A 114,567-nucleotide genomic window follows, 5' to 3' on the forward strand; every position below is an offset into this window, starting at 1 on the left:
CAGGAGTCCGCCCTGATATCCAGAACCGCGGCGGCGTGCAGCAGCACCGCACCCCGCTCGTGCATGGGCATGGCGGCCCACCCGGGCTGTGCCACACGAGCCGCCGCGGCCGCCTCATCGAACTCCGCTGCCCCCGCAGCGGGTCCTTCCGCGACAACACGGCTGGGGACAGCAGGGCACACGCTGACGACCGCCTCGCCGGCACCGGTGACCCACTGCCCGGCAACAAAACTCTGAATCTCGTTGGTAACCAACGCCAGCATGTCTATCTCCGTTTCAAATGCGCGAGGGTTCAGCGGAACGCTGCTTGCCCGGTGAGGGCCCGCCCGATCGAGAGCAAATGCATCTCGGAGGTGCCCTCGTAGGTGAGCACCGATTCCAGGTTGTTGGCATGCCGCAGTGGCGAGTACTCGAGCGTTATACCGCTCGCGCCCAGCAGAGTACGACATTCGCGGGCGATGTTGAGCGCCTCACGCACGTTGTTCAATTTGCCCAGGCTGACCTGTTCGGGGCGTAGTCCTTCCGAGTCCTTGATGCGGCCAAGGTGCAGCGCCAACAACATCCCCAGACCCAGTTGGACCGTCATGTTGGCCAGCTTCTCCTGACTGAGCTGATAGCTCGACAGCGAGCGCCCGAATACCTCACGGGTCCGGGTGTAGTCCAATGCCGTGTGCAGGCTGTCACGTGCGGCACCCAGCGCGCCGAAGATGATGCCGAACCGTGCCTCGTTGAGGCAGGACAGTGGGGCCGAAAGCCCCCGGGCACCGGGCAGTTCCGCCGATGCCGGCAGTCGCACACCATCGAGCACCAACTCGGAGGTCACCGATGCCCGCAGCGACAGTTTCTTGTGAATTGCGTGGGCACTGAATCCCTTGGTGTCCGTCGGCACGACAAAACCACGCACGCCCTCGTCGGTCTGCGCCCACACCGTGGCGACATCGGCAAGGTTTCCGTTGGTGATCCACATCTTGGTTCCGTCGAGCACCCAGTCCTTACCGTCGCGGCGCGCACGCGTCCGCATCCCGGCCGGGTTGGAACCAAAGTCGGGCTCGGTCAGCCCAAAGCAACCAATGGCATGACCCGATGCCAACTGCGGCAACCATTCCTGCTTCTGTTGTCCGGAACCGTACCGGTGGATCGAGAACATCGACAAGGAGCCCTGCACCGAGACGAAGCTCCGCAGACCGCTGTCACCGGCTTCCAATTCGAGACATGCCAACCCATAACTCACGGCATTGGTGCCGGCGCACCCGTAGCCGTCTAAGTGCATGCCGAGCACGCCCAGCTCGCCGAATTGACGTGCCAGCTCCCGGGGAAGGGTGGCAGACTCAAACCATTCAGCGATGTTCGGGCGCAGCTTGGTGTCGACGAACTTCCGCACCGTGGCCGCGATGTCGCGCTCGTCCTGGTCCAGTCGGCGATCTGTGTCGAAGAGTTCCAGCGGTGTCGAGCACACCTCTGGCGAGGAAATTACGGAAGCAGACATGTCAAAACTCCTTGGGGTCTGGATAATTCGTATGGTCTTAGAGGGACCGGAATGCGTCGCGCAGTACGGCGAGGGCCTCACACAGCAGCTCATCCGACATGGAGAGCGGCGGCAGGAATCGCAGCACGTTGCCAAACGTTCCGGCCGAAAGTGCCAGCACTCCGTTGTTCTGGCAGTACCTCAAGATCTCCGCCACCGCTTCGCGGTTCGGTTCCTCGGTGCCCGGTAGCACCAACTCGGCGGCGATCATCGCGCCGCGGCCACGGATGTCGCCGACAATGCCGGTCTCCGCCGAGATGATGCCCAACTCCCGTACCAACACCTCGCCGATATCGGCCGCACGCGTGAGTAAGTCGTGGGCCTCAACCTCCTCGAAGACGCCCAGCGCCGCCGCACAGGAAAGTGGGTTGCCACTGAAGGTGCCACCGATGCCACCCGGATGCGCGGCATCCATGATGTCGGCGCGACCCGTCACGGCCGCCAACGGCAGCCCGCCCGCAAGCCCCTTCGCGGTGGTGATGAGGTCCGGTACAACCTGCTCATGCTCGGACGCGAACCACGCACCGGTGCGGGCGATTCCGGTCTGAACCTCGTCGGCAACCAGCAGGATGCCCCGTGCCCGGCAGAAGTCGGCGACCATCGTCAGGAATCCGGGTGCCGGGACGATGAACCCGCCCTCACCCTGGATCGGCTCTACCACGACGCAGGCCACCGCTTCGGCACCTATCTGGTAATCCACGAGGGATGCGAACTGGCGGAACGCATCTGCGGCGCAGTTCTCGGTTCCGGACGGCCAGCGATAGGGGTGTGCCATCGGCGCCCGGTAGACCTCCGGGGCGAACGGCCCGAATCCCCGTCGGTAGGGGGCCTGTTTGGCGGTCATGGTCATCGTCATCAGCGAGCGGCCGTGGAACGCGTGATCGAACACGACCACCGCCGGCCTCGCGGTGGCCACCCGGGCGTACTTCACCGCGTTCTCTACCGCTTCGGCACCGGTGTTGAACAAGGCGGTGCGCTTCTCGTGATCACCAGGGGTGATCCGATTGAGCGTCTCGGCAACCTCGAGGTATTGCTCGTAGGGCGTCGCCAGGAAGCAGGTGTGGGTGAATCGCTGCGCCTGTGCCGTAACGCGGCTGACCACGGCCGGCGCACTGTTGCCCACGGTGGTGACGGCGATGCCGCTGCCCAGATCGATGAAGCTGTTGCCGTCCACGTCGACCAGCACGCCGCCGCCCGCCGCCGCGGCGTAAACACCGGCACCGCTCACCAACCCGGCCGGCAGCGCTTTGGCACGGCGGGCCGTCAGCTCGCGCGAGCGTGGCCCAGGCACTTCCGTCGCCATTCGCCGTACCTGGGCCACTCCCGGCCCTCCCTTGAGGCTAATCATCGAGGTCATCAGGTCTCCTTCCGCTCGATGTCATCCCGACAGTAGGAGCAGGCCGGTAGCCAGCTGAATATCCAAATTGGAGATACGTGATCTTTTCAGTGTCCGGACTGTACATACGTGGTGCACGTCGGAACCGGTCTCCCAGCAATGCCAAGGCGGAGAGCCCGCGGTAGTCGCCCCGACCTGTTACCCGGGCCGAACCCGCCGGGCGCCAGAACCTGTGAATGAGGTGCCTGAAAGCTGTGAGATCCCTGCCGCTAATGTAAATGAAGACCGTTTTCATTATCATTAGCGAGAGGGCATATGTTGACTGCTCCGGTGTGGATGGCGTCACCGCCTGAGGTGCATTCAGCTCTGCTCAGCGGCGGTCCGGGCCCCGGGCCGCTACTCGCGGCCGCTGCCGAGTGGTCATCGTTGGGCGCGCATTACTCCGCGACTGCCGACGAACTGCAGGCAATTCTGACCGCCACCCACGCAGGTACATGGCACGGGCCGAGCGCGGAAATGTATGTGGCAGCGCATGTTCCGTATCTGGAATGGCTCAGCCAGGGCGCCGCCCAGAGCAATACCCGGGCAGCGCAACACGGGGCCGCGGCCGGCGCGTACAGCGCCGCACTGGCGGTGATGCCCACCCTCACCGAGTTGGCCGCCAACCACGCCACCCACGCGGCACTGGTGGCGACAAACTTCTTCGGTATCAACGCAATTCCTATCGTCGTCACGGAGGCCGACTACGTTCGCATGTGGGTGCAGGCGGCCACCACGATGGCCACGTACCAAGCGGCTTCCGAAGTGGCCTTGGCGTCCACGCCGCCTTCCACACCGCCGCCCGTGATCCTGCATGGTCACGATCACGATCATGACCACGAGCACGAACACGAACATGGCCACGACGACGACCACGGTCACGGCGATCTGGATCCCACCGACCCTGAGTGGTGGGTACATGTGGCCGGCGAGATGCTCGAACATTTCGAGTTGTTGCTGAACAACCTGCTGACCGATCCCGCCGCACTGCTCACCAACCTTCCGATGGTGTTGGCGGATGTGGCCTTTCATGCCGCCCAATTGGCCTCGACCATCGGCCAATTCGCCCCGGCACTGATCCAGCCCGCGCTGGCTCTGGCGATCGCCAACCTTGGTTGGGCGGCGGGGTTCGCGGGCCTGGCCGGCATCCAACCGTCGCCGGAAATCCTTGCCGCGGAACCCAGTCCGGCAGCTGACGCTCCTACGGCGGCGTCCGCCGGCACCTCCCCGACCACCAGCCCATCGGCCTCGGCTCCGGCACCGGCTCCCGCGAGCGCCCCCGCACCCACCCCCACCAGCACTGCACCCGCTCCGTCCCCTCCACCGCCCGTCGGCGACCCGGGCTTCTCCTTTCCGTACGCAGTCGGTGGCGGACCACGTATCGGTGCGGGGGTGACGTTGGTGAGTCAGGCTCGCAGGGGAACCACTGCGGCAGTGCGGTCCTCGGCGCGAGAAGAGGCCGCCACCGCAGCGACGGCAGCGGCACGACAGGCACGCCGACGCCGCGACCGGAGCAAGCAAGAAGGACGGGCCGTCGAGTACATGGATATGTATGCCAGCCCAGCATCAGGCAGAGACGAAACCCCTGTAGCGGCCTCACACCGCGGAGCCGGTCCCATGGGTTTCACCGGAACTACACTCCGAACAGGTTCAACGGCAACGGGATTGGCGACACTGAGCCGCGATGATGACTTCAGCGAGGGGGCTCGGGCGCCGATGCTGCCGAATACGTGGGATCCGGAGCGCGGCAGGGAAGACTAACGTCGTCAAAGTCACCGATTTCAAACAGTCCGTTCGCCCTGCTTACGTCGGCGCGTGGAGGCCACGCCCAACAACAGCGCCGTCAGGTCGTTGTCCCCGGACTGCTTGTCACGGTCCTGTTGATCGTCCTTCTTCTTGTCTTTCGACGAGAACTTCGATGACTGATGCTTGTTCTGCTTCTGCTGTTTCAGCTGCCTCGTCATGTCGTCAATGCGCTGACCGTCCTGCGTGGATTGTTTCTGCTGATCCGACGACTGGTCGGACTGCCGTGACTGTTGGGGCCCCTGCTCCTGTTGCTGTGGCGCCTGGTCAACGCCCTGTGATCCTGGGTTGGCTTGCCCACCTGAGTAATCCGGATTAGGAGATCCCTGTCCCTGGGGGTAAGGGCTTGCGTTCTGGTAATCCGGGATCTGTTCGCCATTGGCCGCACGCTGCCACGAGCCATCCGCATTCTGCCCCTGCTGCGCAGAGCCGTTCGGGATCGACGTGTTCTCCCCCTGGCCCGGCTGCTGGTTGTAGATGCTGATCCCGTTGTTCTGATCAAGACTCGGCGTCCCCGAGTTGGACCCCTGATAGTCCGGCATCTGGTTCGGCATCTGAGGCGGTTGAAACTGCGAAGCGTCAGGCCCATAGGCGCCGTCACCCGGGCTGCCGCCGCAGTCCGGCGGGCACGCCGCGTGCGCCTGCGGCACGGTCGCGGGGGTGAACCACCCCAAACCCAGTCCCCCCGCCGAAAACATCAGTACCGCTGCCACACCCGCAAGCGCCGCAGCCTTCTGATTCGCGCCCTCGACCCACACCCACAGGCCGGACAGTCCAGTCCACCAGCCCAGGCTCGCCCCGATGGCCCACACCAACACCGCGACGACGGCTGCGGTGGCGGGCAAGACACCAGCACCCGAGATGGTCGGTGCGAGCTTCGGAGTCAGCCAGGCAGCCAAGATCACCAGGCCCAGTGCACCGGAGATCAGGGCAGCCATCAGCGCCGGGTGCGACGGTTCGTTGTCGCCGCTGCGTCGCGCGCGATCACGCTCCGCCAACAGCCCACTGCTGACCAGCGACTCCTTGACCACACCCGCCAAGTACGTGCCCCCAGCGAACAGCGTGACACTCGCCAACACAGCGATCAGCATCTGGCCAACCCCGAGTAACAGCGACCAGCCACGCTCGCCGGTCACCGATTGCCACCACGTGCCATACCCGCCGCGGAAGACCCACCACATGCCCAGCGCGCCGACAATGACTCCGACCGTCGCGATGAACGCTTGTGCGGGCTCCGAAGACCGGTTCTTCGCGTTGTCGAGTATCGCCGTGATGAGGGCCTGAGCACCCCACGTCGCGAGCTTGATGCCGCCGCCGAGCGCGGTCAGTGTCAACAACAACAGCGCAGACCAGCTGATCAGATCAGCGGCACTGTCTCCGCTGCGGTAGAGGTTGTGCAGTGCGGCGACGCCGCCGGCCACAAGGGCACCGCCCGCAGCGAATGACGCTAGTCGGCGTGCCGCACCACCATCAGCACCGGATTGCGTTTCAAGATCAGATTGAGGCAACTGCTCCGTGGCGACATCAGAACCAGCCAGTTTGCGGCAATTGGTCACTGCTGTTAGGCGTTCTGCCGATGGCAGGTATCCCGGCACAATCGCCTCCGTTGAACCCCCGCAAAGTTCCCAAGGAATGAGACTACGCGCACCACACAGAGATTGTCCACGCAGGTAGCAAACATCACTCTCCTACCGCGGCGAGGGCCCGCAGAGGCCACCCGGAATTGATCCGAAACGGGCGCACAGCCACTGCGCGCCGAGCGCATCCGATGCCGGCGCCGCGGGTGTGTCCACGGCGCGGCCTCCGGCCCGAGCCATCCTTCAGAATCGCGACACAGCAACGTGATTCGTATGCGAACCACATGACGGGGTTCTTCCATCGAGGGCTGCAGCATTACCGAGAAAGGTTCATGATCGGGGTGTAGCTTCGCCTCATGGGCCAGATACTGCGCGTTGTCGCGTACGCACCCCAGCCGTCGCCGTCGACACATCACGGGTGAGGGCGTCCCCGTTCACCGACAGGAGATGCGGACATGACCACGGATCACCAACCGGACGCCACCACCGACGCCCAGGTTCCGGGACTGATGCCAAATGTGCCCCGGCAAGGCGGATTTGGCCCCTCTTCCGAAGGGGCTTGGTCCAGCTCCCCCTACCATCACGCGGCGGCGTCCTGGGGTGCCGCCAAATCGGTGGGCACCATTTTGTTCAAGCAGCGCGAACTGCTGCGCGGCACTCACTCGATGTTCGTGATGAATCACCCCGACGGCTATGACTGCCCGGGCTGCGCCTGGCCCGATGACACCAAGCTCACCCTCGATTTCTGCGAGAACGGCGTCAAACACGTCACCTGGGAAATGACACCCAAGCGCGTCGAGCGGGACTTCTTCGCCCGGCACACCGTCACCGAGTTGGCCGACTGGACCGACTTCGATCTCGAGAACCAGGGCCGCCTGACCGAGCCAATGGCCTACGACGCCGACTCGGATCGGTATGTACCGATCTCGTGGGATGACGCGTTCGCGCTCGTCGGCTCAGAGCTGCGTGCACTGGCATCACCGCACCAGGCCGCCTTCTACACCTCGGGCAGGCTCAACAACGAGGCCACCTTTCTGTACCAGCTGATGGCCCGCGAGTACGGCACCAACAACCTGCCGGACTGCTCCAACATGTGCCACGAAGCCTCCGGGCGGGCGCTGACGGCGTCGATCGGCACCGGCAAGGGCACCTGCGATCTGGCTGACTGGGAGGAAGCCGACGCGCTGTTCGTGATGGGCGTCAACGCTGCCTCGAATGCGCCGCGCATGCTCACCGCGCTGGCGGACGCCACCCGCCGCGGCGCCCAGGTGGTGCATATCAACCCGCTCGTCGAGATCGGCGCCACCAAGACGATCGTTCCGCACGAGATGGTGGACATGGCGCTGTTCAAGTCAACCTCGGTGTCAGACATGAACATTCAGGTGCGCCCGGGCGGTGACCTGGCGCTGCTGCGCGGCATGGCCAAGGTGGTGTTCGAGGCCGCCGAGTCCGATCCCACCGTGCTCGACCACGCATTCCTGACCGACCACACCGCACGGTTCGAGGCCTACCGCGAGCTGGTTGCCGCCACCAGCTGGGCCGAAATCACCCAGCAGGCAGGACTTCCCGAATCGGAGATCCGCCGCGCCGGCGGCATCTACCTTTCCTCCAAACGCACCGTCATCTCGTGGTGTCTGGGGGTTACCCAGCATGAGCACGGTGTCGACTCGGCCCGCGAGATCGTGAATCTTCTTCTGCTGCGAGGCAATATTGGCCGCCCCGGGGCCGGACCGTCACCGGTGCGCGGGCACAGCAACGTGCAGGGCAACCGGACCTGCGGTATCGACCACCGCCCGTCTCCCGACTTCCTGAACAGGCTCGACGCGGCATGCGGCATCACCTCGCCCCGCGAGCATGGGCTCGACACCGTCACCACCATCGAGGGGATGCACGACGGCAGGGTGAAGGTGTTCATCGGGATGGGCGGCAACTTCGTGCTGGCCGCGCCCGATACCGCCTACACCGCAGCGGGTCTGCGCAAGTGTGCGCTGACCGTGCAGGTGAGCACCAAGCTCAACCGCAGCCATCTGGTGCACGGCCGCAAGGCGGTGATCCTGCCGTGCCTCGGTCGCACCGAGAAAGACGTGCAGGCCGCGGGCACCCAGGGCGTCACCGTCGAGGACGCCATGAGCATGGTGCACATCTCATACGGGAAGCGCCGGCCCGCATCATCCGAGCTGCGCTCCGAGCCCGCCGTCATCGCCGGTATCGCGGCCGCGACGCTGCCGGAGAGCCGCACGCCGTGGCATTGGTACGTCGAGGACTACAGCCGGATCCGGGACGTGATGGCGACGGTGCTGCCCGGTTTCGAGGGCTTCAACCAGCTGATCCAGCAGCCGGGCGGTTTTCGCATTCCGCAGCCCGCCCGGCAGCGGGTGTTCCTGACGCCGTCGGGCCGGGCCGAGTTCTCGTTGGCACCGATACCCAACGTCATCCCCGCCGACACCGAGACGCTGGTGTTGCAGACCATGCGCTCGCACGATCAGTGGAACACCACCATCTACTCGAGCAACGACAGGTACCGCGGCATCAAGAACCTGCGGGAGCTGATCTTCCTTAATGCGGCCGACATGGCGGCGCGGGGCCTGGCCGAAGGCGAGTTCGTGGACATCACCTCGACGTCCCGCGACGGTTCAATCCGCACCCTGCGACGGTTCCGGGCGCTGCGCTACGACCTGCCGCCGGGCAGCGCGGCCGGGTACATGCCGGAGATGAATGCGTTGATCGGGATCGCCGACTACAGCACCCAGAGTGATCAACCGCTGATGAAGAACGTGCAGGTACGGGTGATCAAGTCGGGGTAGCGGCCGCCAGGCCATGATGTCCGCCACAACTGAAAAAGCCCGCCGTGACCGGCGGGCTCTCATGGTGGCCAGGGCCGGGATCGAACCGGCGACCTTCCGCTTTTCAGGCGGACGCTCGTACCAACTGAGCTACCTGGCCGGACGGCAGACCCACTACATACTGCCTCGCCGTACTGGCGACCCTGACGGGACTCGAACCCGCGACCTCCGCCGTGACAGGGCGGCGCGCTAACCAACTGCGCCACAGGGCCTTACTCTGCTCCCAGTATGACTGGTTGCGTACCCCCAACGGGATTCGAACCCGTGCTACCGCCGTGAAAGGGCGGCGTCCTAGGCCACTAGACGATGGGGGCCCATTCCGAATCTCTCCGGGGTACCCACAACGCTTGTCGCGTTGGGAGCTTGCACAGCTTAGGACACAACTGCCTCAGAACCCAAACCGGATAACCTCGGTGCTCGCGCGCCCACCCGACCAGTATCCTGTCTCGGCACGCCCCTCTAGCTCAGTTGGTAGAGCTACGGACTTTTAATCCGCAGGTCGTAGGTTCGAGCCCTACGGGGGGCACCAGATCATCCGTTGCAATCAGCGGGAGCAGGAGCCTTACCAGGTCATCGACCGGCTCATACCGTTCGGCCAATGACCTCCACGGCCGAGAACACCGCCACCGGGACGCACCCATCTCAATCCCGTCCCGTGACGTTCAGGCAGGCGTTCTTTGTGGCCGTGACGGCGGGCCTGGGATACGGCTTCGACTCCTATGCGGTGAACATCTACGGCCTGGTGCTGCCCGAGATCAAGAACACACTGCACATCACCGAGACCCAGGCCGGATACATCGGCTCGATCTTCCTGCTCGGGTACACCATTGGCACCGTCGGATTCGGCCTCGCAGCGGACCGGTGGGGCCGCAAGACAACGCTCGGGGCCTCGATCCTGCTGTACGGCATCACCACCGCCCTGGCCGGCCTCACCACGAACGTCGCCGCGTTCACCGGGCTGCGCTTCCTGACCGGTGTCGGCGGCGCCGGCGAGCTCGCTGTCGGCGCGCCCTACACGGCCGAGGTGTGGCCCGCCAAAACCCGGGCCATAGGCGTTGGTGGAGTGATCTTTTCGCTCTTCTCACTGGGGTACGTCCTGGCCGCCGGAGTCGCCTTGCTGTTGGTTCCGCGTTTCGGTTGGCAGGCGGCGTTCATCGTCGCAATCGTCCCCGCAGTCTTGCTTTTCCTTGCCCGCCAAGGCATCAAGGAATCACACCGCTACACCCAGACCAAGGCCAAGGTCGCAGGCGGCGCCGCCAAACCCACACTGTGGCATGTGCCGGGGGTGCGGCGGCGCCTCCTGGTCGGCTGGCTCGTCTACACCGCCAATGCGGTCGGCTACTGGGGCATGACGCTGTTCCTGACCACCTACATCGTCAAGAAGTTCCATGCCACGTCCATAGACGCGATCCGCTACGCACTCGTCTTCTTCCTGCTGCAGGCCGTTTTCGTGTTCATCGGCACCGCATTGGCCGACTGGATCGGGCGACGCCCCTCGGCCATCCTCGGCGCTGTCATCGAAATCGTTTCCACCGCATTGGGAGCCACCTCAGACACACTGCCCGAGTACCTCGTCTTCGGCGCCATCTCCATCGCCACGCTCGGCTGGCTGTGGGGCGTCGGCGATACGTATGTCGCCGAACTCTTCCCTACTGTGCTGCGCGGCACCGGGTTCGGCATCGCGGTCGGCGGTGGGCGCGTTGTGTCCATCGCGGCACCGGCCCTGGTGGGCTGGGCCATCACACACTACGGAATCCAGACGCCGTATCTGGCCCTCAGCGCCCTGTGGATTCTCACGGTCATCGGATACCTGCTGGGACCCGAGACAAGAGGCAAGGAGCTGGAAGATCTTGCCGACGAGGCCTTTACCGAAGACCTGACGTCCTAGCCCACACAACTGGGGGCACCGGCAGCGCCTGCCGATGCCCCCAGTTGCAACACCACTTAGCCGGCGGAATCCGTGGCGGCCTCGATAATGAGATCGGCGATAGCCACCGGCTGAGATGCCAGCGAGGCGTGGCTGGCATCCAATTCGATGATCTTTCGGGGGTTGATCCGCTGCGCCATCCGGCGTTCGTTGTCCGGGTTGATCATCCGGTCTTGCGTAGATACCTGGTACCAGGAGGGCTTGACCTTCCACGCGGGCGCGGTGATGGCGTCACCGAATGTCGATGCCAGCGGCGCTTTTTGGGTGACGGCCATGACAAGCGCGGCATCCTCGGACAGATCCTGAGCGAAGCTCTCACGGAACTTGTCCTGCTTGATCCACAGGTAACCGTCGCTATCCGGCTCCAGATTGGCCGCGGCAGCCGGCGGCAGCTGCTCGGTCAGCTGGCCGGGGCTCTCACCGGCATCGGGAGCGAACGCCGCGACATAGACCAGGCCCGCCACGTTCGGCAGGTCGCCCGCCTCGGTGATCACCGCCCCGCCGTAGGAGTGCCCGACAAGGAGCACCGGCCCGTCGATCTGCGCCACCATCTGCCGCGTGCGGGCAGCGTCGTCGGCCAGCGAGGTCAACGGGTTCTCCACCGCGTGAAGATCCCCATACCCGCGACCGTGCAGCTCGACGATCACGTTTCCCCAATGTGCGGCACCGCCCCAGAATCCGTGGACCAGGACAATAGCTGGTTTGCTGGGCATATCTGCCTCTCAGTAGATGTTGGACGACCTCTACCCCGCCGACTCCGCCATCGTCGGCGTTGTTGACTTTGCGGGGCAACACCAACATATTTGGATAATGAGGCAAGTGACATGACCCGTAGTCCAGATTACTTTGCCGATCATCCAGAATCTCTCAGCGTGTCCTCAGGGTCTCCGGATATCGACGCGTTCTCCGGCGTCCTGTCCACAATCCGGCTGCAGGGTGAATCCGCGGTGCGTTGCTCTGCCGAGTCTCCGTTCGATATCGCCATACCCGCACGTGAACGTGTGCTGCACATCGCTGAGACTCCCGGCCTTCACGTGCATATCGACGGAGATCCGGTGTGCACGCTTGATGCGGGCGACATGGTGCTGCTGGCGCGCGGCACGGCTCATCGCCTCTCTGGAGCCGAGCCGCCCCGCGGGCCCGAAACCCTGAGCGCCACACAGTGGGTGAGCGGGAGGTTCACCGCCGAGAGGACGGCCGCCGACCCTCTGCTGTCGGTGCTGCCGCCCGCCATCGTCATTCATGCCGCCCGGCCCGGTCACGAATGGCTGCCACTGTCTCTTCAGCTCATCCTGGCCGAGATCGTCACACCCAGTCCTGGCTCGTGGGTGATGATTTCGCGAATCCTGGACCTGCTGTTCATCCACGCGCTGCGCGAATGGTCAAGCTCCCATCGCACCGAACCGGGTTGGCTCACCGCCGCCATGGATCCACGGCTTGCACCCGTGCTCACCGCGATACACAACAACCTGGAACACCCATGGTCGATCGCGGAGCTCGCGCAGCATGCGCGGCAGTCACGCTCAGCCTTCACCCAGAGATTCACCGAGCTACTGGGACAGCCGCCCGCCAGTTACATCGCCGAGCGACGACTCGACCGCGCGGCCCATCTCCTGCGCTCCACCACCGACGCGGTGAGCCACATCGGACGAACCGTCGGATACACCTCGGACGCCGCATTCAGCCGCGCGTTCCAACGCCGATTCGGTGAGCCTCCTCTGCGTTGGCGGACACACCAAAGACCCAGATCGCCTCAAGTCAACGACTAGCTCTGCGGCTCAACACGATTCCCGCGATCACGATCGCCCCACCCAAGGGTTCGTGCCAGCCGATGTGCTCACCCAACAGCAATGCACCCAACAGCACCCCGATCACCGGTGTCAGATAGGTGACCGACGATGCCGCGGTGGCACCCCATCCATTGATGATGTGGGTGTTCCAGACATACGCCAACCCCGTGCCCAACACCCCGAGTGCCAGCATGCTCAGCACCACAGCGGGTGTCGCAGACACCGCGTGACGGTCCGCAATCGCGACCACAACGGTCAGTAAGGCCGCCCCCACACCCACTTGGATTCCGGCGACCGCCAGCGCGGGCAGGCCCAGCGGCGTGACGTACTTGCGCATGTAGACAAAGCCAATCCCGTAGCTCATCGTCGCTGCCAAGCACGCGAATTGCGCGAGCACCGGTCCCCCGTGGCCGATCAGTTGCCACGGGGCCAGCACCACACATACGCCCAGAAACCCCAATCCCAATCCGAGCAACTGCATTCGGCTGGGCCGTTCGGCGCGTAGGGCGACGAGCGTGGCCACGGTGGTCATCAGCGGCGTTGCCGCGTTGTAGATGCTCGCCAGTCCGGAATCGATGCTCTGCTCGGCCCACGGGTACAGGACGAACGGAATCACGCAGAGCGTCAGCGAGACCACCGCGATATGTCCCCAGATTTTGAGCTCGCGCGGCAGCGGAACCCGAAGCAACACCATCAGGGAGATGAGGGTGAGGGCACCGAAATCCAGGCGTGCGGCCGCCACCTGCAGTGCCGATAGCCCGTGCAGTCCGACCTTGATGAACAGGAAGCTCCCGCCCCACACCAGGGCAAGGGACGCGAACTGGATCGGAAGCCAGCGGCTGCGGGCCGGGGCGACGGTCGCGGTATCCACTGCGCAATTGCACAGCACCGTCGAGCGCGGGCGCTAGCGGTTTTTCGCCGTCGTCTACACGCCGGTGCTGGAGCCCGGGCGCACGATCATCAGCACCGTCACCACCGCCCACAACAGGTTGAAAATCCCGGTAGACATCGCCAGCCTCGCGAAAACCCGCGCATCAGGCGATTCGCCTTCCCCCAACTGAGCCAACACACGCTGCTGCCGCGGCAACACCACGAATACCAGCACGGCCGCCGCCACCCCCGTGAGCACCAGCGACGCGATCAACCACGCGCTGCCCAGCACGCCCATCAGATCGGCCAACGGCAGTCCGAACATCGGAACCGCGATCCCCACCACCGCATACACCCGGCACACCCGGTGCAATGTGCGCAGACTGCCAAGATCCACACCGCCATCGCCCACCGCCCGGCGTGCGAACGCTGGAAACATGCTGGCCGCCACCGCGATTGGCCCCACCGCGAGAATCACGGCCAGGACGTGGATCGAAAGCAATACCTTGGTCACGCGCAGACGGTATCGGCTCCCACACCGGGCCCGAAAGGCCGCCGCTGGCCATATTTCGACGACTTTTGGCCGTATCGGGCCGCAATCTTGGGAGTATGTGCCGATGGGCCGTCGAATACTGATGTATTTCACCGTGTTCGGGATCGCGATGTGGTTCTTCGGAAACCTGTACGAGGCCATCGTGATCGGGCCCAACATCGCCGGCGACAGCAAGGAGCAACTAAGGGCCTTCCAGCAGTTCACCGAGGTGACCAACCCGGTGTACTACTACGTGCCCCTTACCTTGATTGCCGCGATCACGCTGCTCGTGTGGTTCTTCCGCACACCATGGAAGGCACCCGAGAAGCTCTCGTTGTCGCTATCCGCCGTAGCCCAGATCGCCGGCATCGCCCTTTCCGTCTATATCGTCACCACGCTCAACATGACGCTCTTCTTCGGCTCTCTGGGAGAAACCCCCAAGGAGCTGCACCAACTCGCCCTGCACTGGAACCTGCTCAACCTCGTTCGTCTGGCGCTGGCGGCCACCGCACTGATATTCGCCATGAGGGCCTTACGCCTCGTGTGGCAGGCCGCCGGTCGACACCCGACCACCGCCGTGTGAAACTGCCCCTGTTCCGGATATCTCGACGAGGAGATCAGCATGCCCAGCAGCTCGCGAACGGTGGTCATCACCGGAGCCAACGCCGGAATCGGCCTAGCCACCGCACAGCGGTTGGCCACCGACGGGCACTCCATCGTCATGGCCTGCCGCAATCAACAGAAAGCCCGGGCAGCGCGCGATCAGATCCTGGCCGCGACGCCGGGCGCTCAAGTCGACGTCATGTCGCTGGACCTGTCCTCCTTCGAACACATCCGCCGCTTCGCCGGCGAGCTGGCCGCGCAGCACCCCCAGGTCGATGTGTTGATCAACAACGCCGGCGCCTCACCAATGCGGCAATCCACCACAGAGGACGGCTTCGAACTGCAGTGGGGTGCCAACTATTTGGGCCCCTTCCTGCTGACGCACCTGCTGCTTCCCCAACTACAGGCCGCGCGAAGCGGCGATGCACGCGTCATCCACTTGTCCTCCGTTGCCCACAGCACCGGACGGATCAACGAAAAGACCTGGCAAGGAAGGCGTCTCTACTTCACCTACGCGGCGTATGCGCAGTCCAAGATGGGCAATCTCATGTTCAGCAACGCACTCGCGCGCCGCTTGCCCCGCGGGGTCACGTCGAACGCGCTGCATCCCGGCAACGTCAGATCCGACATCTGGCGTGAGATACCGCGGCCAGTCCGCTCACTGGTGATGTTGGCACTGATCACGCCGGAGCGGCCAAGTCGACTGATCACCGACATGGCGGTGTCGGACGATTACCACGGGCGTAACGGAGAATATCTCGCCGCACAAAGGCCAAGCCCCGTCCGGCGCTACACCAGAAACCAAGCGGCGCAAGATGCCCTGTACGCCAAAAGCTGCGATCTCGTCGGTGTAGACCCGCTGCCGTTGCGCGGCTAGGAGACGTTGAGGCGGCGGTCGGCCTCGATAGCGAGATGGAGTTCAGCGATATCGCGGGGACGGGCGACATCGCGGCCCGTCAATTGCTTCAACCTGCGCAGCCGGTATCGGACGGTGTTCGGATGACAGAACAACGCCCCCGCGGTGGCGGGGATGGAGCCATCGCAAGCCACCCACTGCTGAAAGGTGCTCACAAGCAGCTGCCGGTCCGCGGCACCAACATCGGCAAGGCCGCCCAACACCAGGTCGCGATATCGCTCCATGGTCTGCGGATCGGTAATCGCCGCAATGGCATAGGGATTCACGTCGAATGCGACAACCGCCTCGTCCTCGGTGGTCGCAAGCAGGGCTGCCTTGGCATAGTTGAGGGGCGAGCCGGGCGGCGGGTAACCGTCATACACCGGACTGACGCCGATTCGCCGCACACCTAGACCGCGCAACACTTCGTTCAGCTCGCCGAGCCGCGAACGCGTAACGACCGCAACAACACCCACCTGCATATCGGGCTCAACCCGCCAGGCGGAGGCGAATCCGTGGTCTCGGAGGGCCTTCTCCGTAGCCCCTAGTGCGCGGTAGTCGAGCGGCCCCGAGTCAATGGCGACCACCACGAAGCACCCAGATTCCGGTAACCCGAGCAGATGCGCCGCGTCCCACGCGGTGATGCCCGTCGGCAGGCGTCCGTCGATCAGCCCACCTACCAGTGCAGATCGTTCCTGATCTCGTTGGAGCAGCTGCTCGACGACAACGTCGCGATATCCCTCGGCCATCGCGTCCGTGTACCTGTCTTGGTTCTGCCATGCCTGTGAGGCCGCAGCCCGCAACTCCCGCCGAGACAGGCCTGCTGCGTCAATCGCCTGCGAAAGTTGGTCCCACAGAAACTGACCCCCGGCCCGGTAGGCCGACATCACGTCGGCCAGTGGCACTCCCTGTTCTGCGCGCAACCTGCCGACCCTGCCCGCCGCACTGGTATCGGGGGTACCCGAACCCATCACCTCCAAGACGAACACCATCTGGTCACGGCCGGCCGCGAACAGATCCTCATCGGTAACCAGCCCAGGATCCCGGTATGCCGCGACGCGTTCACGAATGATCCGGCACTGTTCGGCGCTCAGCTCGTCCACCCGGGTGAGCAGTTGGCGTCCGACCGCCCTCAGATTTGCCTCTACTGCGTCCGCCGGCAGCTCACTCATACCACGAGGATACAACTCCCCGGACCCTTCAAATTGTTCAAATGAACAATTTGATGTCTCTCCATCTTGGCTCTGCAGCCATCGACGTGCGGCTCAGATGCGAATAGATTGTTCATATACCCAGAATTGAGTTCTCGGAACACATCGGAGTGACACCGGATCCTGGGGCCACCGACCGAGCGGGTGATCGAACACCGACATTGCTCGCAACCGCAGAGAAGGAAATAGGACAATGAGCGATCGGCAGAAGACCATGGCAGTCGTCGGCGCTGGCGTCATCGGCCTGTCGTGGGCACGGCTGGCCCGCAACCATGGATGGCGAGTCGGCATCACCGATCCCCGCGATGATCTCGACGCGTTGGTCGCAGCGACCTTCGGCGCGGATAACCCCGACGTGTTCGCGAGCCATGCGCTGACCGATGTGGTCGCGGAAGCCGACCTGGTCCAGGAAAACGGCCCAGAGCGTCTGGCCGTCAAACATGAGCTGTTCGGCCAGTTTCTGGACTCGGCGCCCACACACGCGGTATTGGCCACCTCGAGTTCCTCTATTGGGGCGACCGTCATCGCCGACGGTCTGAGCGCCGGTGACCGGGTCATTGTGGGTCATCCGTTCAATCCGCCCGAGCTGATGCCGCTGGTTGAGGTGGTTCCAGGAGCTCAGACGAGTGAATCCACACTGCAGAACGCCCTTGAGCTGTATCGGGCACTAGGCCGAGCACCGATTGTGATCCGTAAGGAGGTTCCCGGCTTCGTTGCCAACCGCCTCCAAGTTGCGCTGACCCGCGAAGCGCAGTATCTCGTGGAGGAGGGAGTAGTCAGCGTCGCGGACCTCGATATCGCTCTGCAGAATTCGCTTGGCTTGCGCTGGGCCGCAACAGGATTGTTCGAAGGAAACGCGCTAGGCGGCGGCCCGGAGGGCGCACGGCATCTCTACGAGGGCGTTGGCGCCGAGGTGGGCAAGATCGCACTCGGGACTCCCTCAGCGGACCCGCAGGTAATCGAGCAACTGATTGAAGACATTGATTCCGCCTACGGAACCGGCCAGGAGAACTACCAACGACTACTCGCCCGGCGCGATGAACGCACTAGCGCTGTCTTGGCAGCACTTCGTCAATTAGACGCCTGAACGAGCACGATACCTCAAGGAGAACAACATGTTTCGATACCTGTTGGCGCTGAACCAGATCAAGAGATCCATCCTGAAGTTTCCCGTTTCCGGCGGACAATTCACGGAACTGGTTACGGGACTGAATGAATTGCCCGACGGCATCATCGTCGATCCCGCCCGGGAGAACATCTACTGGACGAACATGGGCGTGCCCACCCTTGTGCACCCCGCTGAACCGCCAACCGAACACAACCTGGATTTCTACGGGCAAAACGGCTCCATCGAGAGGGCCGCAATCGACGGCAGCGGGCGGGGCTATCTCCTGCCGACAGGAAGTTTCGTTACCGGAAAACAGCTTTCGGCAGCATGGTCACTCGGACGCCTGTATTGGTCCGATCGCGAGGGCGCGGCCATCCGCAGCGTGCGACTGGACGGCAGCGACCTGCGCGACGAGGTCGTGGTCGCCACCACCGACAAAGACCGTCACATTGCCCGCAATCAATGTGTCGGACTGGCGATTGACGAGCGCAACGGCCTCCTGTACTGGACCCAGAAGGGCCCGTCCAAGGGCGGCGACGGACGAATCTTCCGGACTTCCTTGGAGATTCCCGACGGACAGGCCCCGACGCGCCGCGATATCGACGTGCTCTGGTCCGACCTACCCGAGCCGATCGACATCGAACTCGACCTTGATGCCGGAGTGATCTACTGGACCGACCGCGGCGCCGCGCCCTTGGGCAATACGTTGAACAAGGCTCGTATCCCGGCTCCGGGACAAAGCGGCGACGACGTGACCGTTCTCGCGTCCGGGTTCGGAGAAGCCATCGGCCTGGCCGTCGATAAGGAAGCCGGTATCGCCTACGTGAGCGATATGGCGGGCGAGATCCGGGCAGTCAACCTAGACGGCAGCGGTGAACGCACACTCGCGAAGGTCGACGGGAACTTCACCGGAATCGTCGGAATCTGAAGCTAACTCACCAATCGTCACCATGGACAAGGACAGAACATGACGTACTCACCCCCGACAGATATCGCCAATCGCCCGGTCGCCGTGCTGGGCGCGGGCACCCTCGGCCGCCGCATCGCCCTCACCTTCGCCACACGAGGCGGAGTGGTACATCTCTACGACGTCTCCGAGGACTCGCTGAAGTCGGCCAGGGAATTCCTCGACCAACGGATTCCGGAGTTGGTCTCGGCCAGAAGCGATGCGGGGGCCACAGCCGCCACCGTCGAGTACTTCACGGACCTGCCCAGCGCAGTGAAGGATGCCTGGTATGTCGTCGAGTCCGTTCCCGAAGTGCAGGCACTCAAGATCGATATCCTGGGCCAGCTCGACGAAATCGCCTCACCCGACGCGATCATCGGCACCAACTCGTCGTCCTTCAGGAGTGGTGAGCTCATCGGCAAGGTCACACATCCGGAACGATTCCTGAATACCCACTATGGGCAGCCACCCGAAGCCCCACAGGCCGAGTTGATGACCGACGGGAAGACCGACGAACGGATCTTCGACATCCTCAGCGAAGAACTGCCCAAACACGGGTTCGTCACCGCCGTCGCCCGTAAGGAAAGTGTCGGCTTCATCATCAACCGGGTGTGGGCTGCCATCAAGCGCGAAGCCCTGGCGGTTGTCGCCGAGGGAGTCTCGACGCCGCCCGAGTTCGACCGGATCTGGGTCGCATCCGGGATGAGTCCGGTGGGCGTCTTTCGGGCCATTGATCACGTCGGCCTGGACGTCGCGCTGGACATCGAGAAGAACTACATCGACCACTTCCCCTACATCCCCACCACATCGCGGGACCTTCTCCAGCGATATGTGGACGACGGCAAGCTGGGCGTGAAGTCCGGCGAGGGCTTCTACAACGACTACCCGCAGCCGTCACACGACTAGGCGCCTCACCTCAACGCGTGAATCCCGTTGTACAGCACCATCATACCGATCACGACCAGGATTGCCGCCATCAATGCGGCGTTGTTCTTCTCCATCCACTCCTTGAGCCGTCGCATCGCGTCGTCAAGACGGTGACCGGCGGCCGCGTAAGCCAGTATCGGCACGGCCACCGATGACGCGGCCACGACGACGAAGAACACCGCCGCCAGCCAGCGATCCGCGTCGTCAAGCCCGCTGGCACCGATCGCCAAACCGGCTGGGGCGCAAATGAACAGGACATCGGGCCGCACCACCACCAAGGCCGTCCCGGTGATCGCCGCCCGGACCGGTCCGATGGTGGAGAACGATCGCATCCAGCCCGGCGACTCGGTGTGATGATGCCGGGTAAGCCATCGGTAGATGCCGAACACGATCAGCACCGATCCGAGAACCACCCGCACCCAGGAGGCCCAATTCGGCGCCGACCTGTGTAACCCGCCCAGTAAGCCCGTGGCCCCGACACACAACGCCGTCAGCGCGGCCAAGCCCAACAGCCAGCCCGCGAGGAAGGCCAGACCGCTCGGCCGTGGCCGCGGCGCCTGCAGGACCAGCACCGCCGGGATGACGGTGATCGGTGAGAGTGCGACAACCAGTCCGAGTGGAATGAGCCCGGTGAGGACCGAACCCCAACTTCCTGCCATGAGCAGCAATCATGGCACCACGGACACGGCGTGACCGCCGAAATACAAACTGCGGCTAGGTCGCTTTGGGGTTGTAGTGATTGGGGCTGCCCCAGGTGTCGCTGGGCGGCAGGTTGTAATCCGGGGTCTGCGGCAGCGGCGCATCCGCGGGGATGCGCCCGAGCGCGCGATCCCATCCGGCACGAGCGCGCGGATGACGACGCTTACGCTCCGGCACGAACGTGAAGAGCAGGTTGACACCCTGCCCAAACTTGCGGTGTAACCACGCATCACGCGCCGACCACGTGTATCCAAAGCGTTCCCGGACGGCCGGGTGATACAGCCCCACGGTCAGCCACACGAAAAGCGGAGCCACCAGACGGCGCTGGAACCGCCACACGCGCTCAGGAATCCACGGCGCGAACGGCGGCACCGCGAGAGTCGTCAGGTCAAGCACGTCACGTGCCGCCTTCTGATCCTCTAAGACGTTGGTGCACATGTGATCCCAGTACTCCTGGAATTCTTCCCAGCTGGCCGGTACGGGCCGCATGCTCATGCCGTACATCTGGTACCAGACGATGTGCTCGTCGAACAGCTGACGCTTTTCGGCTTCTCCGATTCCGCCGCTCAGCCAGTCCGCCACCACGATCGTGCCCATAAAGAAGGTGGCGTGCGCCCAGTAGAAAACGTCGGGGTTGAGCGCACTGTAGCGACGCCCCTGTTCATCCACGCCCTTGATGTTGACGTGATAGTCGCGCACCTCGGCACCTGTCATGGGTGCGCGGTCTCCGTCGAATACAACCCCGCCGATCGGGTACAGGGAGCGCAAAAGCCGCTGCCAACGCTCCCGGAAGAACAAGGAATGCTGCTCGACGGCCGCACCCAGCTGTGGGTGCATGTTTTGCATGGATCCGGCATACGGCCCCTGCAGTACTCCGCGCCAATCGCCGAAGTACTTCCACGTCAACGACTCCGGCCCCAGTGGGACCGGCGTGGACTTACCCGTTCCGTGACTCACCGGGCAACCCGACATGAAGGCGCCGGATTCGGCGGCAGGCTGCGCCTGGGCGAGCTCGGACATATCGTTGACCATTCGGAACGCTCCGTTGCAGTTCGACGTATAGTGACAATCGCGGTTGTCAACTTTGATATCAGATTAGGAGGCCCGTGCCGAACGGTCAAGCGCAGCGACGTAGCTGGGCAGGTGTCTCACCTGCCGAGCGGGCTGATGAGCGGCGCCGCGAACTCATGGCCGCCGGCGTGCGGCTGCTCGGACTCAGCCCCCGCCCTGCTGTCACCGTCCGCGCCGTCTGCCGTTCAGCGGGCATGACCGAGCGGTACTTCTACGAGAACTTCTCCGACCGCGACGCCTTTGTCCGGGCGGTCTACGACCACGTGGGTTTCCGCGCGATCGAGGCGCTCAGCGGTGCGCGGTCCGCGCATGAGGGCGTCGACGCTTTCGTCCGGCTCATGGTGGACGAACCCACCATGGGGCGCGTCCTGCTGATAGCACCGACCTTTGAGCCGACGCTTTCCGAGTCCGGATATGACTGGCTGCCGCGATTCGTGGCGCTGCTCCAGGGAAAGCTCAGCACTAATCTCACCGACGAGATGCAGCAACAGCTGGTCGCCACCAGCCTGGTGGGCGCGCTGACAAGCCTTTTCCGGGGATACCTCAACGAAGAGCTGAAAGTGGACCGACAGCGATTCGTGGACTACTGCGTGCAGATCCTGCTACAGGGCGTTAACTCGACGGCTGGCGCGACGACTACGTCGAGGCCGACTTCGCCTTCTCCTCAGCAGCCTTCTTAGCCGCCGCGACCTCTGCCTTGTAGCAGCGCAAGGTCACGTGGACCATCTTGCCGCGATCGTCCTGGCCCTTCTTGACGGTGAAGGCTTCCTGATGCGCGACAAGGCAATTGTCCAGGCCAACTTGGTCACCCGAACGCCCGGCAACCACCACGGTGTAGCCCTCACCCTTGAGCGTCGAGGAGGCATCGCTGTAGAACTGCCCAGTGGTGTCGGTGGGACCGCCCGCATGAGCCAGGCCGGCCATCGCCAGTGAGAAACCCACACCCGCAACCGCGACAATGGTCGCGTTCACTACCGACTTCACCGGATACACCTCCACCTTGGCTTGCCAGGAAGCATACTGCGGGTGTAGCGGCCTCGCAGCTCCAGCGAGAAAAGCATCAACCCGCACGTCGGAAGGCACGCGGAAGGGTGGATGTGTGTCGCGGCCCGTCCACTTGTATGCAACCGCCGTTTACAGATATATTGACTGCAACTTCCAGATACAGATAACTCTGTCGAACCGAGGACCGCATCCATGTCGCAGAAGGAATTCACCGACCTTGAGCTCCTACATGAGCTTGAGCCTGTGGTCGAGGAGAATGTCCATCGCCACCTCGGCGTCACCAAGGACTGGAACCCGCACGACTACGTCCCGTGGTCCGAGGGCAAGAACTACAAGGCCCTGGGTGGCCAGGACTGGGATCCGGAGCAGTCCAAGCTCTCCGAGGTCGCCAAGGTCGCGATGATCACCAACCTGTTGACCGAGGACAACCTGCCCTCGTATCACCGTGAGATCGCGATGAACTTCACCATGGACGGACCGTGGGGTACCTGGGTCAACCGTTGGACCGCGGAAGAAAACCGCCACGGCATCGCCATCCGCGACTACCTGGTGGTGACCCGCTCGGTCGATCCGATCGAATTGGAGAAGCTACGCGTGGAGCAGATGACCCGCGGCTTCTCCCCCGGCCAGAACCGGCAGGGCGGCGAGGAACTGTTCGCCGAGAGCCTGTTCGACTCGGTGGTGTACGTGACGTTCCAGGAGCTGGCCACCCGCGTCTCGCACCGCAACACCGGCAAGGCCTGCGCCGAGCCCATCGCCGATGAGCTGCTCAAGCGCATCTCCACCGACGAGAACCTGCACATGATCTTCTACCGCAACATGGTTTCGGCCGGCCTGGAGATCGCCCCCAACCAGGCCATGAAGTCCATTCACCGCGTGCTCGACAACTTCAAGATGCCCGGCTACACGATCCCTGGATTCCGCCGCAACGCCGTCACCATCGCCACCGGTGGCGTGTACGACCCGCAGTCGCACCTCGACGAAGTGGTGCTGCCGGTGCTGCGCAAGTGGCGCATCTTCGATCGCGACGACATCACCGGCGAAGCCGAGTGGTATCGCGAGGACCTGGACCGCATCGTCGGCGATCTGAAGAAGACCTCGTCCGACTTCGAAGAAGTCAAGGCCAAGTACCTGGAGCGCCAAGCCAAGCGCGCCGAGCGCAACGCCGCCAAGGCTGCCCGGGAAGCGGTCAGCGTCTAATCGAAATGACACCATGACTGCATCCGTCGATCTGCCGGAGGCCCGGTCCGCATTGCGGATCGGGTCTTTGGCATTACCAAGCCCTGTCGTGTTGGCGCCCATGGCCGGCGTCACCAACATCGCGTTCCGCACGCTGTGCCGAGAGCTGGAGTTGGCAACCTCCGGCACCGTCAGCGGTCTCTATGTCTGCGAGATGGTGACCGCCCGCGCACTCGCCGAACGGCACCCCACCACCCTGCACATGACGGCCTTCTCCCCCGAGGAGTCTCCGCGGTCCCTGCAGCTGTATTCGGTCGACCCGGAAACGACGTATCGGGCCGCCAAGATGGTGGTCGACGAGAACCTCGCCGACCACATCGACATGAACTTCGGCTGCCCGGTCCCGAAGGTCACCCGCAACGGCGGAGGCGCCGCACTTCCCTATAAGCGACGGCTGTTCGGTCAGATCGTCAACGCTGCCGTGCGCGCCACCGAAGGCACCGAAATCCCGGTGACGGTGAAATTCCGCGTGGGCATCGACGACGACCATCACACCCACCTGGACGCCGGCGCCATCGCCGAGGCCGAAGGGGCCGCGGCCGTCGCATTGCATGCCCGCACCGCCTCACAGCGCTACTCGGGCACCGCCGACTGGAGCCAGATCGCCGCGCTCAAGAATCACGTCACCACCATCCCCGTACTTGGGAACGGCGACATTTTCGATGCCACCGACGCGGTGGCCATGATGGAACAGACCGGCTGCAACGGCGTCGTCATTGGCCGCGGATGTCTTGGACGTCCGTGGCTCTTCGCCGAATTGAGTGCCGTTTTCAACGGTCAGACGATTCCGGAGCCGCCGAATCTCGGTCAGGTAACGGACATCATGCGCCGCCACGCGGAGTTGCTCGTCGATCATTTTGGCGAAGACAAGGCGTTGCGCGATATGCGCAAGCACATCGCCTGGTATCTGCACGGCTTCCCCGCCGGCGGCGATGTCCGGCGGGCACTGGCACTCGTGCGTACCCGCGCCGAGCTGGACACCCTGCTCAAACAGCTCGATCAGACCGCGCCCTTCCCCGACGGCGGAAACGGGCCCCGAGGGCGTCAGGGGTCACCCGCGAAGGTGTCGCTGCCCGATGGCTGGCTCAATGACCCCGACGATTGCACGGTTCCCTCGGCTGCCGATGTCATGCACTCTGGTGGGTGATGTGGGGTCACATCTAGGTCACCGAGCATGGTGATCTGCGGCAATGCTCAGTAGCATGTGACGACGACCGTGCCCCGAGCGCGGCGTTATCTGCTGCCGGTGTGCCGTGTACTTGCAACTGTCCAGACGTTTTAAGCGAGGTTGAACATGGGTGATGGCCCAGACGCCACTCCTGCCCAACCACGCGCGTACGGCTCGGCCCCATGGGAACGCACGATCGAACCCGTTGGCAGTCATCCTGACATTGACGTGGCGCCGGAACCATCCAACACACCGTGGACACCACCACCTGCCCTGAATCACTCGCTGCCCGATCCCACCGACGACGAGTGGACCCGGCGGTTGCAGACCGAACAATCGCTGCGAGAGCCGGAGCGCGCGGCCGCCGAGGTTCCGGTACCCCGGCCCGCCAGGCCGGCGTCCAACGGATCGGCTCCCAGGCCCCCGGAGCCGCTGGTTCCGTCCGCGCACGAGACGGGATCACACTCGCTGTCGGTCGCCGATCTCCTGGCCCGTGAGGGCGCCAGCGGTGGCCGACGGTCACGTCGACACTCGCACACCCAGGAATCCGACGACTACGCAGAGGAGCCTGCTCCAGCGTCGTTCATCGACGAAAGCCACACAGACGTCCTGCCCCAGGTGCAGGAACACGCACCCGATCTTGATCAACACTCCCAGGAGCAGGCCTCCGGGGATCGTGACGAATACGTCGACTACCCGGACGACGCTCCCCTCTATGACAAGGCCGCCGCGCGTCGCGTTCGGGCATCCAACCTGGACGACGACATCGACACTCGCGCCATCCCGATCCGGGTGGGCAATCCCGAAGCCAGGGTCCGGGAGGAAGAAACCAAACGCTCGCGGCGACCTATCTACTTCGGGCGTTCCATCGCCGCGGTCGTCGCGGTGTGCTCCCTCACCCTGACCGGTGGCGCGTGGCAGTGGAGCAACGCCAAGAACAGCAGGCTCAATCACGTCGAGGCGCTCGACCCCAACTCCCGCGACATCCGCGATCCCAACGGTCAGTACGGCGACGAAAACTTCCTCATCATCGGCGTCGATACCCGCGCCGGGGCCAACAGCGCCATGGGCGCCGGTGACACTTCCGATGCCGAAGGCACGCGCTCGGACACCATCATGTTGGTCAACATCCCGGCCAACCGTAAGCGGGTCGCGGTGGTGTCGTTCCCCCGCGATCTGGCGATCCAGCCGACGCTCTGTGACGTGTGGAACGAGGACTCCAAGGCCTACGGACCCGACAAGGCTTACACCGAAACAAAACTCAACTCAGCATTCGCCTTCGGCGGCCCCAAGTGTCTGGTCAAGGTGATCCAGAAGATCTCCGGGTTGAACATCAACCGCTTCCTCGGTGTGGACTTCGCCGGGTTCTCCAAAATAGTCGACGCGCTTGGCGGGGTCGAGGTCTGCTCGCCTACCCCGATCGAGGACTACGAGCTCGGCACCGTGCTGGAAAATGCTGGGCGCCAAACGATTAGCGGCCACACCGCGCTGCAGTACGTGCGCGCGCGCCAGGTCACCACCGAGTACAACGGCGACTACGGACGCATCAAGCGGCAGCAGTTGTTCCTGTCATCGCTGCTGCGTTCGATGATCTCGCACAACACCTTCTTCTCGCTGAGCAAGCTCAACAATGTGGTGAACACCTTCATCGACGACTCCTACGTCGACAACATCAGGACGAAAGACCTTGTGGACCTTGGCCAGTCGCTCCAGGACGTCAAGGCCGGCCGAATCACCTTCCTGACTGTGCCCACCGATGGCACCGACTCCGAAGGCAACGAAACGCCGCGCACCACGGATATCCGAAAGATCTTCGACGCCATCATCAATGATGATCCGCTGCCCGGCGAGCTGCAGCCCGATGGCACCCGCGTTCCGATGCCCGGCACCACCACCCAGGACACCACCCTGGCATCCAGCGAGCACGGATCGGCTCGCGAACTCGGCGAAACATCCACTGCCACACCCACTCCCGAGAACACCCCGGCCACGCCCAGCGAGCAGGTCGACCTGGTGACCACCGAGCCCAGCGAGATCAACGTGCACGTGTCCAACAGCACGGGCCAGACCGGCCTGGCGGCGTCGGCGGCCAGCCAGCTGACCCGATACGGATTCGGCATCACCACCACCGACGATTACCCGTCGGCCTTGCCCGCCACCACGGTCTTCTTCTCACCGGGTCACGAGCAGCAGGCCGCGACGGTTGCCGCCTCGTTCGGCAACGCCCGGCTCCAGCGGATCAATGGCGCTCAAACCACGGTGCGGGTTGTCCTCGGGAGCGACTACACCTCCACCGCAAACCTGCAGGCGCCGCCCGCCGCCGGGTCGACCGTCCCACTGCAGCTGTCGTCTGGCTCGATGGCCCCCGCCGAGCTTCCGATGGACCTGACCGTCGTCAACGCCGGCGACACTAGCTGCGGATAGTCCAGCTATTTAGACACTGCTCGCAGTTTCGTACACGGAACCTGTAGTGGCATTCACTCGCCGTTCACACCAGGTCCATGACTCGACGACGACGGGTCCGTAGTCTTGATCCATGCGTACCGCGTTTCAGGAGCAGCTGTCCTCATTGTCGGCACAGCTGGGGGAGATGTGTGGGTTGGCCGGAGCCGCCATGGAGCGGGCCACTCGCGCATTGCTACAGGCCGATCTGGTTCTCGCCGAACAGGTGATTTCCGACCACGAGCAGATCACCGCGATGAGTGCCGCGGCCGAGGAAAGCGCCTTCGCCATCTTGGCCTTGCAGGCCCCGGTGGCCGGCGATCTGCGTGAGGTCGTCAGCAGCATCCAGATCGTCGCGGACGTAGACCGGATGGGTGCCCTGGCCCTGCACGTCGCCAAGATCGCGCGCCGTCGCCACCCACAGCACGCCCTACCCGAAGAGGTCAACGGATACTTCGCCGAGATGGGCCGTGTCGCAGTTGATTTGGGCAACAGCGCACAAGAGGTGCTGTTGACCCGCGACCCGGAGAAGGCCGCCCGCATCAACGAAGAAGACGATGCCATGGACGACCTGCACCGCCACCTGTTCACGGTGCTGATGGACCGGGAATGGAAGCACGGAGTGGCCGCCGCCGTTGACGTGACCCTACTGGGCCGCTTCTACGAGCGGTTCGCTGATCACGCGGTGGAGGTAGCCCGCCGGGTCATCTTCCAGGTGACCGGAACCCTGCCCCCGGAGGGGCAAGGCCACGACCACCTCACCACGATCTAGCGCATTACGGCACCAGCACGATTTTCCCGCGGGTGTGCTGACGTTCCAGCAGCTCGTACGCATCACGCACGTCAGCGAGCGGGAATGTCTGCGCGACAGTGACTTCCAGCTTTCCCGCGACAATCAACGCGGCCAGCTCGGCGAGCACCTGTGTCGAGGCGCCTTCGGCGTTTCCCACACTTTGCACGCCGAATCGATCGATTGCCGCGAAGTCGATGATGGTGTCGATTCGCCCTAGATCCACCCCGAGCTCATTGAGTGCCAGCTCCACGTAACCGCCGCCGAAGAGATCGAGGAAGGCGTCGACCCGTCCCTGAGGCGCTGCTGCCCTGATGCGGTCGGCCAGTCCGTCGCCGTAGTTGACCGGGATGACACCGTGCCCGGTGAGCCACTCGTCGTTGTCCGGCCCCGCGATGCCGATCACGGTCGCCCCCGCAGCCTTGGCGAGCTGTACCGCGATGGTGCCCACTCCCCCGGCCGCGCCCGAGACGACAACCACGTCGCCGGGAGCCACATCGACCGAGCCGACCGCGGCGTATGCCGTGGTGCCCGCGACAAACAGACTGCCCGCCACCTCCCACGACAAACTCTCGGGCTTGATGACCAGCTGACCGACCGGGACGACCACGAACTCCGCGTGACTGGCCCGGTCATCGGTATAGCCGAACACCTCGTCGCCCACGGCGAATTCCACGGTCCCGGGGCCGGTCTCGACAACCACACCCGCCAGGTCGCTACCTTCTCCGGACGGGAAGGCCGCCGGGAATCTGTCATGCAGCATCCCGGTGCGGATTTTCGCCTCTCCGGGGTTGATCCCCGCGGCCCGCACCTGAACCAATACCTGGTCATCGGCCGGTACCGGCCTTGGCACATCCCTGACTTCGAGAACGTCTATATCGCCGTAGCGATCGAACTGCACTGCCTTTGTCATGCACGTGTCAACCGGGTTGACTCCGGCACTATTCCGTCGATCTGACGGGCTGGATCAGCCGAAGCGGCCCGAGATGTAGTCCTCGGTGGCCTTCTGGGTGGGGTTGGAGAAGATCTTCTCGGTGTCGTCGATCTCCACCAGCATGCCCGGCTTGCCGGCGGCCTCCAGGTTGAAGAACGCGGTCTGATCGCTCACGCGCGCGGCCTGCTGCATGTTGTGCGTGACGATGACGATGGTGAACTCCTGCTTGAGCTCGGAGATCAGATCCTCGATCGCCAATGTCGAGATGGGGTCCAGGGCCGAGCACGGCTCGTCCATCAGCAGCACATCCGGCTGCACGGCAATGGCTCTGGCGATGCACAGACGCTGCTGCTGACCACCGGACAGCCCACCACCTGGGCGGTCAAGACGGTCCTTGACCTCGTTCCACAGGTTGGCGCCCTGCAGGGAGCGCTCGGCGACCTCGTCGAGGGTCTTCTTGCTGCGCACACCCTGCAGCCGTAGACCGGCCACCACGTTGTCGCGAATCGACATGGTGGGGAATGGGTTTGGACGCTGGAACACCATGCCGATGGTCTTACGCACCGATACCGGGTCCACTCCGGCACCGTAGATATCGGCACCGTCGAGCAGCACCGAACCTTCGACGCGGGCGCCCGCGGTCACCTCGTGCATCCGGTTGAGGGTGCGCAGCACGGTGGACTTACCGCAACCGGACGGGCCGATGAAGGCCGTCACACTGCGAGGCGGAACCGACAGCGCGACATCCTGAACGGCGTGGAACTTGCCGTAGAAGATGTTGACGTCCTTGAGATCGAGGCGCTTGGCCATGACTACCTTCCTAGACCTTTTTCGGCGCGAAGAAACGCGAAATGAGCTTGGCGATTACGTTGAGAACCGCGACCAACAAGATGAGGGTGAGGGCGGCGCCCCACAGCCGGGATTCGGCAAGCCCCACTACCGAACCACTGCGCTGATCGAGCATCATGCCGGGCAGCGAGGCCATCTCTCCGCCGAACATGTCGTAGTTGATCAGCTTGCTGTAGCCGACGAGCACCAGCAGCGGCGCGGTCTCACCCATGACGCGGGCCAGTGCCAGCATCACACCGGTGACCACACCGGACAGCGCGGTCGGCAGCACGATGCGCGAGATGGTCTTCCATTTGGGCACGCCCAGGGCATAAGAGGCCTCACGCAGATCATTCGGAACGATCTTGAGCATTTCCTCCGAGGAACGCACCACCACCGGAATCATCAACAGCACCAGGGACAGGGATACCGCAAGACCTGACCGCGGCAGCCCCAGCGTCGCCACCCATAGGGCGTAGATGAACAGCGCCGCGACGATGGACGGCACACCCGTCAGGATGTCGACCATGAAGGTGGTGAGCTTGGCCAGCCGAGAGTTGGCACCGTATTCGACCAGATAAATCGACACGAAGATGCCGATGGGCACCGAGATGACGGCGCAGAACAGGCCTTGGAACAGGGTGCCGATGATGGCGTGATAGGCGCCACCACCCGCGATCCTGTTGGTCATCATGTTTTGCGATGTGAACCACCAGTCGGCGCTGAGGATGGCATCGAATCCGCGATCGAGCACGGTGTACAGCACCCACACCAGGGGAATCAGAGCGATGATCACCGCCGCCGAGACCAGCACGGTGGCAAGCGCATTGGTGAACTTGCGCCTGCCCGAGAGCGGATGGAACGCAGGCTCCTTCACGGGCCTGTCAAGAGTCGTGGTCATGCCCGGCCCTTTCCGCCGACGACGGCACGTGCCGCCGAGTTCACCAAGAACGTGAGCACGAACAGCACCAGCCCGGCCGCGATGTAGGCACCGGCCTCCAATTCGTTGTTGAATTCCGACGCATTGGACGCGATATGGGTCGCGAAGGTGCTGCCACTGTCGAACAGCGACCAGCCGAACGCCACCGACGTACCCGACAAAATCAACATCAGGGCGATGGTCTCGCCCAGCGCGCGGCCGAGACCCAGCATGGAACCACTGATGTACCCGGAGGTGCCGAACGGAATGATGGTGGTGCGCACCACTTCCCACTTGGTGGCGCCCAAGGCGAGCGCCGCCTCGATCTGCCCCTTGGGAGTTTGAATGAACACTTCTCGCGTGACCGCCGCGATGATCGGCAGGATCATCACCGCCAACACGATGCCACCGGTGAACAGGTTGCCGCCGCCCGCGATGTTCACGGGGCTATCGGCGAATAGTGGTATGAACCCGAGATTCCCGTTGAGCCACAGGGCAACCGGTGCGATCGCCGGCGCCAGCACATAAATGCCCCATAGGCCGTAGACGATGGAGGGCACCGCGGCCAACAGGTCGATGACGTAGGCCAGCGGCCCACGAACCCGTGCGGGCGCGTACTCGGTCAGGTAGATCGCGATCCCGAGGGCCACCGGCATGGCGAGCAGTAGCGCGAAGACCGAAACGAAGACGGTGACCGAGAACAGGTCGAGAACGCCGAAGTGCATGTGCGCCGTGTTGTCGGTGCGCCACGGACCGTTGTAGAGGAAGAAGTTCTCGTCGTCGTTGCTCAGCGCGGGGACGGCACGCAGGATCAGAAATATCGCCACCAGCCCGATCAGCGCGACAACGAATACGCCCGATCCCGTCGCGAGTCCGGAGAAGATGCGATCACCGGGACGGGTAACCGCCTTGGTGACCTTGGCGGGTGGCTGATGGTCGCCCTCATCGCTCATGGGTTGTGGCTTCTCCTCGAAGACCGATCCGTCAAGATCCGCCGGACGGGCTACCCCCACGGGATCGATCCCGCTGGTCTGGCTGCTCATTGAACTCGCTGTCTATGTGGTTGATGGTACGTCCCCACCCGGGTTGCCCGAGCTCGCCGGGTGGGGACCTACCGCTGCTAAGCGAGCGCCTTGATGGCCGTCTCGAGGCGGGACTTGAACTGCGTGGGCAGCGGGGCGTAGCCCACATCTGACAGACCCTTCTGTCCCTGGTTCACCGCGACCGTCAGGAACGACTTCACCGCGGCGGCGACGTCGGCGTCCTTGTAGCCCTTGGAGCAGACGATCTCGTAGGTGGCCAGCACGATCGGGTAGGCACCGGCGGTCTTGGTCCCGTAGATCGAGGCCAGGTCCAGTTTGAGGTCGTTACCCTCGCCCGCGAACTTGGCGGTCTCCACCGAGGCCGCGGCGGTCTCCGGGGTCAGCGCAACCGCGCCGGCACCGCTGTCGATCTGCGCGTACTCCATCTTGAGGTCGTCGGCGTAGCCCTTTTCCACGTAGGTGATGGCACCCGGCAGGGCCTTGACCTTCTCGGCCACACCCGAAGACTTCTCGGCGCTCTCACCGGCGCCACCTTCCCAGCTGCCGCTGCTGCCCTTGGTCCAGCTCTCCGGGGCGGCGGTGGTGAGGTACTTGCCGAAGTTCTCGCTGGTGCCCGACTTGTCCTTGCGGTACACCGGGGTGACCTTGGTGTCCGGCAGCGTCGCGCCCGGGTTGAGGGCGGCGATGGCCGGGTCGTTCCAGGTGGTGATGACGCCGGTGAAGATCTTGGCGGCGGTGTCCGCGTTCAGGACCAGCTTGTCGACACCGGGTACGTTGTACGCCAACGCAATTGGGCCGAAGACGACGGGCAGGTTCCACGCCTCGTTGCCACCGCAGCGCTCCTTGGCCTTGCCGGCCTCTTCCTCGGACAGCGCGGAGTCCGAACCACCAAGGTCGACCTGCCCGGCGATGAAGTTGTCGCGTCCCTTGCCCGACCCGGTGGGGTTGTAGTTGATCGACTTTCCGGGGCACGCGGTCGAGTACTCGTTGGCGAAGATGTCGAACGCGTTCTTCTGGGCCGACGAGCCCTCCGCGCTCAGCTTGGCCTTGCCCGCACAGTCGCCCGATGCGGAAGCCGAGCCGGAGGCGCTGGAGGAGGAACCTCCGGTGGTGTTGTCGGTACCGCAGGCGGCAAGGCTTGCGGACAGAGCGACCGCGGCGGCCGCCGCGAAGATCGTGGTGCCGGTGCTCTTAAGATTCACGGCCTTGAGGTTCACGGCTCTCGCTTTCTCGCATATGTGATGGAAGACGATGACGGGGATGGAATCTTCTACGCGCACCCCGGAAACTAAAGGCAGTCGATGGACGGGCACCCGCCCGCAGGTAAACGGAAAGTGAACTCACAGACTTGACGGTCTGGTTGTTATCGCAGGTAAACGCCCTGTCAGGCACGACCGTAGGCGGCGTCGGTCAGCGCCACCTGAAATCCCAGCCGCTGGTATGTCCGCAGCGCCGCTTCGTTGTCCGATTCGACGTACAGCAACACGGTGTCCAAGCCGAGGCCCGCCAGATGATGCAGTCCCACCAGCGTCAACAGCTGGCCCAATCCCCGGCCCTGCGCGGCGGGATCAACCCCGACGACGTACACCTCGCCTACCCCAGGCTTGTCGACATGCCTTTTGGTCCAATGGAATCCGAGAAGTTCCCCGGTGTGCGCGTCGCGCGCCAGGAACAGTCCGTCCGGGTCGAACCATCGCTCGTCGAACCGGCCGGCGAGGTCGTCCTGAGTCCAGCCTCCCTGCTCCGGATGCCAGGCGAACGCAGCGTTGTTGACGCGCAGTAGATCCGAATCATCCTGGGAGCCAAGGTAATGGCCGATGACAACGCTGGGGTCTTGAGAGAGCGCGGGCAGCTCGGCCAACGGGCGGCGCATCTGGTGCAGCCGCCGCAGCGCGACCAGCCCCAGCTTGGCGGCGACCGCCTGTGCGGCAGGCAGGTCACCGTGAGCCCAGATACGGGTGCGCTCGCCCCCTTCGAGGAAGGCTTGCCGAATCATCTCCGAACCGATCCCGCGGCGGCGGGCGACCGGTGTGACCACCAATTCGGCCATCGCCGTGGCATTCTCGTCGGGAGCCTCGTCGGGCAGCACCATATTGAGGTAGGCCGCCACATCATCGCCGTCCTCGGCAACCAGGTGCTTGGCGCCGGTGCCCCGCAGCGCGCGCAACACCTGCTCCCCCACGGGGGCAATACCGTCGACGCGGGTGGCTTCGACAACCAATTCGCGTATCTGTAGCTGGCGTTGACTATCGAGAAGCGGGACCCATTCGGTCATACCGTCACGCTAGTCGGAGATTTACCCCGCGATGGTCGTCCCCGGTTCGGAGGCGATGTCCTCGTCGGTACCGCTGTCATCCACGTCGTCGATATCGGGCTCCGCGGCACCGGGGCTTGCGGACGCGCCGGGGTCGCCCTTGGCGCGCGGCGGGCGCACCGCCTTGTAACCGACGTTGCGCACGGTGCCGATCAGCGACTCGTACTCGCCACCAAGCTTGGCGCGCAAGCGACGCACGTGGACGTCCACGGTGCGGGTGCCGCCGAAGAAGTCGTATCCCCACACCTCTTGAAGCAGCTGAGCCCGGGTGAAAACCCGGCCGGCGTGCTGCGCCAGATACTTCAGCAGCTCGAATTCCTTGTAGGTGAGATCAAGCGGGCGACCGCGCAACCGCGCGGTGTAGGTGCCCTCGTCGATGACCAACTCACCGAGAACGACCTTGCTGGCGTTCTCCACGTTGACCGCACCGGCACGACGGCCCACCAGTAGACGCAACCGGGCGTCGATCTCGGCGGGGCCCGTTCCGGGCAGCAGGATGTCATCCAGACCCCAGTCGACGTTGACCGCGACCAGGCTGCCCTCGTTCACGACGGCGACCACCGGGACCGAGGATCCGGCGGCTCCGAGTAGTCGGCATAGTCCGCGCGCGGACGCTAGATCGGTGCGCGCGTCGACGATGGCCACGTCGGCAGAGCCCGCCTCCAGCAGCGAGGACACCTCACTGGGCACCGGTCGCACGGTATGGGCGAGCAGCGACAGGGACGGCAGCACCGCATCGGGATTTGGGTCAGCGGTCAGCAGCAACAGGTCCAACGAGCCCTCCAACACCCGGGTGCTTCGGTCTCCAGGTGCTCCATAATGTACCGCGCCACCTGCTGATAAGCGCGGACGAGCCGTTCGCGTGACGACGGTGCGCGTTGGATGAGCCGCTTGAGCGCGGCCCGGCGGGGCCTGTCGGGAACGGTGGGCGTGCGGCGGTACGCCAGAATATGCAGATGCGCAAACCCCTGATCGTCACTATCGCGGCGGTATGTGCACTGGCGATCGTGGCCGCCGGTACCGACTTCGGATTTGCGATCTACGCCGAATATCGGCTGTCCCGGACGCTACGCGCCGAGGCGAACCTGAGCTCGGATCCGTCGGTGGCCATCCTGGTGTTTCCCTTCATCCCCCAGGCACTCGCACACCGATACAAGGAAGTAGAGATCAAGGCGCATGGCGTCGATCACGCCGAAACGGGGAAGGCAACACTGGAAGGCACATTGCACGGGATCGACATCTCCCAGGCCTCCTGGCTGATCCGCCCCGACTCCCCGTTGCGGGTGGACCGCGTGGAGAGCCGAATCATCATCGATTCCAACCACCTGGGCCGATTCATGGGAATCAACGACCTCGCCGTCGAACCGCCGCCGAAGGAGCAGAACGACGCCACCGGTGGTACCACCGAATCCGGCATCTCCACAGGAACGGGTCTGTTGTTCACCGGCACGCCCAAGACAGGTGAGTTCCAACACAAGGTGACCGTGTCGGTCGACGTGTCCGTCGGCGGACCGGACAAGACAGATCTGCAGTTCGTCGCTACATCCGTGGTCACGGGACCGGGAACGGCCGACCGCGACGTGCCCGAAGAGCAGCAGGCCGGTGTGTTCGCCGCGTTCACCAAGGTGGTCCCCCGACAGAAGCTTCCCTTCGCCATCGAACCAACAACGGTCGGCGCACGTGGATCAGATGTGATCATCGAAGGTATCGCCGAGGGAGTAACGATCTCCCTGGACGCGTTCAAGCAGTCATGAGGTCAGATCTGTCCGCTCTTCAGGCGAGCGGCTCGTCGCCACTGGTGACCGCGGTCATTGCGATTGCGGTCGCACTGCTGGCGTCGAGCCTCATCGCCGTGGCCATCAAGAGCAAGTCCGGCAAGCTGCGCGAAGGCCCCGGCGGAACAGATGAGGTCCAGGCCCCGCCCGGTATCGAACTCTCAGCGACCGGGCCGACGATCGTGCATTTCAGCGCGGTGTGGTGTGGTCCGTGTGCCTCGGTCCGCCGAGTCGTCGACCAGGTGACCGCTGACCAGCCGGGGGTCGCACATATAGAGGTCGACATCGACGCGAATCCCGACGCCGCACGGGCCCTCTCGGTGCTTTCGCTGCCGACAACCTTCATCTTCGATGCCACCGGACGGCAGGCGTATCGAGTCTCCGGAGTGCCCAAGGCCGCGGACCTGCGCACTGCGCTGCAGGGCATGACGCAGCCGGGGTAAACTCGTCGCCGTGCAAGCCCGCCTTGAGCCGATGCTCACGAAACGACGCGCCGTCGATCTGTGCCGCGTCGCGGGCTGCTGTTGTTGTTGCTGCTAATCGCGGCCACCTTCGAGTGTGCCGTAACAGGTGTAGCCATATCCGCCACCCTTAGGAGCACAACAACCCATGACCACTGCCAACACCACGCCTGTAATCAGTCAGGTTGACGTTCGCGGCCCCCGCTTCTCGGCGTGGGTCACCACCACCGTTCTCATCGTCACCCTTGCCGTGTCTGCCGTGTCACCGGCAACCGCTGCGGTAATCCTGGGACTCCAAGCGGTGGTGTTCGCGATTGGCGCGCTGCTGGGACCGCATCGCGCCCCGTACGGAACGATCTTCCGGACGCTGATCCAGCCGCGGCTGAGCCCGGTGACGGAACGCGAGCCCGTCCCGCCGCTTCAGTTCGCACAGCTGCTGGGCTTCAGCTTCGCCGCCGTCGGCACCGTCGGATTTGCTACCGGCCTCACGCTGCTTGGCGTTGTCGCCACCGCTCTCGCGCTCAGTGCCGCCTTCCTGAACGCCGCCTTCGGCATCTGCCTGGGCTGCCAGCTGTACCCCCTCATCACTCGTTTTCGCCGCACACAACCGTCGGCTCAATAACCCGACAAAACCACTCAGTACCCCGCAAGAAACACGGAAGGAAGTCCTCTTTATGGCACGCTCTGACGTACTGGTCTCCGCCCAATGGGCGCAAGACAACCTTTCCGCCCCCAACACGGTGTTCGTGGAGGTGGACGAGGACACCAGCGCGTACGACGTCGGCCACATCGAAGGCGCCGTCAGGCTGGACTGGAAGACTGATCTACAGGATGCGGTCAAGCGCGACTTCGTTGACCAGCAGCAGTTCTCGAAGCTGCTGTCCGACAAGGGCATCAGCAATGACGACACCGTGGTTCTGTACGGCGGCAACAACAACTGGTTCGCCGCGTACGCCTACTGGTACTTCAAGCTGTATGGGCACCAGGACGTGAAGTTGCTCGACGGCGGCCGCAAGAAGTGGGAGCTGGACGGCCGCGCGCTGTCCACCGACACCGTTTCTCGCCCCGCGACCTCCTACCAGGCCGCTGCCCCGGACAACACCATCCGCGCCTTCCGCGACGAGGTGATCGCCGCGATCGGTGCCAAGAACCTGGTGGATGTGCGTTCGCCCGACGAGTTCTCCGGCAAGATCCTGGCCCCCGCGCACCTGCCGCAGGAGCAGAGCCAGCGTCCCGGGCACGTCCCCGGCGCCATCAACGTCCCGTGGAGCAAGGCAGCCAACGAAGACGGCACCTTCAAGTCGGATGAAGAGCTGGCCAAGCTCTACGCCGACGCGGGGCTGGACGGTGAGAAGGAAACCATCGCGTACTGCCGTATCGGTGAGCGTTCCTCGCACACCTGGTTCGTGTTGCAGGAGCTCCTGGGACACCAGAACGTGACGAACTACGACGGCAGTTGGACCGAATACGGCTCTCTGGTGGGAGCCCCGATCGAGTTGGGAAGCTAGTTATGTGCAGTGCACCGAAGCAGGGCCTGGCCATTCCGGCGGGCGTCGACGTAGAGAAGGAAACCGTGATCACCGGCCGCGTGGTCGATGGCAACGGTCAGACAGTGGGCGGTGCCTTTGTGCGCCTGCTGGATTCCTCGGATGAGTTCACCGCCGAGGTGGTGGCGTCTGCGACCGGCGACTTCCGGTTCTTCGCCGCACCGGGCGATTGGACGCTGCGGGCGTTGTCCTCGGCCGGGAACGGCACCGCGACGGTGAGCCCCACCGGCGCCGGCATCCACGAGGTCGACATCAAGATCGAGGCCTAGCCTCACGCTCTCGTCGAGACCGCGACTGCGCACCTCCCACCCGGAGAACGACGTGTGCAGTTGCGGTCTTGTCGTCTAGCGGCCTTCGCGCCGCTCCTGGCGCAGCCGCACCGGAGGTGTTCCTGTCAGCTTGGTGTAGTCGCGGGTGAGATGGGCCTGGTCGTACCACCCCAGCCGGCTCGCCACCTCTGCGACGTCGAGATCGGTCTCGGAAAGCAGCTGATGGGCATCGATCACTCGCGCCCGCCGCAGCAGCCAGCGTGGCGATACTCCGAGGTGGCTGCGACACAATCGCTGCAGTGACCGCTGTGACAGCGCCACCCTCGCGGCGAGATCCGCCACCGATGCGATGCTCGGATCGGTACGTACCAGCCGTTCGACGCTGCGAGCACGGTGACCGTCGGCGGTCGGCCGCCGACCACCCATCATCTCTTGTGCCGCCCTCTCGATTGCCTCGGCACGAGCCAGCGCATCGCGCGCCTCCCACACCGCCGTCAGATCCCAGCCCGGCCAGGCCTGGTCCCAGGGAACCACTTGGCCCGTCCACGTGCTGGCCTCGGTGCCGGTCAGGTCGAAGATCGCTCCCGGCGTCAGATGTAAGCCGACCACCCAGCCGGGTGCCGGCAGATCGACGGCAAATCGCTCGGTCACCACCCCGTGCAGCAATCCGGCCGGAAGCCGATGTCCGTGCCGAATCTCGCCCGGCGGCCCGCCTTCGAGGGTGAGGTGCACTGTCGGATGGGCGATGACACCGGAGAAGTCCGCCGGTACGGGTTCGGCCCAGGAGAGCGACCAAATCCTTTCCACCCAATCACGCAGTGGTCCGCGGCCCGGCAGCACCACTCGGTCGATTCGCGGTAGCAGCCCTTCGGGACGCACTACCGCGCGCCACGGATCCGCACCCAGACCCTCTCGCGGTTCTGTCGGGTTGGTCCAAGACGGCACCGCCTCAGCTTAGGCAGGGTGAACACATGAGTACTGCTGTTACCGAACTGCTTGCGTTCACCATCGACTGCTCCGACGCCTCCACGCTGGCCCGTTTCTATGCCGAACTCACGGGCGGCACGGTCACGGGTGAATATCCCGAATACGGATACGCATCGGTGGCGATCGGCTCGCAGAACATCAATTTCCAAGGTGTGCAGAACTATTCGCCACCACAGTGGCCCAGCCAGGAGCACCCGCAGCAGTTTCACCTCGACTTCCGCGTGAACGACCTCCGTGCCGCCGTCGACCAAGCCACGGGTCTCGGCGCCACGGTTGCCTCCGAGCAGCCAGGCGGCGACTCCTACCGGGTGATGGTGGACCCGGACGGACATCCGTTCTGTCTGTGCCCACCCAAGGAGTAGGTCATCGGTCACCGACATCCGTTGGCCGCCACCGTCTCGATACGTGGATCAGTTCGCGGTGTCCGGTGCGGCCGCCGCGCTTCGGGACGGCTGCCTGGCCTCTAGGCCGGGCATCGGCCGATCGGGTGCGTTCCCGGTAGGAGACGGATCCTCCAGACCGATGGGCTGTCCGGTGGGGATGTTCTGGCGGCCGGTAGCGGCCGTCGCCCCCGGCGCGGTACCGCCGGCGGCTTCCGGTGCGGCGGTCTGTTGCATGGGTGACGACGGACGCGCCCCAAACACCTGACCGAGCGGACCAGCCTCATGTGGCTTGACTGTGACGTGTTTCAGCTGGACTCCCAGGCGATCGCCGGGCAGGCCGACATGGGCCGACTCCGGATCGGCGTTGGTCATGGCCCGAGTGCCTCCCGCGTCACGGACGCGGGGCGGCGGGGTCAACGACCAAATGGACTGCAACCCATAGACACCCGGGTAGTAGCCGATATAGCCGGGCGGCGAGTAGATCTGCCCGGTCGGGTCACCGGGAACCGAGGGGTCGGCAGCGGCGCTGGGCGCGCCGAGTAGGCCGACGACCATGAACGCCGCGATCACACCGACGTGGCGGATATGTGCTCTCATACTGTGGAGGTCCTTCGTATTGTATTGCGGTGCAAATTCATTCAGTGTGATGCGGCGGGTCCCAGGTCCGGACCGCTGTTGAGTGAGCCGGGTGCGATGGTTCCGTTCGCCTTCGGTTGGACGGACTCGCTGTCGGCGGCCGGTGGTGGCTGATGCGTGCCGGGGACGGGGTCTTCCAGACCTCCGGGGGCGCCGCCCGGCATGCTGGCCCCGGGCACCACGCCAGCGGCCGGATCGGGCGCACCGATCGAATCCATCGGCGATTCCGGGCGCACACCCGGCGCGACCCCCAGCGTCGAGTTGCGCAGCGGTTCGACGCCGAGTTCCGAACCGGGCATTCCGAACTCCGCCGAGTCCGAATCCGTGTTGCTCATCGCGCTGGTGCCCGCGGCGTCGAGTACCCGGCGCGGACGCATCCAGAACCCGAGGATGTAGGTGTAGGCGCCGGGTTGATGACCGATCCGGCCCGGCATGTTGTGGTACGGGAGCCCGTCGTATCCCGGCGGCGGGCCCGGCGGGACCGGAGGCGACGGCGCGGCCAGTGCGCTGGGCGCCAGGAAGAAACCCGCGCTCAGGAGCGCGGCGAGCAGTGCCGCGCCCGTATTGATGCGTGATGCCATTCGGGTGACCGTCCTCGTCTAGATCTTGATCGGTTCGCCGTAGATGGCATACGAGGAATGCGCGCCGGTGGTCGAGATACGCAGGTACGCGTACGACCGGATGGTGACGTCCCCGCCGCAGGCGTCCACTTTGACGTGCAGGTTCGTAATATCCAGCGTCGCTCGGCCCGACGGGTTCAGCGCCATGTTGGACATCGGCAGGTCGACGATGACGCCAGGTTCCAGGTCGGTCTGCACGTAGCCGGTGGCGCCGCCGCCCACGGACCCGCCGATGGAGTTGCTCGACCCCAAAGACCCGGTGCCGCTCACGCCGCCGGAGACCGCGCCGCCCAATTGCAGTCCGCTCGACACATCGGACTGGCAGCCCAGCTGATATCCCATGATGAAGAGGCTGTCCAGGATTGATCCCTGTCCGCCAGTGACTGCCGCCGACGAGTACAGATTGACGAAGGCCTCGCGCGAGTTCGACGCATTGGCGAGGTTCGGGATCGAGTTGACCACCTCGTTATAGCTGTTCAGATGGATATGCCAACCGTCCGGGGTCACCTGATCCAGGTCCTCCGGTTGCATGGTCACCGGTTCCGCGCTGGCGGTGGGAGCTGCCACTGCGGCGAAGCACACGGCCACTGCCGCGAAGCACGCGGTGCGGATACATCGAATGAACGTTCCTGCCATGTCGGCCTTCCAGGTGAGTGCTGAAGAGCCGTAGCAGCGGTTCTGCCCGACCAATTCAGCGCGAACTGAGCGGGTTATTTCTAGCTAGCGCCCAGTTAACGCCGATCCCAGTTCCGGTGAACGACGGCTGAACGGAAATAAGGTGGGGTTTACCTCTACTCGGAGGTAAGGCTGTCCCCCATCGAATCGATTCAGTAGACCCAACTACTGGAGGGCTGCACGACGAATCCGTGTTCGCCGTAGTGCCGATCGGGCGGGTCCTGGGTGTCCGCGGGCCAGGAATCGGGCTTCTTGGCGCGGCAGGCCAGCGCGTCGTCGGCGAGGACTGCGCAAACGGTCCCATTGCCCGGCGCGATCTTCGAGCCGGTCGGCAGCAACGGATACGTGTGGTCGTCTGGGCTCTGCTCGTACTGCGCGATGAGCCCCGGCTTGGTTAGCGACACCACCACGGAATTCATGCCCGCACCGGCACCGACGATCGGCCCGGTACAGGACACCCCCAGGTCGGCGATCATGTTGCTCTGGCATCTGAGACCGCTGGGGGTGCTGAAGACCCATCCCGACATGCTCGGGTGCGCGCCGATCACCTGGTATTCGGCGAGATCGGCGGCCGGGTAGGAGTCGACATCCGGGAACTTCGGCGGCTGCGCATTCGCTGCGGGTGCCGCGAAAAGCGCGGCGAAAACCGCGCTGGACACGAAAAGTGCAGATAACCATCGCCCGGACAAGACCTTCACACCTTTCCATCGCGGTAGCTGTAGTCGACGTTACCCGGCGAGTTGTGGGTCACACCGTTATCCCAGGTAAGCTCCCATCCCGTGGTGCTCTTCTTCGAGATCATGTTGGTGGCCGCGGTGCTCGTCATCACCTGGTTCGCGCTGTACGCGCTGTACCGGCTGATCACCGACGAGTCGTGACGGAACCGGATCCGACCGCCGCCGAGCAGCGGCCATCGGTGGGGAGGAATCTCCCCACCTTCCACGACCTCCCCATCCCAGCCGATACCGCTAACCTGCGCGAAGGCCCGGACCTCAATGGGGCGATGCTGGCCCTTTTGCCCCTGGTTGGGGTGTGGCGCGGTGAGGGCGAGGGTAGGGATGCCGACGGCGACTACCGCTTCGGACAGCAGATTGTCGTCGCACACGACGGCAGCGACTACCTCACGTGGGATTCACGATCGTGGCGGTTGGATGCCGATGGGCAGTTCGACCGGCTGACCCTGCGTGAGAGCGGTTTCTGGCGGTTTGCACCCGATCCCGATGACCTCGCCGAGAGTCAGGCCATCGAATTGGTGCTGGCGCACGCCGCGGGCTTTGTCGAGCTGTTCTACGGCCAGCCGCTCAACGCTTCGTCCTGGGAACTGGTGACCGACGCGCTGGCCCGGAGTAAGTCGGGTGCGCTGATCGGCGGGGCCAAGCGGCTGTACGGCATTGTCGACGGCGGCGACCTGGCCTATGTCGAGGAGCGGGTGGGCGCCGACGGCGGCCTGGAACCGCATCTTTCCGCGCGGTTGTCGCGTTTCGCTGGCTAGTCCTTCTGCCGAGCACGCCCATATGTGCCGAAAATGGCACGAAAAGCGCACATTTCAGCATGCTCGCCCCGGAAAAGGGGGCGGCCCCCGAACCGTTCGGCTCGATCGGACTCATCGAGGGTTCGGGGGCCGGGTGGCTGCTGTGGATTTGCCCACCGCAGCGCATGGCTGCAGCTAGCGAGCAGCCACCTCACATGTCCAATAACCAATCAAAGTGTCGGACCACCTCCTTCCGTGTGTACCGACGACGGTACGACGCAAGAGGGTGTGCCACAACCGATTTATTGCCTGCCTTACCACTGTGTGTCATGGCCTGGCGGACCGATCAGGATCTCGCGCGGGTCCTGCTCGGTGATCGCCACCTCGAATGCCTGATCAAGGTCTACCTCGGCGACATATTCAGCACCATCCCGATCGAAGCGAATCTCGTTGAAACGCAAGGTGGTAATCCATTTCCACTGCGCCATCTCCTCGATCTCTTGCCGAACTGACCCGACACAGTCCTCACATTCGTCGTCACCAGCGTCCTCGACGTGCGCTTCGCACGGCTCAATCGGCGTCGTGTAGACGTGCCCTGGATCCCAGAGTGAGCCCCGTGGTGGCCAATCGAGCTCCAACCAATCGCCCGGCTCGAGCCCGTAGATGCCAACTGCCTTCTCCAGTGCGACCTTGCGGTCGGCCTCCGACCATGCCATCTTGGGCGGCAAAGCGACGTCCTCAATGGGGTCAACTCCGCGATAGTCCCAGGGGTCGCGCGCCGGTTCGGGCGAGTCGACAGTCGCCTCCGCAGCCCTGTCATACCAATGCAGGGTGCTCAGTTCATCGTGCGGTATGGATGTGTCCGTAGGAGGGGTCACCTCGGCTTCGAGGTATGCCCACCGATTCCACACTTCATGCACCAACCGAGGAGGGAGCTTTCCGATGATCTCCCGCTCGATTACCGCGTCCTCGGCGGCCTCCCCCAATTCGGGGGTGAGGCGATCGCACTCCACATTCAGCCAACGTGCGTGCGCGGCAACAGCATCGGCGTCCATCGCGTTATGCGGATAACGCTCCTGCACATGCGTGAATACCCGCAGCAGTCGGTCACTCATCCCTCTCCTCCTTGTCCTGCCGGTCCTGTTCGGCATAGTCCGGTGCGAGCTGCTCCATCTGGTCCAGCACCAGTTTGATTGCACCGGGCTGCTTGTCGGGTGGGTACTTGTACTTGACCAACAAGCGCTTGATCGATGACCGCAGCTTGGCCCTCAGATCATCACGGAATGTCCAGTCGGTCTTGGTGTCTCGCTGCATCACTCGGACCAGCTCTCGGGCGATCTGCGCGAGCACGTCTTCACCTTGAAACTCGACAGCCGATTCGTTATCGGCCACCGCGTCATAGAATGCCAGTTCGTCATGCGACAGGGGTGGCGAGAAACGCTGTCCGCGGTTACCTTCAGCGGCTGCCTCTTTCGCCATCGCGATCAGCTCAGCGATCACCTCAGCCGACGTGAGCTGCTGGTTGGTGTACTTGCGCATGAGTTCGGCGACCCTTTCGGAGAATGCGCGCTGCCGCACCAGGTTGTTCCGCGTCGCTGCGCCCATCTCCCCGGTGATCAGCGCGCGCAGCGCCTCGATCGCGAGATGCGGGTTGTCCGAACGCTTGGCCTTCTGCTCGAACTCCGGTGTCAGTTCGGACAACGACGGTTTTTCCAGCCCGGCCGCCTGATAGATGTCGACGATCTCGCCGGCTCCCGTCGATTCGTCGACCAGCGCCGAGAGCATCCGTCTGATGTCCTCGGGTATCGGCTTGCCCTCGGCCTGGCGCTGCTGTGCGTCGAACTTGCCCATCAGCACACGAACCTGCTCATAGAACTTCACGGTCTTATGCCGATCGGCAAGGTTCTCATTGCCCGAGCACAATGTCCAGGCCCGGGCCAGCTCGCCCGACTTGACGCGGAACTGGTCACCGAGCGGTGGCGTGTCTTGATTTCCGGGTGTCACTGGATCCCGCAGGTACGCAGCAAGATTAATAGCTGTCTTCATCCAGCCCACGACCGAAGTCTTTGGCCGCCAATCAAATCCCGCCGACAGTTGATCCAATTGATCGATCAGAGTCCCGGTTAGCGCGATTGCTTCATCGATATTCTTACCGAGCGGCTGCCCATTGCGGTCGTCTTCTGTGTACTCCGCCAGCGCTGCCGCAAGATTGTCCACCAGCGGGGCATACGCCACCAACTGCCCGTGTAGCTTCCCGCGGAACGTGCGGTTCACCCGGGCCAGCGTCTGCATCAGCAGCGCACCCTTGAGCGGACGGTCGAGGTACAGGGTGTGCAGCGGCGGCGCGTCGAATCCGGTCAGCATCATGTCCTTGACGACGACGATCTGCAGCTCGTCGTCGGAGTCGCGCAACCGGTTCTGAATCGCCTTGGTCTGCCCGCCCGAACGGACATGTTTGGCGACCAGCCCCTTGTCCTTGGCCGACCCGGAATAGACGACCTTGATCACGCCTTCGTTGTCGGAGTCGCTGTGCCACTGCGGCCGTAGCGCGATGATCGCCTCATACAGGCGTGCGCAGATCTCCCGAGTTGCTCCCACGATCAGCGCCTTACCGGGCGATTCGATGAACGGCCTCATGGCTTCTGAGCGGGACTCCCAGTGCGTGACGATGTCCTCGGCCAACTTCGCGATGCGCTCAGGGGCTCCGTAGATGGCATTGATGACGGCTACAGATTTCTCGATCTGCGCGCGTTCTGCATCGTCGAGTCCGAGGGTGGCCTCGTCGACCGCCCTGTCGAGATCATCCTCCTCGAAACCCTTCGTCCAGCCAACCTTCGCGAGCCTGGGCTCGAAATAGACTGGGACTGTTGCCTTGTCGTTGACCGCGCGAGTGAGGTCGTAGATGTCGATATCTGGTCCGAAGACGTCACGGGTGTTGCGTTTGCTCTCCGATATCGGGGTGCCGGTAAAGGCGATGAACACCGCGTTGGGCAGGGCATCACGGATATGCCGGGCGAAACCATCGAGATCGTCGTAGTGGCTGCGGTGGGCCTCGTCAACAATGACGATGATGTTGCGCCGGTCGCTGAGCAGTGGATGATCGGCGCCGGATTCCCTCTCCCCCTTGGTAAGGCCGAATTTCTGGAGGGTTGTGAAGTAGATGCCACCAGTGGTGCGATTGGACAGCTCGTCGCGTAGTTCCGCCCGCTTCGTCACCTTGACGGGCGATTCCGGCAGCAGGAGCGAACGATTGAACGTCTCAAAAAGCTGTGAATCGAGTTCGGTACGGTCGGTTACGAGCACGATGGTCGGGTTTTTCATCTTCGGTTGCTGCGCAACCAGGTGAGCGTACAGCTCCATCTCCATCGACTTGCCCGAACCCTGGGTGTGCCAGACGACGCCGGCCTTGCCGTTGGTCTCGGCCGCCTGCACCGTCGCACCTACGGCTTTAGTGACGGCAAAGTATTGATGCGGCTTAGCAATTCGCTTGATCAAGCCACCATCTTCGTCGAATGCGACAAAGTTGCGCAGCAGCTGTAAGAACCGTTCGGTGTTGAACAGACCTTCGATGAGCGTGTCCGACTCGATGACGACGTTACCGTCCGAGTCGAGCGCTCCGACCGCAATCAGCTTCCCGTCGTCGTCCACATTCCAGGGCGCGAAGTGCTCCAGCGGCGTGAACGGTGTGCCGTAACGGGCGGAGACTCCGTCACTGACCACAGTCAGCACCGCAAACCGGAACGCCATGGGGAATTCGCGCAGATACGTCTGCAATTGCGCATGGGCGTCGGCAACATCCGCGTCCTTGGCGCCAGCCTGTTTCAGTTCGAAGATGACGACCGGCATTCCGTTGAGGTACAGCACGATGTCGAATCGCCGATGGTGCTCGCGGGTACGGATCGTAACCTGTTGCACGGCAAGGAATTCATTTTCCTCAGGGACATGGCTGACGAGTCGAATGGTTGGGGTCTGTTCGATGCCATCCGAGTCGATGTAGGTGACGCCGCGATAGCCCTCGACGAGGTACTTGTGCAGCCGAAAGTTTTCGGCGATGGCGTCCTGCGACTCGGGCTGGGTGATCGTCTTCTGGGCCTGATCGAGGTACTCGCCGGGAACGTCAGGATTGAGTTCACGCATCTTGGCCAGCATTCGCTCCGGGAGCGTGATGTCCGCCCAGGACTCCCGGCCGCCGTCAGCGCCCGGCGCAATCTTGTTGCCGGTGAGCGGTTCCCACCCATGCTCGCCAAGCTTGTCGAGAGCGTCTTGCTCCCAGGCAGCTTCACTGAATTCACTCATCCTTCTCCCCTTCATACGGATCACCCTCGAACTCGGCTTCTATCTCTTCGACGGTGGGCAGGCTCGTTTCTAGTTCGGCAGGAAGGCCCGCGGTGATAGCGGTCTTCCATTCCGCGACGCCGATGGGCGCGGCGTATCCGCGCAGCGCGTATTCGGCGACGACATTATTTTTGGTCTTGCACAAGACGAGTCCGATGGTTGGCTTGTCGTCCGGGTGGCGCAACAGGTCATCGACAGCTGCCATGTAAAGGCCCAGTTGGCCAAGGTAACTCGGGTCGAAGTCGCCAACCTTGAGTTCGATCACCACGAAGCAACGCAGCCTCAAGTGGTAGAAGATCAGGTCGGCATAGAAATCGGTGTCCCCGATCTCCAGGTGCACTTGACGGCCGACGAAGGCGAAGCCCTGGCCGAGTTCAAGTAGAAACTTCTCGACGTGATCGGTCAGCGCGCGTTCCAGCTCGTGTTCACGGCGAACGTCGACGATGCCGATGAAGTCAAAGAGGTACGGATCACGGGTCACCTGTTGGGCCAGGTCCGAATCCGAGGGCGGCAAGGTCCGGGCGAAGTTGGTGATGGCCTTGCCCGCGCGCCGGTGGAGCTGCGTGTCGATCTGGTGGACCAGAATGTCGCGGCTCCACCCCTCCTCGACGGCGGACTGGGCGTACCATAGTCGCAGCTCAGAGGTGTCGAGCTTGTCGAGCAGCACCATGTGCTGGCGCCACGGCAATTGTGCAGCGCTGCGCTGCACAATTGCGATATCCCGCCACGCCGCCGCGAAGGCCCGCATGTACTTCAGATTGCGCGGCGAGAATCCCTTGGCGTCGGGGAACTGCTCTCGCAGGTCGTCCGAGAGCCGGTCGATGACGCGCGCACCCCAGCCCTCCGCGTGCTGACGGGCCAGAATCTCCTTGCCGACTCGCCAATACGTGACAACGAGCTCCTGGTTCGCAGCTGCGACGGCGCGCTGACGGCCGGTCTGCACATGATCGGCAACGGCGTCGAGAAGTTCCGGATACCAGCCGGGGACTGGGGCTTTGGTGGCCGCGGCGGGAAAGCGGGCCTGGCTGTCGTCCTTATCATCGCTGGCCATCACAACACCTCAGCCACAATGGTTTCCGCGTCCTTGACACGGAGCTTGCCGGACATCAGGAGCGGGAGAAGCTCGTCGCGGGTCTGAGCGAGTTTACGTGCTTCAACTCGCGCCGAATGAGCCCGCTCCCTGACGGAGAAAGCGATATCCTCAAACCTGTCCCATTGAGCCGGCGACAGGTCGGGAATTGGCGCTGCGCCAAAACGGTCGCCCCGCACCGCTGGGTATGCGCTACCTTCGGCTACCGACTCCAAATATCTGACAAATTCTTCCGTTCGTGTTGCCTCATACAAGCCTGCGACACGTCTTGAATGGGGAGTCAGAACTGCGAGCCCTGTCGATGCAACCAGCTCATTGCAATCGTCCAAAACCAACGCATGTGATCGCCGGTTTGGCCGAACCGTCGACCAAACCGTGTCGCCTCGTGAGACACCCCGTCGCGCTCTCCCAGGAGCCGTCGCCCAGTTACTCAGATCTGGCATTTCATATCGGCCGCATCCCACGGTGGCGATGTCCATGTAACGGAGCGAGCCGCTCTCGTGAGGCTTCAGCGTACGCAAATTCACATCTGCGATCGCACGCAACTCTCCCCACGAACACCCATTGACCAAACTCGCAAAAGTGGCGGAAACCAGCTGGTCTGTCAGTTCGCAGATCCGCTCGTTGGCGGCGATCTTGTCGTCGAGAGCGCCAAGCACGTCGGCGATGGCGCGCTGCTGACTCATCTCCGGCAGGCTAATCGGTAACGCCTTCAATTGTCCTAGGTTGAATCCAGGAACCGAACTTCCGATTGCCTGACTCCGCACAAGGTCAATCATTCGGCGTTGCGACAAGTAGTAATAGAGAAATAGCGGCACCACCTGTAGCGGGTCTGCCGTCATCTTCATCTGCTTGTTTGAGACGAGATAGCTGTCGAAGCGGCTGGATTTCTGGATCAGGCCTAACTGACCAACAGTGCCCCAACACGTAAATACCAGATCCCCTGGCTCGACGATCGAACGAGAATACGTTCGAGCGAGTTCCTCTGGGACGAATACGATTTCAGATTCGTCAAGCCTGACGCCGACATCGTCGCTCAGATTGCTACCACGTAGCATGGGTATACCATCGGAAGCAAAGTTCTTCGCTGAAACAGCTGATCCGAACGGCCCAGTTGCAAACGCGGATGGCCGCTTTGCGCCAAGGTCACCAAGTAGAACGGTTCGAATCTCACTCATTGATCCGCTCCAGCTGCTTCCGCACAACCTTCTCCAGCCGCGCCGATTCATCAAACGCCGCAAGTAATTCCGTTGTAAGCCGTGTGATCTTCTCATCGATCGGCTCCCCGTCATCCTCGACTTCGGCCGCACCCACATACCGACCCGGGGTCAACGCATAGTCGGCAGCCTTGATCTCTGCCAGCGTCGCCGACTTGCAGAACCCCGGAATATCCTCGTAGGTAATGCCTTTCGCGGATGCCGACGTTGACCCGCGCCACGCATGGTAGGTGTCGCCGATTCGCACGATGCCCCCATCCGGACCATCGCTGAGCGCACGCTCGGCCCGGTCCACCATGTACCCGAGCTCGCGGGCATCGATGAACAGCACTTGCCCCGACCGGTCGATCGAACCCTGCTTCCCTGCCGTCTTGTCTTTGGCAAAGAACCACAGGCACACCGGGATCCCGGTGCTGCGAAACAGCTGGGTCGGCAACGCAATCATGCAGGACACCAGATCAGCCTCAACGATCTGTGCTCGAATATCGCCCTCTCCATTGGAGTTTGACGACATCGACCCGTTGGCCATCACCACACCCGCCTTGCCGCCAGGCTTGAGCTTGGACAGGATGTGCTGAATCCAGGCGTAGTTGGCGTTGTTGGCCGGTGGCACCCCGTAGCGCCACCGTGCATCCTCCTCGTTGCGCGTCCAATCCTTGATGTTGAACGGAGGATTGGCCATCACGTAGTCCATCTGGACATCGGGGTGCTGGTCGCGCGCGAACGTGTCGCCCCAGCGAGCGCTGAGTCCCTTGTGGTCGATTCCGTGAATGGCCAGGTTCATCTTGGCCATCCGCCAGGTCTCCTCGATGCTCTCCTGACCATAGATGGCAATGTCTTTCGCGTCGCCCTTGTGATCGGCGATGAACTTCTCGGTCTGCACAAACATGCCGCCCGAGCCGCAGCACGGGTCATACACGCGCCCCTTCGTCGGCTCCAGCACCTCGACGATCACCTTGACCACGCTGGGCGGGGTGAAGAACTCGCCGCCCCGTTTTCCTTCTGCCCGTGCGAAATTACCGAGGAAATACTCATAGACCTCGCCCATCAGGTCACGAGCCTTGTGCTCGCCCTGACGGCTGAACCGCGCACTGTTGAACAGGTCGATCAGTTCGCCCAACCGGCGCTGATCGATATTGTCGCGGTTGTACAGCCTCGGCAGCGTGCCTTGCAGCGTCGGGTTCTCCTTCATCACGGCATCCATGGCCTCATCGATCAACTGACCGATGTTCTTGAAACGTTCGGCCGTATCCATCCCTTTGGCGTTCTCGGCCAGAAACTTCCAGCGCGCTACCGGCGGCACCACAAACACGTTGTAGCCGTGGTACTCCTCGGGATCGTCGATCAAGACGTCGATCTGATCCTCGTCCATGCCGTCAGCAGCCAACTCGGCACGGATGTCCTCGCGCCGCTCCTCGAACGCATCCGAGACGTACTTGAGAAACACCAGCCCGAGGATCACGTCCTTGTACTGGCTCGCCGACAGCGACCCGCGCAGCTTGTCGGCGGCCTTCCACAGCGTGTCCTTGAGTTCCTTCATGGTCGACGGTGCCTGCGGCTCCGCCTTTTTCCTCGGTGGCATGGTGCGCTTTCCTCTCTTCTCAAATACTGGTCGTGGTGATGTCGAGGGTTAGGGCGCCCGCGGCTACCCCGTCGATCAACGCGGACTTCAAATCTCTGGCCGCTTTGGTTCTGCGAGCCAACTCGCGCTCGTAGTCCTCTGTGCGCCGCAATGCGTCTTCCAGCCGCGCGGCCTCATCAGCCTTGAGTACCGGCACGCTCCAGGTCTTCCATTCGCTTCCAGCACTGGCTCTTTCGTTGATGACGGCGGCAAGCAGGCGCGGGCCGATCTCCGCGGAATCGGCCAGCCGGATGACACGCGCCGGTGAGGCGACCACCGCCCCGCCCCGCGCGTCCACCCAGGCCCGCGGCTTCGGCTTCTCGACAAAGATGACGTCGCCGGGTTCGGTGCGGACCGCTCGCGGATATTTGCGCACGGCATCGAACGGGTCCAGGAAAAGTGACCCCACCAACTCGACGGGCAGTACCTGCACGGTCCCATCGACCGCCCCGGCGGTGCGGTCGATACGCCGTCCCCGCAGCAATCGGAGGCGCTTGAGAACGTGTGCCTCGCCGAGCGAGCGGTGCTGCAGCCGAATATTGCCGTCAGCCGGCCTCGCCAATACATCAAGGGAGCCCAGCGGCGCGGTGGTGGTCAGGGTCGCCCGATGAACGTCATCGAGATACTTGCCGAGGCGATCGCCGCCAACTTTCACTGCCCGCACGCCGCGCGGCACCACCGGCCCCCGGGCAAGAATCGTAGCAATATCGATCACCCGCGCATAGCGGTATGCGCGCTTGTCATTTCGTGACAGCGCCCCAGCGATGTCGGCCGCAAGGTCGGTCAGTTCTATGGTCTCGACCGCACCGAGATCCGCCACCGAAACTTTCGCCGCATCCGCGCCGCCGATACATACCCACACGGCGAGAGCCTGGCGATGCGCCTCGGCCCACAACCCGCGCGGAAGGCGCAGCGCCGCAACGAGGTTGTTGACTCGTAGCACCTCGGCGCGACGATGTTGGAAATCCCCGGCGAGTTCATCGGTGAGCGCGGACGCACTTCCTAGAACCACCGCGATATCGCCGGAGGCCAGCCCCAACACAACGTCGTCCATTGCATCGAGAGTTTGGGATATGTCGCGGCCAACAAGCGATAGCGCTGAAACAGATTTGCCTGCAACAGCTTCCCCAACGAATAGTCCCCGGATCAGCGCCCGGCGTCGTAAGCCGCGGTCGGTGGTGCAGATATCAATTCCGCACGCCTCAGCTACGTCCAGCGCGACTGCGGCATCTTCTGCCGTGAGTATCACCTCGTCCTGGCCAAGGTGCACCGCCGCAGCCTCAATGAGGCAGCGCAGCAACTCGATTCCACGCACACTCAGCCCGCGCAGACCGCCCTCACGGCCGAGGCGCCCTGTCTCAACCCTCGTCAAAGCGTCGCTGGAACCCAGCGAGACTTCGATCAGGTCGTCGATGTAGAGCAGCACCTCCTCGGGCGGGTTCACCTGCCGTATTTCACGGGCGATTGCCAAGTCGTCGGGGTCGTGTTCGTCAGCCAGCGCGACGCGCGTCTGCTCGGATGTTCCGGCCAACTCCTGCCCGGTCAGCACATGCCAGCACAGCAGTGTGACGGCCTCCTCCAGACGGACGCCCGCGGGGACGGCGACCGCGGACGCGTCGTACGCATGCTCGCGGTTGTTACCCCGGCCCGTATCGGTCAGCCATTCGACAATCTGGTTGCGATCGAACCGTTCGATTCCCCCGGCGTTATCGACCGGGGCGGGAAAAGGCACCGAGACGCCTCGAACCACGGGGCGCTTTCGCCACATGCTGACGACAGGGCGTTGTACGTTGGCAAGGTCCGCGACATCCTGCAGGGTCAGCGTGTTCATGGCACCTCCTTTCCGGGCTTCCCCCAAGCTAGACCTGCTGTCTGAAATTGCCAACAGTAGTTACTGATAAGCCCCCTTATCAGTAACTACTGTTGGCAATTTGCACAAGTGGGCGCAGCCTGAATTCATCCGACCCGCATCCGGCGGGCACTCTCAAATTCAGGAGGAGATATGACCGACAACAAGGCACAAGCCCGTTTCGACGACACCCTGACAGGCGTCTACATCGAGCGAATCACCGTGCACGACAAGGATGTTGCCCGCGAGGCGCAGCGCTGGACCACCGGCGAACGCGGCCGCATCGTGGACGATCCAGACGAACTGGCCGCCGCGGACCTCAGCGCATTCGTCACCGAGGCCGTCAAGATCGGCGCGCATGCGCTCTCGGCCGCAGGCCAGGCCCAGGATGCACGGGCGGTGGAGCAGATGATGCGGGACCTCGGCGAGAAGGCCGCCGAGACCAGCACCAAGGCCGTCGAAGTCACCGAGCGTGCTGTGAAGTCCGCATCCGACACCGTCGCGAGGGCCTCAGAGGACGCCAAAAAGGCCATCGGCGACGCCGACAAGACCACGCGCAAGGAGCTGCAGGACTCGACCAAGACCGTCGTCGCGGAAATCCGTCGGCTCTTCGGGGGCGACCATCCCGAAGTCGTCGAGCGCATGGTGCCGCTGCTGGAGAAGTTCGGCACTGATCTGGACGCCAAGGCCAAGGTGACATTCACGGCGCTGCAGGAGAAGACCGCCAAGCAGTTCGATCCGAGTGACCCAATCTCGCCCATCGCCAAACACACCGCGGCGCTCGACGCGCAGCAGCAGAAGCTCACCAAGGCGCTCAACGAGAACCACTCAGACCTGGTCAAGAAGGTCGACGAGGTGATCGTCACGTTGAAGGTGCAGGAGGCGAAGCGCTCCGTGACCAGCCGCACCACCAAGAAGGGATTCGTCTATGAGGAGGCCATCAACGCCCTGGTCGACGATATCGCCGCCGGCTTGGGCGATGAGTACACCGACACCAGCAACTCCGCGGGCACAATCTCGCGCTGCATGATGGGCGACGGCGTGCTCGCCGTGAACGGCGGTCCGACGCAGCTGGTGATCGAGATGACCGACTCGGCCGACCGGAAATGGGGCCCCTATCTCGATAAGGCGGAGCGAAACCGGGAGGCGGTCGCCTCGTTGGGGATCGTCCCGACGGCCGAGCAGAACGGCGGACAGTCGATCCGGGTGCTGGGGCCGCGGAGGATCGTGGTCGCATTCGACCCTCAGTCCGACGATCCCGCACTATTGCGGACCGTCATCATGCTGCTGCGCGCAAGCGCCCTCGCGGTAAGCAGCCGGCGCGGGTCCGAGCAGATCGCTACCGCTGAAGAAAAGATCAGCGAGGCGCTCGCTCAGCTGGGCGATATCGAGAAGGTCAAGAGCATGGCCAGCTCGATCCAGAAGAACGCAACAAAGATCGAAAATGGTTGCACCGGAATCAATGCCGCGATCCAGCGGCTCCTCACCGATGCGCTGGCGGCACTGACCGAGGTGCCCGCCGACGATATCCAAGACCCCGGCGCGGTCGCCTAGTGGTGTGTCGGCGAGCAGACGCTTGGTGCGCGAAAGCCCAGGAACTCTGTGCACTAAGCGTCTGCTCGCGTTATTGCGCGATCGCCTTGTCGACCAGCTCGGGCAGCCGCGCCGCCAGCGGCCCCGCAGGACGGTCTGCACCGTCGAGCGTGCGCACCCGCGCCGCCAGAGTAATGCTGGCCAGCATCCAAACATCCTGGGCAGCAACCAAATCAGCGGGCGTCACGGCCTCATACCGGCACTGAACGCCCTCTGCGGCGGCCACCTCGAAAAGCGCCCGCTGGGTGGTTCCATGCAAGATCCCATGCTCCGGGAAAGGTGTCACCAGGGCGTCACCGGTGTCCACGATGACCGTCGAGCGCGGACCCTCGAGCACGAATCCATCCGAGCTGACGAAGATGACGTCCTGCGCCCCTTGCACTTCGGCGTATCGCAGGGCGGACATGTTGATGGCGTACGAGAGCGTCTTCGCGCCCGATAGCAGCCACGGCAGCGGCTCGGCGGGTTGCGCGGGTAACCCGCGATCCAGGGTAATCACCGAGACACCGTCACGCCGCGCCGTCAACGAGCGCGCGGGAACCGGCGCGATGGTCAGGTATGCCGTTGCACCCCCACCGCTTTCACGCCCTCTCGTGTACACCAGGCGCAGCATCGCGTCCGCACCCGACATCGAATTCCATTGCCGTACACCGATCTGGACCGCAGCCCGCCAGGCGGCACGGTCGGGCTCGGCGAGATCCATCGACGCCGCCGATACGGCCATCCGGTCCAGATGGGCTTCCAGCTTGCAGACGGCGCCGCCACGCACCAGTGCCGTCTCGAACGCTCCGTCACCGCGAACAGCGGCGAGCTCGTCGGCATGCAACAGCGGCACCTCGGGGTCATGCACTTCACCGTCGAGTGTGACCACCACCGCTACCGCCATGGGCAATGAGATTAGCGGTCGTAGAGTTGCACATGTGATGAGCCGCTTGCGTGAAGAACATTAGGCACCGATGACGGCTGTTTACGTACCTGAAGGCAACCCCGACGCCGGTGCGGTGTGGCACTATGGCGATCCCCTAGGTGAGCAGCGTGCGGCCCTCACCGGCGCCGTCCTCGTGGACAGATCGGGTAGACCGACGATTTCGTTGTCCGGTGCCGAACGGCTGAGCTGGCTGCACACCATCTCCAGCCAGCACGTCGCCGACCTACGAGACGGCCAGACACGGGAGAACCTCAGCCTCGACGGGCAGGGGCGTGTCGAAGACCACTGGGTGCAAACCGATCTGGACGGTGTCACGTACCTGGATACCGAACCATGGCGTGGCCAGGCGCTCAAGGACTTCCTCACCAAGATGGTGTTCTGGGCCAAGGTTGAGGTGGCCGCGTCCGAGCTGAAGGTCTTCACCCTGCTCGGACCCGGCACCGCAGAGCTCGCCGGGAAGTTGGGAATCGCGGCCCTGCCCGCGCTCGACAGCGCCGTCGCGCTACCCGGTGGCGGCTTCATCAGGCGCATGCCGTGGCCGCTGCCCGACGCGACCTTCGACCTCCTCATCCCGTCCGGAGCGGGCCTGGCCGAACGTCTGGGCGTGCGTCCTGCCGGCCTGTGGGCGTTCGAGGCGCTCCGGGTCGCTGCCGCGCGCCCCCGGCTGACCCTGGACACCGATGAGCGAACCATTCCCCACGAAGTGGCCTGGATCGGCGGTATCGGCCCGGACGACGATCCGCGGGCCGTGCATCTGGCCAAGGGCTGCTACCGCGGGCAGGAGACGGTGGCCCGGGTACACAACCTGGGCAAGCCGCCGCGAGTGCTGGTGTTGCTACATCTGGATGGTTCCGCCGATCGCCCATCCACTGGTGACGAGGTGGCCGCCGCCGGCCGCGCAGTGGGTCGGGTGGGCTCCGTGGTCGATCATGTCGACCTGGGTCCCATAGCGCTGGCTTTGGTCAAACGATCGGTCGTCGAGGCCCTTTCGAACGGCAATCCGGCGCCCCTGTCGGCGGGTCCGTCACCCGCCGCCATCGACCTAGATCTACTGCCCGACCTGCAGGGTGAGCAGCGCGGGCGGGAGGCCGTGAACCGACTGCGGCAAGGGTCTGTTCAACCGGGTAGTTAGGGCGTGCAGCAGTTGGTGGATCGGCACGCTAAACTATCGTCAGGATCGATAAAAACACTCCACCGGAGCCGCCCTGAAATTGGGCCGCTCCGCTATTGCGCGAGGGGGTTCCCCCATGGGCCGCGGCCGGGCAAAGGCAAAGCAGACCAAGGTTGCTCGCGAGCTGAAATACAGCTCTCCTAACACGGATCTCGAGCAACTCCGCCGTGAACTTTCCGGCGCTCCGGTATCTCAGCCGGATGACGACCGCGCCAGCGACCGCTGGACGGACGACGAGGACGCCTGGCGCCGGTAACGGCCCGTCGGTATTCCCACCCGAGGTTCTTAGAACCTCGGGTGCTGCCCCACGAGTAAGGCACTTTCGCCGCCTGAATCCTTGCCCGACTTCTTCTTGATGGCGCCAAGGGTCCAGCAGTCGATGTGTCGTGCGGTCAGGACCGCGAGTGCCCTGTCGACGTCTTCGGGTGCGACGACGGCGACCATGCCGACGCCCATGTTGAAGGTCTTTTCCATCTCGGCGCGCTCGATGCGGCCGCGCTGGGCGATCATCGCGAAGATCGGACCGGGAGTCCAACTACCCCTGTCGAGTTCGGCGACCAATCCGTCGGGGATCACGCGGGCGAGATTGCCCGCGAGCCCGCCACCGGTGACGTGGCAGAAGGTCCGCACCTCGGTCTCGGCGGCCAGCGCCAGGCAGTCCTTGGCGTAGATGCGGGTGGGCTCCAGGAGCTCCTCGCCGAGAGTGCGGCCGAACTCCTCGACCTGTCCGAACAGGTCCATCCGGTCGATTTCGAGTAGCACGTGCCGTGCCAACGAGTACCCATTGGAATGCAGTCCCGAGGATCGCATCGCGATGACGACATCGCCCGGACGCACCCGGTCCGGTCCCAGCACCCGGTCGGCCTCCACTACGCCCACTCCGGTGGCCGACAGGTCGAAGTCATCGGGGGCCATCAGGCCCGGATGTTCGGCGGTCTCGCCACCGAGCAGCGCGCAGCCTGCGATGGCGCATCCCTCGGCGATACCGGCGACCAGCTCGCTGACGCGTTCGGGCACCACCTTGCCGACGGCGATGTAGTCCTGCAGGAAGAGCGGCTCGGCCCCGCACACGACCAGGTCATCGACGACCATGGCCACCAGATCGAGGCCGACGGTGTCGCGTTTGTCCATGGCCTGGGCGACGGCGATCTTGGTGCCGACGCCATCAGTGGAGGCTGCCAGCACCGGCTCGCGGTATCCGCCCTTGAGGGCGAACAGCCCGGCGAAGCCACCGATACCGCCCAGCACCTCAGGGCGATGCGTCTTGGCGACGGATTTCTTGAACAGCTCGACCGCCCGGTCACCGGCTTCGATATCCACCCCGGCCGCAGCGTACGAATTACTGGGTTTGTCGGCTCGCTCGCTCATAACGGGCCTTAGGCTACCCGTCCCAGCTGTCAGCGGTGTCCGCACAGCCCTACTTGAACCGGCCCGCGAATCCGCGCAGTGGCAGGTCGGCCGAGGTGAGGATGCCCGGCGGGGCATCGATGACGCTCCGGATGGCGTTGAGCGCGGGCAGGCCCGTGACGGTCATCCCGACGGATGCGAAGGCGGCGGGGTCGGAGAAGTCGGTGCCGGGCTTCGGGATGACCATGTGCTTGCTGTAGACGCAGGGATCGCCCTGGATCTTGGTGACGTAGCAGCCCTTGACGTTCCAGTGCGGCTGAGTCTTCGGGGTCATCTGCCATTCGACGTGCACCTCGACCTTGGGCACCCCGTCGACGATCCCTTGGTATTTGAGGTAGTTGGCACCCAAAGAGCCCTTGGGCAGCCGGTACCAACCGAGGTCGACGTCTTCGGTGCAGGCGCCCAGCTCATAGGAAAACGTCACGTCGTCAAGTTTCAGGCCGAAGCAGTCGGCCATCAGGTACACCCCGTCGGCGAAGACGCGGGTGCCCTTCTCCAAGAGCGACGGAATCTCGGGGTCTGTCACTGGCCGCCCGTATCCGACCATCTCCCAGGAGTCCACCGAGTGATGGCAGGACACGTCCACCGATTCGATGACGGTCACGTTCTCGATCTCGGCGACATCGCAGGAGTGGACAACGCCCAGGATCTGCGTCAGCCCCGGGTTCATCCCGGTGCCGTAAAAGGTCGATCCGCCGCGTTCGCATGCCTGCTGCAGCACGTCGGTGGTGGGTCGGCCCGACGGGTGCGGGTGGTTCTGGTCGCGGTGATGCCCGGTGATCCAGTCGGCGGTGGTGACGATGTCGATGCCCGCCTCCAGCACCTTGACGTAGAGATCCTCGTCGGGGAAGACCCCATGAAAGGTCAGTACGTCGGGCTTGGCGGCGATGATCTCGTCGACGGTGCCGGTGGCGATGACTCCGTTGGGTTCCAGCCCCACGAGCTCACCGGCATCCCGGCCGATCTTTTCCGTTGAGTAGCAATGCAATCCGGCCAGCTCCAGATCGGGGTGCCGGGCGATGCGCTTGATCATCTCGGTGCCGACATTTCCGGTGGCAACCTGAAACACCCTGACTGCACTCATGCTCTGATCATCCTTTGGGTAGCTTCCGGGTAGAACTGTGTCGCCCATTTGCGCAGGGCGATGAAGCCTTCGTATTCGGCGCGCACCAACGCGGGCGGGTCCGAGTACCGCTGATGCGACCAGATGTGAACATCGGCGAGAAATTGGTCGATGATGGCTTGCGAGAACGTCTTCGCGGTATGTGGCGGCTCAGCGGATTCGTCACCGGATTGCCTGCCGATGAAGACGGTGAACCGCACATCACAGGTCTCGTCATCGACGGGAGTCACCGCCGAAACGGTGCGGTTGTCGATCATTCCCCAGCTCTTGGTGACGGCGACGCCCAAGCCGCCGTTGATGGCCTGCACACCACTTTTCATGTCCTCGGCGGACATGCCCGGTATCTCGTCGAAGGCGATGGTGAAGTCGACGTAGGAGATCGGCTTCTCGAACTCCTGCCGGGTGAACTTCGGAATGAACGGAGTCCTGTGTACGTATTTGAAATGCGCGAAGTCGACCCCGTTCTCTAGAACATACTGCGGATGCAGTTGCAGCCGTTCGCGATACAGGGTGCTGTGCGGGAATCCTGGGTAGTAGTCCTGGGCACTGCTGCCGTCGTCGAACCCGGTGAACACATCCGGGACGTCGAAAAACGGTTCACGGCCGTCGGTGTCGTGCCAGATGTAGATCGCCTCGTTGCGTTCCACCACTGGATAGCTTCGAATGCGCCGCAACGGGTTTGGTCGCTTCTCGTAGGGGATGCACACGTTCCTGCCATCGCGGTTCCACTCCCAGCCGTGGAACGGGCAGACGATGTGGTCGCCCTCGACATGTCCACCGTGACCCAGGTGCGCACCGAGGTGCTCGCAGTAGGCGTCCATCACCGCCGGCTCCCCCGACTGCGCACGCCAGGCCACCATCTCGCGCCCGAAGTAGGTCAGACGCCGCACGGCGCCGACGGCGATCTCCGCGGACCAGGCAACCTGGAACCACCCGGTGGGCTTCATCGACAACGGCGGCTTCGGCATCGGAACCTCCTCAAGCGGGGACAGTAATCCACCGCACCCCCTTTTCATAGAGACTTCTATGAAAATTCTCCGCCCGCTAGCATCATCCGGATGAGCGAAGTGGTGGCCACGGGGCGGCGGGCGAATCGTCGCGGTCTGGCAACCCGCGAGAGCATGCTCGACGCCGCCCTGCGGGTACTTGCCACCGGCGACCCGGCGGCGGTATCGGCGAACAGGATCGCCAAGGAATGTGGCGCCACCTGGGGTGCCGTGAAGTATCAATTCGGCGATATCGACGGGCTGTGGGCCGCGGTGCTGCAGCGCACCGCCGAACGCCGTGGCGACCAACCCTGGCGCAACGACCCGACGGGCCCGCTGGTTCAACGGGTGAGCGCGATCGTCGAGACCCTGTTTCGGGGTTTGACGTCTCCGGACTCGCGGGCCATCGAGAACCTGCGCCGGGCGCTGCCGCCCGACTCCACGGAGCTCGAACGGATGTACCCCCACACGGCCGCTGAGCTGGCGTCGTGGAAGCATCGTTGGGCGCGGGCGTGCCAGCAGGCGTTCGACGGCCTGGAGGTGGATCCGGTCCGGGTGCGCGAGGTAGCGGCCTTCATCCCGGGCGCCATGCGCGGACTCGTATCGGAAAAACAGCTGGGTACCTATTCGGATCTGGAGGAGGCCCGCCGCGGGCTGACCAACGCGATCGTCGCCTACCTAGGAGGTCATGCATGACCCGCATCCACGCATTCACCGAGGACGCGCTGGGCGACCTGGATGCCACCGGGGTCGCCGAGCGAATCGCTTCCGGCGAGGTCACCGCGGCCGAATGCGCCGAGGCCGCCATCGTCCGGCTGGAGCGGGTCAATCCGGCACTCAATGCTGTGGAATTCAAGGACTTTCCCCGTGCGCGTGAACGCGCGCAGGCCGCGGAGGGTGCCGCCGCTTCCGGCGTCTTCGGCACGTTTCAGGGTGTACCCACCGCGACGAAATGCAATATCCACGTGGCGGGCATGCCGCTGACGGAAGGCTCTGCCGCCATCGCGCCGACGCTGCAGACCGTCGACGGGCCGTTCACACAACAGTTCCTCAGCACCGGGGTGGTGCCCATCGCGTCGACGACCATGCCCGAATACGGCTGGTCGGCCAGCACGGAACGCTCGGGTGGCTCGGTGACCCGCAATCCGTGGCACACGGACTTCTCCGCGGGCGGGTCCTCCGGCGGCTCGGCGGCATTGGTGGCCGCAGGCGTGGTGCCCATCGCGCACGGCAACGACGGCGGCGGCTCCATCCGGATTCCCGCGGCGGCCTGCGGGCTGGTGGGTCTAAAACCCAGCCGCGGAAGACTTTTGGGTGATCCGTCGAGCGGCTCGGCGCCGGTGAAGATCGTCGCCGATGGGGTGCTGGTACGCAGCGTCCGGGACTGTGCCCGGTTCTTCGAGGCCGCAGAATTGCACTACCGCAATCCGAAGCTGACACCGATCGGCCGCGTGGATCGCCCGGTGCAGCGCCGGCTACGCGTCGGCCTGTGCATGGACTCCCCCTTCACCCCGGCAACGGATCCCGCGACCCGGCAGGCGGTGAACTCGGCCGCGGAACTGCTTGAGTCCCTTGGCCACAGCGTCGAGCCCTACGCTCCGGCGGTGCTGCCCTCATTCAAGGTCGACTTCGAGGACTACTGGTCTTTCTTGGCGTTCGCCGTCGCCAAGGGCGGTCCCCGGTTGTTCGACGGGTTCGACGCCTCCCGGCTGGACCCGCTGACGCTCGGCCTCAGCCGCCGGTTTGTCAGGCGGTCGTACCGCACACCACTGTTCTTGGCCCGCCTGGCCGCGTCCGCCCGGGTGTACGAACGCGGATTCGGCACCGGTATCGATGCGGTGCTCACGCCGGTGCTCACCCACACCACGCCGCGCATCGGATATCTCACGCCGGATCAGGATCCGGAGGTGCTGCTGGACAAGCTCAGCACATACGTCGGATTCACCCCGGTACACAATGCCTCCGGCGCCCCGGCGATATCGCTGCCGCTCGGCGAAGATCCCGACGGTCTGCCCATCGGGGTCATGCTCAGCGGCCGGCGTGGCGACGAGCGGACCTTGCTTGAGCTCGCGTTGGAAATCGAGGAAGCGCAGCCGTTCTCGATGCTGGGCTAGCCCACGTCCGTGATGCCAATCACAAATCATCAGTGTTGCAACAAAATTAGGGCGCTCGACATGCGATCCACCGGCTGAGCACCTACCGTTTTGTGCATGCCGACGGCGTCGTACCGCGCACGCGGTGCCTCACGGAATCCCCTATCGCATCACCCCCGCGCAGCCAGGCTGCGAGTTCTCTTGGCCGCATCCCTGGTCACGTCATTGGTGGTCACCGACGGGGCGCCCGCGGCGCTCCACACCATCTCAGAGAGCCCCTTGTCTGCTCCGATCACGTTGACGGTGGACTCCGGGTACATTTCCCTGACCTCGGACTCGACACCGCTCGGGGCCGGGCCCGCCGCCTCTGATTCATCGCCCACCCTCACCATCACCCGGCGGGCCACTATCTCACTGAATCCGGGTGAGAACGGCCACGGTCTGGATGCGGTCATCAAGTCCGAATCCCTCGCCTCCCCTGCCGAAGCCGGCACACCAACACCGGGGAGCATCCCGGTCGTCCTGGTTCACGGAACTGCCGAGAACCAGAAGTACTGGGATGCGATGAAGACGAGTCTGCATGATGCGGGAATGAAGGCTTTCACCTTCGAGTACGGCCAGACGGGATTTCAGGGCCTCGTGGGCTCGATCGGACGACAGATCGGGCTGCGTGGCTTCGGCGATGTCGAGGTGTCCACACAACAGCTCGCCCACGAAGTCGCGACGGTCTTGGATCAAACCGGCGCCGGCAAAGTCGACCTCGTCGGCCATTCGCAGGGCGGCCTGCTGATCAAGAATTTCGTCGCACAGGACAAATCCGACAGGGTGGCCAATGTTGTCCAGTTAGCGCCCTCGAGTCACGGCACCACCTTCAGTGGACTCGCCGACATCATTGGCCCGGTGGGCAATTCGGTCGATATCAACGGCTGGAAACCCGTCAAAGACGTGATCTATTCGGCCGTCAGCACGCTGGGCTGGCCGTCCTTGTCGCAACAGACCGTGGGCAGCCGCTTTCTCGACAAGCTCGACAAGCTGCCGGACACCAAGCCCGGTGTCGACTACCTGGTGGTGAGCACCAAGAATGATGTCGTCGCCACCCCGTACAAGTCTCAATTCATCACAGCGGCACCGGGTTCCACTGCGGTCAACATCGAAGTGCATTCGCTGCCCGGGGTGCCGCGCGACGGGGTGGTCGATCACGGCCTGAACGGCGGGGAAGTCATCTCGGCCGTGACCGACTACCTCAAGTCGAGCCAGTCGGCGCAGCGCTCGGCCGATCAGATCAAGGCCAATCCCGGTACCACCCTCAGCAGGGATGGCAGCACCACGACCGTCTCCGAGGGCACCAAGGTGGTCGCGACCATCGAAGACCGGCCCGAATCTGCAAAGCAGAACGCCACCAAGCAATCTCAAGAGCCAATCGGCAAGGCTGCGACCGGCACCACGGTCACCACGCCTTCGGGAGCGACCCTCGAGGTCGCGGGACGCGATGTCACGTTGAAGCGCAACGGCCAGTCTGTCTCGATCAGCGAGACACACGGCGTGACGGTTGCCAACAACCCGGCCGAGCAGACACCGAGCGGCAAGACCTCCCCGCAGCCGGATCACCTCGCCAAAGCCACCGAGAGCCCGGTCACCAAAGCCTCTCCGGCGGCCGGTGAAACGAAGACAAAAGAGTCACCGGGCAAGCCCGATGTCGACAAGAAGCCCGCGGCACACGAGTCCAACACCATCACGCCGAAGATCGGTATCGGCGCCAACGGCATAGCCCACGACGGGAAAACCGCGGGGAGCAGGCTTTCCGACCATGCGGCCGGTCCGGCGGCCGAGTCGGGATCTACGAAGACCGAGAAGACACCGATGGCGACCAAGAAGAGCGGCGCGGCGGCCACAGACGCCTCGGCCACCGCGCATTCCGGCACCGAGAATTCCACCACGAACGGGAGTGCGAGCACCGGTTCGTCAGCCAGCGTTGGCGGACAACAGGCTTCCACACCGAGCGGGGCAAGCGACCACAAGCCGGGGCATCCGGATACCGGCTCGGCGTCGAGTTCCGGTGATCACAAGAAGGCCGCCGACGGACCGTCGCACGAGCACACCGCGGGTGCCTCCTAGCCGGTCATCTCGGCGTTGAGGAACGACGCGCCCGTTGTTCCACGGGGTCCGGCACGGGCACCGCGGCCACCAACGTCCGGGTGTATTCGGTCGATGGGTTGTGCAGAATCTCGCCCCGCGGACCCAGCTCTTCGAGGACGCCGTGGCGTAACACCGCCACCTCGTCGGCCAGTCGATCCACCACGGCAAGATCGTGACTGATGAACAGACAGGCGAATTGCCACTGGCGTTGCAATTCCTCGAACAAGTCCAGCACCGCCGCCTGCACCGATACATCGAGCGCACTGGTGGGCTCGTCGGCGACCAACAGGTCGGGACCCAACGCCAGCGCGCGCGCCAGGTTGGCCCGCTGCCGCTGCCCTCCCGAAAGCTCATGCGGATAGCGGTTTTCGGTCCCGGCCGGAAGTTGCACCGCGTTGATCAGCTCAGTTACCCGGGCGAAAATCTTGCTGCGGTCACCGTATCGATGCACCCACATGGGTTCGGCGATACAGTCACCCACCCGCATTTTCGGGTTCAGCGAGGTGGCCGGGTCCTGGAACACAAACCCGAACTTGGCGCGCAGCGGGCGCAGCTTACGCTGGCTCATACCCACGAGTTCCTGGCCGAGCACCCGCACTGATCCCGAGGCAGGCAGTTGCAGCGCCGCCACACAGCGGCCGATGGTCGACTTCCCCGAGCCCGACTCCCCCACCAGTCCAAGGGTTTTCCCCTTACCTATGCTGAAGCTCACATCGTCAACCGCGCGGAAGGATGCGCGGCCCAGCGGACCGGGGAATTCCACGACGAGGTCGGACACCTCCAGCACGGGCTCGGACGGCTCGTCACCCGCGGGTGCATGTTCGGGATCGCCCTGGCCCAGGTGCGGGACGGCGGCCAGCAACGCCCGCGTGTAGGGCTCGGCAGGTTCGGCGAAAAGCTGCTCCACCGGCGCGATTTCGACGACCCTGCCCTGTTTCATGACGACAACCCGGTCCGCGATATCGGCGACCACCCCCATGTTGTGGGTAATGAGCACGATCGCGCTGCCGATCCTGTCGCGCAGATCCCGCAGCAGCTCCAGGATTTCGGCTTGAACCGTTACGTCCAGCGCAGTGGTGGGCTCGTCGGCGATGATCACCTTCGGGTCGCATGCGATGGCGATGGCGATGACCACGCGTTGTTTCTGGCCGCCGGAGAGCTGATGCGGATAGCAGTCGTAGCGGCGCTCCGGGTCGGGCAGCTGCACGAGCTTGAGCAGCTCGATGACGCGCGCGCGGACCTGGACGCGGCTCAAGTCCGAATGCGCGCGGACCGCCTCGGCCACCTGGTATCCGATGGTGAACAAGGGATCCAGCGCGGCCCCGGGCTCCTGGAACACCATGGCGATGTCCTTACCGCGCATCGCCGTCAGCTCGCGGCCCGACAGTGTGGTGACATCGCGCCCACCGAGCAGGACCGAACCGGCGATGCGCGCGGTGTCCGGCAGCAGCCGAATCGCGGTACGTGAGGACACCGACTTACCCGAACCCGACTCCCCGACGACCGCCAACACCTCCCCCGGTTTCACATCGAAGGACACGTCTTCCACGGCGGCCACCGGACCGCCGTCTGTACTGAATGTCACCGACAGCGACCGGAACTCCAACGCGGCAGGCGTTTGTGTCTCACTCATGCGTCACCACGCCGGGTCCGCAACAGTGGATTGATGACCTCGTTGAGGCTCTCGCCCATCAGCGTCATACCGAGCACCACCAGGACGATGGCGGTACCGGGAAAGACTCCGGTCCACCAAATACCGTTGGCCACATCCGACAGCGCCTTGTTCAGGTCGTATCCCCATTCGGCGGCCTGGGTGGGCTCGATACCGAAGCCCAGGAAACCCAACCCGGCCAGCGTCAGAATGGCTTCCGCGCCGTTGAGGGTGACGATCACCGGTAGCGACGAGGTGACATTAGAAAGTATGTGCCGGAACAAGATTCGCGAAGTACTGGCGCCAGTGACCCGCGCGGCGTCGACGAATGGCTCCTGTTTGACGCCCACAGTGGCGTTGCGCACCACCCGGAAGTACTGCGGAACGAACACCGCCATGATAGCGACGGCTGCCGCGAAAATTCCTCCGCCGGTGCTGGATTGTCCTCCGGTGACGGCAACCGAGACCACGATGGCCAACAGCAGCGAGGGCATGGCGTACAAGGCGTCCATCACCAACACCAACGCACGGTCCAGCCAGCCGCCCAGGTATCCGGAGGTCAAACCCAGCACCACACCCACCGGCAGGGAAACCACCAGCGAGGTCAGGATGACCAGTAGCGCGGTGCGCGCACCGAACAGCACGCGCGAGAGCACGTCCTCACCGCGCACCGAGGTGCCGAACCAGTGCTCCCAAGAGGGAGCCTGCTGCCGCACAAAGTCGGTTCCGCCCACCCCGGTCTGCGAGAACCCATACGGCGCCAGGACGGGCGCCAGTATCGCCACCAGAATGAATCCCACGACGAGAACCAGACCCGCGACAAGAGTGAACCGCTGCAGTCCATGGGTGGAGCGCAGTAGCTCCGCCCCCGGTAGCCCGCGCAGCCGGCCTCCGAGGGACTGCCTGACCGATGCCGTCATCAAAACCTCACCCTCGGATCGATGAAGGCGACCACCACGTCGATGACAAAACTCATCACCGCGACGATGATCGCGATCACGGTGACGATGCCTTGCACCGCGACGAAGTCGCGCGCCGAAAGATAGTGCGCCAGCTGCGAGCCCAATCCGTTCCATTCGAAGGCCGTCTCGGTCAGCACGGCCCCGGCGAGCAGCATGGCGATCTGCATTCCCATCACCGTCACCACCGGGACCAGTGAGTTGCGAAACGCGTGCCGTCCCACCACAACTCGCTCCGGCAGCCCACGGGCACGGGCCGCGTCCACGTACCCCGCGCGCAGCGTCTGCAGGAGGTTGACGCGTACCAGCCGCAGGAATACGCCTGCCGTCAACAGCCCCAGGGCCAGCACCGGTAACACCAGATGCTTGAGCGCGTCCACGAAGTATCCGCTGTTGCCGTACAACACGGTGTCCACCAACAGCAGATGAGTGCGGTGCGGCATGGCATTCAGCGCGATTTCGGTGCCGACGGTGCTACGCCCCGAGGCCGGCAGCCACCCGAGTTTCACCGAGAAGAACAATTTGAGCAGAATCGCCACAAAGAACACCGGGGCGGCATAGAAGAACACCGCAGCCAGCCGCAGGAATACGTCGGTGAGCTTGTCACGATGCGTTGCGGCCAGCCGTCCCAACGGAATCCCCACCAGAAGCGCCACCAGGATGGCGCCGACCGCAAGCTCCAAGGTCGCCGCACCGTTGACCACGATGATGTCGGTGATCGATCGCTTGTCGGTCAGCGTGCGGCCGAAGTCGCCGCGCAGCACCCCGGTGAGGTACTCCCAATATTGGGTCCAGATCGGACGGTCGAAACCCGCCTCGGCCTTGCGTTTGGCGACCTCGGCGGGGGTCAGTCGACCACCGGCCTGGGCGGTGATGGGGTCGCCGATACCGCGCATGAGCACGAACACCAGCGTCATCAGGATCCACGCCGTCGGGATGATGAGCGCCAGGCGCACCCCGAGATAGCGCAGCAGCGTGGTGCTCATGCGGTACCACCGGCCTTCTTCAGCGGGGTGAACTGAAACTTGAACGAGGGGCCGAGTTTGATGCCGTCGACGTTCTTCACCGACACCGCTATTTGTTTCCCGGTGAGCAGCGGCAGCGTCGAAATGTAGTCGCGCGCCATCAGATCCTGGATCTGCCCGATGATGCGCAGACGCGTCGCGCGGTCCTGCTCGGTGGCTTCGGCGGTGATGAGTCGGGTGATGGTGCTGTTCTCGAAGTGGTTCACCAACATGTTGTCCGGCATGAAGAACGGTGTCAGATAGTTGTCCGGATCGGGGAAATCAGGGAACCAGCCGAACTGATAGACGGGGTACGAGTCCGATGACCGCCGCTCCTGGTAGGCAACCCATTCGGTGGACTGCAAGTCCACCTGGAATAGGCCGGACGACTCGAGCTGGCCTTTCACCGCCGCGTACTCCTCCGATGAGTTACCACCGTAATGATCCGGGTTGTACTGCAGGTTCAGCTGAACGGGGACAGCCACATTGGCATCGGCCAGGAACTTTCGGGCCAGTTCGCTATTGGGTTTGGCTCCATAGAGTGTCTTGAACGACTCCACGGCACCGGGCATCGAATCGGGCACCACCGAATAGGCAGGGGTGAAGGTGCCCTTGTATATGTTGCGAGACAGCGCCTCACGATCCACCAACGACGCGACAGCCTTGCGGATCGCCAGCTTCTGCGCGTCCGTGCCGCCCGGCATGGTCTTGAGATTGAAGACGATGTATCTGAGTTCCCCACCTGGCCCCTCGTGCACAGCCAGACGCGGATTGACTCGCAGGGTCTCGATGTCGTTGGGCGACAGGCTCCGGTAGGCAACATCGATCGCACGGTTCTCGATGTCGATCTTCAGGTTCTCGCCACCGGTGTAGTACTTGATACCGATCAGCTCCCATTGCGGCTTGCCCAGCCCGCCAACGTATGTGGGGTTCGCGCGCAGCCCAATCAGCTGGTTCTTGGAGTGTGAGGTGATGGTGTACGGCCCCGCGAATGGTTCGGCGCGCGCGATGGTGTCATCGTCCAACAAGCGGTCCGCGGGAAAGACCTCTTCATCGATGATGGGCCCGGCGTTGGTGGCCAGCACCTGGGGGAATGTCTGGTCGTTGGGCAGCTTGAGCCGAAAATCGACGGTGAGGTCGTCGGGCGTTTCGACGCGATCGAGGTTGGCCAACAGCGATTGCGGCCCGTTGGGGTCGTTGATCACACGCTCGCGGTCGTACGAGAACTTCACATCCGATGAGGTGAGTTCGTGTCCGTTGGCGAACACCAGACCGGGCTTGAGCATGCAGCTGTAGAGCGCGGGGTTTTTGAACCCACACGATGCGGCCAGGTCGGGTTTGAGTTCACCGGTCCCGGGGGTGAAGTTCATCAGGAAGGGATAGACCTGGTTCTCGACGAGGAAGGACCCGTTGTCGTAGGCACCGGCCGGGTCAAGCGTGGAAACCCGGTCCGTGGTGCCCACCGTGAGGTATTCGCCGTCGGTGGCCCCGGGTGGCCGGCCTATCCCACATCCGGCGACGAGCAGCGCGGATGCCGCCACAGCGAGTTTGCGCCAGCGCGGTTCTCGGTCTTCACGCGAGCGGCCCATCCGGAGAGTATGGCAACACTTGCCCCAACCCGCTGGGGTGCGATGCAATAGATGTCACAAGGCCAACCAAGCGAGCGTTAGGTAGGTTGGACGCGATGCCGTCGTCCGCACCAGCGCCTGACGGCTACGACACCCGAGCCATATAAGGGACAAAGATGAAGACTGCCGTCACCGGAGCCGCCGGCTTCATTGGTACCAACCTAGTCAATCTCCTGGTGGAGCACGGGCACGAAGTCGTCGCCATCGACCGCGCGGTGCCCAGCGCACCGGAGACCCGCGACGCCGTGACCTGGGTGTCCGGTGACGTTCTCGATCTGACCTCCATGACGAAGGCCCTCGAAGGTGTCGAGGTGGTTTATCACCTGGTGGCCGTCATCACCCTCAAGCACGAGGACGAGCTGTGCTGGCGCATCAATACCGAGGGCGCCCGCACTGTCGCGCAGGCCGCCCTCTCCGTCGGCGTGCGCCGCATGGTGCATTGCAGCTCAATCGATTCCTACTCCAACAGCGTGGCGGCTCTCGATGAGACCTCGCCGCGCTCGACGGGTGCCGACCTGCCTGTCTATCAGCGCTCCAAGTGGGGTGGCGAGGTAGCTGTGCGCGAGGTCATCGAGTCCGGCCTGGACGCCGTGATCGGCAACCCCACCGGTGTCTACGGCCCGGTTGATCTGGCCGCCCCCGCACCGCTGTCGCGTATCAACCAGCTGCTGTTCGACAGCGCCCGTGGGCGGCTACCGGCAATGGTCGCCAGCCAGTACGACCTGGTCGATGCTCGCGATGTCGCGCTCGGCCTGTACCTGGCGGGCGAGAAGGGACGCACCGGCGAGAACTATCTGCTCGGCGGGCACATGGGCAGCCTGTTGCACGTGTGTCGTCTGGCCGCGCAGCATGTCGGCAAGCGCGGTCCGCTGTTCGCGCTGCCCATGGGTCTACTCAACGCCGCGATTCCGGTCATCGAACCGGTCGGCAAGCTGCTGAAGAACGATGCGCTGAGTCGCGCCGCATTCAACAAGCTGACCGTGTCACCCACTGCGAACATCACCAAGGCACGCACCGAGCTGGGCTATGACCCGCGGTCCACCGAGACCACGGTCAACGAATTCGTGGACTTTCTCGTCAGCTCGGGCCGGCTCTAGATACCGACCATCGCGGCGCTGTCACTCCACAACTCGTCGGCAGCCTTTTCGTCCCGCGCCAGAGGTGCGGGATCCGGAAAGGTCAGCTGTCCCTTCACCAGTGACGCGTACAGGCGGCCGGCGGGCGGTTTCACCGCACCAATCGACAAATCCGCCAACGCCTTTCCCGCGGTTTCGATTCGGCCGGGATAGAACGCGGGTCGCACCGTCGAGACCAGGCGCAGGATCGGCCGGAATACCCCGGTGATCACGCGCCCCGATAGCGACGCTCCTGCCAGGTTGGTCCCCAGGGTCAGGCCTGGGTTGTAGGCCACCACGTCGATCCGCCGGCGCGCGACCCCATCCGACGCGGCGAAGGATTGCGCGGTCAACAGATTGCACAGCTTTGACGACGCATAGGCCCGAAGTCCCGCGGAGCGTCCGCCCATCTCGGGGTGGGCAAGCAATGCCGGGTCCAGCGAGCGTGGCGCGAACGGGATGATCGCCGGGTCGTGGGTGTCGCTCGTGGTGATCACCAGACGACCTCCGTCGGCAAGGCTGGGCAGGAGCAGCCGCGCCATAAGGTAATGAGCCAGGTGGTTGACCGCGAAGGTCGTCTCGAAACCATCGACGGTCCGATGGTTGGTGTCGCGGAACTGGATTCCCGCATTGAGTACCAACACATCAATCGGAACGTTGCCAAGCTCCCGCTTGGCCTCCTCTGCGAACTCCCTGACGCTGTCCAACGAGGCCAGGTCCAGCGGCAGCACCTGGGCGCCGGGGACATCTCGACCAGACCCTCGCGCACCCACGATCAGGCGCGTATTGGGGCGTTCAGCAAGGAGTTTGGCGGCATACGCGCCAAGTCCGGCGGTTGCACCGGTCATGACGATGGTGGATTCGGTCACGATAACCTTCCGCGAGGTCTAGGATGGTGGGTAACGTACCAACAGTAATATTATCAATTGTTAAGATTGGCTATGTCAAGCACAACAGCACGAGAACTACTCTTCACCCTGCTCAAGGTGTCGAAGGCGGCCACGCAATGGACCAAGTCGAACATCCCCACCAATGGCGGCATGACCGTGCCGCGTGCGGCGGTGCTTGTCGGCCTGTCCACCCGCACCGAGCCCGCCGGAATGAGCGAGCTCGGCGAACATCTCGGCATGTCCCCGCGGAACATGACGGTGCTGATTGACGGCCTGGAGAAGGAAAACCTGGTCCGCAGGGTGCCCCATGAACGGGACCGAAGGATTACTTGCGTCGAAATCACGGACGCAGGAAAGGAAATCACCAAGGTGGAGCTCCGCCCCTCGGAGCTGGTGTCTGCCGCGCTTTTCGACGACCTCCCCGCCAGGGAACAGGCCGAGCTCCTACGTCTACTCACCAAGGTGGCAGAATCCTTGCGCGCACGCGGGATTGACATACCGCATTACCGCGGTAGTTGAAACTGGCAATAATCTATACCAAGATCACCTCTCGAATCTTGATTCAGGAGGTGACGTGGAGCTGCTGTCCATCCCGCCGCATTGGGGTGCCCTGGCGACGGAATTGGCGCAGCGGCAAGGCATGGACGCGGCCAAAATGCTGATGGATGCGCAGGTTTCGCCTCGGTTCCTTGCTGGTGAACCCGTGGCAATCAGCCCCGAACAGGTTCGCGTCGTTACCTGCGAAGTTCTGGCCCGTACGGGTGACCTGTCATTCGGCACCAGCCCGGCGCCCGTCCCACCCGAGACCCTGCAGGTCCTGATGTTCAGCCTCGCGACGTCGGAGACCACCGGTGCGGCTTTTGCCCGCTGGGCAGCGTTCCGCGACGCGATGCCCTTGGTACCGAGCATGACGGCGGTCAGATCTGGTGACTTCGCCACCGTGGCACTGGAGGCCTCGACACTCACGTTGCCCGACGCCACGTTCACGGTGTGGGCTCTGGCCCTCGTCGTCCGCATCTGGAGTTGGTTGACCATGCGGTCAATCCGGGTGGAGCGAATTCTTCTCCCCCAGGCACAGCCGGACGGGCGGGCCGATCACAGCAACGTGTTCAAGGCGCCGATCGAGTTCGGTAATGACTCGGCCGCGATAATTCTGGACGCCAAGCTCCTCGATGTTCCGATTCTTCGCACCGAAGAGGAGATCACCTCCCTTTTGGAACGCCCGGAGCAGATCTGGTTCGACGTGCACGGCTATCACCAGCAGTTGCCCAACCGTGTGGAACGAATCATCGAATCAAGCATTGGGCAGGGGATTCCCACCGTGAGCGATATCGCGAGTGCACTGAACATGGCACCGTCGGCGCTCCAGCGTTCGCTTCGCAGCGAGTTCGGCACCTCCATCCGGCAGATCCGGGACTCGACGCTGCACGCGGAGGCCATCAGAAGTCTTGCCGGCGGATCGGAATCGCTCAATGACCTATCGCTTCGTCTCGGCTTTTCGGAGTTGAGCGCATTCACTCGCGCCTTCCGGCGGTGGACGGGCGCAACGCCGGCTCAGTATCGAGACGGCGCACGTTCGGTCAAGTAATTCGCCCAATTCGGTCATCGCACGTTCACCCTCAATCACATAGCCTCGGGCCAACAACACCTGAGGGGGGAAGTTTGCTATCGGCTGAACGGCGCTTTCAGTTCCCCCGCAGCCTCGAGGAAATCTCTTCTGTAGCCGACTTTGAGCTGCCCTCAGCGGACGACATAGAACCGGGTAATCACGCACCCCGCGTCTTCGCCGACACAGCTCGTCGACTCGATGCGCTCGCCGTCGGCGATACATTCACCACGCAGATCGGAATCGCCGGTCTGATGACGCCGATCGAATGGGTGATCGTCGAAATCACCCACACAACAAGACTTCTCGCCTCCCGACGGGGCCGCTACCAGGTTGCGTCGCACAGATTGCAGGGCGCGAGCGCCACTGTCGTACTCAACGTCTACGAAACGGAGCCGTGGGTCATCGCGGAGCTGTTCGTACTGATCGACGAAGTGATCTTGACCGGAGAACTTCAGCGGTCCTTCATGACCGCGCTCGAGGACACGATCGACACACAAGTAGAACTCATCAAGGCAGACTTCCCGCGACTGCGGGACGTGGTCGTCGACGAGAAGTACCCGCCGCCGGGGCCAGACCGCTAGCGCGTCTGGACGGATTCGGAACTGTCGCTGGAGGTCTCCCGGGCGGTGGCCGCAAGCATGTTCTCGACCACATTCTTGCCGAGCGCCGCTTCCTTGGGCAGCTCGATCGGGTAGTTGCCGTCAAAGCACGCGCAGCACAACCGCGAGCGGGGTTCCGTGGTGGCCGCCACCATTCCTTCCGCCGAGATATAGCCCAGGCTGTCGGCACCGATCGCGGTACGCACGCCGTCGAGCATCTCGTCGTCGGATTCCACCGCGTTCGCGATAAGTTCTGCCGGAGAAGCAAAGTCGATGCCGTAGAAGCATGGCCAGCGCACCGGCGGTGAAGCGATGCGCACGTGCACCTCGGCTGCCCCGGCCTCGCGCAGCATCCGCACCAACGCGCGCTGGGTATTGCCGCGGACGATCGAATCGTCCACCACCACGAGGCGCTTGCCGCGGATGACCTCACGAAGAGGGTTGAGTTTCAAGCGGATACCGAGCTGACGGATGGTCTGCGACGGCTGAATGAAGGTGCGGCCCACGTAGGCGTTCTTCATCAGTCCCTGTCCGTACGGGATGCCCGAGCCCTGTGCGTACCCGACGGCGGCGGGGATGCCGGACTCGGGAACACCGATCACCAAGTCGGCATCCACCGAATGTTCGGCGGCAAGCCGGCGACCGATCTCGACGCGGGTGGAGTGCACAGAGCGGCCGTCCAGCATGCTGTCGGGCCGGGCCAGATACACGTACTCGAAGACGCAGGTCTTGGGCGTGGCATTGGCGAACCGGCTGGAGCGCACCCCGTCGGCGTCGATGGCAAGCAACTCGCCGGGCTCGATGTCCCGAACGAACGAGGCGCCGACGATGTCCAGGGCCGCGGTCTCCGAGGCGACTACCCAACCGGTGTCGAGACGACCCAGGCACAACGGGCGCACCCCGTGCGGATCGCGCGCTGCGTAGAGCGTGTTCTCATCGGCGAAGACCAGGCAAAAAGCGCCGCGGACGGTGGGCAGCAGCGCCATCGCGGCCTGCTCGATGGTGGCGTCGGCGGCGCCGTGCGCCAACAACGCGCCCATGATGTCCGAATCGGTGGTGGCCATGCCCGGGGCCTTCGAGTTGATCAAACCGGCGTCGCGCGCACGCTCGGTGAGCTCGGCAGTGTTGACCAGGTTCCCGTTGTGTCCCAATGCGATTCCGGTACCGGCAGCAGTGGTCCGGAATACCGGCTGAGCGTTCTCCCAGGTGACTGAGCCGGTGGTGGAGTAGCGGCAATGCCCGACAGCCACATGCCCCCGCATGGCCGCCAGAGTCTGCTCATCGAAAACCTGGCTGACCAGTCCCAAATCCTTGAACACCACGATCTGCGAGCCATCCGCGACGGCGATGCCCGCGGCTTCCTGGCCACGATGTTGCAGCGCGTACAGGCCGTAATAGGTGAGTTTTGCTACCTCTTCGCCGGGCGCCCAGACTCCGAACACGCCACATTCTTCGCGAGGGTCATTTTCCAGCTCGATCGGCTGTGCGGTCACGGTGCGGCTCCCTGGCTGCGTCCTGCGTGGGCTTGGGTGACCGCCCCAGTCTACGGGGAAGGTTGCTGATCGCGGAATCGGCCGGGCCGGTCGCATCAGTACCATCACAAAAGTGACCCAGGCCACTACATCATGGCGCCCGCTGACACGCGTCGCATTCCGGTTCTGCGTCGTCTACTTCGGCCTCTTCTGTCTGCTGTTGACGCAGATCCCCTTCGCATTGCTGGGTGTTGTGGGCCGGGTGATCGGTGGCCAGTTCGCCCTGTCGGCGATGTCGCTACTGAACCCGATCACGGGCTGGGTAGGCCGAACCCTGTTCGGGGTGGACGCCGTCCTGCACGAGGACTCTGGGAGCGGGGACCAGGCCGCCATCTGGGTGCTGGTGTTCTGCATTCTGGTCGTCGCGATTGTGGCGACGGCGGTGTGGACGGTGCTCGATCGCCGCACCTCGTACCCGCGGCTGCTGGCCTGGTTCACGCTGTTCCTGCGGATGTGCCTGGGCGGGCAGATGCTCTTCTACGGCTTCGCCAAACTCATCCCCACTCAGATGCCGGAGCCGACGCTGGCTCAGCTGCTACAGCCATACGGCACGTTGAGCCCGGCCTCGGTGCTGTGGCTGCAGGTGGGCAGCTCTCATCCCTATGAGATGGCGTTGGGCGCGGTGGAGGTCATCGCCGGGCTACTGCTGTTCGTGCCCCGGACGGCGGTGCTGGGTTCGGTGCTGAGCCTGGCGAGCATGGCCCAGGTCTTCCTGATGAACATGACGTTCGACGTTCCCGTCAAACTCTTGTCATTACACCTATTACTGCTGAGCGTGGTCCTGCTCACCCCTTACCTGGGACGGCTCCTGAATGTCTTTGTGCGACAACGTGCGAGCGAACCCTTGACGCAACCACCGCTGTTCACCGACAACCGCAGAAATCGCGCCGCGGCCTGGGGCCAGGTGGCCATCGGCATCTGGGTGGCGCTGGGTGGCGTCTACGACGGGTGGGCGACCTGGCATGAGTACGGAGGCGGCAGCCCCAAGTCCGAGCTGTACGGCATCTGGTCGGTGCAGGCATTCTTCGTCGACGGAACGTACGTCCCACCATTGGCTACCGATGAGAATCGCTGGCAAACAATCATTTTCGACAAGCCCGGGACGGCGACATACCAGCACATGAACGGCAACCTTGTGATAGCCCTCGCAGAGTTCCACGATGGCCACCTGCTGCTCATGAATACCTCGGACACCTCCGGCGGAAAGATCGGCGGGAAAGCGCCTTTCGCCGACCTGACCTATAGCCAGCCGAACGTCGACTCTCTGATGCTGGGCGGAACGATGTACCACGCGCCCGTAACGATCATGCTGAAACGGGTGGATCCGAACAGCTTGCCGCTGCGCAGCCGAGGATTCCACTGGGTGCAGGAGTATCCGTTCTTCCGCTAGCCAAGCGGCACCAGCGGCAGCCATTCGGCGATCTCGGCGGCACGCGATCCGGACACGGTGACGGCCCTGTCGGCGACTGCCTGCTCCACGGTCAGCAGCCCCGTCGCAAGCAACAGCCAGGTACGCGGGGTGGTCTCCACCACATTGGGCGGGGTTCCCCGGGTATGTCGCGGACCCGAGATGCACTGCACCGCAACGAACGGCGGCACCCGCACCTCCACGGATGCGCCGGGCGCATCGGCCGCGAGGGTTCGCGCGGTGAACCGGACGGCGTCCGCCAGGGCACCACGCGCCGGCTCCGGCGCCTGCTTGTCACGCAACCATTCGGCCACCGCAAGCACGGCAGCCCGGGTCGAGGCGGCATCCGGTGCGCGAGCTGGCATGTCCGCCAGCCTATCTGGCCGAGTCCGGGGCCCTATGCCCCGCCGCAGATTCCCGAGTCTCGAATGGTGTTGCCGTAGACGGTCGCTGTCGCGATGTTTGCGTTGATCACCCCGGATGGCAACTGCTGCTTGATCTTGTCGCTGATCTGGGTGAACTGGAACCACAGGTGATAGAACGAGTCACCGTTGTAGAGCGGCGAATACTGGCTCTGATCCGGGTAGTTGGTGATGTACAGCGCATGCACCCGCGGATCCAGGAACGCCGCCGATTGATCCAGGTTGGCGGTCACCACATTGCCAACGGTGTCCGAACCCGAGGCCGCCCAGACGTCGTGGTGATCACGCAGATAGTTCTGGAATCCATACACCGAACCCATCAGGGTGTCGTACTGCGCGTTGAACCACTGGCAGGAATCCCGCAGTGCGGTGAACTGCTCATCGTTCGCCCGGTTCTGCCACATGTTGTAGGGGAATACCGAGGTGTCCGGCGCCCAGTCCGATGGGTGCGGCACGAATACAGGCAACGAGGCGCCCTGCCCGGCATCAGCGCCCGCGGGTGCGGCCAGTGCTAGTCCGGCGGCGATGGTCATTCCTGCCAGCGCTGCACCGGCTCTGTTCATCCACTTCGAGGCCATCTGTGCAGTATTCCGTCGAATGTCCACTTTTGGTATCAGTTGCTCGCACTTTCTCGCCCTAGCCGACATTCGGCCGAGCCAGGCACAGGGTTGCCACCGCACCGGCCTCGTTGAGCGCCAGGTGCGCCAGCATCGGCGCAGCCACGCTGCCCGATCGCTCGCGCAGCCAGCCCAACAGCCCACCGAACAACCCGGTGACCAGCACCGTCGCCACGATGGGGTCTTCCACGGCGCGCGCGGGCCGAACATGAGCCAGCCCGAAGGCCAGCGCCTGCACCACACCACCCAGCCTGCCCCCGAAGGCTTCGACGGCGATCGGCTGCAGCACCCCACGGAACGCGAGCTCTTCGGACCACACCGTGCCCACCGGAATGTGCAACCCGAGCCACGCCGCGGGATGAAGCCCGATATCGCGCTCCCGCATCGAGGCGCGCACCGGCTTCAGCACGGGTGAGGCACCGACCGCGACGGCGATGGTCGATGCGACGACGCCACCGAGACGCAGACCCGCCCTCAGCTGGGGCCGCCGAAGCCCGAGAGGGGTGCCGGCCGCCACCGCCAGCGCCGTGCTCGCGCCCGCCCCGATCAGGGGGCGCCAGCGCTGCGGAACCCGCTCCAGTACCGCCGGCCACCCCACCAGCGCGATAGACAGAGCAAGTGCCCGGACGCGAGAGGTCACGTGTCGGGGCCGTCGAGCGACGCGGTGTCGTCGAGTGCCTTCCGGATGCGTTCGGTGTCCTGCGCGGTCCAACCGTCCGGCGGAGCGATCGCGGCCCAGCCGTTGACCGATGAGATGCCGTAGTTGTGGCCGTGCCCGTCGGGCACTCCGACAGCGTTGGCCAGATCGGCGGCCACCTGCCAGAAGGTGACGATGGGATACCAGCGCATGGCGACAGACCGGTCCCCCACCGGCGCCTCCTTGAGCCAATCCGGTTGGCTGAACAGCAGATCGGTGGACCACCAGGTCACCGGGTCCGACGGATGCTGCACAAACAGCACCCGCGGCTTCTGCCACGGCGGTTTGGCAAGGGCGTCGATATCGGGGCCTATCGCGAAACGCGCGGTGAATCCGCTGTCGTACACCGGCAGCGCTTCCAACGTGCCCCGGTCACGCTTGGACACCAGCTCGTTCCAGATATGGCTGAAGTTCGGCGGACCGGTCCACAACACACCGTCGACACCGGCGGCACGTATGTCACCGAGACCATCGAATGCGCCTTGCCCCGCAAAAGATCCCAAGCTTTCGCCGTAGATGAGAAGCTTGGGGCGATGCCCCTCGGGCTGCTGAGCCCAGCGCTTCTGGACGCTGTCGACCAACAGCTTGCCCGAAGCCAGGGCCTTCTCTTTGTCGGCCAGGAACGAGATCCAGCTGGGCAGGAACGAGTACTGAGTGGCCACGATCGCGGTATCGCCGTTGTACATAAGCTCGATACCGCGGGCGGCAGCGGGCGTTACCCAGCCGGTGCCGGTGGTCGGCACGATCACCAATACCTTGCGCTCGAATGCCTTGGTGCGCTCCAATTCCCGCACCAGGATGTCGGCCCGGCCCTCGGCGGTATCGGCAGTCTCCAGCCCCGCGTACACCCGGATGGGCTCCTTGGCCGGGCGACCGTTCACCCTGGAGAGCACATCGGCGTGCAAACCACCGGAGACGAAGTTGCGCCCCTCATATCCGAGGCTCTCCCAGGAGGACAGCGATGCCGGACTGCCGGACCGCTCGGGTTGGATCGGCTGGGTGACTCCGGCGCGTGTGGTGTCGTTGTGCGGGCCGAACGAGGCGTTGGCGGCGGAGAAGAATCCGCGCACCAAAACACCGTTGAACAACATGATCGCCAGCACCGCAACGATGGCAGTGCCGATGAGCAGCGATACTTCCTGGCTCAGCCGCAGGCGGCGGATGAGGAACCGGGCCAGCAACCGAACCAGGTCACGCAATATCCGGGATACCGAAATAAACAGGGCACCAACGGCAATCGAGACGAGAAAGGACTTCGAGTATTCCATCGTCGTCGGCCCCTGGGTGTCCATGAGCGCGGCGATCTGGCGCTGCCACCGAGCAGCGGGCACGATCATCGCCAGCGAGCACACCGCCCCGAGGACCACCACTCCGAGCTTTACGGTCACCATCACCCGGTCGCGCAGCGGCCACCATTTCTGGTGGCCAAGCCAAAAACGCAGCACCAGTTTGGAGAGAGCGACACCGATGCCGTAGCCGATGGCCGCGGTGGCACCACCGATAAGCCCCTGGAACAGCCAGGTGCGGGGCATCAGCGACGGCGTCAGCGACAGGCAGAAGAACAAGGCCCCGAAGGCGATTCCGCAGAAATCCAGCCGCAGCAGATTCCATGCCCAGGCCACCAAGGGGTGCCGGTGCTCGAGTTGCTCCTCTAGTTCCTGGAATGCCAGCCAACTGCGGCCGATCCAATCATCGGGATCGACGGTGCTCGTTGTAACCGGGACTCCAGGAGTCTCGCTCATCCGAACAATCCGGGCAGCACGCCCTCGTGAACCTCACGTAGCTCCGCCAGCGTAACCGAGAATTGTCCCTGCACCTCAACGGAATCCGAACCCTGATCGACGACGCCGATGCGCACGGCGGGGAGTTGCCGCGCCTCACACATCGACATGAATCTGCTCTCTTCGGTACGCGGGACGGCGACCAGCACGCGCCCGGCGGATTCGGAGAACAACGCCACGAACGGATCGGCTCCTTCCGGAAGCAGGATCCGGCAACCAGTTTCACCGGCCAGTGCCGACTCGATGACGGCTTGGATGAGCCCGCCCTCGGACAGATCGTGCGCGGCGGACACCAGCCCGTCCCGCGAGGCGGCGGTGAGAACCTGCGCCAGCAGCTGCTCGCGGGCCAGGTCGACCTTCGGCGGTGTGCCACCGAGATGATCGTGTGCCACCTGGGCCCAGATGGAGCCGTCGAACTCGTCGGCGGTGTCACCCAGCAGAATCAGCGTTTCCCCGGGCTCGGTCCCGAATCCCGTGGGGATGCGCCGATTTACATCGTCGATCACACCCAAGACGCCGACCACCGGAGTGGGCAGAATGGGGGTGGTACCGGTCTGGTTGTAGAAGCTGACGTTGCCACCGGTGACCGGAATGCCCAGCGTCACACAGCCATCGGCGAGGCCGCGGACCGCTTCGGAGAACTGCCACATGACGCCCGGATCCTCCGGGGAGCCGAAGTTCAGACAGTTGGTCACCGCGACCGGAGTCGCGCCGGAGGCCGCCACATTGCGGTACGCCTCGGCGAGTGCCAGCTGCGCACCGCGGTACGGATCCAGCACCGTGTACCGACCAGAAGCGTCGGTGGCCAACGCGATTCCGCGCCCGGTCTGCTCATCCACCCGGATCACGCCGGAGTCGGCGTGTTCGGCGAGCACGGTGTTTCCGCGCACATATCGGTCGTACTGCTCGGTGATGAACGCGCGGCTGCACAGGTGCGGGCTGCCGATCATGTCCAGCAGCGTCTGTCGCAGCTCGGCGGCGGTGGCCGGACGCGCCAATCCCGCTGCACTGTCAGCGATCAACGCATCCTGGGTGTCGGGGCGAGCCACCGGACGCTGATAGACGGGGCCTTCGTGCGCGACGGTCCGCGGCGGCACGTCGACGACAGTCTCGCCGTGCCAGGTGATCCGCAGCCGGTCACCCTCGGTGACCTCACCGATGACGGTGGCCAATACATCCCACTTGCGGCACACCGCCATGAAGGCCTCGACGTTCTCCGGGGTCACCACGGCGCACATGCGCTCCTGGGACTCGCTGGAGAGCACCTCGGCCGGTGTCATACCAGTCGCCCGCAGCGGCACCTTGTCCAAGTCGATGTGCATGCCACCGTCACCGGCTGAGGCAAGTTCTGATGTCGCGCAGGACAGTCCGGCACCACCGAGGTCCTGAATGCCGACCACCAGATGCGCCGCATACAGCTCCAGGCAGCATTCGATGAGCACCTTCTCGGTGAACGGATCACCCACCTGCACGCTGGGCAGCTTCTTACGCGAGGCGCCGTCGGCCTCGTCCCCACCGAACGTCTCCGAGGCCAAAACCGAAACCCCACCGATACCGTCGAGCCCGGTGCGTGCGCCGAACAGGATGATCTTGTTACCGGCGCCGGAAGCGAAGGCAAGATGCAGATCTTCCTTGCGCAGCACCCCGGCGCACAGCGCGTTCACCAACGGGTTGCCGGCATACGAGGCGTCGAACACCGTCTCGCCGCCGATGTTCGGCAGACCCAGCGAGTTTCCGTAGCCGCCGATACCGCGCACCACGCCGTCGAACACGCGACGGGTGTCGGGGGCGTCGGCCGCACCGAAACGCAGCTGATCCATGACGGCGATCGGCCGGGCACCCATGGCCATGATGTCGCGCACGATGCCGCCCACGCCCGTCGCGGCGCCCTGATAGGGCTCGACATACGACGGGTGGTTATGCGACTCAACCTTGAAGGTGACCGCCCATCCGTCACCGATATCCACGACACCGGCGTTCTCCCCGATGCCGGCCAGCATTGCCGAGCGCATCTCCTCGGTGGTGGTCTCCCCGAAGTAGCGCAGGTGCACCTTGGAGGACTTGTAGGAGCAGTGCTCGCTCCACATCACCGAGTACATGGCCAGCTCGGCGTCGGTGGGACGGCGACCGAGGATCTCGCGAATGCGCGCGTACTCGTCGTCCTTGAGCCCTAGTTCAGCGAATGGCTGCGGGTGATCGGGAGTGGATGCTGCGTTATCGACCGAGTCAACCCGTGAAGTCACGACAAGATTCTATATGTGGTCGGTGCAGGCCTGGACAAACGCTCCAGGCGCGCATACTGAGCGCTGTGAAATGGGGGCACCGAGGTATCTGGACCGTAGTTGCCGTCGCCGTGGTCCTGTTGGGGACCGGGTGTGCGCCGCAACGCACCGAAGAGTCACAGCAGATCTCCACGCAGATCCGCGCACTTCCCGGCGTCACCGAGACCACCCACGACTACTTCAACGTCTTCACCAAGGGCCAGCGGTTCGGCCTGACGGTCTCGGTAGTTCCCGACGTGACCGCCGACCAGCTGTCGGCCATCTGGGAGCTGTTCACGAAGCGAGTACGCGAGGTCGGCTTCAGTCAGCACGATGTGACGCTTACTGTCGTGGCGCCCTGCACAACCCAAGACACCTCGTCGAGCTGCAGCAAGGTCACCTCAGCCATCGACGCAGACGCCAAACGTCAACCCGCGCCGCCCTTCGCCGATTGGGTCCGGTTGCGGCAATCGCCCAACGTCGGGAGCGCCGACATAACCACCGCCTACTCCGGTCCCGCGCCGCGCGTCACAGTGGATGTCGCGATCAAGGGCAGTCAACCGGGCAGAACTACCGATTATCGGGACATCACGACGGCCTTCCATCAGATCGCCGGTGACTTTGCGGCCTTGTCCGACGCCGCGTGGCGGGTAGGACCTGTCGTCGGCGCATACCCGGCTCTCAGCACCGAGCAGGGCTTTCCCGATATCAGCGTGGTCGCACTGTGGGAACGGCTCAACGCGGTCGCTCCGACCTCCGCGAGGTTTACCGCGCGCTCTGCCCACAAGGATCAAAAGGACGTCCAGTACTCCACGGCGCGGCACTATCTGAACACCACGTACGCGGAGGTCCCGACAGCGACCGAAGCGCAGCTGCGAGGCCTAGCGCTTGCGCAACTGGAGCTGCTGAAGCAGTTCGGCCAGCCCGGTATCTACGAATTACACGGCAACAAGACCAGTGTCACTGTGTGGCTGGGCGGTTGCATGGGGGAAATGCCTCCCTCACTGCGCAGTTCAGCAGTCGAGGCGGAAATGCGCGCCACATATGAGACCTGCCCGCGCTAGCCGATCAGCACCTTCAGCAATTCGCGCCGGCGCAGGATCATTGCCGCCCAGATCAACAATCCGAAGCCGATGGCGAAGATGACCGGGAACCACGCTTCCTCGTGCATGTCGATCGTGACCGCACCACCCAGGTATGCCGTCAACCCGATCGCGCCGAGGACCGCGGTGCGCGGGATGGCCCACACGATGGTGCATCCCAGCAGCACCCAGCCGATCAGCGCTGTCTGATAGGCCGGGAAGCCCAGCGCCTCCGTCGCGGTGCGCGCGAACTGCGCTCCGAAGATCTTCGGCACGGCATCGGCCAACAGGAACAGCACGATGATCGCTGTCAACGCGAGACCAATCTTTTCCGGTGGTGTCCGGGTGGCGAATGCGGCCTGAATATTCGCCACAACACTCTTGGTCTCGGCCATCATGGGTCCCTTCTCGATCGATCCCCTAACAGTATTGATGCCGACTGACAAGGACACCGAGACTCACCGGGACGGCATACTCCACCAATGAGAATGTTCGGCCAGGGCGGCGGCGCGCTTGGCGTTCTGGTGCTCAGCGTCGCATCCTTGGTCGCCGGCTGCGATTTCACCGGCTCGCGGACCGCCGACCGAATCGATGAAACGTTGCGATCGCTTGCGGGGGTGTCGTCGGTGTCACACACCATCAGCCACAGCGGCGGCCCCGCACCGGCCAGTGCCACCTTCGACGTCTACGTCCGCGGCGAAGCGTCCGCCGATCAGCTCTCCGCACTGACGCGCGTCTTCACCGGCCAGATCCACGATTCCCGCACGTTCCGCTCCTGGGCGGCGACCCTCAACGTAAGACGCTGGCCGGAGGGCAATCACCTGTTTTCCACGATGTATGTCGAACTGCGGCCCTCGGCTGCTACCCCGGAGCCGCCGTGGCAGGACTGGCTGAAACTTTCCCGGGGCGAATACGGCCACCAGATCACCGGGCGGGTGTGGCCGTCCGACTACGACCGACCCGCCGGCACCAGCCTCAATGTCACGTTGTTCGACGGCAAGGATCGACGGCCGGACGATATCGGCGCCACCGAATTCGCCACGGCAGTGCGCAGGCTCGGCACCGACTTCCCCGGCTCCACCAGCGACTGGGTAATCACCAACTCCTTGATCTACGCCAACGATCCACCCAGCATCCGATCCGGCCACGGTCTGCCGACCGCGGCGCAGCTGGACTTGTGGGAGGCCCTGGACACCATCGCGCCCGTCGACGGCGACTTCAATCGGGGCCCGCTACCAGGCAACCGTGACCAGCCTGACCGCAACAGCATCCAGCTCACTAAGCTGACCGGCCGGAACATGGATCACGTTGCGGAAGAACAGCTTCAGCTGATCAAGAAGTCAGGAACGGCAACCGTGTACACGATCGACCACGCCCAGATCACGGTCCGTCCCGGACGCTGCTCCACGGGCGTGTGGGAGCCGCAGCCCAGTACTGCCCCCGATGTGGCCCTGCAAGGCGAGCTGCGCGCCCAATTCGAAACCTGTCCGCGCTAACTCTCGTAGGCTCGCCCCATGACCGTCACGATCGTCGCCAAGCAGCCTGTCGTCGCCGCGTTGGCCGCCGAGTGGACCGCGCTCGATGAGTTGGGCGCGCGCCTGACCGATGACCAGTGGGCCGCACCGTCGGTGTTGCCGGGGTGGACCGTCAAGGATGTCCTCGCGCATGTGGTCGGTACCGAGCGCCTGCTCTCGGGCGACCCGATCCCCAGCACCGACGAGGCCGTCGCGAATCTGCCGCACGTGCACAATCCCGTCGGCGTCCTCAACGAACGTTGGCTCACCTACTACCGCAAGCTGCCACCGGTCGCGGTGCTCAATGACCTGCGCACCGTCACCAGCGCCCGGCTGGCCATTCTGGAGGGCCTGTCCCAAGAGCAGTTCAACGCCGAAACCGCCACCCCCGTAGGGCCCGAAAGTTATGGCCGGTTCATGCAAATTCGTGACTTCGACTGCTGGATGCACGAATTGGACGTGCGTGACAGCCTCGGTTTGCCCGCACCGACGGATCCGGTGACCGTGACACCGGCCCTTGCCGAACTGATCAACGCGCTGCCTTTCCTGGTGGGCAAGCGGGCCGGCGCACCCCAAGGTAGCCGGATCCGTTTCGTGCTCACCGGAATTGGTGCGCAGACCATCAACATCGAAATCCCGGACCGGGCCCGCATCGTGGCCACACTCTCCGAGACCCCCCAGGTGACGCTCACCGCGGACACCTGTGAGTTCGCTCGCCATCTGGGCGGACGTGCCAGCGCGAACCGCAACGGATTCACCCTCGACGGCGATCCCGACCTGGGGTGGAAGATCGTCTCCAATCTGCGCTTCACGATGTAGCGGGTAGCTCCAAAAACGCCTGCAGCGCATCGGAGTACATCGGCACGTCGTGCGCGCCCATCAGCTCACGTGCCGAGTGCATCGCAAGCATCGCGGCACCCACGTCCACGGTGACAATGCCGGTGTGTGATGCCACGAACGGACCGATAGTGGAGCCGCACTGCATATCCGCCCGGTGTTCGTACCGCTGCACGGGGACCCCGGCCCGCTCGCAGGCCAGCGCGAAGGCCGCCGTGCCCCGCCCATCGGTGGCGTAACGCACGTTGGGGTGAATCTTGATGACCGGTCCCGCGTTGACGCCGATCTGGTGGCCCGGTTCGTGCCGATCCGGATAGTTGGGGTGGGTGCCATGCGCCATATCGGCCGAGACCATCAGCGAAGCGGCCGCTCGCCGCAGAAAATCCTCGCGGGTTCCATTGCTGGACAGCACGATCCGTTCCAGTACTGTCGACAAAAGATCCGAGTGGGCGCCATGGTCGGAGACCGAACCGATCTCCTCGTGGTCGAAGAGTGCCAGCACGGTCGTCGAACTGGATTCGGCGGCCAAGAATGCCTCCAGGCCGGCATAGCAGCTGGCCTGGTTATCCAAACGGGGCGCACTGACCAGGCTCTCGTCGGGTCCCACCAGCGCCGCGCCGGTCAGGTCGTGCGTCATCAGATCGCGCCCCAGGATATCGGCCGGGGCGACCCCCAACTGCTCGGCGATGTACTCCTCGAAGCTGCGCTTCCCACTCCACACCGAGTTCACATGCCACTGCGGGTCGATCACCCATTTCTTGCGTTCCTCGGCACTGACCATGTGAATCGCCAGGTTCGGGACCCGCAGGATCGGCTGATCGATGCGAACCAACGTGGACCGCACCGCATCTCCATCGCGCACCAGCACCCGCCCGGACAAGCCCAGATCGCGGTCCAGCCAGGTCTGTACCCAGGCACCCCCGTAGGGCTCCAGGGCGACCATGGGCCAACCCGCTTGCACCCGATCGGCGTTGGCCTTCACCCGCAGGTTCGGGCTGTCGGTATGCGCCCCGATCACCCGGAAGGCCACGTTCTCGTCTTCCATGTCCATACCGCGCCAGGCCACAATCGAACCGGACCGCACCACGAAGTAGTCGCCGGCGTGCCCGGGCCACCGTTGCGCCTCGGACAGCTCGGTGAACCCTTCCTGGCGCAGGCGGTGTGCGACGGTGTCCACAGCATGAAACGGCGACGGTGAGGCGTCGATGAATTGGCAAAGTCCTGTTGCGGTCGCGGTCACGCTTCCCATGATGGCTGACCGGATACGGTCTAGGGTCGAAGCGTGCCCGATCCTGTGCCGCAAGCCGTCCTAGAACCGCTGTCCTCGTCGGCCATCTTCCTGGTGGTGACCGTCAACGAGGGCGCCGAACAGGCAGTTCACGACGCCCTGCCGGAGCTGTCCGGCCTGGCGAGAGCCATCGGATTCCGCGACCCGGCACGGCGATTGTCGCTGGTCACCGCCATCGGGTCGGATGCCTGGGACCGGCTCTTCTCCGGTTCACGGCCCGCCCGGCTGTGGCCCTTCCAGGAGGTGCGCGGCGCGCGGCACGTGGCTCCGGCGACCCCCGGCGACCTGCTGTTCCATATCCGCGCTTCGACCATGGACCGCTGCTTCGAACTGGCCACCCGCATCACCACGACGCTGGCGGGTGCGGTCACCGTCGCCGACGAGGTGCATGGTTTTCAGTACTTCGACAACCGCGACCTGCTGGGATTCGTAGACGGCACCGAGAATCCCGACGGCGACGAGGCAGCCTCGGCTGCCCTTGTCGGTTCCGAGGACGCGGACTTCGCCGGCGGCAGCTACGTACACGTCCAGAAATACCTGCACAACATGGCCGCGTGGAGCGCGCTCACCGTGGATGAGCAGGAGAAGGTGATCGGGCGCACCAAGCTCGATGACATCGAATTCGATGATGCCGTCAAGCCGTCCAATTCCCATGTGGCGCTGAATGTCATCGAGGACGAAGAGGGCAACGAGTTGCAGATCTTGCGGCGGAACATGCCCTTCGGCGAGCTCGGAAAATCCGAGTTCGGCACGTACTACATCGCCTACTCGCGCACCCCGGACGTCACGGAACGCATGCTGCGCAACATGTTTATCGGGGATCCACCGGGCAACACCGACCGTATCCTGGACTTCTCGACCGCGGTCACCGGCGGACTGTTCTTTGCACCGGCCGCCGATTTCCTCGACGCTCCCCCACCGCTGCCCACCGTGGCAGCCACCAAATCTGTTGGATACCAAGGTTCTCTTTCGATCGGCAGCCTGAAAGGATCGTTGTCATGAACAACCTGTACCGCGAACTCGCACCCATCACCGACGAGGCCTGGGCGGAGATCGAGACCGAGGCCGCCCGCACCTTCAAGCGCCACATCGCCGGGCGCCGGGTAGTCGACGTCAGCGAACCGGGTGGCCCCTCCAGTGCGGCCGTGAGCACCGGGCATCTACTGGATGTGGCGGCACCCGCCGACGGTGTGCAGGCCCATCTGCGCGAAAGCAAACCACTTGTGCGGCTCCGCGTTCCGTTCACCATCACCCGCTCGGCCATCGACGATGTCGAGCGGGGCTCACAGGACTCCGATTGGGACCCGGTCAAGGCGGCGGCCAAGAAGCTGGCGTTCGCCGAGGACCGTGCCATCTTCGAGGGATACCCGGCCGCTTCGATCGTCGGCATCCGCGAGTCCAGCTCCAACCCCGAACTCAAGCTGCCCGAAGATGTCCGCGAGTACCCCGACATCGTCGCGCAGGCGCTCTCGGAACTGCGCCTGGCCGGTGTCGACGGTCCGTATTCGGTGCTGCTGTCGGCCGAGGAGTACACGAAGGTCAGCGAGGCCTCCGATCGCGGGTACCCCATCCGCGAGCATCTTGGCCGGCTGGTGACCGGCGAGATTCTCTGGGCGCCGGCCATTGACGGGGCGTTCGTGTTGAGCTGCCGCGGCGGCGACTTCGACCTACAGCTGGGCACCGATGTCACCATCGGCTACCTGTCCCATGACGCCGAGAGCGTGCAGCTCTACCTGCAGGAGACCTTGACGTTCCTGAGCTACACCGCCGAGGCGTCGGTCGCGCTGCTGCCCTAGGCGGGTCGGTCTCTCAACGCACTGATGTGTGCCCGCCTTTGAGCGACAAAACAATTCGTTATCTTGCTTGTCGCCCAAAGGCGGACAACGGGAGGATCACACGGCCTTGATTCTGCCGATCGCCGAGTGCACCACCTGGTCGAGCCGCGCCCGCCCCTCACCTACATCCCACGCGAACGATCGCACGACAACCAGCAGCCCACGAACTCGGACCCACGTCACCAGCTGCCCGGGAATCTCCTGGTCCATGTCGGTCGGCCGCATCAGCGCCGTGACCGACGGATAGGGCGCGGTGTTCGGGCCGGGGGCGGACGAAATCTGCACCGACGCGGTGCCCGTCTCCAGGGTGTTGAACCCCTGCGCGGGCACGATGGACTTGGCCCAGGCGATCATGTCGACCCCAGGGTTCTCTTTGCCGTAAAGGACATCGACCGATTCCGTACAGTGCGACAACGCTTGCAACCGGACGAGAAAGTTAACCTTGGCGCCATTCGCGTCGCCAGCCTGGTGACACAATTGGTCACCGCTGCTGGTTGCGCCGGCGAGGTCGTCCTTCTCCACCTTCCAGTCCGCCGGGATGGCGTCGTCCGGAAGCAGGGACATCAACTGAGAGCTTGGCTTGTCGGCCAAGTCGCTGTCGGCCGTCGCCGGTCCCGCGAACCCAAGACAGGCGACCGCAACCGATAGGACAAGCGCCGCGACCCGCCATCTAACCCTGATTGCCTGACCCATAGACACACTCCCTCCGCAATTGGTGGGAGCATAGCTGCAAGAACGGACATCTGCGCAACTGCACAGCAAATACGCAGATAGGCACTGGTTGGGGCTTTGCCATCCATTGCCGGAAAACCGCTGCGTACGAGGACGCGCGATGCAATGAGCCACTAAGACGGGCAGTGTCGCACGGCCGCTACGTGAGCCGTCAGCAAACGCCTATTGGCGGGCAGGATTTACGCGGTCAGCACGGCGTCGAGCGCCGAGTAGAAAATCCCGAGCCCATCGTCGCTGGGCCCGGTCAGCGCCTCGGTGGCGTGCTCCGGGTGCGGCATGAGCCCCACCACGCGGCCGTTGGCCGAGGAAATCCCGGCGATATCGCGCATCGACCCGTTGGGGTTCTCGCGGTAGCGGAAGACGACGCGGCCCTCACCCTCGAGCTCATCGAGCACCGCATCGGAGGCCACGTAACGGCCCTCACCGGACTTCAGCGGCACCAGGATATCGGCGCCCTGCTCGTACCGGGACGACCAGGCGGTGTTGTTGGCGTCGACACCCAGCCAGACGTCCCGGCATACGAAGTGCAGTCCGGCGTTACGGGCCAGCGCGCCGGGCAGCAGCCCGGCCTCGCACAGCACTTGGAAACCGTTGCAAATGCCCAGGATTGGCAGACCCTGCGCGGCGGCGTCCACCACCGAACGCATCACCGGGGCGAACCGCGCGATGGCCCCGGCACGCAGGTAGTCACCGTAGGAGAAGCCACCGGGCACGATCACCGCGTCGACTGACTTCAGGTCGGCATCGTCATGCCATAGCGAGACGGCCTCGGCACCGGAGAGCCGGGCCGCGCGCGCGGCGTCAACGTCATCGAGGGTGCCGGGGAACGTGATGACACCGATGCGTGGGGTCATTCGGACTCCCGCACGATTTCCCAGTCCTCGATAACGGTGTTGGCGAGCAACGCCTCGGCGATGGACTCCAGGTCGGAATCGCCGATCTCTCCGTCAAATTCCAACTCAAAGCGCTTGCCCTGCCGGACGTCTGCCACGCCGGCATAGCCAAGGCGGGCGAGTGCGCCCACGATCGCTTGTCCCTGCGGGTCCAGGATCTCGGGTTTCGGCATGACGTTTACGACGACTCGGGCCACGGACTGACTTTACCGTGTGGGCCCGGACACATCCCGCCTAGACTCCCCTCATGCAGCTGACCCACTTCGGGCATTCGTGCCTGCTGGCCGATTTCGGCAACACCACTCTGCTGTTCGATCCGGGCAATTTCTCGCACGGATTCGAAGGGATCACCGGTCTGTCAGCCATCTTGATCACCCATCAGCACCCCGACCACGTGGACCTACAACGGCTGCCCGCGCTGGTCGAGGCGAACCCCGGGGCGGCGCTCTATGCCGACCCCATGACCGCAGCGCAGCTGGGCGAGCCGTGGCAGGCGGTGCATGCCGGCGACAGCTTCACCGTCGCGGAGCTGACGGTGCGCGGGGTGGGCGGGCAGCACGCGGTGATTCATCCGGAGATCCCGCTCATCGACAACACCTCGTATCTGATCGGCGACGGTGAGCATGCCGCGCGCCTCATGCATCCCGGTGACGCGCTCTTCGCCCCCGGCGAGGACGTCGACGTGCTGGCGCTGCCCGCCGCGGCGCCGTGGATGAAGGTGTCCGAGGCGATCGAGTATCTGCGCGCGGTCAACCCGGCCCGGGCAGTGCCGATTCACCAGGGCATTCTGCAAGAGGCCGCATACCCGTTCTTCTACACGCGTTTTCGGGAGATGTCCGACGCGGACTTCCAGGTGCTGCCGCACGAGGATGCGGTCACCTTCTAAGCCCACCCAGTCGGCAGGTGACTAGCCGATGTCTTCGGCGGCGCCCCGGCCCGCGGCCCGTCCACTGAAGATGCAGCCGCCCAGGAACGTGCCCTCCAGCGCGCGATAACCGTGCACACCGCCGCCACCGAATCCGGCAACCTCCCCGGCCGCATACAGGCCTTCGAAGCAGCTGCCGTCGGCACGCAGAACACGCGAATCGAGATCGGTTTCCAGACCGCCCAACGTCTTTCGTGTCAGGATGTGCAGCTTCACCGCGATGAGCGGACCGGCCTTGGGATCGGTGAGCCGGTGCGGAGCCACCACGCGGGTGAACCGGTCGGCGAGATAGCCACGTGCGGCACGGATGGCGGCGATCTGCGGATCCTTGCCAAACGGGTTGGCCACCTCGCGGTCGCGCGCCGTCACCTGTTGGGCGACAGTGGCGTAGTCCAGAGGCGTGACGTCCGGCAGCGCGTTCATCCTGGCGACGAGGTCCGGCAGATTGGTGGCGGTGACGAAATCGACGCCCTTGTCGATGAACGCCTGCACCGGCCCGGGCGCACCCGCCTTACCGCGCCGCAACACCCCACGCACATCCTTACCCGTGAGGTCGGGATTCTGCTCCTGACCCGACAACGCGAACTCCTTGGCGATGATCCGCGCATTCAGGATGAACCACGAATAGTCGTGCCCGCTGCCACAGATGTGCTCGAGCGTGCCCAGCGTGTCGAATCCGGGGAACAGTGGCGCCGGGATCCGAGATCCCTTGGCGTCCAACCAGAGTGACGAAGGTCCGGGCAGGATGCGAATTCCGTGGCCCGGCCAGATCGGGTCGTAGTTGGTAATGCCTTCGGTGTAGTGCCACATACGGTCACGGTTGATCAGGTGGGCTCCGGCGTCCACCGAGATCCCCAACATGCGGCCATCGACGTGTGCAGGCACACCCGTCAGCAGCTGAGAAGGCACATGACCCAACCTCTCGGGCCAGTTCGCCCGCACCAGGTCGTGGTTTCCGCCGATGCCACCACTGGTCACGATGACGGCCTGTCCGCGAAACTCGAATTCTCCCAACGCCGTTCGCGAGGACGCGACACCGCGCACGTCACTCGATGGCTCCAGCACCGTGCCGCGAACGCCCACGGCGGCACCCTGATCGACAATCAACTCATCGACCTGGTGCCGGTACGCGATGCGCACCTGGCCACGGTCGACGGCAGCGAGCACCCGCCGGGCGAAGATCTCCACCAGCCCGGGACCGGTACCCCACGTGATGTGGAATCGCGGCACGGAGTTACCCGGACCCAGCGCATCCTTGCCGCCGCGCTCGGCCCAGGAAACCAGCGGAAAAGTTTGTAACCCCCTGGCACGCAGCCAGGTTCGTTTCTCTCCGGCAGCGAAGTCCACATACGCGTGTGCCCATTGGCGTGGCCAATGGTCCTCCGGCCGGTCGAACCCGGCAGTACCCAACCAGTCCTGCAGGGCCAGCTCGTGGGAATCCTTGATCCCCATGCGACGCTGTTCGGGACTGTTGACGAAGAACAAACCACCGAAAGACCAATACGCCTGCCCGCCCAGATTGGCGGCGTTCTCCTGTTCGACGATGATGACCCTCTTGCCGCGGTCCACCAATTCACAGGTCGCCACCAGACCCGACAGACCCGCGCCCACGACAATGACATCGGTACTCGTGTCACTCACCGGTTCACCGTAGCCGGGACGATTGAGGATTAAAAGGTCCAACTTCCTTGCGGTGAAAGCACAAAGCCATGATCGTATTGGGCCCGGACAGTGCCGATATGCAGACAGGTGACGTCATTTCTCCGCTGCCACCGCAGCGGAGACGCGGCCACCCCCGGGCCGATCCCTGGGAGATACAGCAAAATCGTGGACCCTAGGCCACGCTGTGCAATACCTGCTTGGGCAACCACTGGTAAATACCGGGCACCGCACCGTGCAGCAGTGACAGGTCAATGGCGTCGATCATGGCCTGTCGCGGGCCGGGCTTACGCAGATGCTTGGCCGAAATCGCAACCCGCACCACACCGTCGCGACGGGCAGTGCGCGCGGCCGACAGCACCAGCATCCGGCACCACCACGGCTCGGAGAGAAAGCCCTCGCCGATGCCCAGCACCCGCGCGCGCACCGAGGTGCCATGCACCAGATCGGCAATCTCGGACAGACCGACGTTCAGACGGAAACCGTTGCGCGGCAGCATTTCTATGGCTCCTGCCGATGCCATCCAACCCGGCGCCGCGAAGAGACGCGTACGCAACCCGGTCTGCTCCATCACGCGGTCCGCGGCCATCAGACGCAAGTTGGCCTCATGCGCGGGCAATGCGGCGAACTCGTCGCGACGCTTCTTGGTGGCGGCCTGGTCGTATCCGTGCAGAACGATGGCGTCACCCCGAGAGCGGCGCGCGGCAAGCCAATCGACCGTCGGCTGGTCCTCCACGAGGCGGTACTTACCCTTCAAACGGGGAGCCACCAGAAATGACAGCGGGATTGACCGCCGGTCCATTTCCTCAGTGAACACAGCAATCTCGTCGAGAGTGCGATCGCAGATTCCCGACACCGATACCAGCAGCTGTCCTGCCATGCCTTCAGTGTGGCAACGTCAGATGTACACAAGGTGTCAGACACCCCGCATCGAAAAGAACGCTCTAGGCGCTAGCCCAGCTCCTTCTCTATGGCCGCAATCACCTCGGGAGCGTCCGGCACCGTCGTCGGCCGGAATCTATTGACCACCGAGCCATCCCGCGCGATCAAGAACTTCTCGAAGTTCCACTGCACGTCCCCGGCGGCACCTTCGGCATCGGCCGTCTTGGTGAGCTCGGTGTACAGCGGATGACGGCTGTCCCCGTTGACGTCGGTCTTCTCCAGTAACGGAAAGCTCACGCCGTAGGTGGTGGAACAGAAGGTCTGAATCTCCTCCGCCGTACCCGGTTCCTGGCCCATGAACTGATTGCAGGGCACCCCGAGCACCGTCAACCCACGGTCGCCGTAGTCGCTGGCCAACTTCTCCAGGGCCGCGTACTGCGGGGTGAGACCGCATTTGGACGCGACGTTGACGACGAGCACGGCGTTATCGCCGAAATCGGCAAGTGACAGCGGCGAGCCGTCCAGGGCGGTCAACGAGATCGAGGCGAGATCGGTCATGCCTCCCACGGTACCGGGGTAGCGATGATTGACTGTTTGAACACCAAGCAAAGTTGCGGAGGTCATATATGAGCGAGGAGGACGAATTCTCCTCGGGCCGCAGTGCCCTGCGGATCGCGTCGGTGGCCGCCCTGGGAGGACTCCTCTTCGGGTACGACAGCGCCGTCGTCAATGGCGCGGTCCAGGCGATTCAGGACGAGTTCGCCATCCGTGACGCCGAGCTCGGATTCGCGGTCGCCTCCGCCCTCATAGGAGCTGCCCTTGGCGCCATGACTGCCGGCCGCATCGCCGACCGTATCGGCCGGGTGGCGGTCATGAAGATCGCCGCCGCCTTGTTTCTGGTGAGCGCAGTGGGTGCCGGTCTCGCGCCGAACGTCGAGCTGCTCGTCGTCTTTCGCGTAATCGGCGGCGTGGGAGTGGGTGTCGCGTCCCTGATCGCACCGGCCTATATCGCCGAAACCTCTCCCTCGCATATCCGCGGACGATTGGGCTCGCTGCAGCAATTGGCGATTGTCACGGGGATCTTCTTGTCCCTCACCATCGATTGGCTATTGGCACACCTCGCGGGTGGCTCTCGCGATGACTTGTGGTTGGGCCTGCCCGCGTGGCGCTGGATGTTCCTCGCGATGGCACTACCTGCGCTGGTGTACGGCGCACTGGCATTCACCATCCCCGAGTCACCTCGTTATCTCATTGCCACGCACCGTATTCCCGAAGCGCGCACGGTGTTGACGAGGCTGCTCGGGGAAAAGAACCTGGACATCACGATCGACCGAATCCAGGAGACACTCGATCAGGGCACCGCGCCCTCGTGGCGTGACCTACGCAAGCCCACCGGCGGTCTGTACGCCATCGTGTGGATTGGTGTGGCATTGGCGGTGTTTCAGCAGCTGGTCGGCATCAACGTGATCTTCTACTACTCAAATGTGCTGTGGCAGGCCGTCGGGTTCGGCGAGAGCTCGTCCTTCACCATCACGGTGATCACCTCGATCACCAACATCGCCACCACGCTGGTGGCCATAGCGCTCATCGACAGGGTCGGCCGCAAGCCCCTGTTGCTCGTCGGTTCGGCAGGCATGGCGGCAACTCTGGGCACCATGGCGATCGTCTTCAGCTCGGCCACCATGGTCGACGGCAAGCCGCACCTGGGACCTATCGCCGGGCCCGTTGCGCTGGTGGCCGCCAATCTGTTTGTGGTGGCATTCGGAATGTCCTGGGGTCCGGTGGTCTGGGTGCTGCTGGGTGAGATCTTCCCCAACCGAATCAGGGCAGCGGCCATGGGTTTGGCCACCGCGGGAAACTGGGCAGCCAACTGGTTGGTGACGGTCACGTTCCCCGGGCTACGCGACGCATTGGGAATCGCTTACGGGTTCTACGCAGTATGTGCGCTGCTGTCCTTGGGGTTTGTGGCCCGCTGGGTGCAGGAGACCAAAGGCAGGACCCTGGAAGATATGGATGAACAGCTCGCGCGAAGACCATCCGGTCCTGATTCGGCGATCAGCTGAACAACTGGCCGGAGCGCGCCGCGGCGATGACTCCGCCGTCGACCAATAGATCGGTTCCGGTGATGTAGGTCGACTCCGGCCCCAGCAGGAATGCCGTCGCCGCCGCAATATCGTCGGATGTGCCAATCCGCCCGGACGCCGAACCGTCGACCATGGCCTTCGTGATGGCACCGGTCTCCGAGGTAAGTTCCTGGTGTCCCATCTTGGTGGACACCACTCCCGGGCTTATCGAGTTGATGCGAGCTCCCCGCCCTCCCCACCCACGTGCGGCGAATCGAACGCGAATATGGTTGGCGCGCTTGGAGAATTGGTACGCCGCCGCAGGATACTCAATGCTCTGTACGTAGGGTAACTCCAGCAGATCCTCGGCACCGACGGAACCCAGCTCCTGCTCCTGCTCGGCGGTGAGCTCCAACGGCATGTGCCCGGCCATGCTGGCGATCACCACCCCCGCACCGCCGGAGGCGACGATCTTGCCGAACTCCTCTACCACCAAGGCCACACCCACCAGGTCGACGGCCAGGATGGCCGCCGTCGGCGACTGTGCCGGCGAAAGACCGGCGGTGTGCGCCACCTGAGTGACCCGTCCCAGCGCCGCAGCGGCTTCGGCCAACCCTGACACCGACTGACGCGAGGAAACGTCGACTCGCCGCCCGATGACGTTGTGTCCGTCGGCCTTCAATTCATCGACGACAGCCTGCAGTGCCTGCTCGTTGTAGTCGGCGATCAGCAGTGTCTTACCGATGCCCTGACGGCGGGCGATGACCTTGCCCATGCCGCCGACACCGGTGACGACGACGACCTCGTCAGACATTCGATATCTACCCTTCTGCCCCAAGAACATCGAGTATCCAGGCGAGCTGGAAGGCGCTCTCTTTCCAACGCTCGTAACGCCCGCTGATACCGCCGTGCCCGGCCGTCATCTCGGTGCGCATCAGGATGGGACGCCCACCGGTGGTGGTGTGCCGCAACTCCGCCACCCATTTGGCGGGTTCGACGTACAGCACTCGAGAGTCATGCAGTGAAGTCATCGCGAGGATGCTCGGATAGTCAGCGGCACGGATGTTCTCGTAGGGCGAGTACGACTTGATGTAGTCGTACACATCCTTGTTTTCCAACGGGTTTCCCCACTCATCCCACTCGGTGACGGTGAGCGGTAGTGACGGATCACAGATGGTGGTGACGGGATCGACGAAGGGCACCTGCGCCAGCACCCCGGCGAACAGCTCGGGTGCCAGGTTCACCGCGGCGCCCACCAGCAGCCCGCCCGCGCTGCCTCCCCAGGCGACAAGCCGATCGGGCAAGGCAACTCCGGTGTCGATGAGATGCCTACCTGCCGCGACGAAGTCGCTGAAGCTGTGCTTCTTGTGCAGCATCTTGCCGTCCTCGTACCAGAGGCGGCCCATCTCACCGCCACCACGCACGTGGGCGATGACGAACACCACCCCACGGTCCAGCAGCGAGAGACGCCCGATGCTGAACTGCGGGTCCTCACACATCTCGTATGCGCCGTACCCATATAGGAGTGTCGGCGCGGGTTCACGAGTGTCTCTGCGGTGGACCACCGACAGCGGTATCCGGGTGCCGTCCTCGGCCAGCGCCCATTCGCGCCGCTCCACATAGTCCTCGCGGTGATAGCCACCAAGAACCGGTTGCTCCTTGAGGAGCGTGCGTTCCCCGGTGTGCACATCGAGGTCGTAGACGCGAGTCGGGGTGATGAAGGATGTACAACCGACCCGTAACAGCGGCGAGTTCCATTCGGGGTTGTCGCCCAGCCCCGACAGCATGAGCTCGGAGTCGAACTCGACCTCCTGCGGCGCACCGTATCCGCCCGCGTTGATCGGCCATACCTGTATGCGCGGCAATGCTTCTCGTCGATAGCCGATCACGAACCGTTCCGCGAAGGCCTCCACACCGTCCAGGCGCACATCGTCACGGTGAGCGATCAGGTTGCGCGCCAACGCCGGCTCGGCTGGCCCGTCCGCCAGCGCGGCGACCGGCAGCTCGGCGAGCGCGAAATTCACGGCGCCATCGTTGTGCAAGATCAGGAGTCGATCCTCACCCCCAACCACAATGTGATCGACGGTGTACTCGATACCGGTGCGGCGCAACCAGACTGGCGAGAAATCGGTGGCGGGATCGCTGGCATCGCCGATCAGGATCTCGGAGGTTACCGACGAATGCACGCTGATGGCGACAAAGCGGTCACTGCGGGTGCGACCCACCCCGATCCAGAATCGCTCGTCGGGTTCCGTGAACACCTCCACGGATTCTTCGCCGCTACCCATGGTGTAGCGGCGAATGGCGTACGGCCGGAAGGCTTCATCGATCACGGGGTAGTAAAGGGTGCGGCTGTCCATCGCCCAGGTCGCGCCTGCGCCGATATCGGCGATCTCGTCCGGGTACATCTCGCCGGTACGCAGGTCCTTGAACCGCAGCGTGTACATCTCGTGGCCGACGACATCGACCGAGTAGGCGAGCGTGTTTCCGTCCGGGCTGACGGTCGCGGCCCCCAACGAGAAGAAGTCGTGGCCCTGCGCTTCCAGATTGCCGTCGAGAAGGATCTGCTCACCCGGAACGTCCTCATCGAGCACTGGGGGCGTCCAGTTGTCCGGATCACCTATCGGACAACGGCAATGAACGCCGTACTGCTTCCCCTCGAAGCTGCGGGCGTAGTACCACCATTGCCCCATCCGGGTGGGAATCGAAAGGTCCGTCTCCTTGGTGCGCGATTTGATCTCGCCGAAGATGCTGTTGCGCAGCCCCTTGAGATGGCCGAGTTGGTCATCGACGTAGGCGTTCTCGGCCTCAAGGTGCGCGATGACCTCGGGGCTCTCCTTCTCGCGCATCCATTCGTAGGGGTCTACGAAGGTGTCTCCGTGATACTCACGCAAAGTATCGATGCGGTTCGCGGCGGGCGGGCGTACGGGCCCGCTCACGCCGACGGGCCGATCCAATCGGCGAAGCTCAGCCCCGAAATACGTTCATATGCCTCGATATAACGTTCACGTGTGGCCGCCGCCACCTCATCAGGTAGAGGCGGTGGCGGGGTGTCCGACGCGCGATCCCATCCCGATTCCGCACTGGTGAGCCAATTGCGGACAAACTGCTTGTCAAAGCTGTCCTGCACCACGCCGGGCCGATAGTTGGCGGCATCCCAGTAGCGGGACGAGTCCGGGGTGAATACCTCGTCGGCTAGGACCAGGGTGCCTTCGATATCGACGCCGAATTCAAACTTGGTGTCGGCCAGGATGATTCCCTTGTGCAGCGCGTGTGCCGCCGCCCGGGTATAGATCTTGATGGTCTCATCGCGCAGCTGGTTGGCACGCACTCCACCGACCAGATCTATCACCGCGGCGAAGTCGACATTCATATCGTGCTCACCGATATCTGCCTTCGTCGCCGGGGTGAACAACGGCGGATCCAGCCTGCTGGCCTCGCCGAGGCCCTGCGGCAACGTGTGTCCACAGACCGCGCCGGTGCGCTGATAGTCCAGCAGTCCGGATCCGGTGAGGTATCCGCGTGCCACGCATTCCACCGGAAGCATGTCGAGCCGTCGCACCAGCAGCGCCCGGCCCAGCACCTCCTCCGGAATGCGCGGATCGTCGGGCGGCCCGGCCAGATGGTTGGGCACGGTCAGCAGCCCGAAGAAGAACACGCTCATCGCGGTGAGGATGCGTCCCTTGTCGGGGATCGGCGTATCCAGGATGAAATCGAACGCGGAAATTCGGTCGGTGGCGACGAACAGCAGGTGCTCGTCGTCGACTCGGTACAGCTCACGGACCTTTCCGCTGGCCACATGCTGGTAATCGGACAGCGGAGGACGCATCGTGCCATCCTACGATTCATGCGACTCTTGCCCTACTCGACCCGGCCGGGACGGTTGCTCGGCCAACTGTTCAGCGACGTAGCGGTCGCGATCTGGACCACGATCTGGGTGTTCGTCGGGCTTGCTGTACACGCATCCGTGTCGACGATCGCGGCGGTGGGCCGCCAGGTGAAGGACGGCGCCGACGGCATTTCGGACAACCTGAACTCCGCCGGCGACAGCGCGCACAGGATTCCGTTGGTAGGCGACAAGGTGGGTGGACCGCTGCGCGCGGCCAGTGAGGCGGCCGCCGATTTGGCCGGGGCCGGCCACAATCTGGACACCACCGCGACCTGGCTGGCGGTCGTTTTGGCGATCGCTGTCGCCGCGCCACCCATCCTGGCCTTCGCCGGGCCGTGGATCTTTCTACGGATCAGGTTCTTTCGCCGCAAGCTGGTGGCGGTTCAGCTCGCGGCCACCCCCGCCGGTGAACAACTGCTGGCCCTGCGGGCGCTGGCGAACCGGCCGCTGAAGAAGCTCGCGGTGGTCACCGCCGATCCGGTGGCTGCGTGGCGCGCTGAGGATGCCGCCGCGATACGTGGCTTGGCTGCCATCGAATTGAAGGCGACGGGTATCAGCGCACCCAAACAGTGGCGCACCCCCTAGTTTCGACACGCCCGCTTATGGCGAACAGGTGCGATACGAACCCGCCACAACACGGCGTGTCGGCGGGTTAGGAGGCCGCGACGACCAGGTGCCGGATGCCGGTGTGCCGGTTACTGCGGGTCCACTCCACCGGCTCGGCCAGCCGCACCGACGTGAAACGCGGCAGCATCTCCTCGAAGACCACCCGCAGCTCCAGACGGGCCAGACGCGCACCGAGACAAAAATGCACACCTTGTCCAAAACCCAAGTGGGGATTGGGTTTGCGCGTGATATCGAATTGATCGGGACGGTCGAACACCCGCGCATCGCGGTTGGCTGAGCCTTCCCAGACCACCACCTTCTGCCCGGACGCGATGTCCTGTCCACCCAACGTGGCATCGGTGGTCGCCGTCCTGCGCTTGGACGGTGACGGGGACGTCCAGCGCAGCATCTCCTCGATCGCTGTCGGCACCAGCTCAAGATTCGCACGCAGGGAATGGAATTCGCCGGGATGCTCCAGCAGCGCCAACAGACCACCGGCGATGGCGTTGCGCGTCGTCTCGGCGCCCGCACTGAACAGCAGATAGAAAAACAGGTACAGCTCGGCATCCGACAACGCGGGCGCATCCGGATCGTCGACTGTCGCATTGGCCACCACCGACAACATGTCGTCGCCGGGCCGAGAGCGCTTCAACGCGATCAACTCCGAACCATACTGGTACATACCAGAACTCGGATCACCCAGCGAACTGGTGACCTGCGACCGGCGCGCCTTGCCGAAGTCGAAACTGGGCTCGACCGCTTCGAACAACCAGTGTCGATCCGACTCCGGTACGCCCAAAAGGATGCAGATCATCTGCATGGGCAGTTCCGCGGCGATGTCCACCAAAAAGTCGAAGGGCACCGACGGTTGCACCGAGTCCAACAGCATCCGGCACCGCACCCGCAGATCGTCCTCGACGCGCTGGATCATCCGCGGGGTCAAACCCGAGCTCACCAGCTTGCGGATCTGGCGGTGCCGCGGGTCGTCCATCATGTTGAGCACCTGCCCGGCGATCGGCAGATCTTGGATCAACGTGCCGCCGTAGGCGCGATCACCTCCGGTCACCGACGAGTACGTCACCTGATCACGCAGCACCTCAAAGGTTTCGGCGTAGCTGGCCACCGACCAGAAACCCTCGTTGTCAGGGGTGTTCTCGGTGGGTTCATGCCAGTACACCGGCGCCTCGCGTCGATGCCGCGCGAACAGGGCGTGCGGGAATCCACCGGCGAAGTTGTCCAGGTCGGTCAGGTCAATTCCAGCAAGAGCCGCGCAGCTCATGCCCTACAGAATGGCACCCGGGCTGTACACGGCGGCATCCGGATAGTCGGCCGCCAGCGCCTCGACGTCAGCTGCCACCCGATCGACCTGATCGGCGGCCGCCCCGGTGAACGAAGCGCGGTCGGCCAGCGCGGCCTCCAGCGCAGCCCTGTCCAACGGCAGCCGCGGGTCATCGGCCAACAATCCCAAAAGATCTGGCTCGGCACCCTTTTCGCGCATCGCCAGCGCCGTCGCGACGGCGTGCTCCTTGATGACCTCGTGAGCCTCCTCGCGGCCGACCCCGGCACGAACCGCCGCCATCAGCACCTTGGTGGTCGCCAGGAACGGCAGGTAGCGACGCAGCTCACGGTCGATCACCGCCGGATACGCACCGAACTCGTCGAGCACCGTCAGGAAGGTCTCGATCATCCCGTCGACGGCGAAGAAGGCGTCGGGCAGCGCGACCCGGCGCACCACCGAACAGAACACATCGCCTTCATTCCATTGCGCCCCAGCCAGTTCCGCAACCATGGAGCCATATCCGCGCAGAATCACCTGCAGGCCGTTGACGCGTTCGCAACTTCGGGTGTTCATCTTGTGCGGCATCGCCGAGCTGCCGACCTGCCCGGGCGCGAAGCCCTCGGTGACCAGCTCGTGCCCGGCCATCAGGCGGATGGTGTGCGCCAGCGAGGACGGGCTGGCACCAAGTTGCACCAGCGCCGACACCACGTCGTGGTCCAGCGAGCGTGGATACACCTGGCCGACGCTCGTCAGGGTGCTGGAGAAGCCCAAGAAGCCAGCCACACGCTCTTCCAGCTCCGCCAGCTTCTCGGTATCCCCGTTGAATAGGTCCAGCATGTCCTGCCCGGTGCCCATCGGGCCCTTGATCCCCCGCAACGGATACCGATCGAGAAGCTCCCGCAGCCGGGTCAGCGCGATCAGCGTCTCGTCGGCCGCCGATGCGAACCGCTTACCCAATGTGGTTGCCTGCGCGGCCACGTTGTGACTACGCCCCGCCATCACCACATCCCGGTACTCGACGGCATGACTCGCCAGCCGCGCCACCACCGCGACGCCATGCGCGTGCACGTACTCCAGCGACCGGCGGATCTGCAGTTGCTCCACGTTCTCGGTGAGGTCGCGGCTCGTCATGCCCTTGTGGATGTGCTCGTGCCCGGCCAGCGCGTTGAACTCCTCGATGCGGGCCTTCACATCGTGGCGGGTGACCCGCTCGCGGGCCGAGATCGAGTCCAGGTCGACGTCCTCGACCACGCGCTCGTAGTCCTCGATGACGCCGTCGGGAACGTCGATGCCCAGATCGCGTTGTGCGCGCAGCACCGCGATCCACAACTGGCGCTCCAGCACCACCTTTGACTGCGGCGACCAGAGCTGAACCATGGCATCGCTCGCGTACCGAGATGCCAGAACGTTAGGGATTTGCACGACTAGAGTCTATGGGGGCTAGATCCATGCTCTTCGCCCAAGAGCCTCATCGGCCGAAACCGACTCCGCCAGCTGTTCTGCTTCCAGGGGAGCAAGCACGTCGATGACGTCCACCAGCATTGACGTCGCTGTCGCCGTCGGACTGATCGCGGCCTCGGTGAGTGCCCCCACCATGGCTCCATCAACCGTCGAAATCAGCACCGCGACACGGTCGTTGTCAATGGACCGACCGGACCGGCGCACCACCTGGGCCACGGCGTCGTCGCGTTGTTCCCGCAACCGCTGCTGCACCTCGCGCAGTTCGGGATGGCGACTGCACGCCAGTTCCCGCTCGTATCGCGACACCAGCTGTTCCCCGGCGCCGAAGCCCGGCGTGCCGAACAACAGGTCCACCACAGCCTCGGCGGTGGCGGCGGCACCGCGGCGCCGATATTGAACCAACGACAGCCGTTCCTGGATCTGTTCCAACTCGTGGGTCCCCGCATGCTCGACGGCCCGGGCGATGAGGTCCTCCAGCGAGGAGAAGTAATACGTGGTGGATGCCAACGGCAGGCCGGCGCGTTGCGCCACCGCACGATGCCGCACCGCATCAATACCGTTGTCCCGCAATAGGTCAGCCGCGGCGCTGATCAACGCACGGCGCCGCCGCTCACCCTTGGGGGTGGCTTGCGGGCGGTGCGTGGCGTTCCCGTCGGAGAACACCTCCGCCTGCTGCCTGACTGTCACGCCATGTCATGCTGCCAGCAGCGACGCATCCCCACGGGCGTTTTGCGCTATCTCATGCAAGCGGTTGATATCAGCCCCGGCCGAGCCGCTGCCGCAGTCTCTCCAACGCTTCCCCGATCGTGTCCGAACTTCCCGCGAAGCTCAGCCGGATCCTCTGGTGGCCGTGCACGGTGTCGAAGTCGATACCGGGCGCAATCGCTACCCCCGTGCGCGCCAACAAGTCCGCACACCACTGTTCGGCGTTATCGGTCAGGTGCTCGATATCGGCGTACGCATAAAAGGCGCCATCGGGTGGGGCGATCTTGGTGATACCCGCGGCGGCCAGACCGTCGATGAGCAGCGTTCTGTTCGCCGCATATCGCCGCACATGCCCGTCGAGCTCGGCGCGCGCCTCGGCACTGAACGCCGCGAGCGCTCCGTACTGAGAGACCGCCGGCGGACAAATGGTGAAGTTGGAGGACAACCTGTCGACGGCACGCAGGAACTGGCGCGGCACCAGCATCCAGCCCAGCCGCCAGCCCGTCATCGAGAAGTACTTGGACACCGAGCCCATAACCACCGCTTCGCGACTGAATTCCCATGCACTGCAAGTCTTTTGATCGCCATAGGACAGCCCGTGGTAAATCTCGTCGGAAATGAGCAGGGTGCCGTTGGCCTCGCACCACAGCGCGATCGCCTCCAGCTCGGCCGCGTCGATGATGGTGCCGGTGGGGTTGGCAGGGCTGGCGACGACGAGGCCGGCGGGCGCCCGGCCATCCGACTGCGAAACAGCCTCCAACATCGCCACCGTCGGCTGATATCGCGTCGCCGGCCCGCAGTCGATCTCGACTACCCGACAACCCAGTGCTGCAAGACAATTGCGGTAGGCAGGGTAGCCGGGCCGAGTCATCACCACCGTGTCCCCCACGTCGAACGCGGCCAGGAACAGCAGCGTGAATCCTCCCGAGGATCCCGTGGTGACGACGACGTCGTCCGCACCAACCTCAATGCCGGAACGCTCTCGGTGGTACCCGGCGATCGCCTCACGCAGCTCCGGCAGCCCGAGCGTTTCGGTGTACCCGAGCACCTCGGCGCCGAGCGCCCCGCGCACCGCGTCGAGAACCACCGCGGGTGCACCCGTCGACGGCTGCCCGGCGGCCAGGGAAATCATGTCACCGTGGGTGCGCTGACGCGCGGCTGCCGCCGTCAGCACGTCCATGACATAGAACGGCGGAACGTCCGAGCGCCGCGAGAGACCAACCACAGTTGCGACGCTATCGAATTTCTGGATCCGGGCGACCACCTGGGACGGTCTTCGCCCGAGAGACTCATCCCAGGCATGATGGTCGACATGCGTGACCTGTCCCGACGCTCACTACTCAAGATCGGCGCGGCCACTGGTGCCGGTGCCGCGCTCGCCGCTCTCCCTGGTACGGGAGCCCTTCCCGCCCGCGCCGACGGCGCCATCACCGCGGGTTCCTTTGTCTCGGCGGCGCGGGGCGGGGTTGGCACCGAATGGCGTATCGCCAGGCCGCCGGGGGCCACCGGGCCCCTCCGGCCCATCATCGCGCTGCACGGCAAGGGACAGACGGCCGCCGGCGTCATGGAGGGCGGCGTGGAGAACATGCTGGCGCAGGCCGTGGCCTCGGGAGCCAAGCCATTCGCGCTGGCGAGTGTCGACGGTGGCGGTGGCTACTGGCACAAGCGAGCCTCGGGTGAAGATTCCGGCGCCATGGTGCTGAACGAATTCATTCCGCTGCTGGCCGAGCAGGGGCTGGACACCTCGCGGGTGGCATTCCTGGGTTGGTCCATGGGTGGATATGGCGCCATGCTGCTGGGTTCACGCCTGGGTGCGGGTCGCACCGCCGCCATCACCGCGGTCAGCCCGGCACTGTGGACATCCTCGGGCGCGACAGCACCCGGCGCCTTCGACGGTGCCGACGACTACGCCGCGAATTCGGTGTGGGGCCTGGCCGGGCTGAACACCATCCCCTTGCGCATCGACTGCGGTAACAGCGATCCGTTCTACAGCGCCACCAAGCAGTTCGTCGCCCAGCTGCCGACGCCTCCGGCGGGCGGGTTCAGCCCCGGCGGACACGACGGCGCCTTCTGGAGCTCGCAGATCGGCGCCGAAATGGCCTGGATGGCGCCGCTGCTCACCGCCTAGCGCCGGGACCTCGACGTGTTTGCCATCCGCTGGCATCATGGCAGAGGTGTCAGCCTTGTCCCGTCGTCAGCTGCTGCGGGCTGGCGCCGCACTCGGAGCCGGTGCAGCGCTGCTCCCGACCCTCGCACCCCCGGCTCGGGCATTCGGTGAGGTAACCACCGGCTCGTTCGTGTCGGCAGCCCGGGGCGGTGTCGAGACGGGGTACAAGATTGCCCGTCCACCGGGAGCCGATGGGCCGCTGCGCCCGGTGATCTTGCTGCACGGCCGCGACGAGACGGCCGACCGGATGATCGGCTGGGGCTTCGAGAACATCGTCGGGGGAACCGGAGGGCCTGCTGTCGCGGTTGCCGCCATCGACGGCGGCAACAGTTACTGGCATCCACACGAGTCGGGTGATGACCCCGGCGCCATGATCATCAACGAGTTCCTGCCACTACTGGCCGAGCAGGGCATGGACACCTCGCGCGTCGCCTTCTTGGGGTGGTCGGCCGGTGGATACGGCGCCCTGCTCAACGGCGCGCGCCTCGGCGGACCGAGAACGGCCGCCATCGCCGCGGTGGGCCCGGCACTGTGGACCGTGTACGAGGCCGCCACACCGGATGCGTTCGACGGCCCGAAGAACTGGTCCGATTATTCGGTCTTCAATCTTCCGCAGCTCGACACCATTCCGCTGTGGGTGTCTTGCGGCACGGAGGACAGGTTCTACGAGGCCGCCAAGCTATTCGCCTCCGAGCGCAAGACGCCGCCTGCCGGCGGCTTCAGCCCGGGCGGGCATGACGGCGACTACTGGGACACGCAGGTATCCCCGGCACTGAGCTGGATCGCGCCGATCCTGGCCGCCTAGAGCCCCGGATTCGGGGGAATCTCGAAGGTCGTCGAGGGTTCCTTCGGCGCTTGAACGCACGTCACTGTCCACCAGTTGGCAATCGAACCTGCCCGCCGGTGCTCGCACTGACGTTCTTCTTCTTGCCTGAGGGCTTCGAAGTCACGAGTAATCCCGCAGGACCGCGCCGATGATTGATGCGCGAACTCGTAGCGGAGAACCAATGCGTCGATCGATAGGAGGCCGTCACGTCGGGCCAGCTTGTTGGCGAGCACAACATCGTCTTCCGCCATCGCGCGGATATCCGCCTCCAGTGTCAGTCCGTGCTCGGCATGACCATCAGGCATCAACACCCGCAATGACTCCGACTCACGCCGTAACGCCTGGCTGAATGCCGAGGCAGCAGATCCGATCTTCTCGTCCTGCCACGACCAAGTGCGCCCCTTCGTCAATCTCGCGAAGTCGTCGTATTCGGGGTCGGCACGCTCAGCCACGGCGAGCAGCGCGGTGCACAACGACAGTTCATGGACGTCCGGAGCCCCCACTGCCTGTGATCGGTTCGACCTCCAACTCAGCACCAGCAGCACGCTCGCGGTGAGAGCCGCGGTCACCACAGCGACCGCAATCCAGCGTCGACGCCCCATCGATCCCCTGCTGTTCCCTAAATGCTGATGCGTCCCTCCGCCGCGGCCAGCCCGATATCGCTGCGGAAGTGGCTGCCCGGCAGGCGAATCGCCTCGATCTTGGCGTAGGCGTCGGCTCGCGCGGCTTCTAGGTCCGCACCGGTGCCCACCACCGACAACACGCGTCCCCCGGACGAGACGACAGCACCGTCCTCACGACGGGCCGTCCCGGCGTGCAGCACACCCTCGGCCTCGGAGCCGGTGATCACATCGCCGGTGCGCGGACGCAGGGGATAGTTCTCGGCGGCCACCACCACGGTGACGGCACTACCGTTGCGCCAGCGCAGCGGGCCGAAGTCCCGGAGAGTCCCGGTCGCGGCGGCGTTCAACAGCTGCCCCAGCGGAGACTCCAGCAGCGCCAGCACCGCCTGGGTCTCCGGATCGCCGAAGCGGCAGTTGAACTCGACGACCGAGGGGCCGTTCGAGGTGATGGCCAACCCCGCGTACAGGACTCCGGTGAACGTGCTGTCGCGCTGAACAAGCTCGGCGGCAACGGGTTTGACGATGGTGTCGACGATCTCGGTGACCGTCTCGTCCGGCAGCCAGGGCAGTGGGGTGTAAGCACCCATGCCGCCGGTGTTGGGACCGGTGTCGCCGTCGCCTACCCGCTTGTGGTCCTGAGCAGGCAACAGCGGCACCACAGTCTCACCGTCCACGATGCACAGCAAGGAGACCTCGGGCCCGTCGAGGAAGGACTCCAGCAACACGGGATGTCCGTCGTCGAGCAGGCTCGCGGCGTGGGCACGCGCCGCGGCGCGATCATCGGTGACGACCACGCCCTTGCCCGCGGCCAGCCCGTCATCCTTGACCACCCACGCCGGCTCGCTCGCGAACCGATCCAGGGCGGCATCCAGATGCGCTGGGTTGTCGACGATCTCGCTGCGCGCGGTGCGCACCCCGGCCGATGTCATCACGTCTTTGGCGAACGCCTTGGAACCCTCGATGCGCGCGGCGGCCGCCGACGGGCCGAAGCAGGCAATACCCGCGGCGCGCACGGCGTCACCGACGCCTAGCACCAACGGCACCTCGGGGCCGATGACGACGAGGTCGATCTTCAGCTTGGCCGCCAACGCCACGACCTCGGCGCCGGAGCCGATGTCGACGGCGTGCTGCTCGGCCACGGCGGCGGTGCCCGCGTTACCCGGCGCGATCGCCAGATACTCCACCTCCGGGTCACGCTTCAGGGCGATCGCCAGAGCGTGTTCACGGCCACCGGATCCAATGACAAGGACGCGCATGCCCCAGACCCTATCGGTCTGGGTGTGCCCGGCTATGCATCCGGGCGGTATCCCCGCAGCAACTTGGCGAGTAGCTCGTCCCTGCCCGCCACAAGCTCCGGGTAGGGACGCAGCGTCTTCACCAACGCCTCCCCGTCGAACATGTCGGTGATCATGAAGACCAACGTGACGAGTTCCGCGTCGGACAGCCGGTCGGTCCCAGGCACCGATCGCGCCAGCGTGACCATCTGCGCTCCGTACTCGGCCACCGCGACCTGCAAGGTCTGCCGCAGCTGTTCGTCGGTGCGCGCGGCCACCATGAGTTCGTAGAGCACGGCGTTGATGGGCTCTTCCTTGAGCGCGCGCATCACCGCCATCACATCCTCGAATTCGGCAAGACGATCCCCCGCCTTGTCGAACTGGGCGCGCACGGTCGCGAGCTGGCGGCGCAAGGTCTCGTGCGCCACCGCTGCCATGAAGTCGCCGACGGTCGGGAAGTGCCGGAACAACGCCCCATAGGACAATCCGGCGCGGCGGGCGATTTTCTGCACGGAAGCGCGCGAATATCCCAGCTCAGCGATGGTGTCGATACCGGAATCGAGCAGCCGAGCGATGGTCGATTCACGGCGCTCGGCCTGGGTGGGGCTCACGGGTGCACACTAGAGGAACGCGACGCAAATGTGGCGCCCATCACTAACATTGTGATTGGTTGCCATCTTTTTTTAGACTCGCCGTAACACCCAACGAAGGGCAGCCCCCCCAATGAGCGACTACGACCTCATCATTCGCGATGGCCTCTGGTTCAACGGCACCAATTCCGAACCTCGTAAGGCCAATCTCGGGATCAAAGAGGGGCGGGTCGCCACCGTCTCCACCGTCCCGCTGGACGAGACCGATTGCCCCGAGGTGATCGATGCCGGCGGCAAGTGGGTGCTGCCCGGGTTCGTCGACATCCACACCCACTACGACGCCGAGGTGCTGCTCAACCCCGGGCTCGATGAGTCGGTGCGCCACGGCGTCACCACCATCGTGCTGGGCTGCTGTTCCATGTCGACCGTCTATGCCAAGCCCGAGGACGCCGCCGACCTGTTCAGCCGCGTGGAAGCGGTGCCGCGCAAGCATGTGATCGGCGCGCTCAACGAGTTTCAGGACTGGACCGATCCGGAGAGCTACGTCAAGAAGATCGACGCGCTGCCCCTCGGCCCCAATGTGACTTCTTTCCTTGGGCATTCGGATCTGCGCGCCGCCGTCATGGGGCTGGGACGGGCCACCAACAACTGGTCGTTCCCCACGCGCAAGGAACTCGACCGGATGGCCGACATGCTCGACAAGGCACTCGACGCGGGCATGCTCGGCATGTCCGGCATGGACGCCCCCATCGACAAGCTCGACGGCGACCGCTACCGCTCGCGGGCGCTGCCGTCGACCTACGCGTGGTGGCACGAGCGGTGGCGCCTGATCAACGTGCTGCGCAAGCGTGACCGCATCCTGCAGAGCGCCCCCAACATCAACAATCCGCTCACCGCGGTCTTGTTCTTCCTGTCCACGGGAACCCGTTTCTTCAAGCGCCGCAAGGCTGTTCCCGTCAGCCTGCTGGTCGCCGCCGACTCCAAGAGCATCAAGGGCGCGAACGTCTTCTTCAGCGCCGCCGCCAGGATCGGGAACAAGGTCTTCAAGTCCAATGTGAAGTTCCAGCACATGCCGCTGCCCTTCACGCTGTACTCCGATGGCATCGATCTGCCGGTGTTCGAGGAGTTCGGGGCCGGCACGGCCGCGCTGCACATCAAGGAGCAACTCGAGCGCAACAAACTGATGGCCGACAAGGAGTATCGCCGCAAGTTCCGGCGCGAGTTCGCCATGAAGAAGCACAAGCCGGGCCTGTGGCACAAGGACTTCCACGACGCCGTCATCGTGGAATGCCCGGATGCCTCACTGATCGGCAAGACGTTCGGCCAGATCGGCGACGAGCGCGGCATCGCACCGCTGGACGCGTTCCTGGACGTGTTGGTCGAGAACGGTGAGAAGAACGTCCGTTGGACCACCACGGTCGGCAACCACCGCCCCAAGGTGCTCGACGAGATGGCCAAGGACCCCAACTTTCAACTGGGCTTCTCCGATGCCGGTGCGCACCTGCGCAACATGGCGTTCTACAACTTCTCGCTGCGCTTCCTCAAGCGCATGAACGACGCCCAGAAGGCCGGGAAACCCGTGATGTCCCTCGGTCAGGCCGTCCACCGCCTGACCGGCGAGCTGGCCAGCTGGTTCGGGCTTGATGCCGGATACCTGCGCGAGGGTGACCGCGCCGATTTCGTCATCATCGATCCGGAGAAGCTGGACGGCACTGTCGACGCCTACAACGAGGCACAGGCCCCGTTCTTTGACAACCTCTCACGCATGGTGAACCGCAATGACGAGACCGTCATCGCCACCGCGGTCAGCGGCAAGGTGGTGTTCCGTCTCGGTGAGTTCATCGACGGCTACGGGCACGACCTGCAGACCGGTCGGTACCTGAAGGCCGGTGAGAAACTCGCGGTCCGATGAGCGCGGCGACACGCCTCTCCACGTTCACCAATGACGGCCTGATCTTCGACGTCATCGACGAGGGGCCGCTCGACGGACCGGTGATCGTTGCGTTGCACGGTTTTCCCGAGCGGGCGACCATGTGGGCCGAGATCATCCCGAAGCTGACGGACGCCGGATTCCGGGTGCTGGCCCCGAATCAGCGGGGCTACTCCCCCGGCGCCCGACCCATCGGCGTCCGGAACTATGCCCTGGACAAGCTCCAGGGCGACATCCTCGCTCTCGCCGATCAGGCCGGGGTCCCCAAATTCCATGTGCTAGCCCATGACTGGGGCGCAGCGGTGGCTTGGCAGCTGGCCGGCGACCACGGGGACCGAGTGCACACCGCATCTGTACTTTCGGTCCCCCACCCACGCGCGTTCCGGGATGCCATGCCGCGCGGCCAGATTCTGCATTCCTGGTACATGCTGCTGTTCCAGATCCCGCGGTTTCCGGAATGGCTCTTCAGCTTCAACGACAAGGAAGCGTTCCAGAAGTTCGGCAAGTCGTGGATGAAGGTCTCCGACCGGCTCGCCGAACGCATACGGGAGCTGTTCAACGAGCCCGGCGCCACCACCGCGACGGTCAATTGGTATCGGGCGATGCGCTATTCGCTGCGGTCGCCGGCACGGACGGTCCGCGTGCCCACCCTGTTCATCTGGAGCGACGAGGACTCCGCGGTGACACGTGCGGCCGCCGACGCCACCCCCAAATACGTGGACGCGCCCTATCGCTTCGAGGTCTTCGAAGGTGTGTCCCATTGGATCGCCGAGGAGCGGCCCGATGAGACCGCCGCGCTGGTCCTCGAACACATCGCCGAGCACTCCGGATAGCGCCTACCGGGACTCCAATACGGCCGCCGCGTCCCGCAGCCCCTGGATGGTCGCGGCGATGGCCGGACGGTGCTGCGCGCCGGGCCGCGCCAGCACCTCGTAGAGCCGTGCGGCACGCACCTCACGGATGACCAGCCGCGCCACCCGGGGACTGCGGCTCACGTACCGCGGCATCAGCGCGACGCCATGCCCGTGGGCCACCATATCCTCGACGATTTGAAAATCTTTGAACCGGAACCTGACTCGCGGCCGGATTCCGGTAGAAACCCCGAGTGACACCAGGACGTCGTCAACCGGAAAGCCCTCGGGGACACTGATCCACGTCTCGTCGGCGAGCTCGGCCGGCGTCACCGAGTCACATGTCGCCAGCGGATGATCTCGGTGCACCAGAAGATCAATCGGCTCCCGCAGCAGCGTCGTGGACCAGACCCGGGGCGATTTCAAGGTCGCGGCTCGCTCGTCGCGGTGAGTGACGACGATGTCGTATTCGGTCAACAGTCCGGGCGCCTCGCTGTAGGTGACGTCCTCATCACTCGGACGCACGTCCACCACCCCGCCCACCGCTGCCACGACTCTCGGCAGCAACAGTCCGGCACCGGAGGGAAACGACGCCACACGCACCACGGGCTGCGTGCCCTCCCGATAGATCACCATCTCCTCGGCAGCACGATCGACCGCCGCGATCACCTCGTCGGCGCGCAACACCAACGCACGACCCGCCTCGGTGAGCGCGATGCCGCGCCCTTCCTGCCGCAGCAAGGGCACTCCCGCCTCGCGCGCCAGAACCTTCAGCTGCTGCGAGACCGCCGAGGGCGTGAGACGCATCGCATCGGCCACCTCGCCGACGGTGCCCCTGTCGGCAAATTCCCGCAGAATCCGCAGGCGACGCACGTCCATGAAGTAAAACTACATGAATAGTGCACATTAATTAGATTGTGCTGAATCAACTTCCTGCGCAGGATCGACGGCATGACAACCCGGCACCGTCTCCTCGGACTGACCGTCGCCGTGCTGTGGGGGGTCAACTTCCTGGCTATCCACGTTGGGCTGGAACATTTCCCGCCACTGTTCTTTGCGGGGCTACGGTTCGCGGTGCTGGCGGTCCCGGTGATTCTGTTCGTGCCGTGGCCGCGGGTGCCGATGCGGTGGGTCCTGCTCTACGGGCTGGGCTTCGGCACTGTCCAATTCGCCTTCCTGTTCCTGGCCATGGCCAACGGAATGCCCACCGGGCTCGCCTCCCTGGTTCTACAGGCATCGGCTCCGTTGACGGCCATCCTCGGTGTGCTGTTGCTCGGCGAACGGATGTCGGGCCCACAGGTCGCGGGCATCACGCTGGCCGTCGCAGGCATGGCACTCATCGCGACCGATCGCGCGACACACGGCGCATCGGCGGCCGTGGTCCCGGTGATCCTGACGCTGCTGGGCGCGCTGGGTTGGGCCTTCGGCAACATCGCGAGCCGAAAGGCCATGGAGGACAACACCGATCCGCGCACACCGCTGCGGCTCACCTTGTGGATGTCCGTGGTGCCACCGATTCCGTTGTTCACCCTCTCCGCACTCACCGAGGGGCCGGGCGCGGGCTGGAAGGCGCTGACCACGATCGGTACACACAGTGGACTGATGGCACTCGGCGGCCTCGTCTACATCGTGGTGCTGGCCACCATCGTCGGCCTGGGCCTGTGGACGTATCTGATGGGCCGGTACCCGGCCAGCCGGGTGGCGCCATTCTCGTTGCTGGTCCCGA

The 114,567-nt window shown here is 64.4% G+C and carries 108 protein-coding genes, 4 tRNA genes and 2 pseudogenes (2 of these 114 only partly in view); 48 read left to right on the forward strand and 66 right to left on the reverse strand.

All coding sequences use genetic code 11. The features are described 5' to 3' along the window. From BKG76_RS06020 to gabT, 3 genes are all read right to left on the reverse strand, one after another. Window positions 1–254: the beginning of an aldehyde dehydrogenase family protein gene (locus BKG76_RS06020; RefSeq protein WP_070936908.1), read on the reverse strand. It extends 1,207 nt beyond the left edge of the window; the window shows 254 of its 1,461 coding nt (coding positions 1–254); it begins with the start codon at window positions 252–254; its stop codon lies off the left edge, out of view. A 38-nt stretch (window positions 255–292) separates the two neighbouring features. Beyond that, window positions 293–1,456 (reverse strand): acyl-CoA dehydrogenase family protein, encoded by a 1,164-nt coding sequence (locus tag BKG76_RS06025; RefSeq protein ID WP_207543747.1) that lies wholly within the window; start codon window positions 1,454–1,456, stop codon window positions 293–295. A 67-nt stretch (window positions 1,457–1,523) separates the two neighbouring features. Then, the gene (gene gabT, locus BKG76_RS06030) at window positions 1,524–2,882 is read right to left on the reverse strand and encodes a 4-aminobutyrate--2-oxoglutarate transaminase (RefSeq protein WP_083337920.1); all 1,359 of its coding nucleotides are present in this window, start codon (window positions 2,880–2,882) and stop codon (window positions 1,524–1,526) included. 294 nt (window positions 2,883–3,176) lie between these two features. Here gabT and BKG76_RS06035 point away from each other — a divergent pair, with 294 nt between their 5' ends. Continuing rightward, a complete protein-coding gene (locus BKG76_RS06035) occupies window positions 3,177–4,661 on the forward strand; it encodes a PPE family protein (RefSeq protein WP_070936647.1) in 1,485 nt (494 codons plus the stop codon). 29 nt (window positions 4,662–4,690) lie between these two features. Here the strand turns inward: BKG76_RS06035 and BKG76_RS06040 are convergent. Next, window positions 4,691–6,298: pseudogene (locus tag BKG76_RS06040) on the reverse strand (hypothetical protein); the annotation flags it as partial. Between the two features lie 437 nt (window positions 6,299–6,735). On the opposite strand from BKG76_RS06040, the gene BKG76_RS06045 reads away from it, so the two are divergent. Beyond that, on the forward strand, window positions 6,736–9,084 hold the full coding sequence (locus tag BKG76_RS06045; RefSeq protein ID WP_083337921.1) for an FdhF/YdeP family oxidoreductase: 2,349 nt from the start codon (window positions 6,736–6,738) through the stop codon (window positions 9,082–9,084). A gap of 62 nt (window positions 9,085–9,146) precedes the next feature. On the opposite strand, the gene BKG76_RS06050 is transcribed toward BKG76_RS06045, so the two are convergent. From BKG76_RS06050 to BKG76_RS06060, 3 genes are all read right to left on the reverse strand, one after another. Then, window positions 9,147–9,223, reverse strand: a tRNA-Phe gene (locus BKG76_RS06050). A gap of 35 nt (window positions 9,224–9,258) precedes the next feature. Next, window positions 9,259–9,335 (reverse strand) — tRNA-Asp (locus tag BKG76_RS06055). Window positions 9,336–9,364: 29 nt separating this feature from the next. Beyond that, window positions 9,365–9,437: transfer RNA gene (locus BKG76_RS06060), tRNA-Glu, on the reverse strand. 139 nt (window positions 9,438–9,576) lie between these two features. Here BKG76_RS06060 and BKG76_RS06065 point away from each other — a divergent pair. Both BKG76_RS06065 and BKG76_RS06070 read left to right on the forward strand, forming a co-directional pair. Then, window positions 9,577–9,652: transfer RNA gene (locus BKG76_RS06065), tRNA-Lys, on the forward strand. Between the two features lie 69 nt (window positions 9,653–9,721). Beyond that, window positions 9,722–11,011, forward strand: coding sequence for an MFS transporter (locus BKG76_RS06070; protein WP_070936649.1), 1,290 nt, complete (start codon window positions 9,722–9,724; stop codon window positions 11,009–11,011). A 56-nt stretch (window positions 11,012–11,067) separates the two neighbouring features. On the opposite strand, the gene BKG76_RS06075 is transcribed toward BKG76_RS06070, so the two are convergent. Further along, window positions 11,068–11,763, reverse strand: coding sequence for an alpha/beta hydrolase (locus tag BKG76_RS06075; RefSeq protein WP_070936650.1), 696 nt, complete (start codon window positions 11,761–11,763; stop codon window positions 11,068–11,070). A 111-nt stretch (window positions 11,764–11,874) separates the two neighbouring features. Here BKG76_RS06075 and BKG76_RS06080 point away from each other — a divergent pair, with 111 nt between their 5' ends. Beyond that, window positions 11,875–12,819, forward strand: coding sequence for an AraC family transcriptional regulator (locus BKG76_RS06080; protein WP_070936651.1), 945 nt, complete (start codon window positions 11,875–11,877; stop codon window positions 12,817–12,819). Here BKG76_RS06080 and BKG76_RS06085 read toward each other — a convergent pair. Further along, complete coding sequence (locus tag BKG76_RS06085) at window positions 12,809–13,711, reverse strand: DMT family transporter (RefSeq protein WP_070936652.1); 903 nt, start codon at window positions 13,709–13,711, stop codon at window positions 12,809–12,811. The genes BKG76_RS06080 and BKG76_RS06085 overlap by 11 nt on opposite strands. A gap of 54 nt (window positions 13,712–13,765) precedes the next feature. Beyond that, window positions 13,766–14,224, reverse strand: a complete 459-nt coding sequence (locus BKG76_RS06090; RefSeq protein ID WP_070936653.1) for a DUF2269 family protein — start codon at window positions 14,222–14,224, stop codon at window positions 13,766–13,768. Window positions 14,225–14,327: 103 nt separating this feature from the next. On the opposite strand from BKG76_RS06090, the gene BKG76_RS06095 reads away from it, so the two are divergent. Together BKG76_RS06095 and BKG76_RS06100 are read left to right on the forward strand one after the other, a co-directional pair. Next, window positions 14,328–14,825, forward strand: coding sequence for a DUF1772 domain-containing protein (locus tag BKG76_RS06095; protein WP_070936654.1), 498 nt, complete (start codon window positions 14,328–14,330; stop codon window positions 14,823–14,825). Between the two features lie 39 nt (window positions 14,826–14,864). Further along, on the forward strand, window positions 14,865–15,722 hold the full coding sequence (locus tag BKG76_RS06100; RefSeq protein ID WP_070936655.1) for an SDR family NAD(P)-dependent oxidoreductase: 858 nt from the start codon (window positions 14,865–14,867) through the stop codon (window positions 15,720–15,722). Here the strand turns inward: BKG76_RS06100 and BKG76_RS06105 are convergent. Continuing rightward, entirely contained in the window at window positions 15,719–16,912 is a 1,194-nt protein-coding gene (locus tag BKG76_RS06105; RefSeq protein WP_070936656.1) for a PucR family transcriptional regulator, read from the reverse strand. The genes BKG76_RS06100 and BKG76_RS06105 overlap by 4 nt on opposite strands. A 232-nt stretch (window positions 16,913–17,144) precedes the next feature. Between BKG76_RS06105 and BKG76_RS06110 the strand changes: the two genes are divergently transcribed. Genes BKG76_RS06110 through BKG76_RS06120 form a run of 3 tightly spaced genes read left to right on the forward strand, consistent with a single transcriptional unit; the run spans window position 17,145 to window position 19,911 of the window. After that, window positions 17,145–18,038 (forward strand): 3-hydroxyacyl-CoA dehydrogenase NAD-binding domain-containing protein, encoded by an 894-nt coding sequence (locus BKG76_RS06110; protein ID WP_070936657.1) that lies wholly within the window; start codon window positions 17,145–17,147, stop codon window positions 18,036–18,038. Window positions 18,039–18,066: 28 nt separating this feature from the next. Continuing rightward, window positions 18,067–18,987 (forward strand): hypothetical protein, encoded by a 921-nt coding sequence (locus BKG76_RS06115; protein WP_070936658.1) that lies wholly within the window; start codon window positions 18,067–18,069, stop codon window positions 18,985–18,987. 39 nt (window positions 18,988–19,026) lie between these two features. Further along, window positions 19,027–19,911: a 3-hydroxyacyl-CoA dehydrogenase family protein gene (locus BKG76_RS06120; RefSeq protein WP_070936659.1), complete on the forward strand. Its 885-nt coding sequence runs from the start codon at window positions 19,027–19,029 to the stop codon at window positions 19,909–19,911. Between the two features lie 5 nt (window positions 19,912–19,916). On the opposite strand, the gene BKG76_RS06125 is transcribed toward BKG76_RS06120, so the two are convergent. Continuing rightward, entirely contained in the window at window positions 19,917–20,591 is a 675-nt protein-coding gene (locus tag BKG76_RS06125; protein WP_070936660.1) for a GAP family protein, read from the reverse strand. A 55-nt stretch (window positions 20,592–20,646) separates the two neighbouring features. Next, window positions 20,647–21,663 carry an oxygenase MpaB family protein gene (locus BKG76_RS06130; RefSeq protein WP_070936661.1) on the reverse strand — a complete coding sequence of 339 codons (1,017 nt, stop codon included), beginning with the start codon at window positions 21,661–21,663 and terminating at the stop codon, window positions 20,647–20,649. Window positions 21,664–21,737: 74 nt separating this feature from the next. On the opposite strand from BKG76_RS06130, the gene BKG76_RS06135 reads away from it, so the two are divergent. Beyond that, window positions 21,738–22,382, forward strand: a complete 645-nt coding sequence (locus BKG76_RS06135; RefSeq protein WP_070936662.1) for a TetR/AcrR family transcriptional regulator — start codon at window positions 21,738–21,740, stop codon at window positions 22,380–22,382. Here BKG76_RS06135 and BKG76_RS06140 read toward each other — a convergent pair. Continuing rightward, the gene (locus BKG76_RS06140; protein ID WP_070936911.1) at window positions 22,339–22,686 is read right to left on the reverse strand and encodes a hypothetical protein; all 348 of its coding nucleotides are present in this window, start codon (window positions 22,684–22,686) and stop codon (window positions 22,339–22,341) included. The two genes, BKG76_RS06135 and BKG76_RS06140, sit on opposite strands and share 44 nt — an antisense overlap. A gap of 213 nt (window positions 22,687–22,899) precedes the next feature. On the opposite strand from BKG76_RS06140, the gene BKG76_RS06145 reads away from it, so the two are divergent. The 4 genes from BKG76_RS06145 (at window position 22,900) to phoU (ending at window position 28,328) form a co-directional block, all read left to right on the forward strand. Continuing rightward, window positions 22,900–23,907 (forward strand): acyl-ACP desaturase, encoded by a 1,008-nt coding sequence (locus tag BKG76_RS06145; RefSeq protein ID WP_070936663.1) that lies wholly within the window; start codon window positions 22,900–22,902, stop codon window positions 23,905–23,907. Window positions 23,908–23,920: 13 nt separating this feature from the next. Next, window positions 23,921–25,093 (forward strand): tRNA dihydrouridine synthase DusB, encoded by a 1,173-nt coding sequence (gene dusB, locus BKG76_RS06150; protein ID WP_083337922.1) that lies wholly within the window; start codon window positions 23,921–23,923, stop codon window positions 25,091–25,093. Window positions 25,094–25,240: 147 nt separating this feature from the next. Further along, window positions 25,241–27,538 (forward strand): LCP family protein, encoded by a 2,298-nt coding sequence (locus tag BKG76_RS06155; RefSeq protein ID WP_070936664.1) that lies wholly within the window; start codon window positions 25,241–25,243, stop codon window positions 27,536–27,538. A 112-nt stretch (window positions 27,539–27,650) separates the two neighbouring features. Further along, complete coding sequence (phoU, locus tag BKG76_RS06160) at window positions 27,651–28,328, forward strand: phosphate signaling complex protein PhoU (RefSeq protein WP_070936665.1); 678 nt, start codon at window positions 27,651–27,653, stop codon at window positions 28,326–28,328. A gap of 4 nt (window positions 28,329–28,332) precedes the next feature. On the opposite strand, the gene BKG76_RS06165 is transcribed toward phoU, so the two are convergent. The 7 genes from BKG76_RS06165 to BKG76_RS06195 form a co-directional block, all read right to left on the reverse strand. Beyond that, window positions 28,333–29,259: an NADP-dependent oxidoreductase gene (locus BKG76_RS06165; RefSeq protein ID WP_070936666.1), complete on the reverse strand. Its 927-nt coding sequence runs from the start codon at window positions 29,257–29,259 to the stop codon at window positions 28,333–28,335. 54 nt (window positions 29,260–29,313) lie between these two features. Next, a complete protein-coding gene (pstB, locus tag BKG76_RS06170) occupies window positions 29,314–30,090 on the reverse strand; it encodes a phosphate ABC transporter ATP-binding protein PstB (RefSeq protein ID WP_070936667.1) in 777 nt (258 codons plus the stop codon). A 10-nt stretch (window positions 30,091–30,100) separates the two neighbouring features. Continuing rightward, complete coding sequence (gene pstA / locus BKG76_RS06175) at window positions 30,101–31,009, reverse strand: phosphate ABC transporter permease PstA (RefSeq protein WP_070936668.1); 909 nt, start codon at window positions 31,007–31,009, stop codon at window positions 30,101–30,103. Further along, entirely contained in the window at window positions 31,006–32,070 is a 1,065-nt protein-coding gene (gene pstC / locus BKG76_RS06180) for a phosphate ABC transporter permease subunit PstC (RefSeq protein ID WP_070936669.1), read from the reverse strand. Before pstC ends, pstA begins: the two co-directional genes overlap by 4 nt. 77 nt (window positions 32,071–32,147) lie before the next feature. Continuing rightward, window positions 32,148–33,287 carry a phosphate ABC transporter substrate-binding protein PstS gene (gene pstS, locus BKG76_RS06185; protein WP_070936670.1) on the reverse strand — a complete coding sequence of 380 codons (1,140 nt, stop codon included), beginning with the start codon at window positions 33,285–33,287 and terminating at the stop codon, window positions 32,148–32,150. A 167-nt stretch (window positions 33,288–33,454) separates the two neighbouring features. Beyond that, window positions 33,455–34,345 carry a mycothiol synthase gene (gene mshD, locus BKG76_RS06190; protein WP_070936671.1) on the reverse strand — a complete coding sequence of 297 codons (891 nt, stop codon included), beginning with the start codon at window positions 34,343–34,345 and terminating at the stop codon, window positions 33,455–33,457. A gap of 21 nt (window positions 34,346–34,366) precedes the next feature. Then, on the reverse strand, window positions 34,367–35,152 hold the full coding sequence (locus tag BKG76_RS06195) for a winged helix-turn-helix transcriptional regulator (RefSeq protein WP_407937644.1): 786 nt from the start codon (window positions 35,150–35,152) through the stop codon (window positions 34,367–34,369). On the opposite strand from BKG76_RS06195, the gene BKG76_RS25515 reads away from it, so the two are divergent. The 7 genes from BKG76_RS25515 (at window position 35,087) to BKG76_RS06220 (ending at window position 38,436) form a co-directional block, all read left to right on the forward strand. Further along, window positions 35,087–35,224 (forward strand): hypothetical protein, encoded by a 138-nt coding sequence (locus tag BKG76_RS25515; RefSeq protein ID WP_407937637.1) that lies wholly within the window; start codon window positions 35,087–35,089, stop codon window positions 35,222–35,224. The two genes, BKG76_RS06195 and BKG76_RS25515, sit on opposite strands and share 66 nt — an antisense overlap. Window positions 35,225–35,334: 110 nt before the next feature. Next, on the forward strand, window positions 35,335–36,138 hold the full coding sequence (gene lmeA / locus BKG76_RS06200) for a mannan chain length control protein LmeA (RefSeq protein ID WP_083337923.1): 804 nt from the start codon (window positions 35,335–35,337) through the stop codon (window positions 36,136–36,138). Between the two features lie 44 nt (window positions 36,139–36,182). Beyond that, entirely contained in the window at window positions 36,183–36,602 is a 420-nt protein-coding gene (locus tag BKG76_RS06205; protein ID WP_078282687.1) for a thioredoxin family protein, read from the forward strand. 10 nt (window positions 36,603–36,612) lie between these two features. Continuing rightward, window positions 36,613–36,699, forward strand: a complete 87-nt coding sequence (locus BKG76_RS25520; RefSeq protein WP_353615267.1) for an Ms5788A family Cys-rich leader peptide — start codon at window positions 36,613–36,615, stop codon at window positions 36,697–36,699. Window positions 36,700–36,768: 69 nt separating this feature from the next. Then, on the forward strand, window positions 36,769–37,242 hold the full coding sequence (locus BKG76_RS06210) for a DUF4395 domain-containing protein (RefSeq protein ID WP_070936673.1): 474 nt from the start codon (window positions 36,769–36,771) through the stop codon (window positions 37,240–37,242). A 52-nt stretch (window positions 37,243–37,294) separates the two neighbouring features. Further along, the gene (locus tag BKG76_RS06215; protein ID WP_070936674.1) at window positions 37,295–38,128 is read left to right on the forward strand and encodes a sulfurtransferase; all 834 of its coding nucleotides are present in this window, start codon (window positions 37,295–37,297) and stop codon (window positions 38,126–38,128) included. Between the two features lie 2 nt (window positions 38,129–38,130). Further along, window positions 38,131–38,436, forward strand: a complete 306-nt coding sequence (locus BKG76_RS06220; RefSeq protein WP_070936675.1) for a DUF1416 domain-containing protein — start codon at window positions 38,131–38,133, stop codon at window positions 38,434–38,436. Window positions 38,437–38,511: 75 nt separating this feature from the next. Here BKG76_RS06220 and BKG76_RS06225 read toward each other — a convergent pair whose 3' ends face one another. Further along, a complete protein-coding gene (locus BKG76_RS06225) occupies window positions 38,512–39,315 on the reverse strand; it encodes a helix-turn-helix domain-containing protein (RefSeq protein ID WP_070936915.1) in 804 nt (267 codons plus the stop codon). Window positions 39,316–39,407: 92 nt separating this feature from the next. Here BKG76_RS06225 and BKG76_RS06230 point away from each other — a divergent pair, with 92 nt between their 5' ends. After that, complete coding sequence (locus BKG76_RS06230; RefSeq protein ID WP_070936676.1) at window positions 39,408–39,785, forward strand: VOC family protein; 378 nt, start codon at window positions 39,408–39,410, stop codon at window positions 39,783–39,785. A gap of 48 nt (window positions 39,786–39,833) precedes the next feature. Here BKG76_RS06230 and BKG76_RS06235 read toward each other — a convergent pair whose 3' ends face one another. From BKG76_RS06235 to BKG76_RS06250, 4 genes are all read right to left on the reverse strand, one after another. Next, window positions 39,834–40,403 (reverse strand): hypothetical protein, encoded by a 570-nt coding sequence (locus BKG76_RS06235; RefSeq protein ID WP_070936677.1) that lies wholly within the window; start codon window positions 40,401–40,403, stop codon window positions 39,834–39,836. 41 nt (window positions 40,404–40,444) lie between these two features. Next, window positions 40,445–41,023, reverse strand: a complete 579-nt coding sequence (locus BKG76_RS06240; RefSeq protein WP_070936678.1) for a hypothetical protein — start codon at window positions 41,021–41,023, stop codon at window positions 40,445–40,447. A gap of 18 nt (window positions 41,024–41,041) precedes the next feature. Next, complete coding sequence (locus BKG76_RS06245) at window positions 41,042–41,698, reverse strand: MspA family porin (protein WP_070936679.1); 657 nt, start codon at window positions 41,696–41,698, stop codon at window positions 41,042–41,044. Between the two features lie 191 nt (window positions 41,699–41,889). Next, the gene (locus BKG76_RS06250) at window positions 41,890–42,396 is read right to left on the reverse strand and encodes a hypothetical protein (protein WP_070936916.1); all 507 of its coding nucleotides are present in this window, start codon (window positions 42,394–42,396) and stop codon (window positions 41,890–41,892) included. Between the two features lie 215 nt (window positions 42,397–42,611). On the opposite strand from BKG76_RS06250, the gene BKG76_RS06255 reads away from it, so the two are divergent. Next, window positions 42,612–43,229, forward strand: a complete 618-nt coding sequence (locus BKG76_RS06255; RefSeq protein ID WP_070936680.1) for an FABP family protein — start codon at window positions 42,612–42,614, stop codon at window positions 43,227–43,229. A 293-nt stretch (window positions 43,230–43,522) separates the two neighbouring features. Here BKG76_RS06255 and BKG76_RS06260 read toward each other — a convergent pair whose 3' ends face one another. From BKG76_RS06260 to BKG76_RS06285, 6 genes are read right to left on the reverse strand one after another with little or no spacing between them, the layout of a single operon-like run. Beyond that, window positions 43,523–44,323, reverse strand: a complete 801-nt coding sequence (locus tag BKG76_RS06260; RefSeq protein WP_070936681.1) for a hypothetical protein — start codon at window positions 44,321–44,323, stop codon at window positions 43,523–43,525. Continuing rightward, window positions 44,316–47,504 (reverse strand): type I restriction endonuclease subunit R, encoded by a 3,189-nt coding sequence (locus tag BKG76_RS06265; protein WP_070936682.1) that lies wholly within the window; start codon window positions 47,502–47,504, stop codon window positions 44,316–44,318. The genes BKG76_RS06260 and BKG76_RS06265 overlap by 8 nt, the downstream gene beginning before the upstream one ends. Next, window positions 47,497–48,594 (reverse strand): PDDEXK nuclease domain-containing protein, encoded by a 1,098-nt coding sequence (locus BKG76_RS06270; RefSeq protein WP_070936683.1) that lies wholly within the window; start codon window positions 48,592–48,594, stop codon window positions 47,497–47,499. Before BKG76_RS06270 ends, BKG76_RS06265 begins: the two co-directional genes overlap by 8 nt. Next, a complete protein-coding gene (locus tag BKG76_RS06275) occupies window positions 48,594–49,811 on the reverse strand; it encodes a restriction endonuclease subunit S (protein WP_165611484.1) in 1,218 nt (405 codons plus the stop codon). Before BKG76_RS06275 ends, BKG76_RS06270 begins: the two co-directional genes overlap by 1 nt. Further along, a complete protein-coding gene (locus BKG76_RS06280) occupies window positions 49,804–51,432 on the reverse strand; it encodes a class I SAM-dependent DNA methyltransferase (protein WP_070936685.1) in 1,629 nt (542 codons plus the stop codon). Before BKG76_RS06280 ends, BKG76_RS06275 begins: the two co-directional genes overlap by 8 nt. A gap of 19 nt (window positions 51,433–51,451) precedes the next feature. Next, window positions 51,452–53,302 carry a hypothetical protein gene (locus tag BKG76_RS06285; RefSeq protein ID WP_070936686.1) on the reverse strand — a complete coding sequence of 617 codons (1,851 nt, stop codon included), beginning with the start codon at window positions 53,300–53,302 and terminating at the stop codon, window positions 51,452–51,454. Between the two features lie 171 nt (window positions 53,303–53,473). Here BKG76_RS06285 and BKG76_RS06290 point away from each other — a divergent pair, with 171 nt between their 5' ends. Beyond that, complete coding sequence (locus tag BKG76_RS06290; protein ID WP_070936687.1) at window positions 53,474–54,874, forward strand: Fis family transcriptional regulator; 1,401 nt, start codon at window positions 53,474–53,476, stop codon at window positions 54,872–54,874. Window positions 54,875–54,944: 70 nt separating this feature from the next. Here BKG76_RS06290 and BKG76_RS06295 read toward each other — a convergent pair whose 3' ends face one another. After that, the gene (locus BKG76_RS06295; RefSeq protein WP_070936688.1) at window positions 54,945–55,799 is read right to left on the reverse strand and encodes an aminodeoxychorismate lyase; all 855 of its coding nucleotides are present in this window, start codon (window positions 55,797–55,799) and stop codon (window positions 54,945–54,947) included. Between the two features lie 70 nt (window positions 55,800–55,869). Between BKG76_RS06295 and ygfZ the strand changes: the two genes are divergently transcribed. Both ygfZ and BKG76_RS06305 read left to right on the forward strand, forming a co-directional pair. Next, window positions 55,870–56,973: a CAF17-like 4Fe-4S cluster assembly/insertion protein YgfZ gene (gene ygfZ / locus BKG76_RS06300; protein ID WP_070936689.1), complete on the forward strand. Its 1,104-nt coding sequence runs from the start codon at window positions 55,870–55,872 to the stop codon at window positions 56,971–56,973. A 115-nt stretch (window positions 56,974–57,088) separates the two neighbouring features. Further along, a complete protein-coding gene (locus BKG76_RS06305; protein ID WP_070936690.1) occupies window positions 57,089–57,268 on the forward strand; it encodes a DUF3073 domain-containing protein in 180 nt (59 codons plus the stop codon). 29 nt (window positions 57,269–57,297) lie between these two features. Here BKG76_RS06305 and purM read toward each other — a convergent pair whose 3' ends face one another. From purM to BKG76_RS06320, 3 genes are read right to left on the reverse strand one after another with little or no spacing between them, the layout of a single operon-like run. After that, on the reverse strand, window positions 57,298–58,380 hold the full coding sequence (gene purM, locus BKG76_RS06310; RefSeq protein ID WP_070936691.1) for a phosphoribosylformylglycinamidine cyclo-ligase: 1,083 nt from the start codon (window positions 58,378–58,380) through the stop codon (window positions 57,298–57,300). 49 nt (window positions 58,381–58,429) lie between these two features. Further along, window positions 58,430–59,503 (reverse strand): NAD(P)H-dependent amine dehydrogenase family protein, encoded by a 1,074-nt coding sequence (locus tag BKG76_RS06315; RefSeq protein WP_070936692.1) that lies wholly within the window; start codon window positions 59,501–59,503, stop codon window positions 58,430–58,432. Next, a complete protein-coding gene (locus BKG76_RS06320; RefSeq protein ID WP_070936693.1) occupies window positions 59,500–60,510 on the reverse strand; it encodes a Rieske 2Fe-2S domain-containing protein in 1,011 nt (336 codons plus the stop codon). The genes BKG76_RS06315 and BKG76_RS06320 overlap by 4 nt, the downstream gene beginning before the upstream one ends. Before the next feature lie 90 nt (window positions 60,511–60,600). Between BKG76_RS06320 and BKG76_RS06325 the strand changes: the two genes are divergently transcribed. The 3 genes from BKG76_RS06325 to BKG76_RS06335 all read left to right on the forward strand — a co-directional run bounded on the left by BKG76_RS06325 (window position 60,601) and on the right by BKG76_RS06335 (window position 64,736). Then, window positions 60,601–61,224 (forward strand): TetR/AcrR family transcriptional regulator, encoded by a 624-nt coding sequence (locus tag BKG76_RS06325; protein ID WP_070936694.1) that lies wholly within the window; start codon window positions 60,601–60,603, stop codon window positions 61,222–61,224. Next, window positions 61,221–62,642 (forward strand): amidase, encoded by a 1,422-nt coding sequence (locus tag BKG76_RS06330; protein WP_070936695.1) that lies wholly within the window; start codon window positions 61,221–61,223, stop codon window positions 62,640–62,642. Before BKG76_RS06325 ends, BKG76_RS06330 begins: the two co-directional genes overlap by 4 nt. 96 nt (window positions 62,643–62,738) lie before the next feature. Further along, window positions 62,739–64,736, forward strand: a complete 1,998-nt coding sequence (locus tag BKG76_RS06335; protein ID WP_070936696.1) for an esterase/lipase family protein — start codon at window positions 62,739–62,741, stop codon at window positions 64,734–64,736. A gap of 4 nt (window positions 64,737–64,740) precedes the next feature. On the opposite strand, the gene BKG76_RS06340 is transcribed toward BKG76_RS06335, so the two are convergent. The 4 genes from BKG76_RS06340 to BKG76_RS06355 are packed head-to-tail and all read right to left on the reverse strand — an operon-like array spanning window position 64,741 to window position 69,876. Continuing rightward, window positions 64,741–66,390, reverse strand: coding sequence for an ABC transporter ATP-binding protein (locus BKG76_RS06340; protein WP_070936697.1), 1,650 nt, complete (start codon window positions 66,388–66,390; stop codon window positions 64,741–64,743). Continuing rightward, a complete protein-coding gene (locus BKG76_RS06345; protein WP_070936698.1) occupies window positions 66,387–67,328 on the reverse strand; it encodes an ABC transporter permease in 942 nt (313 codons plus the stop codon). Before BKG76_RS06345 ends, BKG76_RS06340 begins: the two co-directional genes overlap by 4 nt. Continuing rightward, a complete protein-coding gene (locus tag BKG76_RS06350; protein WP_070936699.1) occupies window positions 67,328–68,353 on the reverse strand; it encodes an ABC transporter permease in 1,026 nt (341 codons plus the stop codon). Before BKG76_RS06350 ends, BKG76_RS06345 begins: the two co-directional genes overlap by 1 nt. Further along, complete coding sequence (locus tag BKG76_RS06355) at window positions 68,350–69,876, reverse strand: ABC transporter substrate-binding protein (RefSeq protein WP_070936917.1); 1,527 nt, start codon at window positions 69,874–69,876, stop codon at window positions 68,350–68,352. Before BKG76_RS06355 ends, BKG76_RS06350 begins: the two co-directional genes overlap by 4 nt. Window positions 69,877–70,115: 239 nt before the next feature. Between BKG76_RS06355 and BKG76_RS06360 the strand changes: the two genes are divergently transcribed. Then, the gene (locus BKG76_RS06360) at window positions 70,116–71,096 is read left to right on the forward strand and encodes an NAD-dependent epimerase/dehydratase family protein (RefSeq protein WP_070936700.1); all 981 of its coding nucleotides are present in this window, start codon (window positions 70,116–70,118) and stop codon (window positions 71,094–71,096) included. On the opposite strand, the gene BKG76_RS06365 is transcribed toward BKG76_RS06360, so the two are convergent. Next, a complete protein-coding gene (locus BKG76_RS06365; RefSeq protein ID WP_070936701.1) occupies window positions 71,093–71,983 on the reverse strand; it encodes an SDR family NAD(P)-dependent oxidoreductase in 891 nt (296 codons plus the stop codon). The two genes, BKG76_RS06360 and BKG76_RS06365, sit on opposite strands and share 4 nt — an antisense overlap. Before the next feature lie 72 nt (window positions 71,984–72,055). Between BKG76_RS06365 and BKG76_RS06370 the strand changes: the two genes are divergently transcribed. The 3 genes from BKG76_RS06370 (at window position 72,056) to BKG76_RS06380 (ending at window position 74,194) form a co-directional block, all read left to right on the forward strand. Continuing rightward, window positions 72,056–72,523, forward strand: a complete 468-nt coding sequence (locus BKG76_RS06370; RefSeq protein WP_070936702.1) for a MarR family winged helix-turn-helix transcriptional regulator — start codon at window positions 72,056–72,058, stop codon at window positions 72,521–72,523. A 55-nt stretch (window positions 72,524–72,578) separates the two neighbouring features. Continuing rightward, window positions 72,579–73,592: an AraC family transcriptional regulator gene (locus tag BKG76_RS06375; protein ID WP_070936703.1), complete on the forward strand. Its 1,014-nt coding sequence runs from the start codon at window positions 72,579–72,581 to the stop codon at window positions 73,590–73,592. Between the two features lie 74 nt (window positions 73,593–73,666). Further along, entirely contained in the window at window positions 73,667–74,194 is a 528-nt protein-coding gene (locus BKG76_RS06380; RefSeq protein ID WP_070936704.1) for a hypothetical protein, read from the forward strand. Here the strand turns inward: BKG76_RS06380 and purF are convergent. Beyond that, window positions 74,191–75,705 carry an amidophosphoribosyltransferase gene (purF, locus tag BKG76_RS06385; protein WP_070936705.1) on the reverse strand — a complete coding sequence of 505 codons (1,515 nt, stop codon included), beginning with the start codon at window positions 75,703–75,705 and terminating at the stop codon, window positions 74,191–74,193. The two genes, BKG76_RS06380 and purF, sit on opposite strands and share 4 nt — an antisense overlap. A 112-nt stretch (window positions 75,706–75,817) precedes the next feature. Here purF and BKG76_RS06390 point away from each other — a divergent pair, with 112 nt between their 5' ends. Beyond that, on the forward strand, window positions 75,818–77,134 hold the full coding sequence (locus BKG76_RS06390; RefSeq protein ID WP_070936706.1) for a DoxX family protein: 1,317 nt from the start codon (window positions 75,818–75,820) through the stop codon (window positions 77,132–77,134). On the opposite strand, the gene BKG76_RS06395 is transcribed toward BKG76_RS06390, so the two are convergent. The 5 genes and pseudogenes from BKG76_RS06395 to purL all read right to left on the reverse strand — a co-directional run bounded on the left by BKG76_RS06395 (window position 77,131) and on the right by purL (window position 82,912). Further along, window positions 77,131–77,517, reverse strand: coding sequence for a sterol carrier family protein (locus tag BKG76_RS06395; protein ID WP_070936707.1), 387 nt, complete (start codon window positions 77,515–77,517; stop codon window positions 77,131–77,133). The genes BKG76_RS06390 and BKG76_RS06395 overlap by 4 nt on opposite strands. A 32-nt stretch (window positions 77,518–77,549) precedes the next feature. After that, on the reverse strand, window positions 77,550–78,152 hold the full coding sequence (locus tag BKG76_RS06400; protein ID WP_070936708.1) for a hypothetical protein: 603 nt from the start codon (window positions 78,150–78,152) through the stop codon (window positions 77,550–77,552). A 35-nt stretch (window positions 78,153–78,187) separates the two neighbouring features. Further along, window positions 78,188–78,831, reverse strand: a pseudogene (locus BKG76_RS06405) (Rv0804 family intramembrane glutamic endopeptidase). Next, window positions 78,828–80,630, reverse strand: coding sequence for an alpha/beta hydrolase (locus BKG76_RS06410; RefSeq protein WP_070936709.1), 1,803 nt, complete (start codon window positions 80,628–80,630; stop codon window positions 78,828–78,830). Before BKG76_RS06410 ends, BKG76_RS06405 begins: the two are co-directional and overlap by 4 nt. Next, window positions 80,627–82,912: a phosphoribosylformylglycinamidine synthase subunit PurL gene (gene purL / locus BKG76_RS06415; RefSeq protein WP_070936710.1), complete on the reverse strand. Its 2,286-nt coding sequence runs from the start codon at window positions 82,910–82,912 to the stop codon at window positions 80,627–80,629. The genes BKG76_RS06410 and purL overlap by 4 nt, the downstream gene beginning before the upstream one ends. Window positions 82,913–82,977: 65 nt before the next feature. On the opposite strand from purL, the gene BKG76_RS06420 reads away from it, so the two are divergent. Beyond that, on the forward strand, window positions 82,978–83,994 hold the full coding sequence (locus BKG76_RS06420; protein WP_131815795.1) for a hypothetical protein: 1,017 nt from the start codon (window positions 82,978–82,980) through the stop codon (window positions 83,992–83,994). On the opposite strand, the gene BKG76_RS06425 is transcribed toward BKG76_RS06420, so the two are convergent. Next, complete coding sequence (locus tag BKG76_RS06425) at window positions 83,991–84,410, reverse strand: DoxX family protein (protein ID WP_070936712.1); 420 nt, start codon at window positions 84,408–84,410, stop codon at window positions 83,991–83,993. The genes BKG76_RS06420 and BKG76_RS06425 overlap by 4 nt on opposite strands. Before the next feature lie 84 nt (window positions 84,411–84,494). Between BKG76_RS06425 and BKG76_RS06430 the strand changes: the two genes are divergently transcribed. Then, window positions 84,495–85,508: a hypothetical protein gene (locus tag BKG76_RS06430; protein WP_070936713.1), complete on the forward strand. Its 1,014-nt coding sequence runs from the start codon at window positions 84,495–84,497 to the stop codon at window positions 85,506–85,508. 18 nt (window positions 85,509–85,526) lie between these two features. Further along, a complete protein-coding gene (locus tag BKG76_RS06435) occupies window positions 85,527–86,345 on the forward strand; it encodes a maleylpyruvate isomerase family mycothiol-dependent enzyme (RefSeq protein ID WP_070936714.1) in 819 nt (272 codons plus the stop codon). Here BKG76_RS06435 and BKG76_RS06440 read toward each other — a convergent pair. Then, entirely contained in the window at window positions 86,335–87,603 is a 1,269-nt protein-coding gene (locus BKG76_RS06440) for a M18 family aminopeptidase (protein ID WP_070936919.1), read from the reverse strand. The genes BKG76_RS06435 and BKG76_RS06440 overlap by 11 nt on opposite strands. A 42-nt stretch (window positions 87,604–87,645) precedes the next feature. On the opposite strand from BKG76_RS06440, the gene BKG76_RS06445 reads away from it, so the two are divergent. Both BKG76_RS06445 and BKG76_RS06450 read left to right on the forward strand, forming a co-directional pair. Continuing rightward, on the forward strand, window positions 87,646–88,653 hold the full coding sequence (locus BKG76_RS06445) for a Dyp-type peroxidase (protein ID WP_070936715.1): 1,008 nt from the start codon (window positions 87,646–87,648) through the stop codon (window positions 88,651–88,653). Continuing rightward, window positions 88,650–89,447 (forward strand): family 1 encapsulin nanocompartment shell protein, encoded by a 798-nt coding sequence (locus tag BKG76_RS06450; protein WP_070936716.1) that lies wholly within the window; start codon window positions 88,650–88,652, stop codon window positions 89,445–89,447. The genes BKG76_RS06445 and BKG76_RS06450 overlap by 4 nt, the downstream gene beginning before the upstream one ends. A gap of 96 nt (window positions 89,448–89,543) precedes the next feature. Here the strand turns inward: BKG76_RS06450 and BKG76_RS06455 are convergent, their stop codons facing one another. From BKG76_RS06455 to purS, 3 genes are all read right to left on the reverse strand, one after another. Continuing rightward, entirely contained in the window at window positions 89,544–90,179 is a 636-nt protein-coding gene (locus BKG76_RS06455; protein ID WP_131815796.1) for a hypothetical protein, read from the reverse strand. Between the two features lie 218 nt (window positions 90,180–90,397). Next, the gene (gene purQ / locus BKG76_RS06460; protein ID WP_070936718.1) at window positions 90,398–91,072 is read right to left on the reverse strand and encodes a phosphoribosylformylglycinamidine synthase subunit PurQ; all 675 of its coding nucleotides are present in this window, start codon (window positions 91,070–91,072) and stop codon (window positions 90,398–90,400) included. Continuing rightward, complete coding sequence (gene purS, locus BKG76_RS06465; RefSeq protein WP_070936719.1) at window positions 91,069–91,308, reverse strand: phosphoribosylformylglycinamidine synthase subunit PurS; 240 nt, start codon at window positions 91,306–91,308, stop codon at window positions 91,069–91,071. The genes purQ and purS overlap by 4 nt, the downstream gene beginning before the upstream one ends. Before the next feature lie 50 nt (window positions 91,309–91,358). Between purS and BKG76_RS06470 the strand changes: the two genes are divergently transcribed. Beyond that, a complete protein-coding gene (locus BKG76_RS06470; RefSeq protein WP_070936720.1) occupies window positions 91,359–91,997 on the forward strand; it encodes an MBL fold metallo-hydrolase in 639 nt (212 codons plus the stop codon). Window positions 91,998–92,018: 21 nt separating this feature from the next. Here the strand turns inward: BKG76_RS06470 and BKG76_RS06475 are convergent, their stop codons facing one another. From BKG76_RS06475 to BKG76_RS06485, 3 genes are all read right to left on the reverse strand, one after another. Beyond that, entirely contained in the window at window positions 92,019–93,677 is a 1,659-nt protein-coding gene (locus BKG76_RS06475) for an FAD-binding dehydrogenase (protein ID WP_070936721.1), read from the reverse strand. 193 nt (window positions 93,678–93,870) lie between these two features. Further along, complete coding sequence (locus BKG76_RS06480) at window positions 93,871–94,575, reverse strand: DUF2334 domain-containing protein (protein ID WP_070936722.1); 705 nt, start codon at window positions 94,573–94,575, stop codon at window positions 93,871–93,873. A 71-nt stretch (window positions 94,576–94,646) separates the two neighbouring features. Next, complete coding sequence (locus BKG76_RS06485; RefSeq protein ID WP_070936920.1) at window positions 94,647–95,135, reverse strand: glutathione peroxidase; 489 nt, start codon at window positions 95,133–95,135, stop codon at window positions 94,647–94,649. A 68-nt stretch (window positions 95,136–95,203) separates the two neighbouring features. Between BKG76_RS06485 and BKG76_RS06490 the strand changes: the two genes are divergently transcribed. After that, on the forward strand, window positions 95,204–96,640 hold the full coding sequence (locus BKG76_RS06490) for a sugar porter family MFS transporter (RefSeq protein WP_070936723.1): 1,437 nt from the start codon (window positions 95,204–95,206) through the stop codon (window positions 96,638–96,640). On the opposite strand, the gene BKG76_RS06495 is transcribed toward BKG76_RS06490, so the two are convergent. Genes BKG76_RS06495 through BKG76_RS06505 form a run of 3 tightly spaced genes read right to left on the reverse strand, consistent with a single transcriptional unit; the run spans window position 96,633 to window position 100,469 of the window. Further along, complete coding sequence (locus BKG76_RS06495; protein WP_070936724.1) at window positions 96,633–97,454, reverse strand: SDR family oxidoreductase; 822 nt, start codon at window positions 97,452–97,454, stop codon at window positions 96,633–96,635. The two genes, BKG76_RS06490 and BKG76_RS06495, sit on opposite strands and share 8 nt — an antisense overlap. 7 nt (window positions 97,455–97,461) lie before the next feature. Beyond that, window positions 97,462–99,579 carry a S9 family peptidase gene (locus BKG76_RS06500; protein ID WP_070936725.1) on the reverse strand — a complete coding sequence of 706 codons (2,118 nt, stop codon included), beginning with the start codon at window positions 99,577–99,579 and terminating at the stop codon, window positions 97,462–97,464. Further along, window positions 99,576–100,469 (reverse strand): phosphoribosylaminoimidazolesuccinocarboxamide synthase, encoded by an 894-nt coding sequence (locus tag BKG76_RS06505; protein ID WP_070936726.1) that lies wholly within the window; start codon window positions 100,467–100,469, stop codon window positions 99,576–99,578. Before BKG76_RS06505 ends, BKG76_RS06500 begins: the two co-directional genes overlap by 4 nt. Window positions 100,470–100,487: 18 nt before the next feature. Between BKG76_RS06505 and BKG76_RS06510 the strand changes: the two genes are divergently transcribed. Continuing rightward, window positions 100,488–101,114 (forward strand): hypothetical protein, encoded by a 627-nt coding sequence (locus tag BKG76_RS06510; protein WP_070936727.1) that lies wholly within the window; start codon window positions 100,488–100,490, stop codon window positions 101,112–101,114. Between the two features lie 67 nt (window positions 101,115–101,181). On the opposite strand, the gene BKG76_RS06515 is transcribed toward BKG76_RS06510, so the two are convergent. The 4 genes from BKG76_RS06515 to BKG76_RS06530 form a co-directional block, all read right to left on the reverse strand. Then, window positions 101,182–102,414 (reverse strand): cytochrome P450, encoded by a 1,233-nt coding sequence (locus BKG76_RS06515; RefSeq protein WP_070936728.1) that lies wholly within the window; start codon window positions 102,412–102,414, stop codon window positions 101,182–101,184. Window positions 102,415–102,417: 3 nt separating this feature from the next. Next, window positions 102,418–103,836, reverse strand: coding sequence for an adenylosuccinate lyase (purB, locus tag BKG76_RS06520; RefSeq protein WP_070936729.1), 1,419 nt, complete (start codon window positions 103,834–103,836; stop codon window positions 102,418–102,420). 18 nt (window positions 103,837–103,854) lie between these two features. Beyond that, complete coding sequence (locus BKG76_RS06525; protein ID WP_109420592.1) at window positions 103,855–104,562, reverse strand: TetR/AcrR family transcriptional regulator; 708 nt, start codon at window positions 104,560–104,562, stop codon at window positions 103,855–103,857. A 70-nt stretch (window positions 104,563–104,632) separates the two neighbouring features. Then, the gene (locus tag BKG76_RS06530) at window positions 104,633–105,760 is read right to left on the reverse strand and encodes a pyridoxal phosphate-dependent aminotransferase (protein WP_236737540.1); all 1,128 of its coding nucleotides are present in this window, start codon (window positions 105,758–105,760) and stop codon (window positions 104,633–104,635) included. 132 nt (window positions 105,761–105,892) lie between these two features. Here BKG76_RS06530 and BKG76_RS06535 point away from each other — a divergent pair, with 132 nt between their 5' ends. Beyond that, on the forward strand, window positions 105,893–106,708 hold the full coding sequence (locus tag BKG76_RS06535) for an alpha/beta hydrolase (RefSeq protein WP_109420633.1): 816 nt from the start codon (window positions 105,893–105,895) through the stop codon (window positions 106,706–106,708). 46 nt (window positions 106,709–106,754) lie between these two features. Then, window positions 106,755–107,552: an alpha/beta hydrolase gene (locus BKG76_RS06540; protein WP_083337951.1), complete on the forward strand. Its 798-nt coding sequence runs from the start codon at window positions 106,755–106,757 to the stop codon at window positions 107,550–107,552. On the opposite strand, the gene BKG76_RS06545 is transcribed toward BKG76_RS06540, so the two are convergent. From BKG76_RS06545 to BKG76_RS06555, 3 genes are read right to left on the reverse strand one after another with little or no spacing between them, the layout of a single operon-like run. After that, window positions 107,549–108,175, reverse strand: a complete 627-nt coding sequence (locus tag BKG76_RS06545; RefSeq protein WP_131815797.1) for a hypothetical protein — start codon at window positions 108,173–108,175, stop codon at window positions 107,549–107,551. The two genes, BKG76_RS06540 and BKG76_RS06545, sit on opposite strands and share 4 nt — an antisense overlap. A 17-nt stretch (window positions 108,176–108,192) precedes the next feature. Further along, the gene (gene purD / locus BKG76_RS06550; protein ID WP_070936732.1) at window positions 108,193–109,452 is read right to left on the reverse strand and encodes a phosphoribosylamine--glycine ligase; all 1,260 of its coding nucleotides are present in this window, start codon (window positions 109,450–109,452) and stop codon (window positions 108,193–108,195) included. Window positions 109,453–109,484: 32 nt separating this feature from the next. After that, entirely contained in the window at window positions 109,485–110,081 is a 597-nt protein-coding gene (locus tag BKG76_RS06555) for a TetR/AcrR family transcriptional regulator (protein ID WP_070936733.1), read from the reverse strand. 112 nt (window positions 110,082–110,193) lie between these two features. Between BKG76_RS06555 and BKG76_RS06560 the strand changes: the two genes are divergently transcribed. Together BKG76_RS06560 and BKG76_RS06565 are read left to right on the forward strand one after the other, a co-directional pair. Further along, complete coding sequence (locus BKG76_RS06560) at window positions 110,194–111,972, forward strand: N-acyl-D-amino-acid deacylase family protein (protein WP_070936734.1); 1,779 nt, start codon at window positions 110,194–110,196, stop codon at window positions 111,970–111,972. Beyond that, window positions 111,969–112,823 (forward strand): alpha/beta fold hydrolase, encoded by an 855-nt coding sequence (locus BKG76_RS06565; RefSeq protein WP_070936735.1) that lies wholly within the window; start codon window positions 111,969–111,971, stop codon window positions 112,821–112,823. Before BKG76_RS06560 ends, BKG76_RS06565 begins: the two co-directional genes overlap by 4 nt. Before the next feature lie 3 nt (window positions 112,824–112,826). Here BKG76_RS06565 and BKG76_RS06570 read toward each other — a convergent pair whose 3' ends face one another. Continuing rightward, the gene (locus BKG76_RS06570; RefSeq protein ID WP_070936736.1) at window positions 112,827–113,720 is read right to left on the reverse strand and encodes a LysR family transcriptional regulator; all 894 of its coding nucleotides are present in this window, start codon (window positions 113,718–113,720) and stop codon (window positions 112,827–112,829) included. Between the two features lie 72 nt (window positions 113,721–113,792). Between BKG76_RS06570 and BKG76_RS06575 the strand changes: the two genes are divergently transcribed. Next, a protein-coding gene (locus BKG76_RS06575; RefSeq protein WP_070936737.1) for an EamA family transporter crosses the window boundary here: on the forward strand, window positions 113,793–114,567 show its 5' portion. 203 nt of this gene lie beyond the right edge of the window; only the first 775 of its 978 coding nucleotides appear in the window; its start codon is at window positions 113,793–113,795; its stop codon lies off the right edge, out of view.

The organism is Mycobacteroides franklinii (genome assembly GCF_001853795.1).
GTDB lineage: Bacteria > Actinomycetota > Actinomycetes > Mycobacteriales > Mycobacteriaceae > Mycobacterium > Mycobacterium franklinii.

Coding starts and splice junctions, on each gene's coding strand:
- BKG76_RS06155 (WP_070936664.1), top strand. CDS start 25,241: ATGGGTGATGGCCCAGACGCCACTCCTGCCCAACCACGCGCGTACGGC.
- pstB (WP_070936667.1), bottom strand. CDS start 30,090: ATGGCCAAGCGCCTCGATCTCAAGGACGTCAACATCTTCTACGGCAAG.
- BKG76_RS06125 (WP_070936660.1), bottom strand. CDS start 20,591: ATGGCAGGAAGTTGGGGTTCGGTCCTCACCGGGCTCATTCCACTCGGA.
- BKG76_RS06470 (WP_070936720.1), top strand. CDS start 91,359: ATGCAGCTGACCCACTTCGGGCATTCGTGCCTGCTGGCCGATTTCGGC.
- pstA (WP_070936668.1), bottom strand. CDS start 31,009: ATGACCACGACTCTTGACAGGCCCGTGAAGGAGCCTGCGTTCCATCCG.
- BKG76_RS06425 (WP_070936712.1), bottom strand. CDS start 84,410: ATGATGGCCGAGACCAAGAGTGTTGTGGCGAATATTCAGGCCGCATTC.
- BKG76_RS06320 (WP_070936693.1), bottom strand. CDS start 60,510: ATGCCGAAGCCGCCGTTGTCGATGAAGCCCACCGGGTGGTTCCAGGTT.
- BKG76_RS06100 (WP_070936655.1), top strand. CDS start 14,865: ATGCCCAGCAGCTCGCGAACGGTGGTCATCACCGGAGCCAACGCCGGA.
- BKG76_RS06035 (WP_070936647.1), top strand. CDS start 3,177: ATGTTGACTGCTCCGGTGTGGATGGCGTCACCGCCTGAGGTGCATTCA.
- BKG76_RS06565 (WP_070936735.1), top strand. CDS start 111,969: ATGAGCGCGGCGACACGCCTCTCCACGTTCACCAATGACGGCCTGATC.
- BKG76_RS06325 (WP_070936694.1), top strand. CDS start 60,601: ATGAGCGAAGTGGTGGCCACGGGGCGGCGGGCGAATCGTCGCGGTCTG.
- gabT (WP_083337920.1), bottom strand. CDS start 2,882: ATGACCTCGATGATTAGCCTCAAGGGAGGGCCGGGAGTGGCCCAGGTA.
- phoU (WP_070936665.1), top strand. CDS start 27,651: ATGCGTACCGCGTTTCAGGAGCAGCTGTCCTCATTGTCGGCACAGCTG.
- BKG76_RS06045 (WP_083337921.1), top strand. CDS start 6,736: ATGACCACGGATCACCAACCGGACGCCACCACCGACGCCCAGGTTCCG.
- BKG76_RS06265 (WP_070936682.1), bottom strand. CDS start 47,504: ATGAGTGAATTCAGTGAAGCTGCCTGGGAGCAAGACGCTCTCGACAAG.
- BKG76_RS06435 (WP_070936714.1), top strand. CDS start 85,527: ATGACCGTCACGATCGTCGCCAAGCAGCCTGTCGTCGCCGCGTTGGCC.
- BKG76_RS06210 (WP_070936673.1), top strand. CDS start 36,769: ATGACCACTGCCAACACCACGCCTGTAATCAGTCAGGTTGACGTTCGC.
- BKG76_RS06530 (WP_236737540.1), bottom strand. CDS start 105,760: ATGGACGTGCTGACGGCGGCAGCCGCGCGTCAGCGCACCCACGGTGAC.
- BKG76_RS06260 (WP_070936681.1), bottom strand. CDS start 44,323: ATGAGTGACCGACTGCTGCGGGTATTCACGCATGTGCAGGAGCGTTAT.
- BKG76_RS06285 (WP_070936686.1), bottom strand. CDS start 53,302: ATGAACACGCTGACCCTGCAGGATGTCGCGGACCTTGCCAACGTACAA.
- BKG76_RS06370 (WP_070936702.1), top strand. CDS start 72,056: ATGTCAAGCACAACAGCACGAGAACTACTCTTCACCCTGCTCAAGGTG.
- BKG76_RS06490 (WP_070936723.1), top strand. CDS start 95,204: ATGAGCGAGGAGGACGAATTCTCCTCGGGCCGCAGTGCCCTGCGGATC.
- BKG76_RS06145 (WP_070936663.1), top strand. CDS start 22,900: ATGTCGCAGAAGGAATTCACCGACCTTGAGCTCCTACATGAGCTTGAG.
- BKG76_RS06400 (WP_070936708.1), bottom strand. CDS start 78,152: ATGGCCTCGAAGTGGATGAACAGAGCCGGTGCAGCGCTGGCAGGAATG.
- BKG76_RS06535 (WP_109420633.1), top strand. CDS start 105,893: ATGCGTGACCTGTCCCGACGCTCACTACTCAAGATCGGCGCGGCCACT.
- BKG76_RS06230 (WP_070936676.1), top strand. CDS start 39,408: ATGAGTACTGCTGTTACCGAACTGCTTGCGTTCACCATCGACTGCTCC.
- BKG76_RS06330 (WP_070936695.1), top strand. CDS start 61,221: ATGACCCGCATCCACGCATTCACCGAGGACGCGCTGGGCGACCTGGAT.
- BKG76_RS06505 (WP_070936726.1), bottom strand. CDS start 100,469: ATGCGTCCTCCGCTGTCCGATTACCAGCATGTGGCCAGCGGAAAGGTC.
- BKG76_RS06480 (WP_070936722.1), bottom strand. CDS start 94,575: ATGGCAGGACAGCTGCTGGTATCGGTGTCGGGAATCTGCGATCGCACT.
- BKG76_RS06455 (WP_131815796.1), bottom strand. CDS start 90,179: ATGGGTCAGGCAATCAGGGTTAGATGGCGGGTCGCGGCGCTTGTCCTA.
- BKG76_RS06110 (WP_070936657.1), top strand. CDS start 17,145: ATGAGCGATCGGCAGAAGACCATGGCAGTCGTCGGCGCTGGCGTCATC.
- BKG76_RS06450 (WP_070936716.1), top strand. CDS start 88,650: ATGAACAACCTGTACCGCGAACTCGCACCCATCACCGACGAGGCCTGG.
- BKG76_RS06130 (WP_070936661.1), bottom strand. CDS start 21,663: ATGGTCAACGATATGTCCGAGCTCGCCCAGGCGCAGCCTGCCGCCGAA.
- BKG76_RS06335 (WP_070936696.1), top strand. CDS start 62,739: ATGCCGACGGCGTCGTACCGCGCACGCGGTGCCTCACGGAATCCCCTA.
- BKG76_RS06395 (WP_070936707.1), bottom strand. CDS start 77,517: ATGCCAGCTCGCGCACCGGATGCCGCCTCGACCCGGGCTGCCGTGCTT.
- BKG76_RS06235 (WP_070936677.1), bottom strand. CDS start 40,403: ATGAGAGCACATATCCGCCACGTCGGTGTGATCGCGGCGTTCATGGTC.
- BKG76_RS06430 (WP_070936713.1), top strand. CDS start 84,495: ATGAGAATGTTCGGCCAGGGCGGCGGCGCGCTTGGCGTTCTGGTGCTC.
- BKG76_RS06410 (WP_070936709.1), bottom strand. CDS start 80,630: ATGAGCGAGACTCCTGGAGTCCCGGTTACAACGAGCACCGTCGATCCC.
- BKG76_RS06495 (WP_070936724.1), bottom strand. CDS start 97,454: ATGTCTGACGAGGTCGTCGTCGTCACCGGTGTCGGCGGCATGGGCAAG.
- BKG76_RS06315 (WP_070936692.1), bottom strand. CDS start 59,503: ATGAGTGCAGTCAGGGTGTTTCAGGTTGCCACCGGAAATGTCGGCACC.
- BKG76_RS06215 (WP_070936674.1), top strand. CDS start 37,295: ATGGCACGCTCTGACGTACTGGTCTCCGCCCAATGGGCGCAAGACAAC.
- BKG76_RS06275 (WP_165611484.1), bottom strand. CDS start 49,811: ATGAGTGAGATTCGAACCGTTCTACTTGGTGACCTTGGCGCAAAGCGG.
- BKG76_RS06240 (WP_070936678.1), bottom strand. CDS start 41,023: ATGGCATCACGCATCAATACGGGCGCGGCACTGCTCGCCGCGCTCCTG.
- BKG76_RS06560 (WP_070936734.1), top strand. CDS start 110,194: ATGAGCGACTACGACCTCATCATTCGCGATGGCCTCTGGTTCAACGGC.
- lmeA (WP_083337923.1), top strand. CDS start 35,335: ATGCAGATGCGCAAACCCCTGATCGTCACTATCGCGGCGGTATGTGCA.
- dusB (WP_083337922.1), top strand. CDS start 23,921: ATGACTGCATCCGTCGATCTGCCGGAGGCCCGGTCCGCATTGCGGATC.
- BKG76_RS06290 (WP_070936687.1), top strand. CDS start 53,474: ATGACCGACAACAAGGCACAAGCCCGTTTCGACGACACCCTGACAGGC.
- mshD (WP_070936671.1), bottom strand. CDS start 34,345: ATGACCGAATGGGTCCCGCTTCTCGATAGTCAACGCCAGCTACAGATA.
- BKG76_RS06485 (WP_070936920.1), bottom strand. CDS start 95,135: ATGACCGATCTCGCCTCGATCTCGTTGACCGCCCTGGACGGCTCGCCG.
- purM (WP_070936691.1), bottom strand. CDS start 58,380: ATGAGCGAGCGAGCCGACAAACCCAGTAATTCGTACGCTGCGGCCGGG.
- BKG76_RS06305 (WP_070936690.1), top strand. CDS start 57,089: ATGGGCCGCGGCCGGGCAAAGGCAAAGCAGACCAAGGTTGCTCGCGAG.
- BKG76_RS06165 (WP_070936666.1), bottom strand. CDS start 29,259: ATGACAAAGGCAGTGCAGTTCGATCGCTACGGCGATATAGACGTTCTC.
- BKG76_RS06270 (WP_070936683.1), bottom strand. CDS start 48,594: ATGGCCAGCGATGATAAGGACGACAGCCAGGCCCGCTTTCCCGCCGCG.
- BKG76_RS06345 (WP_070936698.1), bottom strand. CDS start 67,328: ATGACGGCATCGGTCAGGCAGTCCCTCGGAGGCCGGCTGCGCGGGCTA.
- BKG76_RS06570 (WP_070936736.1), bottom strand. CDS start 113,720: ATGGACGTGCGTCGCCTGCGGATTCTGCGGGAATTTGCCGACAGGGGC.
- BKG76_RS06350 (WP_070936699.1), bottom strand. CDS start 68,353: ATGAGCACCACGCTGCTGCGCTATCTCGGGGTGCGCCTGGCGCTCATC.
- BKG76_RS25515 (WP_407937637.1), top strand. CDS start 35,087: ATGGGCGAGCAGCGACAGGGACGGCAGCACCGCATCGGGATTTGGGTC.
- BKG76_RS06360 (WP_070936700.1), top strand. CDS start 70,116: ATGAAGACTGCCGTCACCGGAGCCGCCGGCTTCATTGGTACCAACCTA.
- BKG76_RS06095 (WP_070936654.1), top strand. CDS start 14,328: ATGGGCCGTCGAATACTGATGTATTTCACCGTGTTCGGGATCGCGATG.
- purQ (WP_070936718.1), bottom strand. CDS start 91,072: ATGACCCCACGCATCGGTGTCATCACGTTCCCCGGCACCCTCGATGAC.
- BKG76_RS06115 (WP_070936658.1), top strand. CDS start 18,067: ATGTTTCGATACCTGTTGGCGCTGAACCAGATCAAGAGATCCATCCTG.
- ygfZ (WP_070936689.1), top strand. CDS start 55,870: ATGACGGCTGTTTACGTACCTGAAGGCAACCCCGACGCCGGTGCGGTG.
- BKG76_RS06515 (WP_070936728.1), bottom strand. CDS start 102,414: ATGAGCTGCGCGGCTCTTGCTGGAATTGACCTGACCGACCTGGACAAC.
- BKG76_RS06295 (WP_070936688.1), bottom strand. CDS start 55,799: ATGGCGGTAGCGGTGGTGGTCACACTCGACGGTGAAGTGCATGACCCC.
- BKG76_RS06070 (WP_070936649.1), top strand. CDS start 9,722: ATGACCTCCACGGCCGAGAACACCGCCACCGGGACGCACCCATCTCAA.
- purD (WP_070936732.1), bottom strand. CDS start 109,452: ATGCGCGTCCTTGTCATTGGATCCGGTGGCCGTGAACACGCTCTGGCG.
- BKG76_RS06340 (WP_070936697.1), bottom strand. CDS start 66,390: ATGAGTGAGACACAAACGCCTGCCGCGTTGGAGTTCCGGTCGCTGTCG.
- BKG76_RS06280 (WP_070936685.1), bottom strand. CDS start 51,432: ATGCCACCGAGGAAAAAGGCGGAGCCGCAGGCACCGTCGACCATGAAG.
- BKG76_RS06245 (WP_070936679.1), bottom strand. CDS start 41,698: ATGGCAGGAACGTTCATTCGATGTATCCGCACCGCGTGCTTCGCGGCA.
- pstC (WP_070936669.1), bottom strand. CDS start 32,070: ATGAGCAGCCAGACCAGCGGGATCGATCCCGTGGGGGTAGCCCGTCCG.
- BKG76_RS06105 (WP_070936656.1), bottom strand. CDS start 16,912: ATGAGTGAGCTGCCGGCGGACGCAGTAGAGGCAAATCTGAGGGCGGTC.
- BKG76_RS06075 (WP_070936650.1), bottom strand. CDS start 11,763: ATGCCCAGCAAACCAGCTATTGTCCTGGTCCACGGATTCTGGGGCGGT.
- BKG76_RS06120 (WP_070936659.1), top strand. CDS start 19,027: ATGACGTACTCACCCCCGACAGATATCGCCAATCGCCCGGTCGCCGTG.
- BKG76_RS06510 (WP_070936727.1), top strand. CDS start 100,488: ATGCGACTCTTGCCCTACTCGACCCGGCCGGGACGGTTGCTCGGCCAA.
- BKG76_RS06080 (WP_070936651.1), top strand. CDS start 11,875: ATGACCCGTAGTCCAGATTACTTTGCCGATCATCCAGAATCTCTCAGC.
- BKG76_RS06545 (WP_131815797.1), bottom strand. CDS start 108,175: ATGGGGCGTCGACGCTGGATTGCGGTCGCTGTGGTGACCGCGGCTCTC.
- BKG76_RS06220 (WP_070936675.1), top strand. CDS start 38,131: ATGTGCAGTGCACCGAAGCAGGGCCTGGCCATTCCGGCGGGCGTCGAC.